The organism is Idiomarina sp. ST20R2A10, assembly GCF_051842345.1.
Lineage (GTDB): Bacteria > Pseudomonadota > Gammaproteobacteria > Enterobacterales > Alteromonadaceae > Idiomarina > Idiomarina loihiensis.
In genome coordinates, this window is sequence record NZ_JBNIEY010000008.1 from 1 (window position 1) to 99,002 (window position 99,002).

The following is a 99,002-nucleotide window of genomic DNA, read 5'->3' on the forward strand; positions in this document are numbered from 1 at the left end:
TGGTGGGTTGTGCAGGATTCGAACCTGCGACCAATTGATTAAAAGTCAACTGCTCTACCAACTGAGCTAACAACCCAACGCCAATAATATTGCCCGTTTCTGCTTGGCAACGGCGGCATAGTTTACTGAAATAGTGCGCGTATGCAACTGAAAATTGAAAAAAACTGTGCGACTGCTTAATTCACGAACACATGTTGCCCAGTTGTTACTGATTTAAGCGTTGTTTTGCCAAATTAGCTTCGGTACTTTCCGGGTATTCTTCAATCACTTGCTGGTAATAAGCTTTTGCATCTGCCGATTTATCTTGCTCACTGGCGATAGCACCAAGCTTTAATAAACAATCACCACGTTTATTACTGTCTGGGTAATCATTAACGACAGTTTCAAACTGTTGCTTTGCCTGATCGTATTGACGTTTGGCAAAAAACAGCTGACCTAACCAGTAGTGAGCATTAGGAGAGTAAGTCGAGTTTGGAAAGTTCTTCAGAAAAGACTCAAATGCGGGTATAGCTTCATCATAACGCTTATCCTCAAGGACTAAAGCTATCGCCTTGTCATAAGCATCATTCTCGCTAAGGTTTGGAGAATAGCTGCTATTGTCTGTTTGTGTCGGTACCTGCTCAAGGCTATTGTAATCGTTGCCGGCAGTTTCACTCTGGTTATTGCTCGACTTCAAATTACTGAAGCGACGATCAATTTCCTGATACAGCTCGCGCTGGCGTTGCAACAATTGCTCCAGACGGTACTCGTGCTCTTCCGTTATGCCCCTTAATTCAGCAACATCTTGCTGCAAAGAACCTAACTGATTAAGCATTTCAAGCTGAGCACTGGAACGGGCTTCGAGCATGCGCTCGATTTGTTCCAGTCGTTGCTCAACACCGCCTGAAGACGACAGTCCAGAAACAGGTGCCTGGGCCATAACAGCCCCAGGCACACACAAACATACAGCTAACAGCGTTTTTCTCATTACTATCCGTTACTTTTAAATTAGTAAACTAAAACAGCGCGACGGTTTTTCGCGTATGCGCGTTCGTTTGAACCATTTACCATTGGTTTTTCTTCGCCATATGAAACAGTCGAGGTTTGAGAATCCTGAACACCCAAGTTGTGCAAGTAGCTCTCAACTGCTTTAGCACGTCTCTCACCTAACGCGATGTTATACTCAGGCGTGCCGCGCTCGTCGGTATGACCTTCAATAACCACTTTCACAGACGGGTTTTTGACTAGGTAATCAGCGTGCGCCGACAACAGGTCGGTGTACTCTGACTGAACGTTAGATTTGTCAAAAGCGAAGTAAACGATGTGTTCTTTACGTAACGCTTCCATTTTTTGCTGACGTTCTTCTTCCATTCTTTGTGCGCGGTCTGCTGCACCAACTTCAACACCAGAGTCTTGCTCAGCTTGTTGATTGGTTTCCTGACCTGCGCCCATACCTGAATCAGTTTCCTGGTTTGAGCTACAAGCGGCCAGAGTTGCCATTGGTACAACGATTGCCAGAGCTTTTAAAAGTTTATTAAGCTGCATCCTTTTCGTCCTTATCGTTTTTATCGAACAATTCAACCATTCAGGCTTTTGTTTTACATAAATGGCGACCAAGCCGGTGACTTAATTTCACCATCGGTAGCCGGTAATCGTGCTTTAAAACGCCCATCGATAGAAACCAAAGCCAGTACTTGTTTATTATTATGCGTTGTACTGTAAATAACCATACTGCCATTTGGTGCCACACTTGGTGACTCATCTAAAGACGTTTTCGTTAAAACTTGCATGTTTCCACGCGGAAACTCTTGCTTAGCGATATGATAGTTACCACGTGTCCGGTTCACTAAAATCATATCTTCGCCGGACGGCACTAAGGTACCACCTAAATTCTGCTCACCATCAAAGGTTAACCGACGAACCTGACCTGATGATAAATTTACGCTATATAGTTGCGGTCTGCCACCTCTTTCTGAGGTAAACACTAAAGATTCACCATCTGGCGTCCAGTTAGGCTCTGTATCAATCGTACGATTACGAGTAACACGTTGCAAGTCCTTAGTTTTAATATCAAACACATAAAGCTCAGGATTTCCATCCTTAGATAAAACCATAGCTAACTTTTTGCCATCTGGCGAGAAAACAGGGTTACCGTTTATCCCGGGGAACGACGTCAGCTTCTCGCGGCGGGTGGTATAAATATCCTGCATGAATATTTCTGCTGTTTTATTCTCGAAACTAACGTAAGCCAGTTTATTACCATCAGGAGACCAGGCCGGAGACATCAACGGCTCGGGTGAACGTAGCAGTATTTTCTCGTTCGCACCGTCATAATCTGCAACCGCCAGTTTGTATGGATAGCGATCATCGTGGTTTACCGTGACATAAGCGATTTTTGTCATGAAAGCACCACGTTCGCCCGTTAACGCTTCGTAAGCAACATCTGAAATTCGATGTGCATAAGAGCGAAATTGATCACCATCAATAACGCTGGAGCGAGAATCAAGAACATGATCGTTACTCTGCACCAACTCGCCATTGCGTAACATCTGCGAATTACCGCCGGTAATTTGTCCCCGGAGTACATCAATAACTTCAAACTTAACCATGTAACGGTCAACTGAATACGGTTCTATTGAACCGACTAAAATAGCTTCTACGCCCATCTTAGCCCAAGCTGAGTAATCTATCTCGTCATCGGCAGCCGGGCGTTGTGGCATTGCACTTACAGGAATCGGATTAAATTTACCACTACGCATAAGGTCCGCAGCAATAACATCGGTAAGCTCGTTTGGTGCCTTTCCTTCACCTTTCCACTGAAAAGGCACAACCGCAATCGGCCGCGCCGTATCAATACCTTCCGTGATGACGATTTCCAGTACCCCTGCACGCACAAAAGCGGTTAGCGCAACAAAGAGTAAAATGCTTCTAATTAATATATTTTTCATCGGTCACCTTGTTACAACTGCGGTTTTACAGTCAATTTAATTGTACTCATTTGTTCATAAATTTCCGGATCTTCAGAAACCGGCAGTGTTGTAGCTTTTAATACGGCATTTTGTGCAGAACGACAAACGTTCGCATCACCACTACCCGTATCAACTGACTTAACGAATCCGCTAGGAGCTACTCTTATGGTTAACTCACATGACTTACCCTGCATTGAGTCATCAACATTCCAGTTTCGCTGAATAGTCTGCTGAATGAGCGCCTGATACTTTTCAACTTCACTCAGTACTTGCTGACGACGAGCAGCTTGTCGACGCGCCCGCTCTTCTTCCATTTCTTTTTGCAACTGAGCCTCACGTTCAGCCGCTTCACGCTGTTCTTGTTCACGTTTACGCTGCTCCTCGAGACGCTTACGACGTTCTTCTTCAGCCCGACGTTCAGCTTCTTCTGCTTCGCGTTTACGCCGCTCGGCTTCTTTCGCCGCAGCCTCAGCTTTGGCACGCTCCTGCGCCAGGCGTTCAGCTTCTTTCCTTTCTCGCTCTGCCTGTTTCCGTGCTTCCGCAGCTTCTTGTTTTTCTAGTTCCTGTTGACGCTCTATTTCTTTTTTACGTTGTTCTTCTCTTTCGCGTGCTTTACGCGCTTCCTCAGCACGCCGCTCAAGTCTCTCAATACGGCGTTGTTCAGCCGCCTCTTGCTCCGCTTTTTGCTGGCGAATTTTATCTGCCTGTTGTTGAACTTTGGATTTATCAACGGTGACTGCGCTAACAATCTCTTCTGACATATCCAGCTCGCTTTGATCTAAATTGACTTCCATCGCCTCCGGCGTCGAGGGAGTAAACTCAAAGCTAAATAACAACACACCCGCGATTGTAGCGTGTATAACAATCGAATATATCAGCGGTAAGGTTAAGCTATCTGATTTTGCCACAACTAATTATCCGACGAATCTGTCATTAAACCGACTGACGGCACACCCGCTCTTTGCAGTAACACCATCAGTTGCACAATTTGATTATAAGATACGGCACCATCACCATTGACCATAACCGGAGTATCAGGTTCAACCTGCAAATGAGCGGCAACCAAAGTTGCAAGTTCATCTGCCTGCATCGGCGTATCCTGGGAGTCACCCTGATTTAAATAATAGCGACCTTCAGCATCAACCGACGCCACTAAAGGCGGTTTACTCTCTTCAGAGAGAGGTTCGGCGGTTGCTTTCGGTAAATCAACTTTAACGCCCTGAGTAATCAAAGGGGCTGTTACCATAAAGATGATCAGCAGAACCAGCATCACGTCGATGTAAGGTACTACGTTAATTTCCGCAACCGGCTTACGACGCTTGCGCGGCATTACCATCATACCGTTTCGCCCTCTACTTTACTTTTGCCTGCCTGAGCCGAAGACTGCCGCTGTAAAATTGAGATGAATTCATCAATAAAGTTCATGTACTGATTATCAACTTTTTCCACACTAGTGGTAAATCGGTTGTAAGCAATAACGGCCGGTATCGCGGCAAAAAGACCCATCGCAGTTGCAATCAAAGCTTCGGCGATACCCGGTGCAACCATGGCCAGCGTAGCCTGTTGCACGGCACCTAAAGCGATAAAGGCGTTCATGATTCCCCATACCGTTCCAAACAAACCAATATAGGGGCTTATAGAACCAATAGTTGCCAGAATACCTAAGTTATTATCCAGCTTTTCGGTTTCTCGGGCGTGAGCTACGCGCATGGCACGAAACGCACCTTCAAGCATTGTCTGCGTATTTGTTGTTGAGTGGTTACGCAGCCGAGCGTACTCTTTAAAGCCCGCGTGAAACAGTAACTCCATTCCTCGTGCATTTTTAGCACGAGCCGAGATTTCCTGATAAAGGCGTGCAAGATCGACACCTGACCAGAATCTATCTTCAAACTTTAGCGCGTCATTTCGAGCCTGCTTCAACACTTTCTTGCGCTGAAAAATTAACACCCAGCCCCATACCGACATCGCCAGTAACATAACCATCACCAGCTTGACTAATAAACTGGCTTGCATGAATAAATCAATAAACGATAGTTCTGCTTCCACGCTTTAAACCCCTGACTGAATACGCGATATTATCGGTTCCGGAATAGCAACAGCTTTCATCGCCTGATTATCAATACAGGCTGCTAAAACAGTTGCCTGACAATGCACGCTGCCATCCTTCGCCAAAACTTGTTGTTCGAAAACCAAAGAGGCTTTCTTAATCTTTGTTACTTTAACAGTGACCATTAGTTCAGCATTAAACTTAGCCGCCTGCCGTAAATCCAGTTCTACCTTGCGAACCACAAAGGCTATATTGTGAGCTAACCAGGTATCCTGTTCAATCCCTAATGATCGTAACCACTCTGTTCGAGCTCTTTCAATGAACTTGAGATAATTAGCATAATAAACGATACCACCTGCATCCGTGTCTTCGTAGTAAACCCGGATAGGCCATTCAAATTCATAATGAGACATTACCACCTCAAGTAAAGTTCCGAAAAGTTACCTTTGTGTAATATTTTGTAAAGAAGCCCCTAAAACCATAACTGGTTACTTTGTCAGCAGACTTTTTTTTATAACAGAATGAAAAGAACAAAATATCAACACCATGATTTTTAAGATATTTTCTTTTTTGTTACAAATATGTTGCGCTTTTTTTGAACAGATAATGCAACTTCCGGATTAGTTATTGTAATGCGAACATCTAATTTTTCTTGTTTGATCAGAATCAGATTAACTTTATAATACTCAGCATATCAAAGACGAAGAGATTGGTTGTCACTTTTTCTGAGATTGTTTATTCAGTAATAGTTCCCTGGATTTAACTTCCTTCTTGTTGTTCTGTTTGCCCGCACATTGTGCGGGCTTTTTTTTACCTATTTTTCCGGCTTTAACCCAAAGTGCTGATAAGCTCTGGGAGTCGCTATACGTCCACGCGGCGTGCGTTGCAAAAAGCCCTGCTGAATCAAATAAGGTTCCAGAACATCCTCAATGGTATCTTTTTCTTCACCTATCGCTGCCGCAAGGTTATCTAACCCCACAGGCCCACCCATAAACTTTTCCATAATGGCTAATAACAGCTTCCGGTCCATATAATCAAAGCCAGCCTGATCAACGTCCACCATGGTCAAAGCGGCATTGGCTGTCACTTCATCAACGTCGCCATTACCTCTGACTTCGGCATAATCGCGTACCCGACGCAATAAGCGGTTGGCTATACGCGGCGTACCTCTTGAGCGGCGCGCTATTTCACGGGCACCACCGTCGAGCATACGGACATTCATGAAGTGAGCCGAACGCCCAACAATATCGGTTAATTCATTAACATCATAAAACTCAAGGCGCTGCACAATACCAAAGCGGTCGCGTAGCGGTGACGTCAGCGCGCCAGCACGAGTGGTAGCACCAATGAGGGTAAAGGGTGGTAAATCTAATTTAATCGAACGGGCTGCAGGACCTTCGCCTATCATAATGTCGAGCTGGTAATCTTCCATAGCCGGATACAGAATTTCTTCGACAACCGGGCTCAAACGGTGAATTTCATCAATAAATAAGACGTCGTGTGCTTCGAGGTTGGTCAACAACGCCGCTAAGTCACCGGCTTTTTCCAGAACCGGACCCGAAGTTGTTTTAATACTCACATCCAGCTCATTCGCCACAATGTTCGCCAGCGTCGTTTTACCCAACCCCGGAGGACCAAAAATTAAGAGATGATCCAGGGCTTCCTGACGTTTGCGCGCGGCCTCAATGAAAATTCCCATCTGTTCAACGACATGCTTCTGCCCCGTATAATCCGCCAGAGTTTTAGGCCGTATGGCACGATCAACAGCCTCATCTTCACCCTGTACCTCGGGTTCAATGAGCCGCTGAGTTGGTATTTGATCGGCTTCTATCATGGGGCTTCCTTACGACAGCTGCTTTAGCGCCAGTCGAATCAAGGTCTCACTGTTATGTTCTGCAGAGTACACTTTTTGCAGGGCTTTTTCAGCTTGATTTTCTTTATAGCCAAGTGACTGCAAGGCGCTAATGGCATCAGTTCTTGCATCGGCCGGATGTTCTCCTGCATCCATACCCTGGCTATCCAGCGGTGCGCGATCAGTAAATGGCGTAGACGGCTGCCAGTCTTTGAGTCGGTCACGCATTTCAATAACCAGACGTTCGGCGGTCTTTTTGCCTACACCTGGCAATTTCACCAAACGAGTAACATCGTTTTGGTTCACAGCCATGACAAACTCATCTGCTGACATGCCGGATAAAATAGCCAAAGCCAGTTTCGGGCCAACTCCCTGAGTTTTCAGTAGTAACCGGAACAGCGAACGTTCTGAAGCAGAAATAAAACCATACAATAGCTGTGCATCTTCGCGCACCACAAAATGTGTGATTAATTTTATGGTTTCGCCCACCGGCGGCAATTGATAGAAGCAGGTCATTGGCAACTGAATTTCATAACCAATGCCCTGTACATCTAATACCACTTCCGGTGGTTGCTTGCTGGTAAGTACGCCCTGAATATGACCTATCACTTTTTTACTCCGTTAACGCAAACGCCCGCGCACAGTTTTACGCGCGGCGCCTGCCATTTTAATCAGGTTTTGTGAACTGTGAGCATGACATAAGGCAACGGCAAGTGCATCTGCGGCATCTTCCTGAGGGCAACGCTGCAGATTCAGTAAGGCCATAACCATATGCTGAACCTGAGACTTCTCTGCACCACCGTTACCCACCACAGACTGTTTAATTTGTCGCGCTGAATACTCCGCTACCGGAAGCTCTGCACGTGCGGCAGCTACTATCGCCGCCCCTCGCGCCTGCCCAAGCTTTAAGGCGGAATCCGGGTTCTTTGCCATGAACACTTGCTCTATTGCGAATTCGTTCGGCTTAAACTGAGTAATGAGTTCACTGACGCTGTCATGAATGCGACGCAGCTTTTCCGCCAGGGTTAAAGGCTCTTTAGTGGTACCAATAACCTTTATACAACCACTACCAAGGTAATTCAGCTGCCGTCCGCGCTGCTCTATAACGCCGTAGCCGGTCAGTCTCGAACCCGGGTCGATACCCAGAATAATCGCCACTTAGTCGTCCAGTCGCGCAATGATCTCATCAGAGATATCGGCATTGTGATAAACGTTTTGCACGTCGTCTAAGTCTTCCAGCGCATCCAACAGTTTTAAAAAGGTTCGTGCGGATTCCTCATCCAAATCAACGCGAGTGTCAGGAACCTGAGTCACTTCAGCGTTGCTGGCTTCCAATCCTTTTGCATCCAGAGCATCTTTAACTGCACCGAAGTTCTCCGGTGATGTAATGACATCGATACTCCCTTCTTCATAAGCAAGGATATCTTCCGCGCCAGCTTCCAGCGCCGGTTCCATAACCTGTTCTTCGGTCACACCGTCAGAATAGCTAATAACGCCCTTCTTATTAAATAAGTAGGCAACAGAGCCGTCGGTACCTAAGTTACCGCCTAACTTACTGAACGCGTGGCGAACATCTGACACCGTCCGATTTCGGTTATCGGTCATGCATTCCAGCAGGACAGCCACACCGTTGGGGCCATAACCTTCATAAGTCAACTCATCAACGTTATCGCCTTCGAGATCACCCGAACCGCGTTTGACCGCAGTATCTATGGTGTCGCGCTTCATATTATTGGATAAGGCTTTATCGATAGCCGCACGTAAACGCGGGTTGGTTTCAGGGTCTCCGCCACCTTCGCGGGCAGAGACCGTTATTTCACGAATTAACTTGGTAAAAATTTTGCCGCGCTTAGCGTCCTGCGCGGCTTTCCGGTGCTTAATATTAGACCATTTGGAATGACCAGCCATATGTCACCTCTGTTGATTACTTGTCTTCCTTCACAATACTTTTTACGCCCAGCTCTTGCAATGCTGCCGGGTTCGCTGCGCCAGGCGCATCGGTCAGAACACAAGCTGCGGTGGTTGTTTTCGGGAAGGCGATAACGTCACGAATAGAGCTTGCGCCAACCATTAACATCACCAGGCGGTCTAAACCAAAAGCTAAACCTGCATGTGGTGGCGTGCCGTACTTCAATGCTTCCAGCAGGAAGCCAAATTTTTCCTGCGCTTCGTCTTTTTCAATACCTAACACTTCAAACACCGCTTGCTGCATTGCGTTTTCGTGGATACGAACCGAACCACCACCTAACTCAACACCATTCAACACCATATCGTAGGCGTTTGAAATAGCGGCTGCCGGGTTAGCTTTTAGCTCCTCGGGAGTCACATTGACCGGTGCGGTGAACGGGTGGTGTAACGCGGCCAGACTGCCGTCGTCTGCGACTTCGAACATTGGGAAGTCTACAACCCATAGCGGTTTCCACTCGTTACTGACCAGTTCAAAGTCTTTACCTAACTTCAGGCGTAAAGCACCCAAAGCTTCAGCAACAACGTTCGCTTTATCGGCACCAAAGAACAGGACATCGCCAGTTTGCGCTTTAGTGCGCTCTAATAATGGCTCAATCACTTCGTCCGGCAGGAACTTAAGAACAGGTGACTGCAAGCCTTCCCGGCCTGCACTGCGGTCGTTTACTTTAATCCAGGCCAAACCTTTCGCGCCATAAATGCCGACAAATTGTGTGTATTCGTCAATCATCTTGCGTGAAACGTTTTCAGCCTGCCCTGGTAAACGAATTGCTGCAACGCGGCCTTCTTCGTCATTCGCCGGGCCAGAAAAGACTTTAAACTCAACGTCTTTTAAAACATCAGCAACATCAACCAGCTCTAATGGGTTACGCAGGTCGGGTTTGTCACTACCAAAACGGCGCATGGCTTCGTGCCAGGTCATGCTCGGGAATTCACCTAAGTCCACATCAAGTAGTTGCTTGAAGAGGTCACGAGCCATTTGCTCGGTAATTTCCATGACCTGCTCAGCGCTCATAAACGAGGTTTCGATATCTATCTGAGTGAATTCAGGTTGGCGGTCAGCGCGTAAATCTTCGTCGCGGAAGCATTTAACAATTTGATAGTAGCGATCAAAACCCGACATCATCAGCAGCTGTTTAAACAACTGAGGGCTTTGTGGCAGCGCGAAAAAGCGTCCTTTATGAGTACGGCTTGGCACCAGGTAGTCGCGCGCGCCTTCCGGCGTTGCTCGCGTTAACATTGGCGTTTCTATATCTAAGAAGCCGTTGTCATCAAAAAAGCGACGTACTGCGCTGGTTACTTTCGCCCGGAACTGCAGTTTTTCGTTCATTTGTGGACGACGCAAATCAAGGTAGCGGTAACGCAAGCGCGCTTCTTCACTCACCTGCTGATTAAAGTCGATAGGAAGCGGCTCAGAGCGGCTTAGAATTTCTAAGTCGGTAGCCAGCAGTTCAACTTCGCCGGTTGCCATGTTTTTGTTTACCTGACTTTCCGGCCGACGGTTAACTTTACCGCTTAAGCACACGCAGAATTCCTGACGCAGGCTGTTTGCTGTCTCAAATAACGCTTTTTGGTCCGGGTCAAAAACAACCTGCAACAGCCCTTCACGGTCGCGCAAATCGATGAAAATTAAGCCGCCTAAGTCCCGGCGTTTATTTACCCAACCACATAACGTGACTTCTTGTCCCGCTAATTCAGCATTTATTTGTCCACAGTAATGAGTTCGCATGCGCGTTTATCCTGCTAGCTGTTGCAATGAATGTTTTTACGAAGCGCAACATTATAGCGGACTGACGACGAATGTCATCCGTCGTCGCCAGCCAGACGCACATCATTTTTACCCGCGACTTTTGCCCGGTACATAGCTTTGTCCGCAGAGCGAAGCAAATCGTCAGTGTTGGTACCGTTCTTAGGGTAAATAGCAACGCCAATGGATACACTAATTTCCAACTGCTGCTTTTTCACTTTATAAGGCTTGGCCAACTGCACAACCAATTTACGAGACACTGCCAGTGATGAACCGACACTGTTCGCTGTTGGCAGCAGGATAACGAATTCATCACCACCATGACGGCATACCGTGTCTGAACGCCTTAATAAAGTGCCCATTCGGTGTGCAGCCTGAACTAAGAGCTCATCGCCATAACTGTGCCCAAACTCGTCATTTATTTTCTTAAATCCATCGAGGTCTAGAAAAAGTACAGCAAAGGGTTTTCCCGTTCTTTCATTCTGACTGATGGTTTGCTCCAGACGATCCTGCATTAAGTTTCGGTTCGGCAATCCAGTCAATTCATCGTGCGTTGCAATATGCCGAATACGTCTTTCCGCTGCTTTACGTAATTTAATTTCCCGGCGTAATCGACTGTTCCAGATAGCAAAGCCAACAATAATTAATAACACGACAGAGCCGACTTTCATGGCAATATCAAGTAACTCTTTATTGCTCCAGCCCTGCTCTAACTGAAAACCGTACCATTTACTCTTTAATTCATTACGTTCACTTTCAGTAACGCTGTCAATGCCATGATTTAAAGCCATGACTATAGGTTGCCAGTCATCTCTCACCGCCAGATAAAGCTCTTCGCCTTGTGCATCATCAATAACAGAAAGCTCCGCTCCTGGCAGCGGCCGTTCCTGCAATTCATGAACCAACAACGGCAGGCTATCAACATAATAATCAACCGCATTATTACGCAACAAATTCACACCTTCACGGATGCCGTCCACTTCAACGGTTTGAACGCTGCGAAGCTGCGCCAGCTGCGGCACAATATTGTAACCTTCGACCACACCAATTTTGCTATCGGTTAACTGCTCCAAATGCAGACTGCCGCTGCTCAGTTGAGTGGTATTCATGGAAGCTACAGCCCAGGGCGTCGACCAGTAACTTTGGGTAAAATCCATAAACTGATTTCGTTCAACGGAGTAAGAAACGCTGGTCAGTACATCAATCTCTTTGTTTTTTATCGCCTCAAGGCAGTCACGCCAATGGCCGCAGGGCTTCCAAACTATTTTTGCCGAAATGTCCTGGGTAAACTTTTTAATTAAATCAACATCGAGCCCTATAGCTTTACCGTCTTTTATTGATACCAAAGGCTCCATCTGATCGGGCACACCTATACGCACCTCTTCATAGGCTTGGGTCCAGTTATCAGATTGGCCTGCATGACTATTAAAGACGGTTGTAGTAAAAGTGACAAAAATAGCACTTACTACACCTAAAGCTCGTTTCAATGTTTTACCCTCCACATCAATAGCGCGGATTTTAGTCGAATATTGCCTGTGCGTCAGTAGCATTTATCGGTAAAATGCCTATTAATCTGAATTCTTTATCGAATAAAAGTAGCTTCTATGACGCAACATGACACGATATTTTCAAAGCCTTTGCCCAGCATCTCTGACTTCTGTTTTGACCAACAGGTTGTCGAAGTATTTCCTGACATGATTAACCGCTCGGTTCCGGGCTACTCCAGTATCTTACAGACCTTGCCACAAATTGTTAGCCGCTATGTTCAGCCTAATAGTCACTTGTACGATCTAGGTTGTTCATTGGGCGCAGCGACCCTTGCTATACGTAAAGGGTGCGAGCAGACAGAAAACTGCAAAATTATTGGAATAGACAACTCTCAACCTATGATAGAGCGTGCGCAACTGCACCTGGATGGCTTTAAAAGCCAAATTCCGGTTGAACTTCACTGTCAGGATCTAGCCGAAACCGAAATTAAAAATGCGTCAGTGGTCGTACTAAACTTTACTTTGCAATTTATTAGCCAGGATAAAAGAGACGAGGTTATACAAAATATTTTTAATGGTATGAATAAAGGCGGCGCGCTATTAGTCGCGGAAAAAGTACGCCATCCGGATGAATCTATGAATGATCTGCTCATTGAACTGCACCATAATTTTAAACGAGCCAATGGTTACAGTGAACTTGAGATTAGCCAAAAACGAGCAGCAATCGAAAACGTGATGAAAGTTGATACATTGCAGGCTCATCAACAGCGTTTTCAAAAAGCAGGTTTTCAACACAGCTCGGTCTGGTTCCAGTGCTTTAACTTCGCCGCCATGCTGGCCGTTAAATAAGGGATATTATGGTTGATTTCAGTAAAGAACTTCGCGCACTTGTGCAAAGTCCGCACAGCCAGTGGCTGGATACTCTGGCACCACAACTCACGGCCTTTAAGAATAACCCTCACGGGAACTTAAAACGCTGGCAGCGGGTTCTAACACAGTTGCCAAACTTGACCGCAAAACACGTTAAATTGTCCGATACCGTGCAGATAGGCGAAGCCGATGAAGCCTCTGATGCCGACAGGGCTCGCTTAACCGGCCTGCTCCAGCAGTTACAACCCTGGCGTAAAGGCCCCTTTGATTTATTCGGCGTTTTTATCGATACAGAATGGCGCTCTGATTGGAAATGGCAACGCGTAGCACCACATTTAGATGACTTAAGCGGCCGTCAGGTACTGGACGTTGGCTGCGGTAGTGGGTACCACTTATGGCGGATGCTGGAAGCAGGCGCCGAGCAAGTTTGGGGAATTGACCCGGGCGAACTCTTTCTCATGCAATTCAGAGCCATTAGCCAGTTAATGCCTTTATCGTGGCAGCAACGGGCACACTTTTTCCCGGTTGGTATTGAACATATGCCGGAACTTAAAAGCTTCGACACCGTATTTAGTATGGGTGTGCTTTATCATCGCCGTTCACCTGTTGAGTTTTTACAGCAACTGAAATCTTTAATCCGTCCGGGCGGTCAACTGGTTTTAGAAACCATTGTTGTGGAAGGTGATGAAACCACCGTCATGATGCCTGGCGAGCGTTACGCGCAAATGCGTAACGTCTGGTTTTTGCCCAGCGCCAGTGCCTTGTCTGTCTGGTTAGAACGGTTAGGATTCAAGGACATCTCTGTGGTTGACCATAATACTACCTCAATAGACGAACAACGGCGCACAGATTGGATGACCGGGGAGTCGTTAGCCGACTTCCTTGATCCAAATGACACAAATAAGACTATTGAAGGTTACCAGGCACCGATTCGAGCAGTGATTACCGCTCGGGTTTAGCCCCACCGGAGTGGAATCAAGATGAGTGTTTACCGACCGAAATCGACCATTGAGCAATGGCGTATCCTGCAGGCAGTTGTTGACTGTGGCGGTTACGCGCACGCGGCTGAAGCCCTGAACAAGAGCCAGTCGTCGCTTAATCACGCTGTTGCCAAACTGCAGCAAGTGGTAGGTGTACAGTTATTGGAAGTCAGAGGCCGAAAAGCTCACCTAACCGCGGCGGGTGAAGTTTTGCTTCGCCGTTCGCGTCAGTTAACTAACCTGACTGAGGAAATAGAACAGCTGGCTGATAACCTCGAGCAAGGCTGGGAGCCGGAAGTTAAACTCGCGTTAGAAATGGTATTTGACCGCAGTCTGCTAGTTCCCGTGCTGGATGAATTCCAACAGCTTAGTCGTGGCAGCCGCTTAGTTATCAGCGATACCGTACTTACCGGTACGATGGAGCAAATTCAGGAACAAGCTGCCGATGTCGTTATTTCTCACCATATTCCACGTGGCTTTATAGGGGAACCTATAGGTCAGTACAGTATGGATTTGGTTTGTCACCCTGAACACCCGTTGGCAAAGCTGGAACAACCTATTAACCAGAACGAGCTGTCTCAATATTTGCAAATAGTCATTCAGGATACCGCCAGCCAGCCGGTAGAAGACGAAGGCTGGTTAAAAGCCGAGCAACGCTGGACGGTAAGCCACTTTGACGAAGCTCTCAGACTCATTCGTAACGGATTAGGTTTTTGCTGGTTGCCGGGCTACATCGCTCAGGAAGATTTAGATTCTGGCAGACTCGCTAAAATAGAAGTTGAGGGAAGCAGTTCGCGTAAAGGCAGTTTGTATATGGTATTACCCAAAGCAGAACTAACCGGGCCTTGTGCAAAAACTTTGTCGGAACTGATACTTAAGTACCAGTCCCGTTAAAAGGCCTTTATTTCAGAGACTGAATGTAGGCTTTCATGTCGGCGCCCAAATCCGGGTGTCGCAAAGCATGTTCAACAAAGGCCTGAGCGTACCCTAGCTTATTGCCACAGTCGTGGCTCTTGCCTTTCATGTAATACGCATTAACCGGTTGTTTTTCCAGCAGCATTGCCATGGCATCAGTCAACTGAATTTCATTGCCCGCACCCACCGGTGTTTTCTCCAACAGCGACCATAAATCAGCTGAAAAGACATAGCGACCAACTACGGCTAAATCTGACGGTGCATCTTCAACTGATGGCTTTTCAACCAGTTGAGTAATACCAGCCTGTTCACCCGGACTCAACTCCGCGCCATTAATATCGGCTATGCCATACTTATTGACGTCTTGCTGCGGCACTTTTTCGACCATGACTTGCGAATGCCCGCTTGCTTCAAAGTTTTTCACCATTTCAGCTAAGTTATCGCGATTCAGCTTACAACTGGCGTCATCAACCAGAACGTCAGGTAATACGACAGCAAAAGGCTCGTCTCCGATTAATGGACGCGCGCATAGAACGGCATGCCCCAGGCCTTTTGCAACACCCTGACGAACATGCATAATTGTAGTTTTTTCAGGACAAATGGCCTTCACCTCAGCCAATAGTTGCCGCTTTACCCGCTGCTCCAAAGTCGTCTCCAGCTCAAAACTCGTGTCAAAGTGATTTTCTATCGAGTTTTTACTGGAATGAGTAACCAGAATCACATCGGTCAAACCTGCAGCGGCGCATTCCTCAACAATGTATTGAATAAGGGGGCGATCGACCAACGGCAACATCTCTTTGGGAATGGCTTTGGTAGCAGGTAACATCCGAGTTCCGAGCCCGGCTACTGGAATAACGACTTTTTTGACCATAATAGCTGTCCTTAAATTCTGTTCACTTCAGAAGCGCAAGTTTATAACCTTTTCCCATGTTATAATGCAACCCAATTAACAAAATTCAAATGAAAGACTGACTATGGCTTTATATTTTTCTTCGCGTCACATTCCGCAACTGTCTAACTACAGCTTTACTCAGCGAGCTATGATTTTATCCATGGCACAGGAAAAAATGCCGGTGCCACGCCGCCTCATTTGTAATATGGCTAAATTGGTGCCTATTTGTCTTATTTTCTTCTTTATTGTAGAGGTCGAAGGGTGGTGGAAAGTTCCGGCTTTACTAGCGGCAGGTATTGGTTACCCACTATTTACACAACCCATTAATCTGAATATGTCACTGCCATACCTTGATAAAGCCATCAAACAGTTTGAGGCACAGCAGTCACAATAAGCTCTGTGTTCTCGTACCCGCAATGCAACTTATGTAAATGTTCTATGCGGTGCTCACGAAAATTGGCGTGCTGCCAGATACCTAACGCTAAGTCGGGCTTTGCTCCCGGCTCTGGCTCAAATTTATCTCCAGCCTGAGCCCATAACCAACTATGCTTAGTCGTATCCACAATGCCTACCAGAGCATCAAAAGCGGTTCTCACCTGTGAATGACAAAGCTCGTGGTTCAAGTGCTGTAATAACAACCCGGGCGCTAGCAAGGTATTATCATGGCCTGACAGATGCTGACGGATAAGCGGATCAATAAGAGTTTTCAATACCAGTAAAGGCAGTAAGTTCTGCTCCGTTGCATTTTGCGCAGCAGCCATAATGACTAAAACCCTGCCCTCAGTTAAAGGCCGATAGTCAATCCAGATTGGAGCCTTTCCCGAGTCATTAATGGAACAGTTAAATTGGTAGCCATTAAGGTTTAATGGCCCGTCCGGCAGCAACTCCTCAACCAGCCGCCCAACGATAACGTCGTCCTGATACAAAATATCAATATGAGCATCCAGCTCCCACACATCGTGCAGGTAGGTTTCTTCCAGCTGGTAACGTTGCAGGCAATTTTCTATCGCGTTTTCAATCACACTAAGGCTCTGCACAGGTTTCACCAGATAATCCCAGGCGCCAAGGCGGACAGCCTCACGGATATCGGACATTTTTTCAGAGGCAGAAATAACAATAATTGGAATTTGTGTGCAAGCTTTTAGCAGTTGTTCTATAACTTCAAGGCCGTCAATGTCCGGTAGTTTTAAATCGCACAGCACAATATCCGGACATTGTTCCTGACAAAGCTTAATACCTTGTTTGCCATTATCTGCACAACACACATCATAACCGCTATTTACCAGATACTGTCTGACGACAGACTGAAATACCGGATCGTCTTCAATTAATGCGATGTGTGCTCGGGGCATTGTCACTTCTTAGTTATGACTCATGCCCTAAGCATTGTTCAGGAATGGTTAATCGTCAATAAGACTCGTCGACTCATTCGTCGTAATCATCGAAGTCATCGTCAAAGTCATCAAAGTTTTCTTCTTCAATCGGCGGGTTACCATCAAACACTTGATCCTGCCAGCGCTGATAATAAACGTCTTTAACAAAAGAGTAAGGGTCCAGGGAGTTTTCCAGTACTTGCTCCTGATCACGCAAGCGCAGACGCAGTTCCAGCCCTTTTATGGCGTAACGAGCCAAATCTACCGGCCAACTTAACAACGGGTATGGAAAATATTGACCATCGGCATAGTCGCCCCCCCGGTCTACGACAACGGTTGGGCCCAAAAGCGGCAACATCAAATAAGGGCCTTCCGGCACGCCCCAGACCGCTAAGGTCTGACCGAAACTTTCTTCGCGCTTGGTAAGACCCATGGGAGTTGCCACATCGAACAGACCGACTAAACCCACGGTGGAGTTGACAACAAAACGCCCCAGTGAAATGCCAGCATCGGCAACTTTCCATTGCAGCAAGTTATTCACAAAAGATGAAGGTTCATCAAGGTTCTCGACTGCATTGTATAATGAGTTTCGAATTGGCTGAGGAACATATTCATAGGTTTCAGCGGCAGGTTTTAACACCGCCTTATCAACATCACGGTTAAACTCCCACATATCGCGGTTAAAATCTTCAAACGGGTCACGTGGGTCGGCATAAGGGTCTTCAGGTGTCGATGAACACCCGACCATAAACAGGGAAAGTAGTATTAAAAAACCATATTTTTTCATTCGTCAATCCGGGTCGATAAAGTCAAAGTTAATTCGGTTGAACCGTCAGCTTGTATAGCGACAGTCTCAGCTTCCAGATCACCCATCTGGCGATCGATTTTTTCATCCTGCGAAATACGTGCATGCACCAGCCACTCGTCAAGGTCACTCAACTTATAATCCGGTAACATGGCATTACTATTCGACAAGGTCACAGTCATAGGAAACTCACTCACGGGCTGCCGGACAACCGCCGCAGGCATAGGCTGTTCTGAGCCTGTAACGTAAACAAAAACTGTACCTTCAGCAGGCAAGTAACGACGCATTTCATCACTTAGCTTAACAGTAACCTTTAGCTCAACTTCAGATTTTTCCTGCTGGCTCTTTGCATTTTCCAGCGCGTTAACAACTGCCTGATACCTACTGGAGTTTTCTGGTAAACGCTGTTTTAATAATTGCCATGCATTAATAGCCTGTTCCCAGTCCTGACGCTCGAAGGCCACAAAACCCAGTAATGATAAAGCTTCGATATTGTCGGGCTCCTGTTGCAACGCATGGGCTAGCATACGAGCCGCTTTAGGCTGCCCGCCTTCCGTTCCCGACATTAATAAAAACCGGCTGTAACTGACTAAGGTGTTCACTCTGTCAGGCTCAAGTTCCAGAGCTTTCTGAAAAGCTTCATCGGCGTCTTCACCTGCTCCCAGATCAACCATTAACCCAGCATAAATCCACCAGGCAACCGCGTCATCCGGTTCCCGCATCAGCTTTTGCCGTAAACCCAACGCAAAGGTATTTAAGTCTTCGCGGCTGGCTTGCTGGTTTTGTTGCTGCAACAATCTTTTCCCCAGCTCAGGTAACTGCTCGCGTGCATCTTCAGCCTGCAATTGTAACTGCCAACTGCCAAATGCCCAATAAAGGCCTGAGGATATAACCACCAAAAGTATCACCGGCACAATCACAGGTGCTCTTTGCCAGTTAACGCTTTCTTCAACATCCTGACTGTCATTCAAAAAGGTTTTATCCAGCTCCTGCTTTGCATGCTGATAATCTTCTTCCGGAAGACCGTGCTGAGAGCGCTCTTCTTTAAGCTCTGACAAACGTTGTTCGTACCAGCGTTGATTTTCATCCTGACGTTTCTGATAACGTCTTTGCTTTCCTGTAGCAAGAAATACGAACACTACTGCAACGAGCAACATCAACAACATTAGTAACCATAAACTACTCATCGCCCGACTTCCTCAATTGCTGTAAACGCTCTCGTTCTTGTGGTGTTAATTCAACCGCCGCTTTTTTCTTGCGAGTCAAGCCAATGGCTACACCAATGCCAATAACAACTATCAGTAAAGGGCCCCACCAAAGAATACTGGTAGCCGTTGTAAAAGGTGGCTGGTAATGCACAAAATCGCCATAGCGGGCGACCATAAACTGAATAATTTCTTCGCGTGACTTGCCCTCTTTTAACATCTGATAGCTACGATCACGCATATCTTCTGCCAGAGGCGCATTAGAATCGGCAATATTTTGATTCTGGCACTTGGGGCAACGTAACTCCTTGGTTAACTGCTGGTAGGTTGCACGCTGTTGTTCGCTGTCAAACTGGTAATTGTTCTCATTTTCTGCTGATGCCGTGGAAGTCAATACAAACACTGCGACAAAAGCTAATAGCAATGAACGGATCATTCGGCCTCCTCCAGCAATTGCTGGTAAATGCCTTGCAGTTGATTCGACCAGTTGCGTTCATTAACGTCACCCACATGGCGATAACGAATCACGCCCTTGTGGTCAATAAAATAGGTTTCTGGGGCACCGTAAACACCAAATTCAAACGCAACCTCGCCCTGCGGGTCAAATAAATTCACCGTGTAAGGGTCACCCAGTGTATTTAGCCAGTTAACGGCTTTTTCCCGGGAGTCGTCTTTATAGTTAAGGCCGACAATTGGTACACCTCTTGAGGCTAGCTCATTGAGAAACTCGTGCTCAGCGCGACAGGTTGGGCACCAGGTAGCCCAAACGTTAAGCAGCAAAGGGCCCTCGTGTAACACTGACTGGTCGTAAGTCACCTCGGTGTCATAAAGATCACTCACTTCAAACTGTGGCACCGGCTCATCAATTAACGCCGAATTCAGCTCGGTTGGGTCGCTGCCAAGGCCTTTAAGTAAAAAGCCCACCAAGCCGATGAATAAAACCAGCGGACCAAATAAGATAAACCAGCGAAACTTAGTCATTGGCCATCTCCTTTTTGCCACGCTTACGATAACGTTTATCAGCAAATGCCATAGCGCCACCTATTGCCATGATAATAGCGCCCAGCCAAACCCAGCGGACAAAGGGCTTGATATAGAAACGAATGGCCCAGGTTTCATCATCCAGCGGCTCGCCCATAGCAATATAGATATCACGTATTAAGCTCGCATCCAGTCCTACTTCCGTCATACTGGTGCGTTGTACCCGGTAAAAACGTTTCTCGCTGGTTAACTGCGTTACTTCCTGCCCGTCTTTGTAGACAGTAAAGACTCCCTGATCGGCATCGTAGTTAGGTCCTTCCCTATGCTGCAGGCTTTCGAACACGACGTTATAACCGATAACATCAACCGATTGCCCCGGCGCAAGCGCAATATCGCGCTCCTGCTCATAGTTTGAAACCAGGGTGATGCCGATAAGCGTTACGGCAAAACCTAAATGCCCCAGAACCATTCCCCAATGACTACCGGAAATTTTGGTCAGCCCGGCCCAACCCTGCTTGCGTTGTTTTACCGTTTGCTGGACTTCGGTCAGTGTAGCCAGAGCCACCCAGAACGCCAGAAACAGCGCAATAACCACCAACGCGGGTAATTCGTCGGCCCAAATCTTCGGCAGCGTGTAGGCCAGTATCAGCGCCAAAGAAAGTGCTAAGGCCAGCGGTTTCAGAAGTGGTTGCATAGCTTGTCTGCGCCAGCGCATTAAGGGTCCAAGACCCAGCATTAATGCAAATGGAATAACCAGCCAGCTATACAGCTCATTAAAGAAAGGTGCCCCAATAGAAATGGTACCCAGACCAATTTCTTTATGAACCAGAGGTAGCATGGTTCCCAGAAACACAACTATCATAGCCGCCATTAACAAGACATTGTTACCCAGCAGCATCACTTCTCGTGAAAGCAGTTCATAACGGCTGTAACTTTGCATCTTTCCGGCGCGCAGGCCGTAAAGAATAAGCGAACCGCCGACAACCAGCCCCAGCAGTATCAAAATAAACAAGCCTCGGGCGGGGTCGGTTGCAAACGCATGCACTGACACTAAAACGCCGGAACGTACCAAAAAGGTGCCTAATAAGCTCAAACTGAAAGCGGATATAGCCAGCAATACCGTCCAGGACTTAAAGCTGCCACGTTTTTCAGTTACGGCAAGGGAGTGTAGTAATGCCGTTCCTACCAGCCATGGCATAAAGCTCGCATTTTCAACTGGGTCCCAGAACCACCAGCCACCCCAGCCAAGTTCGTAATATGCCCACCAGCTACCAATGGCAATACCCAGTGTCAGAAAAATCCATGCCGCGAGAGTCCAGGGACGAGACCAACGAGCCCAGGCTGCATCAAGCTTGCCTGACAGTAAAGCGGCAATAGCAAAAGCAAAAGCAACAGAGAAACCGACGTAGCCCATATACAGCAATGGCGGATGAATGATCATTCCCGGGTCTTGCAGCAGCGGATTGAGATCGCGACCGTCAACAGGAATGAGAGGCAAACTGGGATCAAAGGGGTTCGAAACCGTTAGCATAAACAAATAGAAGCCAATGCTTACCAGCCCCAGAATGGCAAGCACCCGGGCTATCATCGGCAATGGCATTGAGCGGGAAAATATCGCGACTGCGGCTATCCAGCCTGCCTGCATTAGCATCCAGAGAAGAAAAGAGCCCTCATGTGACCCCCACACCGCGGTAACCCGATACGCAACCGGTAGCTGACTATTCGAGTTTGCCGCAACATAAGCAATACTAAAGTCGTTACTGACAAAGCCCCAGACTAATAAAGCAAAAGCGATAGCGGTAAAGAAAAACTGGCCATAGGCAAACGGCCGGGCTAAAGCCATCATGCCGCCGTTCCCTTTCGCCGCTCCCCATAAAGGATAAACCGCCAGTAATACAGAAAAAGCCAGCGCAATGGCTATGGCAAGATGTCCTGCTTCAGCAATCATTGCCCATCACCTTCTTCAACCGTGTTTGGGTTTACATGTTTGATGCCTTTCATCTGCTCTGCCAGTTCCGGCGGCATATATTCTTCGTCGTGCTTAGCCAAAACTTCACTGGCTTTTAACACGGTTGGTTCAATCAGTTCCCCCTGAGCGACAATACCTTGTCCCTCGCGGAATAAATCCGGCAAAATTCCCTGATACAACACAGTGACTTCGGGGCCAATGTCTGTAATTTTAAAGGAAACTTCTAAAGTTTCGCGGTCACGCTCTACCGAACCTTCAACCACCATACCGCCAACTCGCATCCGCTGGCCAACCTGAGGTTTCTGTTTATCCTTTCCCTTGCCTTCAACCAGTTCCGTCGGTGTATAAAACAGATCGATGCTTTGGCTCAATGCATACAGCATCAGTCCCGTTGCTACCGAAACCCCAATCACTAAAATTGCGACCCAGGTTAAGCGTTGTTTACGTCTTGGGTTCATTACCGTCTCCTACTGCTGCACGGCTGGCTGTGCGTCTGGCTAAGCGCTGTTGACGCTGTTGTAACTGCCGGCTTTTCTTAACCAACTGTCGTTTTGCCAGTAAAGTTTCTAACGCAACTCCGGCAAGAACAACAAAACTTAAAAAGAATGACAACCAGACATAAAGTCCGTACCCACCCATAGCGACGAAGTCAGTAAAACTGTCAAAAACCATTAGTCTTGCTCCAGTCGTTGCTGTGCCCAGGCGCGGTGTAATTCGTGTCTTAGTATCTCATTTTTTAACCGCATCATCACCAAGGATACGGTTAAAAACGCGAAACCGGCCAAGCAGATTAATAACGGAATTAACATACTGGCGGCTATTGAAGGCCGCTCAAACTTGGTAATGGTTGCGCCCTGGTGCAGGGTGTTCCACCATTCCACCGAAAAATGAATGATAGGCAAATTAATAACACCAACCAAAGATAGTATCGCTGCAGCTTTAGCGCCGGTTCTGGCGTCATCGAAAGCAAAATACAAGGCCATAACACCGACATAAAGAAACAACAAAATCAGTTCAGAAGTCAGCCGTGCATCCCATACCCACCAGGTGCCCCACATGGGCTTGCCCCAAATAGCACCGGTTAGCAAAGCAACAATGGTTAGTGCCGCCCCCACAGGCGCAATTGCCGGTATAGCCCACTCTGCGGTTTTAATCTGCCAGATGAGTGCAATGCCTCCCATAATGGCCATGCCCATATAAGCGCCCATAGAAAAAATCGCTGCAGGCACATGCAGGAAAATAATTCGGTAACTGTCACCTTGCTGATAATCTCCCGGAGCAAATGCCAGCCCCCAAATTACGCCGGTAATAAGAGTTACAAGTGTTAATGCCACAAACCATGGCAGCAGCTTTTGCAACAGGTTATAAGTTGCTTCGGGTTTTGCGTACGGATGTAACCATCGCCACATATCAATTCACACTCATTCTAATGCCAGCTGCTACAGCCAGCGGAGCCAATGTTACGGTTAAAACTGAAATTGCCGCCAGTATCGCTAACTGACCATGAACTGCAAGCCCCATTGAGGCATTTTCGACTGCCGCCGTGGCAAATATCAATAAGGGAATAAAAAGCGGAATTAAAATTAAACTGACCAGCGAACTTCCGCGCTGAACCTGCAAAGTTAACGCTGCACCAATAGCTCCCAACGCACTTAATGCCGGAGTTCCCAGCAGCAAAGTCAACGCCAGTGCCCACCAACCCTGCAACGGTAAACTCAGCAACAAAGCCAGAACGGGCGACAGAATAACCAGCGGTAAACCACTTAACAGCCAATGCGCCGTCATTTTCGCCGTAACCGTAAAGGCCAGAGGCTGCGGCAATAAACACAGCTGTTCCAGGGTGCCGTCCTGAAAATCATCGCGAAACAAGCGTTCAAGCCCCAACAAACTGGCGAGTAAAGCGGCTACCCAAATAATTCCGGGGGCAATACGAGCCAGAATATCAGGACCGGGACCAATGCCTAGCGGAAACAACGTCACGACCATTAATAAAAAGAGCAGAGGGTTTAAGGCATCGCTGCGTCGCCTTGCGGCTATGCGCAAGTCCCGCTTCAGCAGGGTTAACCAGGTTTGTCTATTCGAAAGCTGACTCATAGCACCTCACCCCGGTATTCCAGAGACAGTTTTTCGGGCGTTAAACCTGACAAAGTCAGCGACTGATGCGAGGTAAAAATAATGGTGCCGCCTGCATCTAAGTGCTCGACAAAGCGTTGTTGTAATAAAGCTATTCCCTGTACATCCAAAGCGGTAAAGGGCTCGTCTAATATCCATAGCGAAGCCTGCGTCGCCCATAATCGAGTTAATGCAACTCGTCGTTGCTGGCCGGCAGACAGTCGCGTGGTTAATTCATCTTCTAACCCCAGCAGTCCGAGCTTCTCGAGCAAATCCCAGGCATCCACGTCTTGCACCGAGGATAACTGTTGCTGCCAGTGAAAGTTTTCCAGCGCACTTAGCTCGCCTTTAACAGCAGCTTTGTGCCCAATAAACAGTAACTGCTGACAGTATTCCGACCAGTTCTGATTGAGCGGCTGACCGGCAAATGAAACCACACCGTCGGACGGCTCCAGCAATCCGGTAAGAATTCGCAGTAACGACGATTTTCCGGCACCATTAGGCCCGCTAACCTGCCATAACTGACCCGCGCTCACTGAAAAGTCGAGATTTTCAAATAATACCCGCCCTCCACGGATTGAGCTTAGCTGCTCTGCGTGCAATAGTGGGCTGTTGGTGGAAGCAACTTGTGTCATGCGGATTTTACAACCGGAACCTTACTGGTAAGCTGACGCAAATGCCCAAGATTCTACCATAAAAATTAGGTAAAGCGCATGGCTGATATTAAGCAACTGTTACAACAAATGATGGCTTCTCCGGAACGAACCTTAGCTCGTGCCGAGCAGCAGCAATTGTCCAGCCTAATGCGTATTTTCAGCGGCTCCGCCTCTGGTGGCAATTCAGCCGCAGCCACGACTCAGGCTCCGCAACAGGGCAACCTTCCGACGCCTTCGGCGAATGCTGGCCCGCTGAATCAGGCAAATACAACCCGGTTACTCGCCCAATTATTGGTCCAGATCAGTTTACCGGTAACTTTTGAGCCCGCAAAAGGCCAGCAACCAGCTCGTATTCAGGGCAACAACTGGCAATGGCCTAACCCACCCAAAAATATTCAGCCGCCATTAACGGCTGCAACGAAATTGCAACTGACAATAACTCAACCTGATCCCAAACAACCGATAGTTCGTGTAGCTCTTAGCACTGGTGCAACAAAGCCTGTGGCTGTTGCAGAGGTGCCGATAACTCAACTGCCGCCAAAACTGGTTAAAGCCTTTGTTGAGCAAGGTCGGGTTGCTACGGTGCAACCGACACCGCAACAGCCGCTAACAGCAAAGCCAGGCACTCAACCAGTTAACCAGCCAGTGAGTCAACCAAACACCGCTGCCCAGCCCTCGCCAGCGCAAAAAGTGTCGATACCCACGGCAACCGGGTTAGCAATAAAACAGGCTCAGCAAATAACACCCAAACAATTTCAACAGGCATTGCAGAACTTTATACCGCAAAGCCTGCGGCCTTCGCCCTCATCAACAGGCACAACTGAAAGCGTTCAGCAGCCGACGGCCCGATTGTCAGCGGAAGCAGCAAGAGAAGCATTGCAGTCGCCACCTAAGGCCTTACAACAGCTTTTAGTCAGAGTACTTCAGCAAATGCCAACACCTGATGCCATGCAACGCCCCCAGGCATTGCAGAGCTGGGTCAGCGACTGGTTTGCGGCACGCCCGGTCAGCGCTCAACCCAGCCAGCAAATGGGAGGATTAGGACAAATGCTAATGACGCTGCTGGGGCTGGCAATGCAGCAGCAACCGGAAACGACCAGCAATAGTTCAGCAGCGAGAACCTCACCAAATCAGTTTACTCAGGCCTTTATTCAGCAGGTGCTTAACCCTGCTCCTGAAAATGCAGGCGAAGTACGCGAACGTATTAATGCCCTGCTGCAACAATTACCGCAGCAACAGCTACAGCGACTATTACAACTTTTTACCGGTATCCTTAATTCAGCGCAGAGCAGTCAGGCCAGGCTTCAGGACTCGCCTGCCCAACAACCGGAATATTACATTCTGCTACCCGCTGATACACAAAAACCACAGCAGCATGAACTGCTTATTCGCAGTGAGCGCGAAAGCAGCAATAAAGAGAGTAACGGTCGCACCTTATGGTTATTTACTCTGCGCTTTGAACTTGAAAGTACCGGGCCTTTGCTGGTTAAAGGTCGCTATCACCCACAAGGGTCATCGGTTGACTTCTACACTGAAACGAAAGCGGCGCAAAAAGTGGTTGAGAGTAATGTCGAAAAGCTTGAAAAAAGGCTTGCCGAGCTGGAGGTTAACAGCGTTAAACTTCGGGTTCAGCAAGGCAAAATTCCAGACAATCTGGCACAGCAGCACAGCGGTATTATTCGGGTGACCGTATGAGTGACAAGAAAGAAAAACAAGCGATAGGTTTGTCTTACGACGGTTTTAATGCGCCCAAAGTCATAGCCCGGGGGTTTGACGAACTTGCTGAAGAAATTATTGCCGTTGCAAAAGAGCATGGCGTTTTAGTCCATGAAGATCCTTTGCTGTCCGATTCGCTGGCCAAACTGAATGTGGGCGATGAAATTCCACGCGAGCTGTACATTATTATTGCGGAAATTATCGCTTTCGCGTACTTACTGGATGGCAAATTCCCAAGACAATGGGAAGAGGGTTAAGCCGCTTTATGCGCCTTTCTTATGCAACGAGGTTAATAACTCAGCCTCAGCCTGCGGCAGGTCACATTCCTGCATCAGCTCTTCAACACTGGCTCCGCTCGCCACTAACTTAGCTGCGCGCTGATAAAGCTTACTACCCGGGTCCTGCTCCGCAACTTCTTGCAACCTTTGCTGTAACTGCTGTTGCTCCTCGTTTAGCTGCGCAACTTGCTGTTGCAACTGAGCAACCACTTGCTGCTGAGCAAAATCAGTCTTCGAGGGTGCTTCAGAGGGTTGCTGTTTGAACTGCTCACGTAAGGACAACACTTCACTGGCAGTTTCGGTCAGCATGAGCAAGCGCTGCTGCTGACGTTCGATGAGCTCAGCTTGCCGCCGCGAGGTAATAACCACCGCGACTAAAGCAATAAGCGCCAGCCCGAGAGCCAGCGCTGAAATAGCAAATAACCAGTTCGTCATCATTTAGCTCAGACGGGAAATTTCATCCCACTCTTCATCGGTGAGCATTTTATCCAGGTCAACCAGAATCAAGAGTTCGTCATCGCGGTTACTTACACCCTGAATAAAGCGAGCACTCTCGTCAGTACCCACATTCGGAGCGCTATCAATTTCAGAAGTTTTCAGATAAACCACCTCGGCAACACTATCGACCAGTATGCCAATAACCTGCTGTTCAGACTCAATGATCACAATACGTGAATTGTCAGTGACTTCGGTTGTCTGCAAGCCAAAGCGAAGGCGCGTATCAATAACTGTAACCACGTTACCGCGCAAATTGATAATACCTAATACATAACTGGGTGCGCCGGGTACGGGAGCAATTTCGCTGTAGCGCAGCACTTCCTGAACCTGCATTACATTGATACCGTAAGTTTCCTGTTCCAGCTGGAAAGTTACCCACTGCAGAACTTCGTCATTCCCATCAACGTCAGTTTCATTCTTGATAGCGCGATTATCTTTACTCATCTCTTACTCCGCCATGCGTTATTAATCTTGCTGGATATGTCCCAGACCTTTATCCAGAAGTGTAATCAATGCGTTAACATCCAGCAATGCACACATTCTGTCACGGACAACCCCGGCAAGCCAGGGTCGCTTATTATTTGATTCCTTACGCCACTGAATCGATTGTGGCTGCAAAGGTTCACTGGTCACTAATTCCTCACACAACAGTCCCCATGGGCTGTCATTCAAAGTAATTAGATACTGATAATCTAAACTCTCTTCCAGCTCCGGCGTACATTTTTCCGGCATGACCCAACGAGCCGTATCAACCACCTGCAGTTTATTGTCACGCTCGGTCATAATACCGCGGAACCACTTAGGTTTTCCCATCAGCGGACTAATTTTGCCCAGTTGATGGATACCCCCCAGACTTTTTAGCGGCACAGCAAGAGTTAAGCCTGCGACTTTAAAAAATAAAGCCTGAAAGTCCTGTTCCATATACTCTGACATCGCATCGGGAAGTGGCTCCGCTGGAGGCTCAGAAACCTCAAAAACTTCAGTTTCCACTTCCGTTTCGGTGTCAGTATGTACTTCCGTATCAATGTCTGTCTCAGTGGTTGTCAGGTCAACAGTTTCTGTTTCAACTTCTGTTACCGTTTCAACCTCTGGTTCTTGATAGCTATCGTCCGCTTTTGCAGAAACTAAAGGTAATAAATCCTGTTCACGGTTTAAGCTAACCGTTTCTTCCTCAGCAACCGCCTGAATTTTCGGTGCCGCTTGCTCTAACAACCGTTTAACCGGTTCATTGTCAAACTCAACCGTTTCTTCCTCAAGCAGTAAAGCGTTGAGGTATTCTGCCATAGCGGCTTCACTGTTATCGCGTTTAGTTGTCATAAATCAACGCTCTTCCAGCTGCTTCAAATTAGTTAATAGTGACTGGTAAGCCAACACCCCTCGCGATTTCGGTGCATAAGCAGAAGGCGTGAGCTGCTCATTAGAGGCATCGCGGAATTTCGTATCTATTGGGATCATGCCATTCCAGACCGAGCGACCATAACGTGCAATGAGCTTCTTATACGTTTGCAAAGATGCATTGGTTCGTTTGTCATAAAGTGTTGGGATAATCGTATAAGCGTAATTCTCGCCGCGAGACTTATGAACTAGTGTCAAGGTTCGCATCATGCGCTCTAACCCTTTTAGCGCTAAAAACTCGGTTTGAACCGGAATCAATACTCTCTGGCAACAGGCAAGTGCGTTGACCATAAGAACACCCAGCACCGGCGGCACATCAATAAGCACATAGTCGAAATCGTCAGCGATCATTGCCAGGCCACGTTTTAAGACCAGTCCCATGCCGTCCTGAGTACCAAGTTTACGATCCAGCGTAGCCAGAGCCATAGTGGCAGGCATAACACTCAGATGCTTAAACTGGGTAGACAAAATACTGCGGCGCATCAAATCTGCGGTTACAACTTTGCCGGCGCTGAAGACATCGAAGGAGCCGGACTCCAACGATTCTGAATCAATGCCAAAATAATAGGTTAATGACGCATGGGGATCAGTATCAATACAAAGGACTCGCTTACCCTGTTCAGCCAATAGGCCTGCCAGCGCAACGGTTGTGGTGGTCTTGCCGACCCCGCCTTTTTGATTAGCTACCGTCCATACGATCATTCACTCATCCTGCTATAAGCCGCTGTAACCGACTTCTTTCATAATAGCCTTTGCCATTCCTTCGAGACTGATACTGCGGGTTGAAATGCCGGCCTGGGCAACCGCTTGTGGCATCCCGTATACAACGCAGCTGGCCTGATCCTGAGCCCAAATAGTCGCGCCCTGGTCTTTCAGCATACGTGAGCCATCACGCCCGTCTGCTCCCATGCCGGTTAAAATCACGCCCAGCACTTTGCCCATATAGGTTTTCGATAAGCTGGCAAAGGTTAAATCGACACTCGGCTTATAAGTAATGCGCCCGCTAGTGTCATCTTTTATTCTTAGTCTTGCGCTACCCGGGCGGCCTTCAACCATCATCTGTTTGCCACCTGGCGCTAAATACGCGGTTCCGGCTTTTAGCACATCACCGTCTTCGGCTTCTTTAACATGCACCTGACACAGACCATCCAGACGCTGTGAAAAGGCCTTGGTAAAAGCCGCAGGCATATGTTGAACCATAACAATAGGGTAAGGAAAATTGCCGGGCAATTGGGTGAGTATTTTTTGCAATGCGACAGGGCCACCGGTTGAGGTTCCTATCGCCAGTAATTGATAAGCCCGGTTTATTGTTAATGCACCAGCCGATGTCGCTGTACGCGCATCACTTTCGCGCTGACTTTGCAGCTCATTATTACGTTGCCGAATACGATCCAGCGCTGTAGTGGGCTCTGACGGACGTTCGGGTTGCTTCGCAACAGGCGGCGGTGTTGATGGCCGCGCAGACGTTCGGCTTACCGGCTGCCTAGCAATCGCTATAACGCGATCCTGTAGAGTTTTTACTGCCTCGTCGCGGTTACGGGCGATATCTTCAAACTTCTTCGGCAGAAAGTCCGCAGCTCCCGCCTCGAGTGCGTTCAGCGTTGCTGTCGCCCCCTCATGAGTCAGCGAGCTGAACATCAAAATAGGACAAGGATTGCTGCTCATAATGGCTTTTACAGCATCAATGCCGTTCATTACCGGCATTTCAATGTCCATGGTAATAACGTCCGGCTTAAGGGTTCGGCTTTGTTCTACCGCTTCTTCGCCATTATTCGCACTACCAATCACTTTAATGTTGGTATTGTCTTCTAAAATCTCAGTTACCCGGCGTCTGAAAAACGCCGAGTCGTCTACCACGAGAACTTTTACAGTCATGAACGGTTTGTCCCGTTATCTTTTGGCGTAATACTTAAGCATGCTGGGCACATCAACTATCAGAGCAATACCACCATCGCTGGTAATTGTTGCTCCGGCCATTCCTGGCGTACCCTGCAGTAACTTATCTAAGGGTTTAATAACCACTTCTTCCTGACCAATCAGTGCGTTCACCACAAAGCCAACTTGTTGGTTACCAATTTGCACAACCACTACATGACCCTGTTCTTTACGACTTGAACCATCATGGTTACGGACTAGCCATTTTTCCAGGAAGAACAACGGAATCGCCCGGTTACGTACAATGAGAGTCAACTGTCCGTCTACGGTATTAGTGCGTTTCATATCCAGGTCGATAATTTCGCTGACAACAGCAAGCGGCAAAGCAAAAGTCTGATCTTTTACGGCGACCATTAGCGTCGGCAATATTGCCAGAGTCAGTGGCACTTTAATCAAGAGCTCAGTACCTTTACCTAACTCTGAATTAATTTTAACGCTACCGTTAAGCTGACTGATTTTGGTCTTAACCACATCCATGCCAACACCACGACCGGAAATATCCGAAACTTGCTCTTTGGTCGAGAAACCTGCCGCGAAAATCAAGTTATAAGCATCTTCATCGCTTAAACGTGCAGCGGAGTCTGCGTCCATAATGCCTTTTTTAACGGCAATGCCTCTCAGTTTTTCAGCGTCCATACCGGCACCATCGTCTTTAATCGACAGCATAATATGGTCGCCTTCCTGAGACGCCGACAAAGTAACGGTTCCAGAGCGCGACTTACCATTCGCTTCACGCTCATCCGGCATTTCAATACCATGGTCGACAGAGTTACGAACCAAATGCACCAAAGGATCGGCCAGAGCCTCAACTAAGTTCTTATCTAAATCGGTTTCTTCACCGTACATCTCAAGATTGATTTCTTTCTTCAGGCTACGAGCCAGGTCACGGACAACCCGGGGGAAGCGACCAAATACTTTCTTAATTGGCTGCATCCGGGTTTTCATCACTGCGCCCTGCAAGTCACCAGTGACAACATCCAGGTTTGAAATAGCTTTGCCCATTTCAGCACTGTCTGACTCGTCAGAATTACTCAGGCTCAACAGACGGTTTCTGACCAGTACCAGCTCACCGACCATATTCATAATTTCGTCTAAGCGCTTGGTATCAACCCGCACAGTAGTCTCAACTGGAGCTGGCGCTGGTGCAGCTGGCTTTTTATCCACCGGCTGAGCCGCTGCTGGTTTCGCTTTAGGCTCTGATTTCGGCTCTGGCTTAGCTTCTGGCTTAGATGCTGGCTTTGCCGCAGGTTTTGGCTGCGCTTTGGGTTCAGGCTTTTTCGGCGCAGGCTCGTTAGCCGGCTTATCACCTTTCGGCGTCGGCGCTTTGCCACTGCCATGCAACTCGTCCAGCAAGGATTCAAATTCGTCGTCTGTTATTTCGTCGTCTTTTGCGGGCTCTTTCTGCTTTTCTTGTTTTTTCTCAGCACTTTGAGGCGCTTTGCCGCTCCCATGAAGTTCATCCAGCAATGACTCAAATTCATCATCTGAAATCTCATCACTGTCTTCATTTACCTTGGGCTTGGACGCCGCTGGCTTGTCTTCTTTTCCGGGACCTTTGCCTTCACCGTGTAACTCATCCAGCAACGCTTCAAACTCATCGTCCTGAATTTCATCAATGCTGTCGCTGCTGCTTTCTTCTGCTGCAGGTTCTGGTTCCGGATCTGTTTCCTCGGCAGGTTCATCTTTTGGAACCTCTATAGGCGCTTCGTCCTCAGACTCTGGTTCACTCAACTTATGCAATAATTCCAGCAACTCCGGTGAAGCTGCTTCAGGTTCTTCTTTGGCGCGCACCTGCGCAAACTGAGTATTGATAGTATCCAAAGACTGAAGAATCACGTCCATCAGGTCGGAAGTGACCGTACGTTGACCATTACGCAGGGTATCGAATACGTTTTCCGCACCATGACAGGTATCAACCAGAGCTCCCAGAGACAGGAACCCGGCACCACCTTTAACCGTATGAAAGCCACGGAAAATAGCATTCAACAGATCTTTGTTTTGCGGATCATTTTCCAGTTCAACTAGCTGTTCAGACAGTTGCTCGAGGATCTCTCCAGCCTCGATCAAAAAATCCTGCAGAATGTCTTCGTCCATATCAAAGCTCATGCGACTGATGCTCCTAGAAACCTAAACTGGACAACAAATCGTCCACTTCGTCTTGTCCGCCAACCACGTCATCGCGTTGATCAGCATCGATAATTGGGCCTTCGGCATGGGCTGCATCTTTCTTAGGCGCAGACCCTGCTTTTTCCGCGTTACGACGTTCTTCTTCTTTACCAAATATCTTCAGCAATTCAATCAGGTTCTTTTCAACGTCTTCAACCAATTGAATAACCCGACGAATAACTTGTCCGGTAATATCCTGAAAATCTTGCGCCATAAGCACTTCAGTCATTAACCCGTGCACTTGAGGCATGTTTTCACCACAGCGCTTAAGTACGTCATCGACCTCATGACATAAAGACTTGAATTCATTTATCTGAATATCATTGCTCATCAACCGGTTCCAGGCCGGCATCACTTTCTCAACACGGTGATGCATGTCGTCTGCAAGTGGCAGACAGGCTTCTACAGCATCCATCGTGCGATTCGCGGCGTCTTCAGTTTTTTCAATGACATACAGCAGACGATTTTGCGCGTCCGGAAGATCATCCTGCGTCATTTGCACAATGCGAGGGTCAACCTGAAAGTCCTGGAGCGCTTCGTGGAGGTCTCTTGTTAACTGGCCTACAGAGGTAAACAACTTGTCATTACGACGGTTGTAAACATCTTCCAGTAATTGGTTAGCCTGCTGTTGTTTCCCGTCTTCAAGCAAGGCTACTAATTCCTTGGCTTGCTCCAGAGAAATATCATGGGCGTTATCAGACATAGTCGTTCGCCCTTTAGCTGATTCGTTCGAAAATCTTGTCGAGCTTTTCTTTCAACGTTACGGCTGTAAATGGTTTAACAATATAACCATTTACTCCAGCTTGAGCTGCCATAATGATCTGCTCTCGCTTGGCTTCCGCTGTTACCATTAACACAGGTAAATGAGCCAGGTTATCGTCCTTGCGAATTTCACGCAGCAAGTCGATTCCCTGCATACCCGGCATATTCCAGTCGGTTACGACAAAGTCGAAATCACCGTTCTGCAACATGGGCAATGCGGTATTACCGTCATCGGCTTCCTGTATATTGGTAAAGCCAAGATCACGAAGTAAGTTCTTAATGATTCGTCTCATTGTAGAGAAGTCGTCCACAACGAGAATTTTCATATTTTTATCCAAAGCACCCTCCACTGAGGCTCTCGATTACAACCAAAGTTTATTCAACCCAATTTTGCATTCGCGACTTCAGTCGCAACATTGCCTGACTGTGAATTTGACTGACTCGTGATTCACTCACGCTCAGCACTTCACCTATCTCTTTTAAATTCAATTCTTCGTCATAATACAACGAAAGCACCAAAGCTTCACGTTCTGGTAACGAAGATATTGTCGAAACCAGCGCTTTATGAAACGCCGCGTTCTCAACATCTCTTTGTGGCTCATAAGCTGAACCCGTTACCTGCTCTGGCATGATAGCATCTTCTGATACACCAAGATCTTCAATACCAACGATTCGTCCCGTGCTGACATCCCGCAAAATATGATGATATTCATCCATACCCATATTCAGCTTTGCGGCCACTTCCGTGTCTTTTGCATCGCGTCCGGTTTCATTTTCAACCTGACGAATGGCTTCCAGTACACGCCGATGATTACGATGAACCGAGCGCGGAGCCCAATCACCACGACGAATTTCGTCCAGCATCGCACCACGAATGCGAATGCCGGCAAAAGTTTCGAAACTGGCGCCTTTAGTGTTATCAAAGTTACGCGCAGCTTCTAATAAGCCAATCATGCCCGCCTGGATCAAATCATCCACTTGCACACTGGCTGGAAGTCTAGCCATCATATGGTGTGCAATACGCTTAACCAGCCCGGTATGCTGTTCAATAATGGCATTCCGGTTGTCAGCAGTGGCGGCATAAACGGCAGCTTTATTCATTGGCAACATCCCGCTTACTCTCGTTATCGGCAGAAGTTATCAATTGTTCAAGAAAAAATTCTAAATGCCCGCCGGCTTGAGCCGGAACAGGCCAGTCAATGGCTTTCTTAGCCAACGCTTTTATCGCTAAAGAGGCTGGTGATTTTGGATAAGCCAGTACCATAGGTTGTTGTTTTCTAACAGCTAAACGCAAGTTGTCATCAAAAGGTATAATCGCGGCAAGCTCTAAAGCAACGTCTAAAAACCGATCGGTTACTTTAGTCAATTTATTGAACAATACTTGTCCGTCGCGCAGATTTCTTACCATATTGGCAACCACCTTGAATTTAAACAGGCCTTGCTCCCGGCTCAATACTTTGATCAGTGCATAAGCATCAGTAATTGATGTGGGTTCATCACAAACCACTAATAAAACATCCTGTGACGCTCTGGCAAAGCTGACAACGGTATTACCAATACCCGCTGCGGTATCGACAATTAATACGTCATAGTTTCCCTGAAGCTGGCTGAAGGCTCTTATTAATCCAGCATGCTCAGATTCACTCAAGTCCACCATAGAACGCGTTCCCGATGTTGCCGGAACAATTTTAATTCCTGCCGGGCCTTCAATCAGAATATCTTCCAGCTCACACTGCCCACTCAACACATGAGAAAGGTTGCGCTCAACCCGCAGGCCTAACATAACATCGACGTTAGCCAGACCTAAGTCGGCATCCAGCACTAATACTCGTTTGCCCTGCTTTGCCATTGCGATAGCCATATTCAGCGACACGTTGGTTTTCCCAACGCCGCCTTTACCACCAGTTACCGCAATAACTTTTACTTTCGATTGTTTCATTCTTCGCAGACCGCTTGCTTGATCCATCGGGCGTATCTCTTTTCTGACTAGATTGATAACAGCTTCATATTATATTGGCTAATTCAGCGAGAAAACGCCTCATTCCAGTACGATTTTGGCACGTCTGACACTGAGGAACAAATGCTTTTATCAAGCAGCCGCTCAGCCTCGGCAACCATAAAGTTGGCATCCGCTACCCGAATGTCTTCAGGTACTTGCTGACCATTTGTTAAATAACCAACCGGTAAGCCATGTTCTATTGCTACGCTGATACTCTCACCTAAACTTAAGCATTCGTCCAGCTTAGTAAAAATGCAACCAGACAAAGGCAGTGCTTTAAATTGTTTAACCGCATCCATCAGCACCTGGCTTTGTGATGTTGCAGACAACACCAGGTAAGGACGAATCCGCAATCGTGAATTCTGAATAAGCTGGCTTAACTGTTCGTTCAAACGCTTGTCGCGTTGACCCATGCCTGCCGTATCAATCAAAATAAGACTTTTTTGACGTAGCGCAAGTAATGCATCTGCCAGTTCCTGTGCATTTTTTGCCACTTTGACCGGACACCCTATGATACGACCATAGGTTTGTAATTGTTCACTGGCACCAATACGAAAGGTGTCGGTGGTAATTAAAGCCACTTTATCGGCACCATGGCGTTGCGCATAACGAGCGGCTAACTTCGCAATGGTCGTGGTTTTACCGACACCGGTAGGGCCGACTAACGCAACCGCTCCACCGCGCGTCAAAATGTCGTCAGAGGTCGTATTCAGCTGACCTTCTAATAAATGCAGAGTCTGTTCCCAGGCTTCATCATCTGATCCGCCTTCAGGAATAAAACAGGCAATCTGGTCGGCAACTCGCTCGCTCAAGCCCATATCCATTAAGCGGTTCATCAGCATAGAGCGGGTTGGTTCTTCACGATCCATTTCTTGTTTCATCAAGCCGCTTAACTGGTGTTCCAGCAACTGACGAATTCCATTGACCTGAGAGCGAAGTTCAGCAATGGCCTGGGAGTCGTCTGCTGCCGGTGCGTTTACTTGTTCAGGAAAAATATCGTCGCTGAGTTGAGAAGCGTTAAATTCTTGTGGCTCGGCTTTCGGCTCTGGCCGTTGTGCCGGTTCAGTAGTCGCTTGCGCAGCAGTGGGCTGTGTGGGCTGTGCAACCTGTGCCTGACGTTGCAACAGCTCTTGCAAAGACTCAGCCGGCACTTCCGGTGTCTTTGACGCAGCCGGCTCATTTGGGGCCTGATCAGCCATTGGCTGTGCCTGTTGCGCATCGGGGTCAATGGCTGCAACCAGCTCAATACCACCGTTTACTTTCTTATTGGACAGGATAATCGCATCCGGACCTAAGGTTTCTTTAACCTGTTGCAATCCACGGCGCATATCTTCGGCAAAAAAGCGTTTAATCTTCACAAGCGACTCCCGTTACTCTTGTGTGGCGGTTTGTTCACCACCGTTTTGTTGTCCACCAATTGAGCTGACAATGCGAATTTGTTTATCATCCGGTACTTCCTGATAGGACAACACGCGCATACCATCGGTAGCGTGACGCGCAAAACGCGCCATGGTTGACCGTAAAAGCCCTGAGGTCAGCAGTACTGAAGGTTCCCCGTTCATTTCCTGCTGCTGATGCACTTCGCGTAATGACTGTTGCAGGCGTTCGGCCAAACCAGGTTCGATTCCGGCGCCTTGCTGATTTCCGTCATTACCAGCCATTTGCAGTGACTGATGCAACATCTGTTCCAACTCTGGTGCCAAAGTTATGACGGGCAATTCCGCCGCCCCTTCAGCAATGTCCTGAACAATTAACCGACGCAGTGAAATTCTGACTGCAGCCGTCAGTACTTCTGGGTCCTGGCTACGTCCTGCATACTCAACCAAAGTTTGTACAATAGTGCGCATATCCCGAATCGCGATGCCTTCGTCCAGTAAGTTCTGCAGTACTTTCACAAAGTTGCCCAGTGACAATAGATCCGGAATCAGCCCCTCAACCAGCTTAGGATGAGTACGCCCCAGACGATCCAGCAATTCTTGTGCTTCTTCGTGGCCCAGCAGCTGAGATGCATGGTTGGTTACAATCTGACTTAAGTGAGTAGCGACTACAGTTGCAGCGTCAACCACGGTATAACCCAGAGTTTGAGCGTGCTCGCGTTGCTCAGGACGGATCCAGACAGCATCCAGGCCAAAGGCCGGATCTTTTGTCTTCTCACCGTCCAGCTCACCGAATACCTGACCCGGGTTAATCGCCATCTCCCAGTCATGACGAATTTCAGCTTCACCCATGGTCACACCCATAAGAGTAATGCGGTAACTGTTGGGGCCTAAATCGAGGTTGTCCCGAATATGTACGGCCGGAACAAGAAAACCAAACTCTTGAGACTGCTTCTTACGTACACCTTTAATGCGTGACAGCAATTCACCGCCCTGCTGCTTATCCACCAAAGGAATTAAGCGATAACCAACTTCCAGACCTATAGTGTCAACGTGGCGTACGTCATCCCAGCTGAGCTCTTTTTGTTGCGCCTGCTGAACTTGCTGCTCCTGTTCTTTTTCAACCAGTTCGCCTTCTTCAGTCTTGGTTTTCTTAAGTTTAAAGTAAGCCGCGCCGGCTAACACCGCAGACATGCTTAAAAAGGCAAAATGCGGCATACCGGGAATAACCCCCATGGCAAACAATACCGCGCTGGTAATGACCAAAACCTTAGGGTTATCGAGCAATTGCAGAACAACTGCATCGCCCATGTCCTGGCTGTTATTTTCACGCGTAATGATAATGGCGGTCGCAACTGACAGTAACAATGACGGAATTTGTGCTACCAGGCCATCACCAATGGTTAACAGCGTATAAACTTCCACTGCCTCATTGAAGGTCAGACCGTACTGGATCATACCAATGAGCAGACCGCCGATAATGTTAATAAAGAGAATAAGGATACCGGCTATGGCATCCCCTTTTACGAACTTACTGGCACCATCCATGGAGCCGTAAAAGTCAGCCTCACGGGTTACATCGCTGCGTCGTGCTTTGGCTTCTTCCTGGTTAATTAGGCCCGCGTTAAGGTCAGCGTCAATGGCCATTTGTTTACCAGGCATAGCGTCAAGGGTGAAGCGAGCGGTTACTTCTGAAATACGGCCGGCGCCTTTAGTAATAACCACAAAGTTAATAATAACCAGAATGGCGAACACCACCAGGCCGACAGTGTAGTTACCACCTATGACCACGCTACCAAAAGCTTCAATAACAGAGCCTGCAGCACCTGGCCCGTTATGCCCTTCTAATAAAACAATACGCGTAGAGGCAACGTTAAGGCTTAAGCGTAGTACCGTAGCAATAAGCAAAACGGTAGGAAAAGCGGCGAAATCCAGCGGACGTTGGGTATAAACCGCCACCAGCATAACTACCAGTGACAAAGTAATTGAAAATGAAAAGAGAACATCCAGCACCACAGCCGGAATTGGCAAAACAATCATCGCCAGAATGGCCATAATGGCCAAGGGTGTTCCAAAACCTTTGATCAGATGCGCATTGTTCTGCGTGAAATTTCTAAAATTTACTAACTTTTCGGCACCGCCCGCCATACGTCTTCCTGTTGCGTCAAAAAGTTGAACCTGCGGTGTTTTATTCAAGAATCGAGCCAGCTTTCGTTTTATTCGGAGGTTATCTTACATTCGTTTCAGTTGGGGCTTACAGACAAAGCTTAAACAGCTTCTATACTCGTTGCTCTTCTTCAAAATAATGTGTTTTTATGCGCGGTTACTCTCTTATGGAATTGGTCGTGGCAATGGCTGTCAGTGCGGTGCTTGGTGCTTCTGCCCTGCCAATATTTACTCAGCAGACAGAGTCTTTGTTGCTTCAAAAAGAGGCTGGCCGCTGGCTGTCTTATTTGCAGCTGGTAAAAGCCAGGTCCATAGCAAATAAGGAATCTATCGAAGTTGACTTAGTTACATTTAGCCGTGACTCGCAAACCTCAGGTATTCAAACCGAATACACTTACAGTTCTTCCGCGTCGCTTACTTTTTATGGAGAGTCATCTGCCGCGACACCCGGACATATCAAACTAATAGGTAAAAGCCGACAGATAAAAGTCATCATCAGCAGTGTCGCTCGTATTCGTTTGTGCTTAAGTGAAGGTGACTCACTTCCGGGAATCCCCCCATGTTAATAGTTTCTGAGCGCGGCAGTAGTTTAGTAGAAGTTCTTATAGCTTCGGCTATTGGCGCGATAGTTGTTCTGGCAGCACAGCAGCAAATGCAATGGCAAACAGGAGTGCAACACCGTAAGCTAATGCAGGTCAATTTACTATTAAGTGCTCAGTCAGTCGCAAATCAGTTTTTTGAAACCTTAAAAAATACCGCCGCAACGCAAATTTCAAACCCTCAGAGCAATTGCTATTTGTTTCCTCAGCAAAATGGAGGCTCGCCCGGCTTCAGGGTCAGGAATGAACAGCTACAGCATAACTCAATGACTCTCGATTGCGCCGGGTATGGCTGGCAATCCCTAACCGATAAGTCTCAATTCAAAGTCACGCAATTTACTGCTGACTCTTACGCTCCGGAATCTGGTAGTGGGCTATCAAAACTCGTTGTAACTTTTACCGTTACTCACAATGCTCAGGCACATGTTTTCAAACGAACAATCACTCCTCTGGTTAACTAAATGGAGCTTACTATGAACGCGAAAGGATTCGCTCTGATACTCACCTTAGTAACACTTATAAGTTTGAGCTCGGCCAGTTTAGCTGCACTGCTTTTCTACGCGCAAATGACAGAGGCTCAGCAACATCATCAATGGCTACAACTTTCTCAACAACTTCAGCAAGATTTCGAAGCAGAGCGCAGGGCTTATGAACTGTCACAAGAATAAAGGCTTTTCTCTGGTTGAAGTGTTGGTCGGAGCTGCACTAGTAGCTCTTTGGTCCGTCAGTAGCCTGCGGCTTTTACAGGTTGGATTATCGGCGATTGACCATGCCCACACAAAAGCGAAGGCTGTGGAGGTTTTGATGACTTATTTAAGTGAGGCTCAACAAACGTGGACTCAAGGCAATAATCCAAAACTATCAAAGGAAACAGGGCAGCTTCATTTAACAGCAGAGTTAACCCCTATAGATCAGTTCAACGCGACCATCGAGGTAACCGTTTACTGGGGAAATGATAACGAGCTCGCCCAGACATTCTGGCTTTCCCGATAACCAGTTTAACCTACCGGGTGCGGCCTTAGCTCTGGTGGAATTGAAAAGGTAATATTCTCTTCGCGCCCGCTTAGTTCTACTGCGGTTTTACCGCCCCATTCCTGTAGCTTAGCAATCACTTCTTTGACCAGAACTTCAGGTGCAGAAGCGCCAGCGGTGACTGCGACCTTCTCATGCCCCTCTAACCAGGCTTTATCAATACAGCTGGCGTCATCAATTAGGTATGCCGGGGTTCCCATTTTCTCGGAAAGCTCGCGTAAGCGGTTTGAGTTTGAGCTGTTGCGCGCGCCCACCACCAACATGACATCAGCGTCGCTGGCTAATTCGCGTACCGCATCCTGACGGTTTTGAGTGGCATAGCATATATCGTCTTTGCGTGGCCCGTTTATCTCTGGGAACTTTTGACGCAAGGCATCTATTACGTCGGCCGTGTCATCAACCGATAAGGTGGTCTGGCTCATGTAATGCAGGTTACCGGGATCTTTCACTTCCAGCTTGGCAACATCTTCCGGCGACTCCACCAAATAAATGCCACCCTCAGAATTATTATATTGGCCCATAGTCCCTTCAACCTCAGGGTGTCCTGCGTGACCAATTAAAATGCATTCATGCCCTTTACGGCTAGCACGGGTAACTTCCATATGGACTTTCGTCACTAATGGACAGGTAGCATCAAATACTCGTAAACCGCGGTCCTTAGCTTCCTGCCGGACCGCTTGAGAAACGCCATGGGCGCTGAAAATCACAATTTGATCGTCCGGTACTTCATGCAACTCTTCAACAAAGACCGCACCGGCTTCGCGCAGTTTACTGACAACGTATTTGTTGTGAACCACTTCGTGACGCACGTAAATTGGCGGCTCAAATATCTCTAAAGCCCGCTCAACAATAGTTATAGCGCGATCAACTCCGGCACAAAAACCCCGAGGGTTCGCTAACAAAATTTGCATCAGTTCCTCCTGCGTTCAGCCCGGTTTATTAACCAATCATGGCTCAACGCTAATAATCTCTACTTCAAAAATCACCGTTTGTCCGGCCAACGGGTGATTAAAATCGATGGTGACTGTTGGACCTTCAACTTTACGAACAATTCCCGGTAAATCGGTACCATCCGGTTGCGTAAAAGCCAAAATGGCTCCAACTTCCGGTTTGGTTTCATCGTTAAATTTTGCCGAATCAACATAATAATAGTTGTCCGGGTTCGGTTCACCAAAGGCGTCTTTAGGCTCTAACGTGAACTCACGTTCCGCCCCTTCGCGCAGCCCCACCAGGCACGCTTCAAAGTTTTCGGTCAGATTACCATCGCCCATTCGAAATCTGGCAGGTTTACCTGACATTTTTGTGCTGTCTGCAACCGAGCCATCGGTCAGCTTAATGGTGAAGTGCATAACCACTTCCCGTCCGTGCTCTATAGGTAAACGACTCAAATGAAACTCCTTACTACCCTTGACCGTTCTCGACTTTGTCCCGACGGTTATCAAAAAAAGCTTCCAACAACATGAGTGCGGCACCAATAGTGATAGCCATATCGGCTACGTTAAAGGCAGGCCAATGCCAGCCCTGATAATGAACATCAAAAAAGTCGATGACATAACCATACATTAAACGGTCAGCTACGTTGCCAATAGCCCCAGCCATAATCAGAGAAAAGGCTAAATTTTGGCGCCATAAACCCACCGGGTTGCGGCGCATCCAAATCAGTAGCACTATACTAATAGCAATGGCAATGGCCGTGAAGAACCATCGTTGCCAACCACCGCCGTCGCTTAAAAAGCTAAAGGCAGCGCCGAAATTGTGCACATAAGTTAAGTTGAATAGCCCATCAATTAAAACTCGGCTTTCATAAAGCTCAAACTCACCCGCCACCCAAATTTTAGTCATTTGATCAATAACCACCAGCAACAACGTCAGCCACAAAAAACGCAGCCCAGTCGCACGGTTAGTCTGGTTAGAAAAATCAGGCAAAACGACGCTCCTCACCTTCACCTTCAATATTGGTTACGCAGCGCTGGCATAAATCGGAGTGGTTCTCTAAAGTTCCCACCTCTTCGCGATGATGCCAGCAACGCTCGCACTTCTTATATTCAGATTTTGTCACACTAACGGCCAAAGCCATTTTCTCCGCTTTAACGGCGTCAGCAGGTGCGTCATTAATAGATGCCACTTGCGCTTCCGATGTCAGCAGTGCAAAGCGTAACTCTTCGCCTAAACGATTCAGGGCTGTCGCCAGTTTATCATCAGCGTACAAGGTTACTTCTGCCTGTAACGAACCTCCGATAACATCATCGCGGCGTGACTGCTCCAGCGCCTGGTTAACGACATCACGAATTTCCAATAACTGCATCCAGAACTCGTTCTCAGCGTCTTTAACACCAGAAAATTCATCAAAGCCCTGATACCAGCTTTCAGTAAAGACATACTGGCTGCGTTCGTTCGGTAACAAGTCCCAAATTTCCTGAGCGGTAAAGCTGCAAATTGGAGCCATCCAGCGCACTAACGCCTCGGCAATATGATACAGCGCCGTCTGACATGAACGCCGCGCTAAACCTTCAGATTTCGCGGTGTACTGTCGGTCTTTAATAATATCCAGGTAAAAGCTGCCCAGTTCAATGGAACAGAAATGCATGAGTTTTTGCACCACACTGTGGAACTGGTAGTTATTGTAGGCTTCCAGCAACTCTTGTTGTAAATCCGCCGCACGCCCGACAATCCAGCGATCCAGTTCAACCATATCTTCTTTGGCAACCAAATCCTGTTTAGGGTCAAAACCGCTTAAGTTCGCCAGCAAAAAGCGCGAGGTATTACGAATACGACGATACGCATCCGCTGAACGCTTGAGGATTTCATCAGAAACCGTCATTTCGCCAGAGTAGTCTGCTGACGCGACCCATAAACGCAGAATGTCTCCGCCCAGCTTATTCATCACGTCCTGCGGAGCTACCACGTTACCAATAGACTTCGACATCTTTCGGCCCTGAGCATCCACAGTAAAACCATGGGTTAATACCTGGTGATACGGCGCTTCGTCATACATGGCGACACCGGTCACTAACGAGCTCTGGAACCAGCCGCGATGCTGATCTGAACCTTCCAGATACAAATCGGCAGGCCAGCGCAAGCCGTCGAACTCACGCAATACGCAATGGTGCGTAACACCAGAGTCAAACCAAACGTCTAAAGTGTCAGTGACTTTGCGATATTTGTCAGCTTCGTCGCCCAACAAAGTTTCCGGCTCTAAGTCGAACCAGGCTTGCACGCCGTCTTTTTCAATTAGTTGAGCTACTTTTTCCATCAGCTCAAGAGTGTCCGGGTGCAGCTCTTCCGTTTCACGGTTTACGAAAATGGCAATAGGGTTACCCCAAGTGCGCTGACGTGAAATACACCAGTCAGGGCGCCCTTCAACCATAGACTCAATACGACTTTGTCCCCACTCAGGGAACCAGTCGACTTTTTTAATTTGCTCTAAAGCTCCTGCGCGCAAACCTTTCTTGTCCATGCTAATAAACCACTGCGGCGTCGCACGGAAAATAATGGGCGTTTTATGGCGCCAGCAATGCGGGTACGAGTGACGGTAGCTCTCGGCATGCATCAAGTTGCCCACTTCGCGTAACTTATCAACAATAGGTTCGTTCGCTTTAAATACATGCTGTCCGGCGAAAAGCGGCGTGTCGTCTTTGTAGACACCGTTGTCACCTACCGGGTTGTAAACTTCAATGCCGTATTTCTGACCCACTAAGAAGTCATCAACACCATGACCCGGTGCCGTATGCACACAACCGGTACCGCTCTCGGTAGTCACGTGATCCCCCAAAATAACCGGAACCTGCAGTTCAAACAACGGATGCTGTAATTGCAGACCTTCTAAGTCTCTGCCTTTACAGAAACCCAGCTTGTGGTAATGCGCAATGTTCCAGCGCTCCATGCAATCGGTCACCAAGTCATCGGCTAAAATCACACGTTCTGCGGGCTGGTCGTCGCTGGCTTCAACCTGCACTAAGGTATATTCAAGCCCGTCGGCCAGAGTCACCGCACGGTTAGCCGGAATGGTCCACGGTGTGGTGGTCCAGATAACCATGCTGACATTGCCTTCACCCACATGCCCTTCCGGCGTGCTGAAGCGCTCAACCGTTTCAGCCGTAGCCGCAACCGGCATACGCACATCAATAGCCGGCGAGTTTTTATCTTGGTATTCTACTTCCGCTTCCGCCAGCGCGGAGCCACAGTCTGTACACCAGTGCACCGGCTTGAAGCCCTGGTGCAAATGGCCTTTATCAATAATTCTTGCCAGAGCACGAACACTGTCGGCTTCCTGCTTAAAGTTCATAGTCAGGTAGGGGTTATCCCAGTCGCCAAGCACGCCCAGACGTTTAAAGTCGGTACGTTGCTGGTCAATTTGGGTCATTGCGTATTCGCGGCACTTCTCGCGGAATTCGGCCAGATTCAATTTTTTACCCGGCTTGCCGTGTTTCTTCTCTACCTGCAGTTCAATTGGCAGACCATGACAGTCCCAGCCCGGTACGTAAGGCGCATCGAAGTCGCTTAAGGTTTTAGCCTTAACAATAACGTCCTTTAAAATTTTATTTACGGCGTGACCAATGTGAATTTGCCCATTCGCGTACGGAGGGCCGTCGTGCAGAATAAATTTTGGCTTGCCCGCTTTAGCTTTACGAATTTGACCGTACAGGTCAGTTTCATACCACTGCTCCAGCATCTTTGGCTCGCGCTGAGCCAGGTTACCGCGCATTGGAAATGCTGTTTCTGGCAAGTTTAAGGTGTGTTTGTAATCACTCATGGGTCACTGTTTCCATTTCCGCATAGTTACTGACTCCGGCACGCTAATGCTTCACGTGCGCGGGCGGCATCTTTTTCAATTTGTTCTTGTAAGTGCTGTAACGACGCAAAACGTTGCTCGTTACGCAATTTGGCCACCGGTGTGACCGTCATCTGCTGACCGTACAGATTGCCTGAAAACTCAAACAAATGCACCTCCAGCTGTACTTCGTCACCATTTAATGTTGGCCGGGTTCCCAGGTTGGCAACGCCGGAATGTATTTCTTCGTCTTTACCAAACTGAGCTGTTACTGCAAACACCCCATGTAACGGGCTTTTTAAACGTTTTAACGGCACATTTGCGGTAGGAAAACCAATAGTCCGGCCATTTTTGCGTCCGTGTACGACTTTTCCGCATATTCGATAAGGTCGCCCGAGCATTTGTTCCGCCAGATCAAAGTCGCCTTGCTCTAATGCCTGGCGTATGGCAGTACTGCTTACGCGCTGTTGCTGTTGGCGATAACTGCGGGTATCGACCACCTCAAACCCCAGTTCTTTACCGGCCTTTTGCAGCAACTCGAAGTCACCTTCTCGCTTGTAGCCAAAACGAAAGTCATCGCCCACGACCAAAAACTTAACGCCCAACTTACCCACCAGAGTCTGTTCAATAAACTCGCGGGCTGGCTGGCTGGCAAACTTCTTATTAAATTCAATAACAATATGCCGGTCGACATTTTGTGCCTGTAACGCGAGGTATTTCTCACGCCAGTTGGTTAACCGTGCAGGCGCTTTTTCAGGCTGGAAAAGCTCTTGCGGTTGCGGCTCAAAGGTCATAACCGCGGAAGGCACACCCAACTGCTGAGCTTTTTCTCGAACCTGACTAAGCACCGCCTGATGCCCCAGGTGAACACCATCGAAGTTACCTATGGTCAATACGCAACCACAATGTTCAGCTCTGAGATTATGAGTACCGCGAATCAGTTCCATGCCCGCACAATCTTAATGTTTTCCGGAAAAGACGCGATTATAACTGATACCGAGGCGATAATCAGTACTCGCGCGCACGGAAATGTCTCGGTCTCATGCCAGTGATAACCAACACGCCAATATAAATGGCAGCGCCGAATCCTATCACCTGAGCCAAAAGCCAGGGCCGCTCAACCAACGAGCTGGTACGCCAAGCGTCAATGTCCGGGCTTAACCACAGCACACCCGCTATCATCGCAGTTGTTGCGAGAAGTACCTGTAGAATAAAACGCCCGGTGCCGGGTTGTTTCTTCAGAACCCCTTCTCGCCATAAAGTAACACCCAATAACCCGGCGTTAATAGCCGCAGACGCCGCCGTTGCCAGTGCCAACCCGACATAGCTGAATGGAATAGCCAAAGCAATGTTAAATACCATATTGGCTGCCATAGCAATAATGCCGTACTTAACCGGGCGCTTAGTGTCCTGGCGGGAGTAAAAGCCCGTTGCCAGAACTTTTACCATCATAAAACTTAGCAACCCGGTGGAATAGGCCATAAGACTGTACGATGCCATACGCGCATCGTCCGGGCTGAAGGCGCCGTGCATAAACAACACCATAAGCATCGGCTCTGCTAATACAAAAAGCCCCGCCATGGCCGGTACACCCAGTAATAGCACCATGCGAATACCCCAATCCAGCGTAGCACTAAAGTTTTCAGTCGATTTATCCACATGACGTGATGAAAGCGCGGGCAAAATAACCGTAGCAATGGCAATGCCAAACAGGCCCAGCGGAAACTCCAGCAATCGGTCGGAGTAGTACAGCCAACTTATGGAACCGGTCATTAAAAAGCTGGCAATGAGGGTATCCAGCAGTAAGTTGATTTGGCTAACCGACACACCAAAAATAGCCGGCAGCATTAGTTTGCGAATTTTGGTAACGCCCGGGTCTTTCCAGCCCCACAGTGGTTTAACTAATAACCCCGCTTTTTTCAGAAACGGTAGCTGAAATAACAGCTGGATAAAACCACCGAAAAAGACGCCCCAGGCCAGTGCATATTCCGGTTGCTCAAGCTGCGGAGCCAACCAGATAGCCGCCGCAATAACGGCGACATTCAAAAATACCGGTGTAAAAGCGGCTACGGCAAACTTGCCCAGCGTATTGAGTATAGCTCCGGCCATAGCGGCAAAACTGATAAACCATAAATAAGGAAAAGTAATGCGGAGTAAGTCGCTGGCAAGGACAAACTTTTGTCCCTGCGGGCCGTCATTCCACCAGTCTAAAAACCACCCCATACCAAAAAGCGCAGCCACAACCGGGGAAGCTACCACACCGAAAATGGTGACCACCGTCACAATGGTGCCTAAGGTGCCCGAGACCCGGGCAATAAGTAATTGCTGATCGGGCAGTTCTTTGCCCTGCTTGTACTCCGTGAGCACCGGCACAAAAGCCTGGGCAAAAGCGCCCTCAGCAAATAGCCGACGTAAAAAGTTGGGAATTTTATTAGCAAAAAAGAACACATCTGCCGCAGCGCCGGCTCCCATCAGGTTAGCAATGACCACATCGCGCACTAAACCCAATACGCGCGAGATCAGGGTCATCGCGCTGACGATAAAACCTGAGCGGAGTAAAGCTTTTGACACGAGAGATCCTTTCGGCTGACAGCTAAGTTTCTGTTTTTGATTGTAACTGAGACCAATGACGGATGCTATTTTATCAAAACGTCAGTTAAAGCACTGAGTTTTTCCCTTTTCACTGTTGACTTTTACAGCAGAAAAGGCATAATCTGCGGCCTTTATAAGAGAAGCGTTCTGTTAATGAATTTAGGAGTTCACCTTGGCTAACATTAAGTCTGCTAAAAAGCGTGCGATCCAGGCCGAGAAAAATCGCCGCCACAATGCAAGCCGTCGTTCAATGATGCGTACTTACCTTAAACGTGTAAACGCAGCTATTGAGACAAAAGACAAAGAAGCAGCAAACACTGCAATGAAAGACGTAGCTCCAATGCTGGATCGCTACGCGACTAAAGGTCTTATCAGCAAAAACAAAGCGGCACGCCATAAGAGCCGTTTGAATGCTAAGATCAAAGCACTGTAAGAAGAATTACTCACCTGGGCTTAGGCGCAGGGAACGAAAAAACCGGCTCATATGCCGGTTTTTTTATATCTGTAATAACAGTAAAGTTGCGCTATTTAGCTTAATTTTACTTCGTGTAAGCCTTAACGCCCTTTTTACTTTTGGTGATTTTGCTCATAGCTGCTCGGGCTTTTTCCTGTTCAGCTTCCAGTGTTGGCTGAATGTCCGTAAGGTATTTATCTGCTTCAGCAACGACAGTTACCCACTGCTCGGATTTTTGCCAATTGTCAGGAAGATGGTTGAGGCTTTTAATCAGTTCAGCCAGCGTTACATTAGCAGATTCAAATTCTGAATCTGCTATCTCTTGCTTCAGCTGGTCGCTTAGCTCTGTTAACTTTTCAGGCTGCATCATCTCTTTCGCACTTACGCGCCTGAAGCCTGTTGCATCTGGCTCATAGCAACATCACGTTGCTCCATGGGTATTTGATCCCAGGCACCTTTTATATCAATCATTAACCGTGCTACTTCATCAATAATCTCAATATCCAGTTCAATCGATGCGTCAGCAATACGCGTGCTCATATACATATAAAGCTCACGTAAATTACCGGCAGCATCAGAGCCTGCGGTGTCATCCAGGCTATAGCGCAAAGAGTCGACAATAGCCTGAGCCTTACTTAGATAATGACTTTTCTTTTCCAAGTCTTTTCGCTGAATAGCACCTTTGGCGTAATTCAGATTCTCTAACACACCCGCCATCAACATCTGTACCAGTTGATAAGGGTCTGCCCCTGCTACGCGAGTTTGCAGAGAACCTTTAGTGTAGCCTTTCAATTTGGCATTCATACGATATTACCTCTAATTAATCATTGTCTCTAGTGAAGCCTGGAAGGTTAGCAAGTTGAGCACTCACCGAGTTTCCGCGGCTTTGTAACTGGCCTACTAAAGAATCCAGTGCCTGATATTTCGCGCGCAACGTTTCTTCCATGGATTCCATACGAAGCTTGAGATCTTCACGGCTTTCAGCTACGCGATCCAGGCTTTGGTTAATAGTATCCTTGCGCAGTTCTAACGAACCACCACCACCAACGTAACCATCTAAAAAGCTATCCATACGGGAAGCCAAACCATTTTCACCGCCAAATACAGACTCTAAAGCTGCCGGATTGTTTTTCAACACTTCGCTAAAGCTCGTGACTGGATTTTCCGCTTCTAGCTTTCCTTCTTTATCCAGACCAAAACCCAAATCAAACAACGTTTGGCCTCCCTCGCCAAATGTTGAGGTCAACACATTGTTTAACTGGCCCTTTAAATTACGAACCGTTGCATCGCCCTGAAGCATGCTATTCTCGCCACCAATCTCATTTAAAGAGGCAACAGCACCGTTATAAGCTTTAACAAACGCATCAATTGATTTTTTAACGCCATCTTCGTCACGTGCAATAGAAAGTTTAGCCGTTTCTGCATCTTCGCTTTCTTTAACCGCGGTTATGGTTGAGCCCTGAATAACATCTTCAAATATATTGGTATCGTTTTTTGCCTGTATACCATCAATTTCAATAATCGCATCCGTTGCTTTATCTGCTGCAGCGATACTCATACCGCCGGCGCCACCGCCATTAGCCTGCGTAGAAATCGCATCGAACTCAGCGTTATCATTCGTAACAGTTAAGTCGTTGCCTTCGCCACTCACATTTGAGCGAAAAATCAATTTAGCTTCGGTTCCGGTATTAATAATATCAGCCGTTACACCAAAGTTATCCTGAGAAGAATTGACAGCCTTACGAATATCTTCCAGGCTTGAACCTGCTTCTATATTAAGCGTGAAGCTTTCGTCACCAGCACCAAAAGTCAATGAGCCTGCGTTGGTGTTTACTTCATCTTCCGAATTTGCAAACGCGCCATCCGCAGATACTGCTCGGCTTCCCTTTGCTAACTGAGTCACAGAAATATCAAAATTACCTACACCGGCATCTTCTGTACTCTCAACGGTTATAACATCGCCTGACTCAGGTTGTTTAACGGAAGCTTTCATGGCGCTGAATAATTCGCCACTCGACAATTTCTCTGCGGCTTCCTGAAGCTTTGATAATACCGATTTCATTTCACCAACTGCAGACAATTCTACCTGCAACCGTCCTTCTTGTTGGTCAAGCCGGTTTTGTTTTGGAACTCGTTCTGCGTTAAGTGTCGCACTAACGATACCTTCCAGGTCTAAACCTGAACGAGCACCTAATGATGAAACTAATGGCATATCGTCACCTCTTTAAATTTCGTTATCGAACAATAATCCTGCCCGACTTTCTTGGTTATCGGCCATATCTTCTATAGCTTTAGCTAACTTAACCGCAAGCTCGGAAGGTATTTGCCGAATTTTCTCACCGCTTTCGGTGTCCATAACCTCGACAACCGGCGGATCGCCTTTTTCGTCAAAGACAAACTGCAGACTGGTGTTACGAATCGTCGGAGATTTATTTATCTCTGCAACCATCTCTCCAACATTCGGTTCTTCCGACTGCGGGTTTAACTGAGCTTTATCTGTACGTTCAGCTACCTTGTCCTGTACCTCACTGACGGCATCGATCACATCTTGCTTTTGAGGCTGTTGTGTCTGAACCGATCCTTTCCCTGTTGAGAGGAGGCTGAAATCGCGGGTATCCATTGATATATCCGCCATAATAATCACCTGTTCCCTATCAAAACATCAATTAAGTTGTTAACGGACCATGAAAACATCTGTCCTTGTATGTTATCGGTATAGACTACTATAAACTTTAGTTTTTATTTGAAGTTTTTTTAACCAATACTTTTTTCGGGCAAAAATTTTCTTTCACGCATAAAAAAACGGAGCCGAAGCTCCGTTTTTATACACTATTGAGTTAACTCGGGGATTAGCCCAGTAACTGCAGTGCTGCCTGTGGACGCTGGTTTGCCTGCGCCAGGATAGTCTGTGATGCCTGCTGTAGAATCTGAGCCTGAGTCAGTTTAGCTGTTTCAGCAGCAAAGTCCGCGTCTTTGATTCGAGACTTCGCGCCTTCCAGGTTTTCAGCAATGTTCGATTGGTTACGAATCGTTGACTGGAAACGGTTCTGAACCGCACCTAAATCTGCACGTTGCGCATCAATCTGAGCAATCGCCGCATCAATCGTACCTAAAGCGTCTTGAGAGCCGTCATAAGTACTGATGTCGATTTGGCCAACTTGACTTAAAGTTGAAGCACTAGCACCAAATATCTCAGCTTCATCAGCTGTTCCATCGTTAGTGATAGAAAACGCGTCACGTGACTCTAGTTGTAACTCAGCATCTACAACTACACTTGTGTTAGTACCATCGACCGCAACTCCAGCGCCAGTAGCTCCAGCTAAAGTAACTGTGTTACCGGCTACGCCACCCGTAATTTGAACACCGTTAACATCTTCGGCATTGATGGTTAACTCACCATTGTCAACGGTTGCGTCAATACCGGCTTTACCCAGATCTTCTGACAACTTAGTCAGTGAGCCGTTGTATTTAGCCAGATCAAAGCTCTCATCACCAATGCTTAATGTACCAACGTCGGTGCTCTGGAAGTTAGTGATTTTAGCTTCAACTTCTGTCGAAGCAGTAACACCTGTGCCTGCACCATTAACTTTACTAACAATATCCATTGCTTTGTCAGTAGCAGTTACGCCGATAACTGCGTTACCGTCTGGGCCACCTAAAGTGATATCACCGGCAGTCAAACCCACGGTGAAGTCAGCTTGAGCTGCTGCTGTTTGTGTTCCCAAAGTAGTACCCGCACCAGTAACTTTGTTGTTACCGATAGCGTTTGACGCAACGTCACGAAGGCTAACAGAGATAGTTTCGTTTGCATTCGCGCCTACTTGGTATTTTTCAGTACCGAAGCTACCGTCAAGCAAGTTTTTACCACCAAAGCTGGTTGTTTCTGCAATACGAGTTAACTCTTGTTGCAGGTTACCAATTTCTTTTTGCAGTGCGCCGCGGTCAACATCAGAGTTAGAACCGTTAGCTGACTGAATAGACAGTGTACGCATACGTTGCAGGATAGTCGTTGACTCATCCAGTGCACCTTCTGCAGTTTGCGCCATAGAGATAGCGTCGTTTGCGTTACGGTTACCCTGGTTCAAGCCGTTAACTTGTGAGCTCAAACGGTTTGAAATCTGTAAGCCCGCAGCATCATCTGCAGCGCTGTTGATACGGAAGCCTGACGACAAACGTTGAAATGCTTGGTCAAGCGAGTTACCTGAGCTGATCAGCTGACGCTGTGCGTTCAATGAGCTGACGTTAGTGTTTACATATAAAGGCATAATAATGCTCCTCAGTTTCTGGCCTAAGCTTGGATTCAATCGTTGTTGCCAAGCTGGAGGAAGTGTTCGGCTTCGTGTTTCGCCTGGTTAAAGTTTCCTCTCACAAAGGGTATCGGCCGGGGTTTGGGGAGCTTTAGGATTTTTTTGAAAAATTTTGAATTTTTTATGTGGGCTAGATATTTGTTGTGTAGCCTGACATGAATGTCAGGCTACACAACATTGGTCAGATATAATCGAACAGGCTCAAGCGGCTGATACGAGTAAACACCTGTTGAGCGGCTGAGTAGATCGTTTCATTTTTCACTAAGTCGGTCATCGCTTCGGAGTAATCTACGTCAGAAATATCCGACCGCGCCTTTTTATTCACTATTTCGATATCAGCGTTACTGAGTTTAGCATTGTCCATAACATTCAAACGTGCGCCCACCGATGCTTGCGTATCGGTCAGGTCACCAATGACTGTATTAAAGTCATCAAGGGCAAAGGCTATTTCGCTTTCATGGAAACCTTTACTTTCAGGCCCTGACTCTTCCAGAACGTCGGCTAAATCACCCAACTGAGTCAATAAATTACGGGAAACCGGCTCGCCTATACTGTAACTAAAAGAGTCTCCGGCTGCTGGCATATTATCTTTATCCAGCTCCAGACTCATACCGTTATATTCAACTTTACCATCAGTAATCGTTCCCGCTACCACTGGATTCACACCGTCATCAATCTCATAGGTATCCGGACCCGTAAAATTAACAGTAAAGTTCGTGGGATCACCGGCTGCAATACGCGCTTCAGTATCGGCAATTAACGTATTACGATCGGTTACCTCTACTTTTTCAATATAGTCATTGCCACCTGTCAGTTCAAAATCGACTCGCTTAGACACATTTGAAAACGCCTTATTCCCTGGGTCATTAGCTGGCAGATAAAGGGTTGGAGACAATTGAATAGTGCGCTGCCCCTGGTCACCAACATATTGGTACGACTGCGTCGCATCATCAAACTCCATCGGCTTGGTTCGGTTCTGGTAACCCGCAAAAATATATTCACCCGATTCATCCTGCGCATTAGTTAAGTCGAAAATTGAGCTCTCAATATCGCGCAATTCAGCAGCTATGGCTTTTCGGTTCGTCTGGTCGTAGCTACCATTACCCGCTTGTACCGCCAGCGTACGGGCTTTCTGAATAGCATCCGTAATGCTGTTTAATACACTTTCTTCACGGCGCAAATTGTTTTCCAAAGTTACGGAGTTACGTTCAAACTGTTCGTTCTGACCAATTTTTTCATTCAGCGCCAACACTTGCGAGTTACCAATAGGGTCGTCTGCAGGACTTAATATCTTAGTCTGCTTAGTCAGCATCAGTTGAATTCTATCTAGCTGACTTTGTGAGGTTTGTAAGCTGTCCAGACCGCGCTGAAAAAATAAATTTGTACTTAATCGCATAGTAATTACCTCAAGGACGTCAGCAACGTCTCAAAAATAGCCTGTGACGTTGTAATGATTCGGGCAGACGCAGTATAAGCTTGCTGATACTGAATAAGATTAGCCGCTTCTTCTTCTAAATTCACACCCGCTTGCGATTCATAAAGCGCCTCAGTTTGTGACCTAATTGCTTCGGCTGAATCACGCAACACTCGATTTTGGCTGACTCGACTTCCCACATCCGATACCAAACGACCGTAACTTTCATTGAAAGTCATAGTGGGCTCGGCTTCTTCACCACCAGAACGACGAACCAGCTGCTGACGCTGCAAGTCGGCCATAGACTGCCCGTTGCTGTTGTCATCAAAGCCGTTGGTGTTGTACTCAATGATGTACTCATCACCTACCGCTGGCTCGCCATTAATATCGACTTCATAGTCAGGGTCGGCTAAACCGGCTTGACTTAAAATACCGTTAAGATCGGTCGTTCCAGTAACAGTACCTATACTATTACCATCTTTATCGAAAACTTCCAGGTCATAAGCATTACCTGTCTGGCCGGTTATTTCTATACGAGCCGGAGCACTGCCAAGTAAGGTGTTATTAGCGGTATCGTAATAATCGTCCGGGGTGTTAATTGAGTTAATTTCAATACTCGCAGCACCTTGATTATCCAGCCCGTCTTTCACCCGAATAGGGTTAGCCAGAGCAATGTCTTCGGGTCTTCTTATTGCCAGGCTAATTTCAGACGCCGCACCTTCAGCCGGCTTTGCCAGGAACTGGTCGCCAGCGTTCGCAGCCCCGGAAAGATCTAAAGAAACTCCCAGCTCAACAATATCCACTGTGCCGGGCGATGCCTGAGTGACAGTAATCGTATCGGCACCACTGACGACGGTGCCGTCGCTGTTCACCGGAACTATTTCATATTCGTCCGGGTTACCTGTTTTGGTAATACGTAAATTTTCTGACGGAAAAGATTTGCTGTTTCCTTCCAACACGCTGACGCTAATTTCGCCAGTACCGCCATTATCAGAATAAGGCAGCGCTTGTGACTCCGTTTTAGCTAGATCAAAAATTTTACTGCCTAACTGATTATCCAGGTCCATGCCTTTCTGGTTTTGAGTATTCATTGAGTCGGCAATACGAATTGCCAACTGCCCCAAACGTTTTTGGGTGGGCATTAACACTTCATCGCGATATTCCAGATAACCACCGACAGAGCCACCGACTTCATCGGTTGGCACGTAAAACTCACTGATACTGCCGCCGCTGTGCTCTTTTCTTAGCACCATCTCTAAGCGTTCAGTATCTGGGTTACTTTTCACTGCAACGGCATTAAAGCGACCATCTTCTAAAACCAGTGGCTGTCCATTTTTTAAATTAACAGCAATAGCACCGTTCTTTTGCTCAACCGTGCTGAACTGCACTAACTCGGCAAGCTCTCGCAATTGCTCGTCACGCTTGTTCAACAGGGCGTTGATATTGCCATTAGCGGAGTTTTCGCCACCTGACGACTGAATTTTCGAGTTTAGCTCGGCTAAGTTTTCTGATATCGAGTTAATACGGTCAGTCGATAGCTTTAGTCTGTCGTTGATAATGCTTTTTTGATCATTTAGATAGCTGGAAAAGTCATTAAACTTAGTTACCATAGCGTCAGCTTCGGCAAGAACTAACTGCCGGGCAGTAACTGAGCCAGGGTCATTATTTGCGTCCTGTAAAGTGTTAAAAAAGCTCTCTACAGAAGATGCTACGTTAGTGGTACTGTCACCCAGTAAGGTGTCCAGCTGCTCAGCCTGTTGAAGGTTAGCTTCGTAGTAACTGACCCTGGAGATATCGGTGCGTAACTGGCGATTAGCAAACTGATCAATCATCCGCTCCACGCGCACACGCTCAAGTCCACCGTATGAAGACTCGAAGTATTCAGTGCGCTCGCGAACATAACTGTCCGTGTTCGTATTATTAATGTTTTTACCGGTGGTTTGCAGGCTTTGCTGATGCGCTAATATGCCGTTCTTACCGATATTTAATAAGTCAAAACTCATTAATGACTCTCCAGTTACTCTGTGACCGTTATCGGCACCTAGCAAATATTATTTAGTATAGGCGGCAATTTTTTGCCGCCTGCGGCACCACTAAATTTCTTTATCTACAAAAGCCGGGTTGTTTAACACCGACTGAATCTTCTGTGCATATTGAGGGTCGGTTGCGTAACCCGCACTTTGTAAAGCCTCCGCATACTGAGCCGGATCATCAGCTACTTGTAGGGCCTGCTGGTAACGCGGATGCTCCTTTATAAAGTCAACGTAGTCCTGCAAGCTCTGTTCCACATTAGCGTATGAACGAAACGCTGCGCGCTCTTTGCGGGCGACTTCACCATCGAACTCCAGGGTGCTGACATGAGACTTGTCACCGTCCCAGCGCGTATCCGCTTTAATGTTGAACAGGTTGTTACTGGAACCGCCGTGACGCCCTGGTACCAAACGCTTGCCCCAGCCGGTTTCCAGTGCCGCCTGTGCCATCAGAACATCCGGATTTAAACCGGCTTCTTTGGCGATTTTCTCGGCATGAGGCTTTAGCGCAGCAATAAAGCTTTGCGGGGAATTAAAAGTCGCATCGCCATCGCTCAGCTTGGCGGTATTCACTCGCTGATTCCCGTAATACAGACCCGCATCAATGCCGCCCTGGTCACTGACTTTCTGCGAGGCGCTGTTCATGTCGGCGCGGTTTTTCATGCGCGGGTCGTCGAGGTTCGCGCCATTGCGATTCATTGACGCCGGAACATAACTGTCGTCACCGCCTAACTGCTTTACCATCAACTCAGCCAAGCCCAGGGTTCCCTGGCTGGACAGTTCTGAAGTCAGCTGCTGGTCATACATATCGCGGTACATATTGGTGTAACGACTGTCCAATAAATTGTCTTTCTCAAACACCGCATTGGCCTTACGCATACTGCCCATGACCATGTTCAGAAATATGGCTTCAAACTGCTGCGCGGCTTCCATCAGCGCTTCTTTATCACCTGGTTTAAACGCACGCTGACGCAGCCCGTCCAGGCTGTGCGTATCCATAGCGTGTTGCGCTTGTTTTAGATGAGAATCTGAAACCGTCATAATATTAACTGCCGTTAAATAACGATGAGTTCACCGGATAATGCACCGGCCTGCTTTAATGCTTCCAGCACGGCAATCATGTCGCCCGGGGCGGCACCAATTTGATTCACCGCTCGCACTAAATCATTCAATGTTGTACCCGGCTGGAATACAAACATGCGTGCATCTTCCTGATTTACGTCAATAATGCTCTGAGGAGTAATCGCTGTTTCGCCATCGGCGAATGGATTCGGCTGATCGACGTTCACATTCTCAGCAATGGTAACCTGCATGTTACCGTGAGCCACGGCTGCCGGTCTCAACTCGACGTTCTGACCCACGACAATGGTGCCGGTACGCGCGTTCACAATGATTTTCGCTGACGCAGATGCCTGCTGAACTTCCAGATTTTCAAGCGTCGACATATAGCTTACGCGTTGGCTTAAATCTCGGGGAGCTCGCACCCGAACCGAAGTCGCATCAACGGCCTGGGCTGTACCATCGCCAACTAAATTGTTAATGGTTTCAGCCATGCGCTTCGCGGTCGTGAAATCGGACTGATGCAAATTAAAGGTAAGATAATCGGAAGAGCCAAAGCCAGAGCGCACTTCACGCTCAACAACGCCACCATTAGGAATACGACCGACAGTCGGCGTATTAATAACTATACGAGAGCCGTCGTTACCTTCAGCCCCCAGGCCACCTACAATAAGACTGCCCTGCGCTACCGCATAAACTTCCCCATTGGCGCCTTTTAAAAAAGTCTGCATCAAAGTGCCGCCGGTCAGACCATCGGCGCTGCCGACAGAAGACACCGTCACATCAATTTTTTGTCCGGGTTTAGCAAAGGCCGGTAACTCCGCATGCACGGCAACTGCCGCGACATTATCAATTTTTGGACGTTCATTTGCCGGAATATTAATACCGAAGTTGCCCAGCATGGTACGGAAAGTCTGATCGGTGAAAGGCGTTTGTTCTCCGGTACCAGGCAGACCGACTACTAAACCATAACCAATTAGTTGGTTAGAACGAACTCCCTGAACCGAAGCAATGTCTTTTATACGCGAAGCCTGTACCGGTGCCGCAAGCATTGACAATAAACTTACCGCCAGCGCAAAAATTTTAAGCGTTCTCATACCTTACTCCTTAGAATGGCCATATCGGGCTGTTAAAGAAGCGAGTTAACCACCCCTGCTCCTGAACCTGAGCCAGACTACCGGTACCCGAGTATTCAATGCGCGCATTGGCGACACGGGTTGACGGGATTTGGTTTGCTGCTGTTATATCCTGGGGACGGATCATGCCGGTTAAACGAATGTACTCGTCACCCGTATTAATGCGCATCCACTTTTCACCACGAACAATTAAGTTACCGTTTGGCAGCACTTTTATAACTGTTACGGTAATTTCACCATTCAACTGATTACTTTGGTCTGAGCTGCCGTCACCACTGAATTCTCGAGTGCCATTAATACCGGCAGACAGCGGATTACCGCCGACGGTAATATTACGTCCAAACGCCGTGGGTGCAGCTAATTCAGCTGTACTCTCTTTTGATGTTTCCGTTGTAGCCGTTTTGCTGGCTGTCGTTTGTTCCCGCAAAGTGACCGTAATAATGTCACCTAACCGGCGAGCTTTAATATCGGAATACAAATTATCCGCGTAAGCATCCTGAAACAGAGAACCCGTTGGCACCACAGGCTGAGCACGCTCTTCCGGCAATACGGGTGCGTAATATGGGTCATCCGGCATGGGTTTATGCGGCGTTTGCACACAACCGGCTAAAACCAATGCGGTTAAAGAGAAAAGTAAAGAACGCATAAAGTCACCCGCTATTATTTAATGACGACAACAATTAAAGCTGCTGGTTAATGTAACTCAGCATCTGATCCACAGACGAAATCACTTTAGAATTCATCTCGTAGCCGCGCTGGCTCTCAATTAAGTTCACCAACTCTTCAGTCACATTCACATTCGAAGTTTCCAGCGCGCCCTGAATGGTGTTACCCATTCCGTCAACACCCGGAACCGCCTCTAAAGGAGCACCACTTACTGCGGTTTCTTTATAAAGGTTCTGTCCCATAGGTTGTAAACCGGCCGGGTTAATAAAGTTAACCAGGTTAATCTGACCAACCACTACGTTATCCGGGTTACCAGGCTGCGTAACAGTAACCTCACCTTCTTGTGAAATACTGACCGACATAGCGTCTTCCGGTATCTGAATAGCAGGCTCAATGGTATAACCATTACCCGAAGTCACAATTTCCCCTTCTTCATTTAAAGAAAATTGACCATTACGGGTATAGGAAATATTGCCATCCGGCATTAGCACCTGAAAGAAACCTTTTCCGTCAATCATCACATCAAGCGAATTGTCGGTGGTCTGCACGTTGCCCTGGGTATGAGACTTTTGCGTTGCAACAACTTTGGTACCGGCGCCCAGCATTAAACCATTAGGTAATTCGGTGTCCTGTGCAGACTGACCGCCCGGCTGGTTAATATTCTGGTACAGCAAGTCTTCAAACACTGCCCGACTCTTTTTAAAGCCAATAGTGCTGGAGTTCGCCAGGTTGTTGGAAATAACTGAAATATCGCGCTGCTGCGCGTCCAATCCGGTTTTACTTATCCATAATGCTGGGTTCATGGTCTTTCTCCTGGGCTAAACTTAGCTCATTCTCATCAGCGACTCAGAACGCTGAGCATTCTCGTCGGCCGTTTTCATTAATTTGACGTTCATTTCATACTGGCGCTGCAAGGCAATCATGTGCGTCATTTCTTCGACACTATTTACATTACTGCCTTCCAGAGCGCCAATTTGCAGTTTTACGTTGGCATCGGCGAAAGCTTGTTGGTCGTCTTTTAACTTAAACAGGCCATCGTTGCCTTTTTCCATATTACCGTTCGGCGGGTTTACTAATTTAATGCGGTCAATCACTTCCATCGCGTTCGCCGGAGCTCCCATCGGACGTATAGAGACATTCCCGTTCGCTCCAATAACCAGATTATCTATCGGCATAGGAACAAATATGGGGCCGTTATTGCCGAGCACTGTCTGCCCTGTTGAGTTTTTCAACAAGCCATCAGTGCCGACTTCAAGGCTACCATTGCGGGTATAACGTTCATTACCGCTGCCATCGTCGACTGCAATCCAGCCCTGATCTTTAATGGCAACATCCATGTTCCGGCCGGTTGTTTGTATTGCTCCACTGGCAAAATTTTGCCCGGGGCTTTCCGTCATAGAAAATACCCGAGTTGGCAAACCTTCACCAAAGGCCTGCATGGCCCGCGCCTGTTGCAAGTCGCCTTTAAACGCCGTGGTATTGGCGTTAGCTAAGTTGTTGGCACGAACAGCGACGGCGTTCATATTTTCCTTCGCGCCGCTCATTGCTACCCATAGCATCTTGTCCATAGCTGACCTCCAGCCAAAATTTTGTCATCTGCGGTTTATTATTAAGACAATGCAGATTTCGTGCCAAAAACAAAAAAGACGCCCGAAGGCGTCTTTTTAAGCTAATAACCGAGAAGTTATTATCGAATCTGAAGAATCGTCTGGTTAATGGTGTTGTTAACTTCTAACGAACGCGAGTTCGCCTGGAAGTTACGCTGGGCGGTAATCAAATCAACCAGTTCTTTGGTCAGATTAACGTTAGAGTTTTCCAGCGCTGAAGCTTCAATACCACCGAAAGTTCCGGTATTTGCTTCACCAGAAAGCGGCTCGCCAGAGTCAATACTTTCACGCCACTTGGTACCGCCAATTTGCGTTAAGCCCTGCTCATTGGCAAAGCGAACAATAGCAACCTGGCCTAAGTATTGAACATCACCATTTGAGTAGGTTGCCGCAATAAGACCTGACTTGTCGATATCAACGTTAGTCAGACGGCCTACGGTGCTACCGTCCTGATCCAAAGCAGTTACTTCAAAATCTGACGCAAACTGAGTCGGCGTTGTGGTTCCTGTTAAATCCTGAAAGTTAAACTGGATAGTTTGCGCATCAGCACCATTATTCAGGTACGGGTCGCCATCAACGTTGTTGCCTGACAAGTCGATTGAGCCTGGGTCAAAAGTATTCTGGCCTGCCGCGACATCCGGATCACCACTGCCTAAAAACTCTACTCGTAAACCGGCATAACCATTGACCGACGCATCCGGCGAGGCTGTTGCTGTGCCTGTAGGAGTCATGTCAATTTCGTCACCATCAAAAGTCGCGTAGACATCCCACTGGTTATTATCGCGCTTCACATAATAAGTAGACAACGTATGCGATTCACCTAATGAATCATAAACGGTAGCCGATGTAGAACTTTGGTAAGTACTTGGTGTTTCCGGATCAAACGGATTCGCTGCGCCATCAATTGGCGAACGACGCGCATCGACGTTAAATGCGGTAAATACATTATCAGTGCTTTGCGGCGCACCGGCGACATCAGGAATACGAATTGGCTGAGTGGTTGCCAAAGCAACTGAGGAGTTAGTGCCGCTATTACGGTCAACCTGATACCCTTGCAAATAGTTACCCTGGTTATCCACAATAAACTTATCGTCGTTCAGTTTGAACGCTCCTGAGCGCGTGTAAGTCATATCGCGAGAGCCTAAACCGTCTGTAGTGGCAAAAAAGCCGTTGCCTGAAATCGCCATATCCAGCGAGTTTTCCGTGAACTCTAATGTGCCCTGACTAAACTGCTGAGCCACTGATGACGTCAAAACACCGTCACCCACTTTCGTATTACCGGCGTTGAAAATACTGGTCGCATAAACGTCAGCGAATTCCGCACGCGACTGTTTAAAGCCGGACGTTTTTACGTTTGAAATATTATTAGCGGTTACATCTAGATCTTTCTGAGATGCGTTGATACCGCTGAGTGCAATTTTAAATGACATAAGTCACCTCTCTTGTTAGCTAATTTCAGTTACATCAGAAAGCTTGATGCCACCTAATCCTTTAAGATTCAAAACCACACCGCGGTCACCGCCGGTGCTGACACTTTGTACACGAGCGTGCATCTGTATAGGCAATTCTTCAGTTTTGCCACCAACTTGAGCATTCACCGAGAACGAATAATTACCAGCAGGCGCTTCGTCGCCGTTAGCCATTTTTCCATCCCACTCAAACTCTTTCGTGCCCTGGGGCATATCGCCAATCTCAATGGTCTTGACCGTAGCACCGGTTGAGTCCTTGATATTAATCTTCACGTTTTGTGCAGACTGGGGGGTTGCAATCATGCCTGTTACGCCGGCTCCGGTTTCCAGGTTAGCCTGGTCAGTCGGTACCAACACTTTACGCCCGACCATAGTTGACGCTTGCAACGCCTGATTTGACGTCATATCACTGGCGAACTGGTCAAAACGCTCTGAAAGCCCGGTTATTCCCTCTGCCATAGTAAAGTTGGTCATCTGAGCAATCATCTGGTCATTTTCGACCGGCTTAGACGGGTCCTGCATGCTAAGCTGCTCGGTTAACAGCCTGAAAAAATCTTCCTGCTCAAGCTTGCTCCGCTCATCTGGATCAGCATATCTGGCATCGTCTTCCTTCTTCCATTTCATATCATCTATATAGGAATTACTGCTTACGCCTTCCATTTGTTATCTCCTGCTTATCCTTGACCCAGACGTAATAAACGCTGTGTCATTGTTTTGGCAGTGTCCGCTACCTGCACGTTGGTCTGGTAGGAACGCGAAGCCGAAATCATATTGGCCATCTCTTCCATGGTGTTGACGTTGGGGCGGTAGATATAACCGCTTTCGTCCGCCATGGGATGGTTTGGTGCATATTCAATTTGCAGTGGGTCCTGGCTTTCCACTATTCCCATAACTTTAACACCCGCTTCCTGACCCGCCTGAGTCTGGTTCGTCAGGCTGTTGCCCTTGTAATTGCCGCTGGCATCGGCTAACGCGGTCGCAAAAACTGGGTTTCTGGCTCTGTAAGTTTCATCAATACTGCTGCTAATTGAGTTAGCGTTTGCCAGGTTACTGGCCGTTGTATTCAGCCGTACAGACTGCGCACTCATGGCAGAACCGGTCACATTAAAAATATTAAACAGACTCATGACTTATTATCTCCCTTGTCCGCCCAGGGCTTTCTTCACACCGCTGATGCGGCCGTCAAGAAAGTTCATGGTCATTTCATACTCCAATGCATTTTGGGCATACAAGTTTTGTTCCAACTGCACATCAACGGTGTTGCCGTCGCCGGTATCCGGTTGAGATGGAGTGCGGAACTTCTCGGTTCCCTGGGGTTTTACTTCAACGCTGAAATGCTGTTCGTGAGTACGCGCCATTTTGTGGTTTTCCATACCGCGTTGCGCTTGCTGCAACGCTTGCTGGAAGTCCAGGCCTTTGGCTTTATAGCCGGGGGTATCGGCATTGGCAATATTGTTGGCAATAAGCTCCGCCCGCTGAGTGCGTACACCCAGCGTGTGTTGCTGTATTCCCATAAGCTTGTCCATGGAAAGTGCCATATTTTTGTCTCCACAGTGTTCGATAGTGAAGACAATGCAGGAAGTGTGCCAATTTAAAGAGGGGTTATTACTTTTTCAGGCGGATATTTCCTGTAGGAAACTATTTTCTTCGGTAAATGATACCTGGCTGGCAGCGGATCATCTCAAAATCCTCAGTAAGTCCGGAAATAGACTCAGAAGCACCAAGGAAAAGATAACCGCCGGGGTTCAGCGATTGCCGGAATTGGGCAATAATTTTCCGCTTTACTTCAGGGGCAAAGTAAATAAGGACATTGCGGCAAAAAATAACATCAAATTTGCCCAGCAGAGAATAGCTGTCCAGCAAGTTCAAATGACGGAAATGAATAAACTGTTTAAGCTCGTCTTTTACTCTCATGGAGCCGGCTTTCGTTTCGGCGTCCGTAAAAAACTTCTTTCGCCGTTCAGCCGACAAACCACGCGCAAGTGCCAGGCTATCGTACTCGCCAATGGCACACTGCTCGAGTACCTTATTGGAAATATCGGTTGCTGTTACTTTTATGCCAGCTCTTAGCCCACCCGGGTTCTTCGCCTTATACTCTAAGTACGTCATGGCAATAGAATAAGGCTCCTGCCCCGAGGAACAGGCGGCAGACCAAATCTTTAAAGGCCCGGCGTGATTTTTATATTCAGGGAGAATACGGTCATTCAAAATTTCAAACGGGTAAGTGTCACGAAACCATAAGGTTTCGTTGGTTGTCATGGCATCAATAACAGCCGCCCGCAAAGCCCGTTCACTTAGCTTCATTGAACGTTTTACAAGCTCCGCCAGCGAATCGATATTAAACCGGCCCATTAAAGGGCCTAACCGACTCTTCACCAGATACAGTTTACTCTCACCCAACACGATACCGCATTGATGCTCAAGGAACTGACGAAATTCCTGATACTCCGATAAACTTAATTCGCGATTTATCACGTTATATAAACAACTTCCGTTTCAGTTTCATTCGTTTCGTAGCCTGACGTTTAACGTCAGGTTCAATATTCTTACCCGGCACCTAAGTTTGCTACGAGACCGTAGCCTGACGTTCACGTCAGGTCGAATATCGCACCTGATGCAATAGCATCAGGCTACGCAATAACTTCTGTATTAAGCCATTTTTGTACGGCGGTCGCCAGTTCATCGGGATGAAACTTAGCAATAAAGTCATCGGCGCCCACTTTCTTCACCATAGCCTGATTGAATACACCACTCAATGATGTATGCAAAATAACATGGATATCACGTAAATCTGGGTCAGCTTTTAACTCGGCGGTAAGCGTATAACCGTCCATAACCGGCATTTCTACATCGGAGACCAAAACGGGCACATGAGGATGCACTAAGCCCCCCACTTCCTTGGCTTTATCTTTTAAGTAATCTAAAGCTTCTTTACCGTTCTTTTTGACTTCGAGCGTAATACCCAAAGACTGCAATGCACGTTTTATCTGGTTGCGGGCAACCGAAGAGTCATCCGTAATCAAAATGGTTAAATCTTCTTTTGCAACATTGATAGGTGCATTCGCGACTTCTTCGCTGACATCCATATTAGCCGGCATAATATCAGCTAATATGCGTTCCACATCAATAATTTCAATTAATTCATCTTCCACTTTGGTCACCGCGGTAAGATACGCATCTCTTCCGGTACCTTTGGGCGGCGGCATCACATCTTCCCAGTTGATGTTAATGATGCGATCAACCCCTTCAACCAAAAAGCCCTGAATGGTTCGGTTGTACTCAGCAATAATGACGAAACGATTCTGAATATCGGTTAGCGCCCGACCACCGGTCGCCATACTCAAGTCAATAATGGATATAGCCTGACCACGGATATGCGCAACGCCACGAACCAGAGGGTTACGATTAGGCATTGCGGTAAGTTTAGGGCATGGCAATACTTCGCGTACTTTAAATACGTTGATGCCGAAGCGCTGCCTACCGTTTAGATGAAACATTAATAGTTCCAGTCGGTTTTGACCGACCATTTGTGTGCGTTGATTCACTGAATCGAGAATGCTAGCCATTGTTCACTCCTGTTATGTGGCAGGCTACTTCTACTTCGGCACGGTATTTGCTTGTATCTACATTAACCATACTGAAACCATCGAACTGCCGATCTTTTGACGTTATACCGTTTTTTTCGGCACTCGACCAGATAACCTTAACGGATAACATCAGGAATTTTTATGATAGTACGTAAATCGCTGCTGATCAGTTCGATTTTTTTTATAGCTTGTAGCTTTAATTCCGTTAACGCAGAAACCAGAGGCTCGGAAGACAGTCAGCGTTTTAATTACAAAGCGTTACAGGAGCTGGCTCATAATTATGTAGAACAGCGGGTTTCAGCGCCGGATAATGGTCGTGTGGAAGTGGTTGCCAATAACCTCGACCCACGCATGGCTCCCAAAATTTGCTCGCAGCCACCAAAAGTTGGCCTGGCCACTAACGCCAACCTCGACAGCTACACCACCATTGAAATTGAGTGTGTGGCCTCAGCCAACTGGCGAACTTATGTACCCGTACGCATCTACCGCTACAAAAATGTTGTTACCGCGGCCTCACCTATGGCTCCGGGGCAAATGATAAGCGAAAGTGATTTAGTTTTTTCCGAAGTCGACCTTAACCGGGTTCGCTCCAATGTATTTACTGACATGACGGCTTTGGTTGGAGCGCGTATTAAAAAGCGCGTTGCCGCAGGTCAGGCAATAAGTGCCAGCGAGACATGTCTTGTATGTGAGGGGCAAAGCGTTACAATAGTTGCGCAAGATAAAACTTTGCGAATTACTGCAGCCGGAAGAGCCCTGGCTGATGGTCTCAAAGGTGAATCGGTTGTTGTTGAGAACGCGCGTTCGAACAAATCAATACAAGCGGTTGTCACAGGACTAAATGAAGTGACTGTTAATTTATAAAATGCTTAACAAGAACCTGACGTGAACGTCAGGCTACGTGCTAAAATTTTTATTAAAGTATTTTTAAGTGTGGTCGATAAGTAACCGAGACATATTATCTAGCGAGGCTAAAAACCATGTCAATTAACATTAACAATGCCGGGCTGAAAAATGCCAACATTGATAGCAAATCCAGCAGTCGTCAAGTACAGAGCGATGCTCCGGCGAAGCCTGCTGCGGTTTCGCAAAAAGGTGGTGAGGCCGTTTCGTTAACCAGCGAAGCGCAGCAACTGAATGGCTTACAGGAAAAAGCAATGAACAGCAGCGGCATTGACCAGGCCAAAGTTGATAAAATTAAAGCCGACATTGAAAGCGGCTCATACAAAATTAACGTTGAACAGCTGGCCAATAAACTGGCTCAGTTTGAGTCTGACCTGTTCAGTAACGGCAGCAACGAATAATGACCGTGTTGGCGCCTGTTAACGAGATATTACAGGATATGGCAGACTCGCTGGAAAACCTTGCGTTGTTACAACAACGTGAGCTTAATGCCATTGTCGAGCGCCAACACGCTGATGTTAATGCTATTGCCGACGCCAAAGAAAAAACGCTTATCCATATTAGCGAACTCGACCAGCAATTGGCTCAACACCCTGACAACGAACAGTTAAAAGACGACGCGGACTTAGCTGAAGCGGTTGCTGCTATTAAGGCCACCCTCTCTGACGTTCAGCATCAAAGTCAGGTTAATGAACGCGTGGTGCAGTCAACGCTAAACAGTATTGAGCAGTTAAAACAGTCCATTTTACAGTCCGCACGAAAAGATACCCTTACCTACAATAGTAAAGGTAAAATCCGTTAAAGATTTTGCCAGTCCAGCCGTTATAACCATAAGTACTTTGTTCAATCAGAGGTCGTTATGGCTAAGCATTTACTCTCTTTAGCTCTACTTGCATCTGCGCTGTTATTAAGCGGCTGTAGTGCTTACAACAAAATTGTGTACGATCAAAAGCACGTTGAATGGGAAACCCAAACCCCAAGTGAATTTCCAGTGCTGAATGCGGTTGGCTACGCCCCTATTGAAACTCAGCAAGGCGAAAATGCACAGCTAAAAGACTTAAACGCCATGCGCGCCTCTAAGTTAGCCGCTTACCGCGAGCTTGCTGAACAAGTCTATGGCCAACGCATCGCCGGTAGTAGCTCGGTGGAAGACTGGGCCTTAAACCGCGACAGTTTTCAGGCCTCTGTAGACGGAGTGATTCGTGGTGCAGAAGTGGTTAAGACCTATACTGTTGGAGACTACTACGCGACTGAGTTGCGTCTTGATTTCGAAAAGGTTCACCGCCTGTATCAAAGCACCAACCGTCAGCAGAAAGTGAAACGCGTTGTCTATTATTAAGCGCCACTTTTATTGAGTTAAACATGGCAGGGTTTTTGCAGTTAATTCCGATAGTAAAGTAACGACTAAAAACTGACACTTGGGATGCATTAACACCATGAACTGGAAAACCCTGCTACTTATCATCTCTGTTTTCTTTATTGCTATGCCAAGCGAAGCGCGTTGGGTGGAAGCTCAGGGCACTGCCCGCATTATTAATGGTGACACCAATGCCGCACGCGAAAAAGCCATCGAAAACGCCCTTCAGCAGGCATTGTTAACCTCTGGTGGTAACATCTCCAGTATTCAGCAAGTGGTTGACGGCGTTTTACAAAACACCGAAACCCAGTGGAATAGCCAAGGCAATGTTGACCAGGTGACCATAGTTCGCGAAGAAGTTCGCGACGACCGCGTTATTGTTCTGCTTCGTGCGGACATCTGGAACCGCGAAGGCGACTGCACCCGCAGCAGCTACAAAAACTCCGTGACCGTTGTTCCTTTTGAACTACGCGACCGCGCCCATGGTACCTGGGGACAAATTTGGGAAATAGGCAAAGTAGCGGCCGAGCGTTTAGCCCGTGAATTAGGCGGTGTTGGCAGCCAGTTGCAGATTGCCCACACCCTGCACCGTCACGCCGGTTTAGACCGGGCTCTCAGCGGCCTGAACCTGGAAGAATTAGGTCGTATGTCCCGCAGCATTGGTTTAGCCAACGACAGTCAGTTTGTTATTTTCGGCATGTTCGACGACCTGGCCATGATGGATACTAAATCTAGCTGGTTTTGGTCCAGCGACCCCGATCGCCATTACGCATTAACACTTTACCTTCTCGATGCCACCACCGGGCAGCTAGTAACCCGTGCACGAGTTGAGAACACCCAACCCTGGACCTTTGATCGCACCACCAATGTGGATGTTGCTACTGCACAATTCTGGAATGAACCTTTTGGTGCAGCACTGGATAGCGGCCTGCGCGACTTAGCTTCCGGCGTAAAAGAACAGGTGGTTTGTAAGCCGGTGCGCGCCAGAATTATTGCCGTTGATGAAAACACCGTTCAATTCAACTTAGGTGAAAAGCACGGCGTACACACCGGCGATAAGCTAAAAATTGTGCAACCCAGCCATTTTACCGATGATCAGGGACGTTATCGTCAGAAGTGGCAGGTGAGTGAATTTGAAGTTGAGGTGTCCCAGGTGCAGCAGTCCACCGCCGTCGCTAAGTTGACGAAAGGGAACATGCTGCACAACGTTCAGGTGAACGACTGGGTGGTGCCGGTTAACTGAGGGTGAAACCCGCGACAGCTTCTGGCATAATTCGCGGCACGTCCCCGTAGCTCAGCAGGATAGAGCAGCCGCCTCCTAAGCGGCAGGTCGCAGGTTCGACTCCTGCCGGGGACGCCATGTCTATTAATTCCGGGTAAAGGGGATCTTCAATAACCCCCAAAGTTTAGTGGTGAGTTTTGCGTCGCGGTATTCTTGCAGACCAATATCTACATTGTCGGAACCGGCCTTTGGCTTTGCGGTGAAGCTGCGAAAGAGGTGATCCCACCAACTGACACTAAAGCCGTAGTTACTGTTGGTTTCTTCTTTTTCCGTACTGTGGTGGATGCGGTGCAGCTCCTGGGTGATGAGCACTTTGCGTACCAGTTTTTCCATAGGTTTTGGCAGAGCCACATTGCCGTGGTTAAACAAGGAGCAGGCGTTAAGAATAATCTCAAATACAATAACGGCTAGCGCAGGTGCGCCCAGAGCAAGAATGGCGGCTGCTTTTATGAAAAAACTCAGCACAATTTCGGCCGGGTGAAAGCGCAACCCGGTCGTGACGTCAAAGTCCGGGTCGGCATGGTGCACCCGGTGCATTCGCCATAAAAGAGGAATGCGGTGGAACAATCGGTGCTGCCAGTAAATAACGATATCCAGTACGACAATGCTGACTACCATAACCAACCAAAAGGGTATTTCCGTACCCGCCTTGCTTAAGTAATTAAGAAGCCCCCAGCCATTTTCTGATGCAACAAGCGCCACTCCGGTCAGGCCAACGGGCGCAATAATTCTCAGCAATACCGTATCGACGGCAACCAGGGTCAGGTTTGCCGGCCAGCGCTGTTTACGTCTATAGCGGGGCTTGCGCTTAGGCGAGGCAACTTCCCACAACACCATAATAAGCAATACGCCAAGAAAAATGCTTAAGCGCCAGGCAGTTTCAGACATCGGTGCCCTCCGGCTTTGCCCCTGGCTGTTTCAGTGTGCGGTAACCGGCAACAATGCGGGTTATTGCGGTAAGCCAGCAGGCAGCGGCGAATATATAGGCCAGTACCGGAAAGTGCTGTGGCCACAAGCAAAACGCCACAAAAGCTACAATGGTTTCAAAGCCTTCGGTTAGACCGCCCATATAATGCAGTGACTTATTCGGATATTCCGGGTTTTCAATACCACGCTTTCCGGCAACGCTGGCAAAGGCCAGAAAAGTAGAGCCAGTACCCATAAAAGTGACTAACAACAAGCCTGCGGCAATGGCGTTCTGTTCGGCCGACGCCAATAAAAAACCAAATACCACAGCACTGTAAAAAATGAAGTCCAGCACAATATCAAGAAAGCCACCGGCGTCGGTTAGTTGAGTGCGCCTTGCTACTGCCCCGTCCAGACCGTCGCACAGGCGGTTGAGTAGAATTGCCACTAACGCGAATTCATAAAGCTCAAAGGCTAAAAATGGCACAGCCAGCAAACCGATAATAAAACCTGTTATGGTGACCTGATCAGCACTGACACCAACACGGACGAGTAAGCGCGCAGGGAGGTCGAGAATTTTTCGGGTTGCCGGAAGTAGCTTAGGGTCAAACATTAGCGACGTCTCCTTTTACCTCAGTTCCTTGTATTTCAAGCACACGGCCACAGGCATCTGCGCTGTCATGAGTAACTAATAAGGTCGGCATTTGTTTGTCTTTGAGTTGTGCAAAAGTCCACTGTCTGACCTCTTCACGCAGGCTGGCGTCTAATGCCGAAAACGGTTCGTCCAGTAACATGGCCTGCGGCTCTGCTAATAACGAACAGATTAAAGCGATGCGAGCGTATTGCCCGCCGCTTAAGCTGTCAGGGTAAACCGTCCGTTTATCCGTTAGCCCCAGATTATTCAGCATGGCCAGAGCTTTGTCTTTTTGCTGCTGGTGGGTTAGTGCTGAACGAGGCTTTTGCGCAAAATAGCAGTTTTCTTCAACCGTTAGGTGTGGAAACAGGCCGCCTTTTTGAAACATCATGCCGAGTTGGCGCGCGGCAATTGAGCGCTCGCCGATATCTTCGCGGTTTAACCTTAACTCGCCCTGAATATGAAAGTTAGGCAAGGGCTCACCAAGAACCCAGCGCAGCAAGGTCGACTTACCTACGCCACTCGGGCCCATCAGCGTGACAATCTCACCTTTTTCAACCGTCAGCTCACTCAGGCTGAATAAAGGCTCAGTACCATTTTTTGTGCGCTTTTTTATTTCGAGGTTACGAATGTTCAGCATAACTTTTTGTCCTGATGAGTCCGACAATAATAAACACCACAAGTGGCAGTAGCATTTGTAGCAGCGCATAAAGGCTGCCAATACGCCAGTCGCCGCCGCTGGCAACGCTAACGGCTTCGGTGGTTAAAGTGGGCGTTAAGCCCTGCCCCAACCATTGAGTTGGCAGGTACTGAGCAATACTAACCGAAAAGGCGACCGCAAAAGCTACTGCTATGGGCTGCTTTAACATGGGTAACATAATTCGCCACCAGGCGGCCCGGTAGCTATAACCCAGACTTTGAGCCCGGGTTAGCCATTGCTCGTTAAAGCGGGTATAAGCCCCATGCAAAACCAGATAGGCGTAAGGCAGAGTATATACGGCATGAGACCAGAACACCCACCAGGCTTGCCAGCCACTACTCAGTTGTCCGCCAACTAGCCGTTGCCAACCAAGCACCAAAGGCACCTGCGGAATAAACAACGCTACAAGTACAGGCCAGTAAAACGAAGCGGCGGCTTTCTGTCGTTGCCGTTGTAGCAGAGCAATTGCGGCTAGCGTGCCAAATAACGTACTGAGCAGCGCCAGCCAAAAACTGTTTACTGCTGGCTCAGTCAAATAGTCCCATTCGGTTTGCCAGCGTTCGAGGGTCAGTTCTGCCGGCCATAAGTTTGGATAAAACCAATGTGTCGCTAAGCTTTGTATGGCTAAAACAACAATACCCCCCAACGACAGTACCCCCAGAAAAATCCAGGTATAACGGCTGGCTTTATGTGTGTTGGGTTTTACGGGTTGGGTTACTTTTTTACCGAGCACGAAGCGGCGATAGAAAGCATAATGCCGGGCATTTATTAATAGCAGTACTAAAGCTATAGCCAGTAAAACCCATGCACCGGTTATTGCCTTAATCTGACTACCGGCAGAGAACTGAAAGCTCCATTCATACACACGCTGCGCCAGCACGCCCGGCGTGTTACTGCCCACTAACAGCGGAATATCAACAACGGACAATGAGTAAATAATAACAGCCGCCATTGGTAGCGTTAAACGTCGCAATAACTCCGGCGTAACAATGCGCCACCAGGCTTGTCGTTCGCTGTAACCATAGCTTTGCGCCTGCGCCACCCACGAATTAACAGGCAGCTGTTTTAATTGGGCCGATATCATTAGTAGTAAAAATGGCAGCTCTTTTAAAATTAGAACCACCATAACGGTTAGTAGCGACTTTTCCGGTAATGGCCAGCCTGCCGATGGTGCCGGGAACATGCCGCTGACGCTTTCCACTAAACGTATCAGCCAGCCGGACGGGCTCATTAACAACATAAGGCCAACTGCAAAAGCCACATGCGGAATGGATAAAAGTGGTGACAGGAGCTGCAGCAGGCGAGCGTTTTTTAATAATACAGGCGCCATCCATAACGCCAGATAACAGGCAATTAATGGTGCGGCTACGGCGAGTATAAGGCTTGAAGCTATTGAATCGTAATCTGCCAGCAGCTCAGTTAAAGCTACTAAGTTGACGCCGGTTTCAGGGTCAAAAGACGTAACCAGCAGAAAAAGCACACCACTGCCAACCGGCAGAATAATGAGCAATAACCAGACAACTATTGATAACGTGCGGACCATTCCCGCTCCAGATACTCCTGCCAACTGGCATGAAAGTCGTCGGTGGGTTCCAGCAGCGAAGAGCCTTGCGCACTTTTAAGAACGGAAGGATCACCCCAGCGATTGATATCGGCTTTTCGTTGCTGTGCTTTTTCAGACAATAAAAATTCGATAACCTCTTTCGCAGCTTCGGAGTTATTGGAACTGCTCGGCACCGCCAAATAATGATTATTGGTTATGGCTTTGTCTGACAACGTATGATGCTTAACGCCCGCAGGCAACCGCCCCTGATTCACCAGGGTTTTATAATCATTGGGATTAAAGCTGACCGCCATCAGTAACTGCCCATTTGCCAGGTATGAAATCTGCTCACCAGCCGAGGAAGGGAAATTTTTGCCCTGCTGCCATAACAGCGGGTGCAGTTTGTCTAAATAGCGCCATAAAGGCACGGTTAGTTCTTGTGCATTAACGCTATCCACCGGTTGCTGAAACACACTGCGCTGCTGCGGATGCATAGACAACAGCAACGACTTTAATAAGGTAGTGCCATGAAAGTCCGGTGGTTTAGGGTAACTAATGCGGCCTTTATTTTTCCGGGCGGCGTTAAATAGGCTTTCTGCAGTCACGGTTTTCTGGGAGAAAAGCCCGGGTCGGCTAATAAGGTTAAATTGCCCAACGCCCCAGGGCACTTCCAGCCCATCCACCGATTCACCGAAATCGGTTTGCCAGTTAAGGTCCTGGTTAATGTTGTTCATTGCCTTAATTTCATCGGCAATGGAACGCAGAGCACCAGCCTCTTTCAGTGCATGGAAGTTTTCACCGTTTATCCAGATAATATCCGCATTGGAATGACCGTCTATAATTTGCTTAACCACCTCGGAGGCATCCGCCACTTTATTATGGCGAAACTGAATGCCCTGCCCTTGCAGTTCCTTTTGCGCCCAGCGTAAGTAACTGTTTACTTCCGGCGAACCACCCCAGGCATAAAAGTTAACCACCTCCGCCTTTAACGGTACGGCGGCAAAAAGTGTCACGAGCAATAAACTGATGGCAGCAGTAAAGCGCATTTTAACTCCGGCGCCAGCGATGAAATTTCTCAACCCATGTTAGCAGCTTCTGCGGCGCATTGGCGCGCTTCCACTCGCCGGCCACGTATTTATTCGCCTCTGCCAGGGTCGGATAGCTGTGTATGGTGCCCAGTATTTTATTCAGGCCAATGCCGTGTTTCATCGCCAGCACATATTCCGCCAGCAACTCACCGGCCTGCGGACCAACAATATTCACACCCAGCAATTCGTCTTTACCCGGTTTGGTCAGCACTTTCACCCTCCCATAGGCGCTGTCATCGGCAATGGCACGATCCAGTTCACCAATGTCGTACTCGGTTACTTCGTACGGTTTATCGGCTTTTTTCGCCTGCTGCTCGGTTAAACCCACATTTGCTACCTGCGGCGAGGTATAAGTGACCCAGGGAATAACAGAGTAGTCCGCCCGGAAGGTTTTGAAAGGATCAAACAAGGCATTCACCGAGGCATACCAGGCCTGATGCGAGGCCACATGAGTCAACTGATAAGGCCCGGCAACATCACCACAGGCGTAAATGTTCGGAAAGTTGGTTTGCAAAAACTCATTGGTACTGACTGTTTTATTGGTTCGCACGCCAAGCTCTTCCAGACCAAAGCCCGATATATTGGGTTGCCGCCCCAGCGCAATTAACACCTTGTCGAAGGGTATCTCAACTTCTTTGCTTTGGTCGACATTCTGGTTATCAACACTTTCGTTATCAACCGTCTGCTCAGCAATAAGCACGGACTCGCCATTGTATTGTTCAAAACGCAACGCTTTGTGGCTTAGCTTAATATCAATGCCTTCTGCCGTTAAACGCCGAGTTAGCAGCTCCACTGTGTCGGCGTCTTCCGGCCCCATAAGCCGCTCGGTCATTTCCACCTGAGTAACCTGTGAACCTAAACGCTGAAACGCCTGCGATAACTCACAACCAATAGGTCCGCCCCCCAGAACTAACAAGCGCTTGGGCAATTCTTCCAATTCCCAGAGCGTGTCTGAGGTTAAATAGTCGACCTTATACAGCCCTTCAAAGTTGGGTACTAAGGGCTTAGCGCCAGTCGCGATAATAATACTGCGAGTGGTTATGCGTTTGGTTTCACTCTTACCTTCGACATCGCTGGTCACTTCAACTTCCCAGGGTGAAACAATGCGCGCATCGCCTTGCTCTACATTCACACCCAATTTGGTGTAACGTTCAACCGAGTCGTGCGGTTCTATCTCTTTTATAACCGACTTCACCTGCTGCATAACCTGTTTGAAATCAACCGACACTTTGCCAACATGAACACCCGCACTTGAGGCGTTACGCGCATTATGAGCAAGTTCGGCCACATGAAGTAAAGCTTTTGAAGGCACGCACCCGGTGTTAAGGCAGTCGCCGCCCATTTTGTGCTTTTCAATTAAGGTAACCTTTGCTTTTACTGTGGCCGCTATGTAAGCACTGACTAACCCCGCTGAACCGGCGCCAATAACCACCAGATTATTGTCAAAAGACTTAGGCTTTTTATAGCCTTTAAAGGCTTTACGGCGTTTCACAAAGGCCAGTACCGCTTTGGCAATTAACGGGAATATGCCCAATAGTACGAAAGCACCAATTAAATCCGCTGAGACCACATCACCTAAGCTGGATATCTGTGCTAACTGGGTTCCTGCGTTAACGTATACAGCGGTGCCCAGCAGCATGCCCACCTGGCTTACCCAATAAAAGGTCCTGGCTTTTATTTTAGTGAGGCCCATAACCAGGTTAATAACAAAGAACGGGAACAGCGGAACCAGCCGCAGGCTGAGTAAGTAAAACGCGCCATCTCGCTTCATTCCTCTGTTGATAGCGGTTAGCCGCTCACCGAATTTTTCCTGCACCCAGTCGTGCAGAATAAAGCGGGCACTTAAAAAAGCGAGGAATGCGCCAAATGAGCTGGCAAAACTGGCCAGTAAAAGACCCCACCCCAGACCAAATATGGCACCAGAACCCAGAGTTAGAATAGTTGCGCCGGGTAGCGATAACGCTGTGGCCGCAACATAAACAACAAAATAAACTGCAAATACTTGAAAGGGGTAATCAACAAAAAGCTGATTAAGCTGCTGTTGCTTTTCTTTTAGTACATCCAGTGACAGGTACTGCGTTAGGTCGAATGCAAACACACTGATAAACAGCACAATAATAACTAACAGCAACAACAGCTTTTTCAATGACATAAAGATTAATCCAGTCGTTTCTGAGCGCTAATATACACTCTGTTTTTATCACGTTTGCCTACAGCTACAACCGTAACCACAAGCTCGGAATCTCTTACTTGATAAACCAATCTATAACCCAGTTTTCGCAATTTCACTTTGTAACAGTTATCCATTCCCTTTAAGCGAGACGCCGGGACATGAGGTGATTCAAGCCTTTGCTTGAGCCTGGCTTTAAATTGCGCCTGAACATCCTTGTTCAACTTTTTCCATTCTTTATAAGCTGAACGTTTAAACGTCAGCTTATAAATCATCGATGTTCACCTCGACTTCATCTTCATGCTGGCGTTTTTTAACTAGCTCCAGTAAATCCCTGTCTTCCAGCTCTTCCATCAACGCTTCATAGGTTGCTGCCGGAATGCAATAAAATGCGGGCTGATTCCGGTTCAATACAGCCACCGGCTCACCGTGACTCTCTTCAACAACCGCCATTGGATTCTTTTTCAACTCACTAATGCTAGTTGAGTTGCGTGCATAAATGGGTCTAACTGATTTCACATGACCTCCAAAAAGACTTTTAACAGGTCTTATTATAGGTCATTTAATCTGCTTTTCCAGTTTTAAAACTTGTAATCAACACTCAAACGCGCGTGTCTTGGCTGCGACGGAAAGGCCAGGGTTGCACCAAAGTAACCGCCTTCAAATACCGGTGACCAGTTATCCTGATCGGTAACATTGAACACATCAATACGGGCGCTTAACTGTTCGTTAAAGCGGTAACGCGCGTTTAGGTTCAGTGTATGCTGGTCACGTATAAATACTGTTTGCAGATAATCTAGCGGGTAGTGCTTGGTATAACTTAAATCACCACCGACCGACCATTCAGGGGTTATCTGCCAACCAGCAACCGCTGACGCCTGTACTTCGGGAATGCCCTGTAATTGTTGGTTTGACGCAGGAAATGCAGTGAAATTAGGCGAGCCAACACCAGTACCTTCTATTATATCGGGGCGTGAATCATCAAACGCATCGGCCACCTGACCTGTACCCTGCGACGCTGTAGAGTTGTCATAGTGCGCATCAATATAGCTAGCTGCAAGAGTTATCCAGTAACCGGTTTCGTGCGTTCCTGTGGCTGAAGAGAAATGCCACTGAGTTTCAAAGCCCTCAGTACGAATTCCGCTGTTAGAGCCATCACGGTTGCGTAAGCTTCGCTTTTGGTCAAAGACCACGGCGTCCGCGTACCAGCGGGCATCACTTGGCGCGTATTTCACACCCAGTTCATAAAGCGAATTCTCTGTGGCAAAGTTTTGCGAATCAATTTCACCGGCGGCATTTAATACCGTACCACCCGCCATAGCGTTAGATGTAGAATCGCTTTCATAGGCAGTTGCGTAGAATGTCAGATCCGGCGTCCAGTTATACTGAGTTGAGAAACTTACCGCGGTTAGCCAGTCACTGTAGGTATCGCTTGCAGCTTGAACACCCTGTGGTGGAATGGGATCTTTCGCGTCCACGTCGTAATAATCGGCTCTGACGCCACCGATAACGCGCCATTTGTCCGTAATATCCAGTTCATGCTGTGCAAAAATGCCCCATTGGTAGCTTTTTGAGTCGGTGGTATCTGACGTAATAAAATCGCCCGCGCCATCGCCGTCAATATCGTACTGGCTACCCGGTGATACCCAGAGAGCCGGACGCAGCTCAATTAAACGCGCCTTTTGTTCATTGGTTAACGGAATACGCCGATTGCTGAGCGGGCCCGTCAAGTCAATAGGGTTATCCGCTTCGGTTGAAAACTGGCTGTAACCCAGTACATCGTTAATTCGTAAGTTAACGCCTACTACCGTTTTCTTGTTTATGTGCAGCTCGGTGCGGTTTTCAAAGGTGTGAGCGCCATCAATAATTTCAACAAAGCTATTTTGGTTAATGCCTTCGCGGGTTAAATACTGATAATACGTGCGGTTAACCAACACCATGTCATCGTTCAGCCAATGCTGAAGTTTTGCGTGCAACAAAGTGGTTTCAGCGGTATTGGTGTCAAGCGGGTCAGTTAACGTGGTACTGCGGTCAATTCGAACCTCTCCGGTTGGGCTGACAACAGCCCCAGCTCCGGGAACCCTCGAGCCATTCGGCTGAACACCCTGCCCGGAAATGTACAAATTATGATCTATAAGGTTTTGCGTCGGCCGGTTAATGCCTGCGTTGTCGGTCCAGTCAACATCGTAATACTCTAAGGATATATCCAACAGCGTGTCGTCGTTAGGCGCAAACTTATACGCCAGCAAAAGGTCATTACTGCTATGCTGGTGAAAGTCGTAAAAACTGTCTTCATCCACATATTCGGCGCTTACTCGCAGGCCTTGCTCGCCCTCTTTTAACACCCAATTATGGTCTAGCTGTAACCGGTACTGCTCCCACTCGCCAAGTTGGGCTTTCAAGGTTGAGTCCGACTCAGTCAGACGAGCGGTTTTGGGCTGCAAATTGACAAACCCACCCACACGTTGCGTAGTACCCAGCATGACCGGCGGCGCGCCTTTAACAACGGCGATACCCTCAATAGCATTAAATGACATGGGAATACCAAGCCCATTGTTACCGGCCTGACGGCGCATGCCCGCTTCAAATAACTCGCCCAGTTGGCCGCGAATGGTCGGCAGCGATGGATTACCAAAACCTGCCGCAGCAAAACTGTTAGGCGCAAAGCGCGCAATATCGTGTAAGTCATTAATGGCAGCTTCTTCCATTAACGACTCACTAATAGCCGTGGCAGCACGGGGGATTTCCTGCAGGCTCTCCGCTAAGCCGAACAAACCTTCGGTTGTTTCTTCCGATGGCAGCACGACACTTCCGTCATCGCGACCAATAACCTCAATAACTTCCATTGGTTTTTCTTGTGCCACCGCCGTTAACGGCAAGAACCCTAGCCACCACCACTTTTTCATTTTTGTATTCCCTTATTTTTTATTGACTGTGGTTATACGCAGTTTTTGTATTTTTCGATTACGCAGAATCGCTTCAAGATTGATGATCTGTTTTTAAATTAATGCCCTACAATCAAAGAGTAGAAAACATAGTAATCCGAAGACAGGAACATGTAATGCGAGCGATACTCTTTATTTTAGGCTTAGTTTTTCAGATGCCAGCAGCTGCGCAGTCATTTGACCCGTCTCATACCGCTTTTACTGATGTTCTGAATGATCATGTTAAGGTGTACGATGACGGTTTAAAGTCTGCGGTTAATTATCGCGATTTGGCTAAAAACCGTCAGCCTCTGGACAAGTATCTCGCATCGCTGTCTGCAGTTGAGCCCGGACAGTATGAAAGCTGGACGCATGAGCAGCAACTGGCTTTTTTAATCAATGCATACAACGGTTTTACCCTGCAGCTTATTATCGACAATATCGATAAATTTGAGTCCGGCGAGGCTGATTCTATTCGCGATTTAGGCGGGGTATTTTCCAGCCCATGGGAGAAGTCGTTTTTTACGCTACTAGGTGAAAAACGTACTTTGGATTGGGTTGAGCACGAAAAAATTCGGGGCGACTTTGACGAGCCCCGCATACATGCCGCTTTAGTCTGCTGACAGGAGCTCAAAGTTCACCTGTGACTGAGAGCAAACACTATATTCTACCTTTGTATTTTACTCAGTATATTACAAAGCTTTTATAATTCAGTAATGGCCTGATTAAAAATGTTTTTTAGGAGAGTAAGATCCAGATTAACCCCCGCTATATTAGCCTCAATCCATTCCTGTCGAGAGATAAGGGGCCAAGTCACGTCATATCCCAATGCAAACAACATTTCTTCAAAAAAGAATCTCTGTACGCGACCATTTCCTTCTCTAAAGGGGTGCAAGAGATTTATCTCACAAAATAAATCCGCAATTTGCTCGATAAATAATTCGTGGCTTTGGGAATTTTCTAATTGAGAAATATTTTTGAATAGCTTTTTAGCCTCAGGTTCTATGCGCGTACAAGTGCAAAATAGTGTTTCACCTTTGGATATATCAACATCTCTAACTTCACCCGCCCATTCGTATACATCCTGAAATAAATGGTGGTGGAGCGTTTTTAAGTGTTCAAACGTGAACTGTTGAATAGTCGCTTGAGGGGATTGATAGAGCCGGTAACGCTCTGCAGTAAACTCAATTTCGGCTTCGGCCAGTTTATCCGCATTCCGGATATCCAGCAGATTAATGAGAACATCCGTTCCAGGGTAGCAGTACTTATCTTGTGCTACCCCGTATTTATCGCGCATACTTGCGTTTTAGTGCCGCAATAGACTGATTTTCGCCTATATTTTTCAACGTTAGCCCTTCGTACATTAGGCTGGTTCTAAAGTTTTCCATTTTGGGGATGAACTTTGCTTTCTTTTTTTCTGCCGTAGCCGTAGAAGAAATTGTATTAGTCATAATGCCTCCTATATAAGCCAAATTATACCGTAAAAGCGGTTATATGTCATGGCGCCGTTTGACCAAATAATCCACATAAAACACGGTTAAAGCATTCAAACTTCACAGCTAATATTATGAATTGCCGGAAATATAACGACACCACAAACCTGACGCTTTAAATTTCAAATCCATGATGCTGGCCGTCTGGTAGCTCAATATCCAAACGCACTTTACCGCCGCCAGCTTCAATATAACGCTTTAGACTTGAGAGCTTTACGTCACGGCCCGACTTTTCCATCTTAGCTATAGTGGGCTGTTTAACGCCCAGCGCTTTAGCCATATCATTTTGCGTTTTTTTCATAAGCATACGAACTTCAGCTAAATGGATATCAAGCAGCATAGCCTCTGCTTTAGCTTCTGCATTGGCTATAATATCCTTATTTTCTGTTTCAAGTATTTGCTCTAATGTTCTCGCCATTTCAATTACCTCTCACTTAAACCTCCATGTTTATAGCTTTAAAGGTATATAGCATTTAGGCTATCGTCAAGTTTCTACGTTATTCTTCTCTAATGTAAGAGTTGATAATAAAATTATCGTTGACCCAAACCCAATGTAGTGACGTAATAGCAGGCAACATTACTTTAAGGGTGTCTTTATGAAAGCGTTACACGGTTTATTTATTCTTCTGGGTTTATTATCTGTCGTGCTGCTTGCTATATCAGGGCCTTTATACAAAAGCGGAACGGCTGAGTTAGGCACAGCATTCTTATTGCTACGCTGGGCCGCTTATATTGGTGCGGCAACCTTCGTGCTTAACATTATCTGGTATTTCATTCGCCGCCCGCAAGGGCTGGTTGCCGGCCTTAGTGGTTTAGCTATTATTGCTGGTGGGTTTGCCTTTTACATGCCCTTCAGCCAGTACCTGAAAGCGCAAAACGTTCCTGCCATTCACGACATAACGACTGACACACAAAACCCGCCTGAGTTTGTGGCTATTGCGCCGCTGCGTGCAGATGCCCCCAATCCGGTTGAATATGCTGGAGAAGAAACAGCGAAACAACAGCGTCAGGCTTATCCTGAGTTAAGAACTTACGAGTCACTGGAATCACCGAATGAACTTTTCTCGGCTGCTTTATTAGCCGTAGATAAAATGGGCTGGGAATTAGTGGAAAGCTCAGAAACAGAAGGCAGAATTGAAGCTACGGCAACCACTACCTGGTTTGGTTTTAAAGACGACGTAGTGATAAGAGTTCGCAGTACAGTAGATGGTAGCCGGTTAGATATTCGCAGTAAGTCACGTGTGGGCCGCAGCGATGTGGGCAAAAATGCTGAGCGCATTCGTGAGTTTATGTCTTTATTGAAACCCGAATTACGTTAGTAAAAGTTACGTTAGAAAGTATTACATTGGAAAGTATTGGGCCTGACACAAAGCGTCAGGCCCTTTCTATTTATGGAGCCTTGCGAAGTACCGGTTGCCCATAGTTTTCGTCCAGCTGTCTAACCGCCGACTCCGGAATAAATACCTGAGCCACACTGGCTACTTCTTTGGTATTGATATTCACTAGTCGGGCGTTAGCCATAACGCCATCCCGGTGATGAGACAAAGTACCGACCAATACATGAGTAATTGGCATAATCTCATCGAGTTCCAGATAGTCACGAGTTAACGCAAAGTCACCTTTTGGAGTCACCCGGATAAAGTCAGTCGCTTTAAAGTCGAGAACGCTTAGTTCACGACTGTGCAGTTCCTGCACCAATTGCTCTGACAGCACCATACTTAACGGCGAGCTTTGATCATATTGACCAGTTACCCCAACTAAATTGGTTATACCCACCTTTGCACTATTTAACCGAATGCTGGCATTCTCGACCAATTGCTTGGCAAGTTCGGCGCTATACCTGGCACTGTATGGCTGAGTATAAATTTCCTCTGCTGCCGCTTTCTCTTCGTCGCTTACTTCAGTCTGCGCCACTTCCTGCTTAGTCGGCGACATGGTGCAGGCTCCCAGAAACAACGCAGTAAAACTTACAAAAATGGATAACTTCATGGCTGTGCCTCTTTTTAATGACGTTGTAAACGACCGTTAACTAGCTCAGTTTGTTTATTTGGCCAATACAAATGCTTAGGAACATAACGATTAGCCGCAGCCAAAACTTCCTGATTACGACGGTCGACAATACGCAAATTAACCATAGTCCCCGCGTCTTTTCGAGACAGAGTTCCCACCAGAATCCAATCAATTTCAGGGTGTTGTTCAAGCTCATCTACGTCACGGGAAAGCAGCGTTGCCCCCTTCTCTCCAACAGAGATGTAAGATTGGGCACGAAACTCAACCAGGCTTAAGTTGCGCTCTTTAAGATGCGCATAGATGCTCTCACTCAACTGATGGCTGAGTTCGTTTAACGAGTCACCCGCTTGCGGCTGCTTTAGCGTTTCCGCTAATACCCAGCGAGTTACGCCAATGTTAGACCCATAGTGAGACTTGTTGTCTTGCGAGAGCTGACTCGCGAGCTGCTCCGCTAAGTCGTCGCCGATAGCTTCGTGGGGGTTGTTAGCATGCGCTGTTGCCGAGCCTGAGAACAGCAAAAACGGTAGTAAGAAACAAATAATGAGCACCCGATAAAACATAGCCTGACCTTTAATGATAGAGCTTATGTGTTGTTATCGGCTGGTTTTGGGGAAGGTTTAGGGAAGAGAGGAAGTAACACAGAGAAATTTATAACCCAAAACATAAATAAAGCCCTCAAAAGAGGGCTTTATAAGTGTAAGTACTAGTTAGAGAAACTTTAGAATGACGCAGTCAAACCAAAGCTAAACGTTCTCCCCCAAGTCCAGCGGCCTACAGCCTGCTCTCTGGCATCAGGATACCAGTCAGTCAAGTTCTCAACTTTAACTCGTGCAGAAACATTCTCTGTTAAATAGTAGACTGCACCCAAATCAAAAGTAGTACGACTTGGTAAATCTGTATAAGGGTTACCATTTTGATCCAGATATTGAACCGCCGAGTTAGATGTCACATTACGTTCGCCGCTACCATGATATGCGATATCTAGGTATGTGGTTAAATCGTTATATGTATGCATTAACTTCAGGTCTGAACGCCAATCCGGTGTATAGTATGATCCCGTAGTATCATCACGATCGAAACCCGTATTAGATGTCAGGTTCTTCTGCAAGTTAAACACTCGTAAAGAAGCAGTGAAATTCCCTGACTCTTTAGGGAAGAAGCTACCTACGAAAGGTAAGTTCGATACCGGACGATTATAACGGGCAGAGGCCTCATAGGCTTCAAACTCACGTAATGCGGCATTCACATAACCAGATTCAAACGCATCACTAGTCGGCAACTGATAATCATCTCTACGCTCAAACATATCACAGAATTGGTTCGGATAGTTTGATGCATCATAGCAAGCTTCCATGATCTGTGTTGGTGTAAATTGGACAATCGCATCTTCAATTTCAATACTTACCCAATCAATTGAAAAATCTAGACCTTCTGCCCAGCTAGGTGAATAGACAATACCAAAGTTCTTAGTATCGGCTTGTTCATTCTGAAGATCTAAATTGCCTCCTGACCAACCTTGGCGTGAAGCGTTCACCGCAACGCTCTGGAAGCCTTCAGGAATACCTTCTGCTTCACAGTTTGCTCTGCGAACATCCGGGTTTGGACCACTATCAATGAAACGCGCATCACAAGGGTCACTCGCAAACTCACTAACTTGCAAGCGAGGTTGGAATAATTCCGTCACAGCTGGAGCTCGCACCGTTTCAGATATATTACCACGTAGCATAAGCTCTTCAATTGGTCGATAGTTAAGACCTACAGCCCACACGCTATCGTTGCCTGAACGGCTATTATCCATAGTACGATAGGAGGCTTCCGTTGATAATGAATTCACAAAAGGAATCCCCATAGAGCTATCTATAAGAGGAACCAACACTTCACCATAAAAGTCAGTTGTATCATAGCTTCCGTTCAGTGTTGCGTCACTAAAGCCTGTTAGAACTCCGGTACCATCGTCGGTATAGCCTGCAAATTCCTTGCGATGCTCAAAACCTACAGCGGCGTCAACGAAGCCTGCCGGAAGTTCGAATAATGGGCCAGATACGAAACCCGATAAAATATCTTGCTCAACTCGAGTTTTACCCATTGTATTATAGGTCACGTAGTCTCTAGCTTCCTGACTAGCATCAGTAAACGGATTAAACACGGCACAGTCACCGGGGTTGCCAAGTACCATGTCATCGGCAGTTACCCCTGGTCCCTCAGCATAATATTGATCGCCATATCCATCTTCATAGTTAAATTTACAATCGATATTTCCAGTTTCCGGATTTGTACCGACATCCATAGCAGCAAACCAACGCGCAAGGCTTACGCTAGAACTTTGAGAATAAATTGAACTCCAGCCTTTTTGGTAAGACAACTCCCATTGATAGTTGTTATAACCGATATCAAAGTCACCATCTAAGCCAAACTTCAAACTAGTGACGTTAGTTTCATTAACAACTTCTCGTTGACCTAAGTTAGCCCAACCTCTGTTAACATAAAAAGTGTCTTGACCATCCAGAGCGTTAACTAAAGTACTACGAGCCTGATCTGTTAAAAGCGGATTGTCGACGCTAAACTGCATTGGACCGCCATCGGTACCAGCCCATGGCCACGCCGAATAATAGCCTACCTGATAACCTTGGTTAGATGCATCGTAGCTATTCGAAAATGCAGTGATATTTAGATTTACATCATCAGTTAACTGATAATTAGCAATAGACGTGATATTCCAGCGTTCATAACCCTCTAAAGCCGTATTCGTGTCAACCAGGCTCAGGCCATCACCACCTGAGGCCCACAACGAGCCACCAGTAGCATAGCCTGGGTCTTGCTGAGAGACTTGCCCGTTGGAATTGAAGCCATAATAATTCCCATCTGGGAAAGCTCCAGCACCTAAGTTTGTTGCGGCCAAACTAGTTGGAGAAAGAAATCCTCCTGTCGACAACCCTCCAATACGGATGTCTGGGTATAAACGTACTTGACTGCTAGGAATATTTCCATCCGCATCAGCTAACCCATCGCCTGCTGCTGGAGTCTGACTACTCCAACCTTCGGATAAGCTAGGTACTTCTTTAGCTGCTACATTCTCGGTCTCATTATATTCGACAGCTAGAACAACATTGCCTCGGCCATTGTCAATATTCGCACCAATTAACGAGCGGATAGAATACTCTTCAGTTATTCCATCACGGTTAATATAATCGGTAGAAACTTCAGCCCCTTGATAGTCGTCTTTAAGAACGTAGTTCACAACACCGGCAACTGCATCAGCTCCGTATACAGCCGCTCCACCTACTTTAACAACCTCAACACGATCAATTAAAGACATAGGGATATTGTTAATATCGACCTGAGAGCCCGCGGCTCCTGAACCACCTATTGGTGAGTTAGAAGAAACAAAGCGGCTACCGTTAATTAGGGTAAGCGTCCGCTGTGACCCCAAACCATATATATTGATTGTATTTTGTCCAACGCCCTGAGAAGAAGCTGCTGTATTCCCTCCAATCTCTGGCGAGGCAGTTTGATCCACTCCCGGAATTTCGGTAACGGCATCAATTGCGTTTGTAAAGCCACGCTGACTAATATATTCAGAATCAACAAAGCTAATAGGTTGAGTAGGTTCTATATCCGTGCGACGGATACGGGACCCCGTTACCTGAATTCGCTCAAGCTCTTCTTGAACTTCAGCTTCATTGCCTTGCTGTTCTTGAGGCTCCGCATCTTGAGCGTAAGCCATAGGAAAACCTAAAGATGCAGCCACTGCTGCAGCCGTTAAGCTTTTACGAAATGTCATGTTTTTCATGAGTAAACTCCCTGGAACGTTTTATTATTTTACTTCTTACGCGAAGTACTAAGAAATTTAACAGGAAGTTAAAACTTTGTAAACTTTTGGTTATTTTATTGTATTTCGATACGAATACTACGCTCGAAATACATGTATTAGTCAACATAAAAAACCGCAGTTGGCATAACCAACTGCGGTTTTGATTTTATAAGTCTAAGTTAGTAACTTTAATACCCGTTAGAAACGGGCTTCAAACCCTAATCTAACATAACGAGGCGTCTGCCAAGAGTATGCAGCTCCATACCACTGGTTACGATTGCCTTCTGTTACCTCATAGTGTTCATTTAAAGATGTTGCTTCTTGAGTGTTTAACACATTAAACACATCAAGTGACGCCTTCATATCCACACCAGAAACAGTGAAGTTGTAAGCTACGGAAGCATCAATATTAAATGTCCATGGTGTGCGACCTACAGTTCCACGAGGCACTCGATTATATGAACACTCACCAGTTACATCATCACAATCAGCTAAGTAGAAAGTATCACCATAGCTTCCGTAGATGTTGGGATCTTTGTCAGGATAACCTTGACCAAATGCTGATAAAGGACGGCCGCTAGACAAAGTACTGTTGAAACCTACAGTCCAGTTTTCATCGATATCATAACTACCAAATAACTTAAGGACGTGGCGGCGATCGTTAGCTTGATAGCCTTGTGCTCCGTCCATTAGCGCTGGGAAGTCAAAGTCCTGAGTGATACCTGGATCTGCTTGATCGATATCTGATTTAACGGCACCTTCAAAGTTACCCGTACTACGAGACCAAGTATAAATAAAGTTCATACGGAAATCGTCTGTATTGTACTTTAACTCAGTCTGCCACGCTAAGTACTCGTTATTAGCCTCTGGCATCTGAATAGTCGTAGCGTTCGGGTGAGTAGTTAGCGAGCCCTCGTCTGGTTGGCCATCAAACAGTGGTAGTTTGCTCTGATCTAGAGCTGAACCGTCCCAATAGTACCCATCTTTATACCAAGTTGAATCTTCACCTGGGTTGATTAGCACACAATATGGGTACGCATAAATACCGCAGTAATCATCAAGTGCGCTAGTTACATCACGATATGTACCGCGCAATGAAAATGCAAGGTCGTCATTCAGTGATTGCTCGAAACCAACTATGAGCTCTTCACGTGCAAACGGATCAGCTTCTTGAGATTGGAATACCGGTTTAGTTGGAGGAGTGGAAACTGAACTCACAGTTTGACTGTTTTCTACAGAACCATTAACCGGATCTAAACCTTGAGGAACGCCGGTAGAGCCATCGATACCATCGAAATAGTAATAGGTAGTTGAATCGCTTACACCTGATGCGGCACGGTAAATGGTGTTATTAGGTACTGGTAAGTAATATTTACCCCAAGTTGCGTACAACTTAGTGTCTCCAGAACCAAATACATCCCAACTAGCACCTAAACGAGGAGCCCAGTTAGTATCAAATTCATATAAAACTTGGTCTGTTACACCGCGCCCTTCAAACTCATCTTTACGGAAACCAATGTTCAATATGACATTGTCTGATACACGCCACTCATCTTCAACGTAGTAAGCAGATAGTTCAGATACGAAATTACCGCCACCTTCGAAAATACGATCAGAAACATAATCTATCGGGGCACCAGTATTGTTACTAAATAATACTCCACTATCACCCTGAACTGATGCTCCGTTTTCTAAAGTCGCGTATTCCCAGCTATGACCACCGATAGGACGAGTGACATTTGTTGATTCACGTTCTTGGTAATCATAACCCGCGCGTATTGTGTGATCCCCCCAATAATATTCGAGGTCAAAACGATACTGAGTATTTTTGTCGAAATTATCACCAATAGAGCCACCTGGTCCACAAGATACAGCCGGGTCTGCTACATCTCGAGTATCAATAACTGTCGAACATTCAGTATTTGAAGGTTCGGAACCATACTGAGTTTCTAACTCACCGGCCATTGCAGAAATAGTTAGGTTATCAGTCCAATAACCTGTATAGCTTAAGCTATGCGCGGTACCCCCATTTTCAAAAATAGTCGTACCAATTGAGTCACCTACAGTAGCTGTATTAGGGTTATACTGAAAAGTATCGCGCTCAATAGTATTTTCATCTGAATAACCAAAATAACTCAGGCGGTGATTAGAATTAATATCCCAATCTATTTTGGCGCCCCAAAATAGGTTATCACTGCCACTTGATTCCTGAACGTTGAGTCGAGTATCAGCAGCAAATTCACCACCGGTTGCCGCAGCGGCTCTTGTCTCTTGAGAACGAGGATTAACTAATGCGTAAATGAACAGTGTATCTTCAATAATAGGGCCTGAGGCGCTTAAAGACACACTATATTCGTCGTTCTCACTTACACTATTGTCTCGGAATACGTTGCCGGTACCGCCTGAACCACGGGAAACTTCCCCTTCTTCCTGGAGACCCGCAGGTTCAAAGTGAGAAACGGCTGCAAATTCCCACATATTGGTACCACTTTTAGTAACAGCGTTAATAACGCCACCAGTTGAGCGACCATATTTAGGAGACATACCACCAGTTTTAACCTGGAACTCTTTGTAAAACTCGAAAGGTACAGAGCCACATCCCAATCCACGACGAGTATCAGTTACTTCCAAGCCATTAATGTAGCATGAGTTTTCTGCCACTGAAGCACCGCCGAAAGATGCTGTATTACCAAAGCCTGTATCACCTTTTACCGTCCCTGGTGCCAGTAGAGCAACAGAAGTAAGGTCACGACCAACGGGTAATTTATCAAAATCAACTTCACTTACAACCAAACCCGAATTAGTCGTAGTAACATCCACGTTCGAAATACGGCTACCACTTACTTGGATAGTCTCAATCGACTCGCCTACACGAATAGTTGGAGTAGAGTTCGAACCTAATGCGACACGAACTGTCTGCTTCGCGACTTCTTCACTACCACGCATTACCGATAGTTCATATGTACCTGTGGGCATTGCCGGAAAACGGAACTCCCCATCTGTCACTTGAATTTCACGGCTAAAACCTGTTTCCGGATTTGTCGCAACGACTGTGAGCCCTTGCACATTCTGTGCGACTACCTCACCCAGAATGCTGGATTGCTGTTGCGCTATGGCAGGTGTTGCCAAGCCCATAGCAGTAGCTACAGCCGCAGCCGTAAGCGTACGTTTAAAAAATGTATTTCTCATGAGTAAAAACTCCCTGGAACGTTTTTATTATATGGCTTCATTTTTTTGAAGCTGTTTAGAATCTAACAGGAAGTTATAGAGTTGTAAACTTTTCGTGTATATTTTGTTGCTATCTGGAAGATGGAAGCAAGGCCTCTAGAAGGCCTTGCGTAATTAACATTACCTACCGGCCTGAATACAACTACCAATAACTCCCGTTTCAGGAAATGCCACGGTTTGAACCGTTACATTCTTAAAACCTGCACCTTCAAATAACGTTTTAGTGTTGTTCGTATCGCCTAACTGTTCAGTCGCTTTCAGCAAACTCACTAAACGCGCCCTATGATCATTTATCGCATTGGTATAGCCTGAAAGTACTTTTGTTGACTCATCAGCATTGCCCTGTGCCGCTTCCTGCAATGCATGCTTTGTTGCCGGAACAAAGTTCATGGCCTGGAAAGCGCCGTATCGCTCATATTTTCTGGCGAATTGGTTTAGATTGTGTTGCTCCTGCAGCGCGGATTTTGGCAAATTATTCGGCCCGTGCCTTAACAAGGCTTCCTGCAACGGCGTTACCGACTTCTTCAGCTGCTTTAGCACAGAAGGGATAAACTCAAACAACGCTTTGCTGTTTTTATAAATGTTTGAATCGGTCGAATGCACTAAGGCAATAACATTCCCACCACGCTTAAGTTGCAGGTGCAAATTTTCAAGGCCGGTTTGCATATCACCGTATTCAAGGCCGAAGTGAGAAACAAAGGTGCCTACTTTTTTATTCGATGACAGCTTAAAAGTTTCGTAGGGAGTTTCGGCGTGTAGCTTCAGTGCGTCATTAAAGGGCTTTAGCTCGGCTGAATCTATTCCCAGCACATCGAGCTTTTTTCCTTTTTCTTGCGAATATTCCGTTAACCACTGAACGACGATACCGTTTCCGGTACCTACATCTACAATTGGTTGTTTCAGCTCACTCTCATCCATGCGCTCAAACCAAAATTTTCGCATTTGGTAAGCTTGTAAGCGAGATTTATCGTCTAAGAAGCTGGCTTTTGCACCTTTTTGCCAATAGTCACTCCACGGATTTTTTGTTGTTTTCATGGATACTCCAATAAATTATCAGCATAAAACTGTAGCTGAGCATACTACGCTCTAGATGTAATGTCAGCTTGGAGATTTTCAATAACGAAGAATAAAAAAAGCCAGTCGGGAGATCCCGACTGGCTTTGCTGACTACTCATCTTTATTAAAAAAGTTTTAGAAGCTCATTGTTACGCCGGCAAAGTAATAGCGGCCTGTAACATCATAAGCCTGTGACGCAGTATTAATACCTGTCGCGCCAGTATTACTTCCTTGCGGAAGAATTGGAGGCTGCTTATCGAACGCGTTACGAATACCGACATTAAATTCGAAATTATCGTTCAGGTAATAACGTGCTGAAATATCGTGGTACGTCACTGAACCTACGTAGTTGTACTCGCCATAAGGCTGACGGGTTGTGTAGTTGTAGTTCTCACCGTTAAGTGAATCTACAGAGCTATCCCAGTGGCGAATTCTCCAAGAAACACTAACATCATCCAAAGAGTAAGCTAGGTTGAGGTTTGCACGATGCTCAGGTGTAGTTATTTCGCCTGCGTAGTAAGTCGTGCTGCCATCGTAAATAGACTCAATTGAATACTCGTCAGTATAGTTCCAGATGAAATCAGCAGAGAACATACCGTCTGCAATTTGGGTACGGTAGTTCATTTCGAAATCAACACCGGATGTACGAATAATGTTTTCATTAGACGAACTGCTGTTTACATCGACCAACACGCCGTTAGAGCTACGAAGAACCTGATCACTACAAGTCGGATCAAAGCTTCCAGGAGATACATCGTAGCAGCGCTCAAGCACTAAGTTACGTGAAGTAACAGAGATTGCGTCTTCAACCTTGATTTTGTAGTAATCCACAGTTGCAGACAACTCATCATTAATTTGCCAGATAGCACCGACGCTATAAGTATCAGCAGTTTCTTCCTGAACGTCAGGGTTACCACCAACTAAACCGCCTGTTCCTTGAGTTTCCGCAGAGGTCAGTTCAAATTCACCAGCAGACTGGATACGCCCATTAACTGAGTCAATTGAACGACAGTTTTCAGCTATATTTCCTTCACTTGTTGCGGTTACACCTACACAAGGATCGTTCACACGAGCGAATGTTTCACCATTACCTGAGTATAAGTCAGAAATATTAGGAGTACGAATTGCAGTTGCGGCTGACGCACGCAGTTTTACACTGTCAACTGGCTCGTATTCTGTGCCAACATTCCAGGTCACTGCACCGCCAGTGGCGGAGTGCTCAGAGTAACGTGCAGCAAGATCAACAGACCAGTTCATTAATACTGGTAAACGCGTTTCTACAAACACGTCACTCGTGTTAAAGCTACCGTCTGTCGGTTGAGCCTTATTCGTGCTTGAAGCACCAGTTTGAGCTAAATCACCCGGGCTATAAGTACCCTTTTCTTCGCGATACTCGAGACCACCAGCTAAACCGACAAAACCACCTGCCAGCTCTAGTGGTAAGTCACCTGAAATAACACTCTGTACTACAAACTGTTCAGCTGTACCTGTTGCTTTCGCTGGAGTCGAAACATAATCAACTGCAGCTTGTGAAACAGTTCCTTCGCCAAATAGGTTTAACGGAACACAACCTTGCATAGCTGCGATATCGCTCGCGCACACCAGGTTACCATTAGCGTCTTCAGTAACATCCAACGCAAGACGCGCGCGGTCTGTATTGATTTGACCACCGTTTAGCTGTTCCTGGTTTGTACGACCCCAAGTGAAGTAGTTGTCCCAGGTCCAGTTATAATCAATTGCATAACTAAAACCTGATGCAATACGCAAAGTATCACGAGTAACGTCAGTAGAACGGTTTCCGAATTCAGCCATACGACGCACAAAATCTACGCGCTGAGAACCTAGGTCATCAATACCGTAAGATAGTAAGTTGTCACGTAGCTCCTGAGGCACCAATGGAGAGTACACACTTAACCCTGCGACAGGATCTTCAACACGGTTATTCATCCACAAGTCTTCACCGACATTAAATGGTGTTGGCTCAATAGTTGAACCTTTCGTTTCAGCCGAGTTCCAGTGAACCGAACCAAATACGTTCAAGTCACTTGACAAGTCCTGACGAATTTCAGCAGATACATAACGACGCTCTAATGGTGTTACTAACTGACGTACAGAAGCACGATTGAATCCGCCTGAATACTCTGTTCCGTCAGCGTCAAAACTCTCTAGTGTGTTCCCGTCAGCATCTTTAACTGATACACGACCCTGTTTAGGGAAAGATGACAGTAAATCTCCTACATACTCATTGCCGTTCTCATCAGAGTAAACTGCACTGTCGACAGCAGAGAATGAGCGAGCGCTTGATTTAAGGCCTTCGTCGTTATCAATACCGAAAGAGAACCAAGCGTTACCGCCTTCCCAGTTTTTACCTGTTGTTAGGTTAAAAGTCTGAGTTTGACGGTCATGTTCACCTGAAGTACCCGCTTGGGTGCTAATTTCGATACCTTCGAAATCTTTACGGGTAATGATGTTAACTACACCAGCTACAGCATCTGAACCGTATACTGCTGAAGAAGCACTTTTCAGGATTTCAATACGCTCTACCATTGACGCTGGGATAGCGTTTAAATCAACAGCATAACCTGAAGAAGGCGCGATACCAGATACAAATCGCTGGCCGTTAACTAATACCAACGTACGTTCAGCACCCATATTGCGTAATTCTGTTGTGTTCAAACCAACAGATACCGTATCAAACGCAGAGTTCGATTGATCTGAGCCGGCGATAGCGACAGGCGACATATTCAATACTTGAGCAACGTTAATAGCCCCTGTTTGAACAATATCTTCACGGCCGATAGTGGTTACCGGTACCGGGGTTTCCATACTGGCACGGCTCAAACGAGAACCGGTTACTTCAATTTTTTCGATATTATTTTGATCTGCAGTATTGTCCTGAGCTAATGCTGGAAATGACAGCGTGGACGCAACTGCAACCGCAGTAATGCTGCGGCGAAACAGTTTATTATTCATTGATATTACTCCCTGGAACATTATTTTTGAGTTGCTTGATTGGCGAAAGCAACCTGAAACCGATGGTAGTCTGACTACTTATTGTTCGACCACCCGTTTTCGGTAACAACCTTTTAACGCTGTAAGGAGTTCATTTCAATAGGCACTTAAGTCTTTTCTTATACCCCCTGAACTGAATGCCTAATATTTAAACTAAACGCCTATTTAATCGGCTTTTTTATTAATTAAATTAACGTATGTGTCAAGTGAAAATACATATGTATTTTAGTTGTAAAATACTGATTTAATAGAGTTAGCCGGAGCTTTTTAATAACGAATTTAAAGGACCTCTAAACATCTTAGCACCATAGCACTGCCCCAAAAAAAGTTCAGCACAAGCAACGGTATCGGTTAGGGCATGATGGGCATTGTAGTCAGGTAAGTTGTAACGCTTACGACAAGCACTAAGAGTCAGCTGACCGCCGTGAATAGGTTGATGAGGGTTGCGTTCAAGCTTATGTTTTTCGAACGCTAAGGTGTCGAATATAGCCAGGGGTTTAAAAGGAATACCGTACTGCGCTTCTATATGCTTCAGAAAACGCCAGTCCATACCTTTGTGGTGACAAACTAACACGGCATCATTCAAAGCTCTGCTCAACATAGCAAAGGTCTGTTTAGGTTCCGAACTGTGCAGAAAGTCTTGCCTAGTTAAACCATGAATGGTCGGGCTTTGGCCGAGTTCAAGCTCTTGTCCGTGAGCGAAAACATGGTACTGAGCATTACCCAGGTGCATCACCGGCGGATGAATGCTCATCCAGGCAATAGATAAAATCTGATGCTTTTTCGGATCCAGTCCGGTGCTCTCAATGTCGAGCGCGACATATCGTAAACTTTGCCACGGTTGTTTTAGTTTTTGTCGCCTATCATACCAATTAGCCAGTTTTTGCAGCCATTGAGACATAATTAGTACCCTTGCCGGCTAAACTTCAGACCAACGCCTTGTTGCGCTTCTTTTATAATTTTAAACGCGGTTTTTAACTGACGTCTTGAAAGCGTACTCAGCTCGTCCGGATCTATGGCATTCTTTGGTTTGTCGCTGCCCCATACTTTTAACTGATGGTTCAATCTGAGCTGTGTCAAAAACTCCCAGGCTTCCAATAGTGACTGGTTATCGCGACGATTTAACAAACGGCTACCTTTTAATGCGTTTAAACGTGCAGCAGTGCCTGGTGACGTAATTCCGGCCTGCAATGAGTAAATACGTGCTATGTCATTAATTAAGGCAATGCCGTAACGTTTTATATCTATGGTATCGCCGTCATCAGTGTCCTCTGTGCGTAAGCGGTTAAACAACCCCAAAGGTACTGCTATGCGGTTAACCAGAATAGCTAAATTTCCCAGGAACATTTCGTTCTTCGCTAAGCTCGCAATCTGTTCGCGGTATTCTTGATAAAACTTACCCGGACCAACAACCGGCCTGCTGTCAAAAAATATCTGACAATACATGAGTGCCTTCGGTGTCGGGCTTTCAATCCAGCCCCGGAAACGCTCCTTCCATTGGTCTATAGTCCCCCTGCACTCCGGGTTGGATGCCATAATATTCCCCGGACAGGATGGGATACCACACTCATTTAGCCCCTCACAGACGTAATCTCCTAAACCGGCAAACCAGTCTTTTTGCTTATCGGTTAAGCCATTACTGAGTAAAAGACCGTTGTCCTGGTCTGAACTTAAGGTTTGATCTTCCCTGCCCTGCGAGCCAAATGCTAACCAGCTATAAGCGGCTGGTGCGGCGCCGTTTTCCTGCTCATACAGCTGTATAAGCTGACGTGTCATGCCGTCAGTAACCGATGCCATAAGCCGACCTAAAACAGATGTTTGCTTTACGCGGCTGGCAAAGGTCTGTAGATACTCCGGAAGCTTCTGCGCTTCTTCTATTAATTGAGACTTACTACTTGCCTTACGAATAGCGCTAATAAGAAAGACAGGATCGCTACGTTGCTGGCGAATCAAGTCGGTTGCCGTTACCATCCCTACTGGTTGGTTCTGGTCATTCACCACCGGTAAGTGATGAATATTACTGGAGGTCATGGTGGTTAACGCATCCATTAACGAGCGATTTTCGTAAACCGATTCCGGCAGTTGTGTCATTACCGCCGAAACGCGCACATCCAGCGGTAAGCCTTCAGCCACTACCCGGTTTCTTAAGTCTCTGTCCGTTAAAATACCGACCAATTGGGTGTTATCAACGACCAAAACAGACGATATACCATGGCTAGCCATTAACTTAGCGGCTTCTTGCACCGATGTGCTACTGGATAAACTGACCGGAGGCATGGACACAACACTACCTACCGTCTGCTCACTCCAGTCACTATCGGTGCCATCATCACTTTTTTGTTCTGTTAATAAACGTTGGCCATGAGCTCTTATAAAGTATTGTTCGAAAGGTTTTGATGCGTTACGAAGCCGATCAAACGCCGACTGTGGCAACACGTACACGATACCGTCTTCTATCGTCTGCAATTTATTAACCACTTCGCGGCCTGATAGCAAAGACGGATAGCCAAACAAATCGCCGTTCTCCAAACGCTCTATCAGTCGTCCGTCGGCTCCTCGTAAATCAAACACACCTGAACGCACGATAAACAGCGCAGGCCTCATATCTTTTAATATATCGTTGCAGTTCTGCTCATTCATATAGACCGACTGCAACTGCGATACAGCCCAGCTTCTTTGCTCTTCAGATAAGGTGTCAAAAGGAGGGCAGTCTTGTAGAAATGAATTAACTTCCATGGCTAATCCTAATTTATAGAGAAGCTGATTTCAGTTTTGTGTATTAACTTGAGTTAGTCAATAAAAAGCCCAGCACAGGGCTGGGCTTCAATTGAGGTATATCTCGTTAGTGGGACTTAGCTTCACCAGAACCTTTTGGATACCGTATGGACTCAACCAGTTCCTGAATTTCTTCCGGAGCGTCACCAGTAAACTTATGCACGACAACTGCAACAACAAAGTTGATGATCATGCCTAAGGTACCAATACCCTCAGGAGAAATTCCAAATAACCAGTTTTCTTGAGTATTCAGTTCGGGAGCAACGAACTTGAAATACACGATATAACTGAAGGTAAATAGTATACCGACAACCATACCTGCTATTGCTCCTGCACGGTTCATACGCTTATGGAACACACCCATGATTATCGCAGGGAAGAAGCTTGCTGCGGCTAAGCCGAAGGCAAAAGCAACCACCTGCGCCACGAAGCCGGGCGGGTATATACCAAAGTAAACTGAGATGACAATTGCTGTCGCAGCTGCAATCCTGGCGTATAACAACTCCTGTCTATCCGTTATATTCGGTGCCAAATTTCGTTTCAGTAAGTCGTGCGAAACGGAGGTTGATATAACCAGTAACAGACCTGCTGAAGTGGAAAGTGCTGCGGCAACACCACCTGCGGCAACCAAAGCGACAACCCAGGCCGGCAATTCACCAATTTCTGGATTCGCCAATACCATGATGTCACGGTCAATGGTCATTTCATTGCGTTCATCACCTGAGTAGAACATCTTGCCGTCGTTGTTGTTGTCTTCCCACGTGATAAGACCGGTTTTTTCCCAGTTTTTAATCCAGCTTGGCGCATTATCGTATTCAACACCTTGTAGATCCGGGCCATTGATGGTGTTGAAAATATTTACTTTAGCAAACGAAGCAATAGTTGGAGCTGTTAAGTAAACTACTGAAATGAAAGTCAGAGCCCAGAAAGCTGAACGGCGTGCATCACGTACTTTCGGTACTGTAAAGAAACGCACGATAACGTGAGGCAGACCAGCGGTACCTACCATCAATGCTGCAGTAATGAAAAACACATCAACTTTACTACGCACACCTTCAGTGTATTCGGCAAAACCGAGTTCTGTCGAGAGCCCATCCAGTCGTTCAAGTAAGAACTGTCCGGAACCGGGAACACCATCGGCTATAGTGCCACCAAAACCCGTTTGAGGCAGTACGTGACCTGTCATCATTAACGACAAGAATACCGCAGGCACAATGTACGCGAACATCAACACAATGTACTGTGCTACCTGAGTGTAGGTTATCCCTTTCATGCCACCCAGTACGGTATAAAAGAAAACAATTATGGCACCAATGATAACACCAGTTGCAATGTCGACTTCCAGGAAACGGGAGAATACGACACCGACACCTCGCATCTGCCCTGCAATGTAGGTAAAACAGATCAGGATCGCGCAGATAACAGCAATGGTACGTGCCGTTTGAGAATAGTAGCGGTCCCCAATGAAATCAGGCACGGTGAATTTGCCAAACTTACGTAAGTAAGGAGCAAGACACATAGCCAGCAGTACATAGCCACCAGTCCACCCCATTAGGTAAACAGAGCCATCATAACCAGCAAAGGCTACGATACCCGCCATTGAAATAAAAGAAGCAGCTGACATCCAGTCAGCGGCCGTTGCCATACCATTGGCAATAGGATTAACCCCGCCGCTTGCTACATAAAAGTCATTAGTTGAGCCGGCACGTGACCAAATCGCAATACCTATGTATAGCGCAAAAGTCAGGCCGACGATTATAAAGGTGAGCGTTTGAATATCCATAGCGCCTTAGTCCTCGTGTACATTGTATTTGTTATCTAACGCGGCCATGCCTCTCACATAAATGAAGATAAGCACGATGAAAGTCAGAATGGAGCCTTGCTGTGCGAACCAGAATCCCAGCTTGAAGCCGAAGAAAGTGATTTCGTTAAGCACGTCCACCAATATAATTCCAAAGCCATAGGAAACGACAAACCATACAATTAGCAGCTTGAGCATCAAGCTGAGGTTTTCTTTCCAATACGCTTTGGCATGGGATTCGCTTTCGAATGCCATAACGTCCCCTCCAGTTGTTCAACATTATTGTTTTAGGTCGATAACAAATGTAAATGCAATTGTTAACAAGGGGAATAGGACTTTGGTCGTAGCTGATTGAAAGGAGAATTCAGACATAAAAAAAGCCCCCAGCGTGAGCTGAGGGCTTCTTAGAATAAAAGTCTGGCGGTGACCTACTCTCGCATGGGGAGACCCCACACTACCATCGGCGCTGGTGTGTTTCACTTCTGAGTTCG

General features: G+C 47.0%; 101 protein-coding genes, 2 tRNA genes, 1 rRNA gene and 1 pseudogene. 19 read left to right on the top strand and 86 right to left on the bottom strand.

Annotated elements, in window-relative coordinates; translation table 11 throughout:
* From ACP7H9_RS10975 to ACP7H9_RS11040, 14 genes are all read right to left on the bottom strand, one after another.
* Window positions 1–76: transfer RNA gene (locus ACP7H9_RS10975), tRNA-Lys, on the bottom strand.
* 129 nt (window positions 77–205) lie between these two features.
* Window positions 206–919: a tol-pal system protein YbgF gene (gene ybgF / locus ACP7H9_RS10980; protein WP_227016310.1), complete on the bottom strand. Its 714-nt coding sequence runs from the start codon at window positions 917–919 to the stop codon at window positions 206–208.
* Between the two features lie 68 nt (window positions 920–987).
* Complete coding sequence (gene pal, locus ACP7H9_RS10985) at window positions 988–1,524, bottom strand: peptidoglycan-associated lipoprotein Pal (protein ID WP_110012729.1); 537 nt, start codon at window positions 1,522–1,524, stop codon at window positions 988–990.
* A gap of 53 nt (window positions 1,525–1,577) precedes the next feature.
* Window positions 1,578–2,927 carry a Tol-Pal system beta propeller repeat protein TolB gene (gene tolB / locus ACP7H9_RS10990; RefSeq protein WP_011234331.1) on the bottom strand — a complete coding sequence of 450 codons (1,350 nt, stop codon included), beginning with the start codon at window positions 2,925–2,927 and terminating at the stop codon, window positions 1,578–1,580.
* Between the two features lie 11 nt (window positions 2,928–2,938).
* The gene (gene tolA, locus ACP7H9_RS10995; protein ID WP_227016311.1) at window positions 2,939–3,856 is read right to left on the bottom strand and encodes a cell envelope integrity protein TolA; all 918 of its coding nucleotides are present in this window, start codon (window positions 3,854–3,856) and stop codon (window positions 2,939–2,941) included.
* Between the two features lie 2 nt (window positions 3,857–3,858).
* A complete protein-coding gene (gene tolR, locus ACP7H9_RS11000; protein WP_011234333.1) occupies window positions 3,859–4,287 on the bottom strand; it encodes a protein TolR in 429 nt (142 codons plus the stop codon).
* Window positions 4,284–4,994, bottom strand: coding sequence for a protein TolQ (gene tolQ, locus ACP7H9_RS11005; RefSeq protein WP_011234334.1), 711 nt, complete (start codon window positions 4,992–4,994; stop codon window positions 4,284–4,286). The genes tolR and tolQ overlap by 4 nt, the downstream gene beginning before the upstream one ends.
* A gap of 3 nt (window positions 4,995–4,997) precedes the next feature.
* The gene (ybgC, locus tag ACP7H9_RS11010; RefSeq protein ID WP_110012730.1) at window positions 4,998–5,408 is read right to left on the bottom strand and encodes a tol-pal system-associated acyl-CoA thioesterase; all 411 of its coding nucleotides are present in this window, start codon (window positions 5,406–5,408) and stop codon (window positions 4,998–5,000) included.
* A gap of 401 nt (window positions 5,409–5,809) precedes the next feature.
* Window positions 5,810–6,829, bottom strand: a complete 1,020-nt coding sequence (gene ruvB / locus ACP7H9_RS11015; RefSeq protein WP_011234336.1) for a Holliday junction branch migration DNA helicase RuvB — start codon at window positions 6,827–6,829, stop codon at window positions 5,810–5,812.
* Between the two features lie 9 nt (window positions 6,830–6,838).
* Complete coding sequence (ruvA, locus tag ACP7H9_RS11020) at window positions 6,839–7,456, bottom strand: Holliday junction branch migration protein RuvA (protein ID WP_110012731.1); 618 nt, start codon at window positions 7,454–7,456, stop codon at window positions 6,839–6,841.
* A 12-nt stretch (window positions 7,457–7,468) separates the two neighbouring features.
* Window positions 7,469–8,005: a crossover junction endodeoxyribonuclease RuvC gene (gene ruvC, locus ACP7H9_RS11025; RefSeq protein WP_110012732.1), complete on the bottom strand. Its 537-nt coding sequence runs from the start codon at window positions 8,003–8,005 to the stop codon at window positions 7,469–7,471.
* Window positions 8,006–8,755: a YebC/PmpR family DNA-binding transcriptional regulator gene (locus tag ACP7H9_RS11030; RefSeq protein WP_153848934.1), complete on the bottom strand. Its 750-nt coding sequence runs from the start codon at window positions 8,753–8,755 to the stop codon at window positions 8,006–8,008. It abuts the gene before it with no gap.
* A gap of 16 nt (window positions 8,756–8,771) precedes the next feature.
* Window positions 8,772–10,541, bottom strand: coding sequence for an aspartate--tRNA ligase (gene aspS / locus ACP7H9_RS11035; protein WP_110012734.1), 1,770 nt, complete (start codon window positions 10,539–10,541; stop codon window positions 8,772–8,774).
* 74 nt (window positions 10,542–10,615) lie between these two features.
* A complete protein-coding gene (locus ACP7H9_RS11040; protein WP_243734823.1) occupies window positions 10,616–12,109 on the bottom strand; it encodes a diguanylate cyclase domain-containing protein in 1,494 nt (497 codons plus the stop codon).
* A 54-nt stretch (window positions 12,110–12,163) separates the two neighbouring features.
* Between ACP7H9_RS11040 and cmoA the strand changes: the two genes are divergently transcribed.
* Genes cmoA through ACP7H9_RS11055 form a run of 3 tightly spaced genes read left to right on the top strand, consistent with a single transcriptional unit; the run spans window position 12,164 to window position 14,790 of the window.
* On the top strand, window positions 12,164–12,895 hold the full coding sequence (gene cmoA / locus ACP7H9_RS11045; RefSeq protein ID WP_011234342.1) for a carboxy-S-adenosyl-L-methionine synthase CmoA: 732 nt from the start codon (window positions 12,164–12,166) through the stop codon (window positions 12,893–12,895).
* 8 nt (window positions 12,896–12,903) lie between these two features.
* Window positions 12,904–13,875, top strand: coding sequence for a tRNA 5-methoxyuridine(34)/uridine 5-oxyacetic acid(34) synthase CmoB (gene cmoB / locus ACP7H9_RS11050; RefSeq protein WP_153848930.1), 972 nt, complete (start codon window positions 12,904–12,906; stop codon window positions 13,873–13,875).
* 21 nt (window positions 13,876–13,896) lie between these two features.
* Window positions 13,897–14,790, top strand: coding sequence for a LysR family transcriptional regulator (locus ACP7H9_RS11055; RefSeq protein ID WP_439222767.1), 894 nt, complete (start codon window positions 13,897–13,899; stop codon window positions 14,788–14,790).
* 7 nt (window positions 14,791–14,797) lie between these two features.
* Here ACP7H9_RS11055 and galU read toward each other — a convergent pair whose 3' ends face one another.
* Window positions 14,798–15,682, bottom strand: coding sequence for a UTP--glucose-1-phosphate uridylyltransferase GalU (gene galU / locus ACP7H9_RS11060; RefSeq protein WP_011234345.1), 885 nt, complete (start codon window positions 15,680–15,682; stop codon window positions 14,798–14,800).
* 103 nt (window positions 15,683–15,785) lie between these two features.
* Between galU and ACP7H9_RS11065 the strand changes: the two genes are divergently transcribed.
* Window positions 15,786–16,097, top strand: a complete 312-nt coding sequence (locus ACP7H9_RS11065) for a DUF6170 family protein (protein ID WP_011234346.1) — start codon at window positions 15,786–15,788, stop codon at window positions 16,095–16,097.
* On the opposite strand, the gene ACP7H9_RS11070 is transcribed toward ACP7H9_RS11065, so the two are convergent.
* The 11 genes from ACP7H9_RS11070 to ccmA all read right to left on the bottom strand — a co-directional run bounded on the left by ACP7H9_RS11070 (window position 16,066) and on the right by ccmA (window position 24,783).
* Entirely contained in the window at window positions 16,066–17,055 is a 990-nt protein-coding gene (locus ACP7H9_RS11070) for a response regulator (RefSeq protein WP_439222768.1), read from the bottom strand. The two genes, ACP7H9_RS11065 and ACP7H9_RS11070, sit on opposite strands and share 32 nt — an antisense overlap.
* Window positions 17,056–17,128: 73 nt before the next feature.
* On the bottom strand, window positions 17,129–17,863 hold the full coding sequence (locus ACP7H9_RS11075; RefSeq protein WP_110012740.1) for an MlaA family lipoprotein: 735 nt from the start codon (window positions 17,861–17,863) through the stop codon (window positions 17,129–17,131).
* On the bottom strand, window positions 17,860–19,068 hold the full coding sequence (ccmI, locus tag ACP7H9_RS11080) for a c-type cytochrome biogenesis protein CcmI (protein ID WP_011234349.1): 1,209 nt from the start codon (window positions 19,066–19,068) through the stop codon (window positions 17,860–17,862). Before ccmI ends, ACP7H9_RS11075 begins: the two co-directional genes overlap by 4 nt.
* Window positions 19,061–19,522 (bottom strand): cytochrome c-type biogenesis protein, encoded by a 462-nt coding sequence (locus ACP7H9_RS11085; RefSeq protein ID WP_011234350.1) that lies wholly within the window; start codon window positions 19,520–19,522, stop codon window positions 19,061–19,063. Before ACP7H9_RS11085 ends, ccmI begins: the two co-directional genes overlap by 8 nt.
* A complete protein-coding gene (locus tag ACP7H9_RS11090) occupies window positions 19,519–20,067 on the bottom strand; it encodes a DsbE family thiol:disulfide interchange protein (protein WP_011234351.1) in 549 nt (182 codons plus the stop codon). The genes ACP7H9_RS11085 and ACP7H9_RS11090 overlap by 4 nt, the downstream gene beginning before the upstream one ends.
* Window positions 20,060–22,015, bottom strand: coding sequence for a heme lyase CcmF/NrfE family subunit (locus ACP7H9_RS11095; RefSeq protein ID WP_439222769.1), 1,956 nt, complete (start codon window positions 22,013–22,015; stop codon window positions 20,060–20,062). The genes ACP7H9_RS11090 and ACP7H9_RS11095 overlap by 8 nt, the downstream gene beginning before the upstream one ends.
* Window positions 22,012–22,494: a cytochrome c maturation protein CcmE gene (gene ccmE / locus ACP7H9_RS11100; RefSeq protein ID WP_153848926.1), complete on the bottom strand. Its 483-nt coding sequence runs from the start codon at window positions 22,492–22,494 to the stop codon at window positions 22,012–22,014. Before ccmE ends, ACP7H9_RS11095 begins: the two co-directional genes overlap by 4 nt.
* Window positions 22,478–22,708, bottom strand: coding sequence for a heme exporter protein CcmD (ccmD, locus tag ACP7H9_RS11105; RefSeq protein ID WP_286823469.1), 231 nt, complete (start codon window positions 22,706–22,708; stop codon window positions 22,478–22,480). Before ccmD ends, ccmE begins: the two co-directional genes overlap by 17 nt.
* The gene (locus tag ACP7H9_RS11110) at window positions 22,708–23,445 is read right to left on the bottom strand and encodes a heme ABC transporter permease (protein WP_439222770.1); all 738 of its coding nucleotides are present in this window, start codon (window positions 23,443–23,445) and stop codon (window positions 22,708–22,710) included. Before ACP7H9_RS11110 ends, ccmD begins: the two co-directional genes overlap by 1 nt.
* A gap of 1 nt (window position 23,446) precedes the next feature.
* On the bottom strand, window positions 23,447–24,130 hold the full coding sequence (gene ccmB, locus ACP7H9_RS11115; protein ID WP_011234356.1) for a heme exporter protein CcmB: 684 nt from the start codon (window positions 24,128–24,130) through the stop codon (window positions 23,447–23,449).
* On the bottom strand, window positions 24,127–24,783 hold the full coding sequence (ccmA, locus tag ACP7H9_RS11120) for a cytochrome c biogenesis heme-transporting ATPase CcmA (RefSeq protein WP_439222771.1): 657 nt from the start codon (window positions 24,781–24,783) through the stop codon (window positions 24,127–24,129). Before ccmA ends, ccmB begins: the two co-directional genes overlap by 4 nt.
* 78 nt (window positions 24,784–24,861) lie before the next feature.
* Between ccmA and ACP7H9_RS11125 the strand changes: the two genes are divergently transcribed.
* Both ACP7H9_RS11125 and ACP7H9_RS11130 read left to right on the top strand, forming a co-directional pair.
* Complete coding sequence (locus tag ACP7H9_RS11125; RefSeq protein ID WP_439222772.1) at window positions 24,862–26,499, top strand: flagellar hook-length control protein FliK; 1,638 nt, start codon at window positions 24,862–24,864, stop codon at window positions 26,497–26,499.
* Window positions 26,496–26,777 (top strand): EscU/YscU/HrcU family type III secretion system export apparatus switch protein, encoded by a 282-nt coding sequence (locus tag ACP7H9_RS11130; RefSeq protein ID WP_011234359.1) that lies wholly within the window; start codon window positions 26,496–26,498, stop codon window positions 26,775–26,777. Before ACP7H9_RS11125 ends, ACP7H9_RS11130 begins: the two co-directional genes overlap by 4 nt.
* Before the next feature lie 6 nt (window positions 26,778–26,783).
* Here ACP7H9_RS11130 and ACP7H9_RS11135 read toward each other — a convergent pair whose 3' ends face one another.
* The 12 genes from ACP7H9_RS11135 to flhA are packed head-to-tail and all read right to left on the bottom strand — an operon-like array spanning window position 26,784 to window position 39,077.
* Window positions 26,784–27,236: a DUF2802 domain-containing protein gene (locus ACP7H9_RS11135; RefSeq protein WP_110012746.1), complete on the bottom strand. Its 453-nt coding sequence runs from the start codon at window positions 27,234–27,236 to the stop codon at window positions 26,784–26,786.
* Window positions 27,237–27,740, bottom strand: a complete 504-nt coding sequence (locus ACP7H9_RS11140; protein ID WP_011234361.1) for a chemotaxis protein CheW — start codon at window positions 27,738–27,740, stop codon at window positions 27,237–27,239.
* Window positions 27,741–27,761: 21 nt separating this feature from the next.
* Window positions 27,762–28,613: a chemotaxis protein CheW gene (locus tag ACP7H9_RS11145; RefSeq protein ID WP_439222773.1), complete on the bottom strand. Its 852-nt coding sequence runs from the start codon at window positions 28,611–28,613 to the stop codon at window positions 27,762–27,764.
* Window positions 28,614–28,616: 3 nt separating this feature from the next.
* Window positions 28,617–29,393, bottom strand: coding sequence for a ParA family protein (locus ACP7H9_RS11150; RefSeq protein ID WP_414018544.1), 777 nt, complete (start codon window positions 29,391–29,393; stop codon window positions 28,617–28,619).
* 12 nt (window positions 29,394–29,405) lie between these two features.
* Window positions 29,406–30,566 carry a protein-glutamate methylesterase/protein-glutamine glutaminase gene (locus tag ACP7H9_RS11155; protein ID WP_414018545.1) on the bottom strand — a complete coding sequence of 387 codons (1,161 nt, stop codon included), beginning with the start codon at window positions 30,564–30,566 and terminating at the stop codon, window positions 29,406–29,408.
* Between the two features lie 15 nt (window positions 30,567–30,581).
* Entirely contained in the window at window positions 30,582–32,732 is a 2,151-nt protein-coding gene (locus tag ACP7H9_RS11160) for a chemotaxis protein CheW (protein WP_439222774.1), read from the bottom strand.
* 13 nt (window positions 32,733–32,745) lie between these two features.
* Entirely contained in the window at window positions 32,746–33,495 is a 750-nt protein-coding gene (locus tag ACP7H9_RS11165) for a protein phosphatase CheZ (protein ID WP_114981604.1), read from the bottom strand.
* 13 nt (window positions 33,496–33,508) lie between these two features.
* Window positions 33,509–33,892: a chemotaxis response regulator CheY gene (gene cheY / locus ACP7H9_RS11170; protein WP_016341317.1), complete on the bottom strand. Its 384-nt coding sequence runs from the start codon at window positions 33,890–33,892 to the stop codon at window positions 33,509–33,511.
* Window positions 33,893–33,929: 37 nt separating this feature from the next.
* Window positions 33,930–34,655, bottom strand: a complete 726-nt coding sequence (locus tag ACP7H9_RS11175) for an RNA polymerase sigma factor FliA (protein ID WP_114981605.1) — start codon at window positions 34,653–34,655, stop codon at window positions 33,930–33,932.
* Window positions 34,648–35,520 carry a MinD/ParA family protein gene (locus ACP7H9_RS11180; RefSeq protein ID WP_011234369.1) on the bottom strand — a complete coding sequence of 291 codons (873 nt, stop codon included), beginning with the start codon at window positions 35,518–35,520 and terminating at the stop codon, window positions 34,648–34,650. The genes ACP7H9_RS11175 and ACP7H9_RS11180 overlap by 8 nt, the downstream gene beginning before the upstream one ends.
* A gap of 56 nt (window positions 35,521–35,576) precedes the next feature.
* Window positions 35,577–36,911 (bottom strand): flagellar biosynthesis protein FlhF, encoded by a 1,335-nt coding sequence (gene flhF / locus ACP7H9_RS11185; RefSeq protein WP_114981606.1) that lies wholly within the window; start codon window positions 36,909–36,911, stop codon window positions 35,577–35,579.
* A 12-nt stretch (window positions 36,912–36,923) separates the two neighbouring features.
* Complete coding sequence (flhA, locus tag ACP7H9_RS11190; protein WP_011234371.1) at window positions 36,924–39,077, bottom strand: flagellar biosynthesis protein FlhA; 2,154 nt, start codon at window positions 39,075–39,077, stop codon at window positions 36,924–36,926.
* Window positions 39,078–39,244: 167 nt separating this feature from the next.
* Between flhA and ACP7H9_RS11195 the strand changes: the two genes are divergently transcribed.
* The 4 genes from ACP7H9_RS11195 to ACP7H9_RS11210 are packed head-to-tail and all read left to right on the top strand — an operon-like array spanning window position 39,245 to window position 40,687.
* Entirely contained in the window at window positions 39,245–39,661 is a 417-nt protein-coding gene (locus ACP7H9_RS11195) for a prepilin-type N-terminal cleavage/methylation domain-containing protein (RefSeq protein WP_286823477.1), read from the top strand.
* A complete protein-coding gene (locus ACP7H9_RS11200; protein ID WP_114981607.1) occupies window positions 39,655–40,155 on the top strand; it encodes a prepilin-type N-terminal cleavage/methylation domain-containing protein in 501 nt (166 codons plus the stop codon). Before ACP7H9_RS11195 ends, ACP7H9_RS11200 begins: the two co-directional genes overlap by 7 nt.
* A gap of 12 nt (window positions 40,156–40,167) precedes the next feature.
* On the top strand, window positions 40,168–40,362 hold the full coding sequence (locus tag ACP7H9_RS11205; RefSeq protein ID WP_034819768.1) for a hypothetical protein: 195 nt from the start codon (window positions 40,168–40,170) through the stop codon (window positions 40,360–40,362).
* Window positions 40,343–40,687, top strand: a complete 345-nt coding sequence (locus tag ACP7H9_RS11210; RefSeq protein ID WP_034819765.1) for a PulJ/GspJ family protein — start codon at window positions 40,343–40,345, stop codon at window positions 40,685–40,687. The genes ACP7H9_RS11205 and ACP7H9_RS11210 overlap by 20 nt, the downstream gene beginning before the upstream one ends.
* Before the next feature lie 5 nt (window positions 40,688–40,692).
* Here ACP7H9_RS11210 and ispH read toward each other — a convergent pair whose 3' ends face one another.
* The 6 genes from ispH to murJ all read right to left on the bottom strand — a co-directional run bounded on the left by ispH (window position 40,693) and on the right by murJ (window position 48,068).
* Complete coding sequence (ispH, locus tag ACP7H9_RS11215; protein ID WP_114981608.1) at window positions 40,693–41,637, bottom strand: 4-hydroxy-3-methylbut-2-enyl diphosphate reductase; 945 nt, start codon at window positions 41,635–41,637, stop codon at window positions 40,693–40,695.
* A 36-nt stretch (window positions 41,638–41,673) separates the two neighbouring features.
* Entirely contained in the window at window positions 41,674–42,114 is a 441-nt protein-coding gene (gene fkpB / locus ACP7H9_RS11220) for an FKBP-type peptidyl-prolyl cis-trans isomerase (RefSeq protein ID WP_011234377.1), read from the bottom strand.
* A 13-nt stretch (window positions 42,115–42,127) separates the two neighbouring features.
* Window positions 42,128–42,652, bottom strand: a complete 525-nt coding sequence (lspA, locus tag ACP7H9_RS11225; protein WP_114981609.1) for a signal peptidase II — start codon at window positions 42,650–42,652, stop codon at window positions 42,128–42,130.
* Window positions 42,645–45,479: an isoleucine--tRNA ligase gene (gene ileS, locus ACP7H9_RS11230; RefSeq protein WP_114981610.1), complete on the bottom strand. Its 2,835-nt coding sequence runs from the start codon at window positions 45,477–45,479 to the stop codon at window positions 42,645–42,647. The genes lspA and ileS overlap by 8 nt, the downstream gene beginning before the upstream one ends.
* A 26-nt stretch (window positions 45,480–45,505) precedes the next feature.
* Window positions 45,506–46,444 carry a bifunctional riboflavin kinase/FAD synthetase gene (gene ribF, locus ACP7H9_RS11235; RefSeq protein ID WP_114981611.1) on the bottom strand — a complete coding sequence of 313 codons (939 nt, stop codon included), beginning with the start codon at window positions 46,442–46,444 and terminating at the stop codon, window positions 45,506–45,508.
* 61 nt (window positions 46,445–46,505) lie between these two features.
* The gene (gene murJ, locus ACP7H9_RS11240) at window positions 46,506–48,068 is read right to left on the bottom strand and encodes a murein biosynthesis integral membrane protein MurJ (RefSeq protein ID WP_114981612.1); all 1,563 of its coding nucleotides are present in this window, start codon (window positions 48,066–48,068) and stop codon (window positions 46,506–46,508) included.
* Window positions 48,069–48,261: 193 nt separating this feature from the next.
* Between murJ and rpsT the strand changes: the two genes are divergently transcribed.
* Complete coding sequence (gene rpsT / locus ACP7H9_RS11245; RefSeq protein ID WP_011234382.1) at window positions 48,262–48,522, top strand: 30S ribosomal protein S20; 261 nt, start codon at window positions 48,262–48,264, stop codon at window positions 48,520–48,522.
* A 106-nt stretch (window positions 48,523–48,628) separates the two neighbouring features.
* On the opposite strand, the gene ACP7H9_RS11250 is transcribed toward rpsT, so the two are convergent.
* The 19 genes and pseudogenes from ACP7H9_RS11250 to ACP7H9_RS11340 all read right to left on the bottom strand — a co-directional run bounded on the left by ACP7H9_RS11250 (window position 48,629) and on the right by ACP7H9_RS11340 (window position 65,797).
* The gene (locus tag ACP7H9_RS11250; protein WP_011234383.1) at window positions 48,629–48,913 is read right to left on the bottom strand and encodes a hypothetical protein; all 285 of its coding nucleotides are present in this window, start codon (window positions 48,911–48,913) and stop codon (window positions 48,629–48,631) included.
* Window positions 48,914–48,924: 11 nt separating this feature from the next.
* Window positions 48,925–49,347 (bottom strand): flagellar export chaperone FliS, encoded by a 423-nt coding sequence (fliS, locus tag ACP7H9_RS11255; RefSeq protein WP_011234384.1) that lies wholly within the window; start codon window positions 49,345–49,347, stop codon window positions 48,925–48,927.
* Window positions 49,348–49,363: 16 nt separating this feature from the next.
* A complete protein-coding gene (fliD, locus tag ACP7H9_RS11260) occupies window positions 49,364–50,755 on the bottom strand; it encodes a flagellar filament capping protein FliD (protein WP_114981613.1) in 1,392 nt (463 codons plus the stop codon).
* A 12-nt stretch (window positions 50,756–50,767) separates the two neighbouring features.
* Window positions 50,768–51,178 carry a flagellar protein FlaG gene (locus tag ACP7H9_RS11265; protein ID WP_011234386.1) on the bottom strand — a complete coding sequence of 137 codons (411 nt, stop codon included), beginning with the start codon at window positions 51,176–51,178 and terminating at the stop codon, window positions 50,768–50,770.
* A 214-nt stretch (window positions 51,179–51,392) separates the two neighbouring features.
* Window positions 51,393–52,148, bottom strand: a complete 756-nt coding sequence (locus ACP7H9_RS11270; RefSeq protein ID WP_272940784.1) for a flagellin — start codon at window positions 52,146–52,148, stop codon at window positions 51,393–51,395.
* Between the two features lie 249 nt (window positions 52,149–52,397).
* Window positions 52,398–52,808 (bottom strand): annotated as a pseudogene (locus ACP7H9_RS11275) (flagellin N-terminal helical domain-containing protein); the annotation flags it as partial.
* A gap of 223 nt (window positions 52,809–53,031) precedes the next feature.
* Window positions 53,032–54,246 carry a flagellar hook-associated protein FlgL gene (gene flgL / locus ACP7H9_RS11280; protein WP_011234388.1) on the bottom strand — a complete coding sequence of 405 codons (1,215 nt, stop codon included), beginning with the start codon at window positions 54,244–54,246 and terminating at the stop codon, window positions 53,032–53,034.
* A 5-nt stretch (window positions 54,247–54,251) separates the two neighbouring features.
* Entirely contained in the window at window positions 54,252–56,267 is a 2,016-nt protein-coding gene (gene flgK, locus ACP7H9_RS11285) for a flagellar hook-associated protein FlgK (protein ID WP_011234389.1), read from the bottom strand.
* Window positions 56,268–56,357: 90 nt separating this feature from the next.
* Window positions 56,358–57,335: a flagellar assembly peptidoglycan hydrolase FlgJ gene (gene flgJ, locus ACP7H9_RS11290; protein WP_011234390.1), complete on the bottom strand. Its 978-nt coding sequence runs from the start codon at window positions 57,333–57,335 to the stop codon at window positions 56,358–56,360.
* Between the two features lie 14 nt (window positions 57,336–57,349).
* Window positions 57,350–58,450, bottom strand: a complete 1,101-nt coding sequence (locus ACP7H9_RS11295; RefSeq protein WP_011234391.1) for a flagellar basal body P-ring protein FlgI — start codon at window positions 58,448–58,450, stop codon at window positions 57,350–57,352.
* A gap of 10 nt (window positions 58,451–58,460) precedes the next feature.
* Window positions 58,461–59,135 (bottom strand): flagellar basal body L-ring protein FlgH, encoded by a 675-nt coding sequence (flgH, locus tag ACP7H9_RS11300; RefSeq protein WP_011234392.1) that lies wholly within the window; start codon window positions 59,133–59,135, stop codon window positions 58,461–58,463.
* A gap of 34 nt (window positions 59,136–59,169) precedes the next feature.
* Window positions 59,170–59,958 carry a flagellar basal-body rod protein FlgG gene (gene flgG, locus ACP7H9_RS11305; protein ID WP_011234393.1) on the bottom strand — a complete coding sequence of 263 codons (789 nt, stop codon included), beginning with the start codon at window positions 59,956–59,958 and terminating at the stop codon, window positions 59,170–59,172.
* A 21-nt stretch (window positions 59,959–59,979) separates the two neighbouring features.
* Complete coding sequence (locus tag ACP7H9_RS11310) at window positions 59,980–60,723, bottom strand: flagellar basal body rod protein FlgF (RefSeq protein WP_011234394.1); 744 nt, start codon at window positions 60,721–60,723, stop codon at window positions 59,980–59,982.
* A gap of 119 nt (window positions 60,724–60,842) precedes the next feature.
* Window positions 60,843–62,192, bottom strand: coding sequence for a flagellar hook protein FlgE (gene flgE / locus ACP7H9_RS11315; RefSeq protein WP_011234395.1), 1,350 nt, complete (start codon window positions 62,190–62,192; stop codon window positions 60,843–60,845).
* Window positions 62,193–62,207: 15 nt separating this feature from the next.
* On the bottom strand, window positions 62,208–62,891 hold the full coding sequence (flgD, locus tag ACP7H9_RS11320; RefSeq protein WP_011234396.1) for a flagellar hook assembly protein FlgD: 684 nt from the start codon (window positions 62,889–62,891) through the stop codon (window positions 62,208–62,210).
* 14 nt (window positions 62,892–62,905) lie between these two features.
* Window positions 62,906–63,358: a flagellar basal body rod protein FlgC gene (flgC, locus tag ACP7H9_RS11325; protein ID WP_011234397.1), complete on the bottom strand. Its 453-nt coding sequence runs from the start codon at window positions 63,356–63,358 to the stop codon at window positions 62,906–62,908.
* A gap of 6 nt (window positions 63,359–63,364) precedes the next feature.
* Entirely contained in the window at window positions 63,365–63,769 is a 405-nt protein-coding gene (gene flgB / locus ACP7H9_RS11330) for a flagellar basal body rod protein FlgB (protein ID WP_011234398.1), read from the bottom strand.
* A gap of 100 nt (window positions 63,770–63,869) precedes the next feature.
* Entirely contained in the window at window positions 63,870–64,706 is an 837-nt protein-coding gene (locus ACP7H9_RS11335) for a CheR family methyltransferase (RefSeq protein ID WP_011234399.1), read from the bottom strand.
* Between the two features lie 155 nt (window positions 64,707–64,861).
* Window positions 64,862–65,797 carry a chemotaxis protein CheV gene (locus tag ACP7H9_RS11340; protein WP_114981614.1) on the bottom strand — a complete coding sequence of 312 codons (936 nt, stop codon included), beginning with the start codon at window positions 65,795–65,797 and terminating at the stop codon, window positions 64,862–64,864.
* A 162-nt stretch (window positions 65,798–65,959) separates the two neighbouring features.
* Between ACP7H9_RS11340 and flgA the strand changes: the two genes are divergently transcribed.
* From flgA to ACP7H9_RS11370, 6 genes are all read left to right on the top strand, one after another.
* Window positions 65,960–66,682, top strand: coding sequence for a flagellar basal body P-ring formation chaperone FlgA (gene flgA, locus ACP7H9_RS11345; protein ID WP_034819608.1), 723 nt, complete (start codon window positions 65,960–65,962; stop codon window positions 66,680–66,682).
* A gap of 116 nt (window positions 66,683–66,798) precedes the next feature.
* Window positions 66,799–67,122: a flagellar biosynthesis anti-sigma factor FlgM gene (gene flgM, locus ACP7H9_RS11350; RefSeq protein WP_110012777.1), complete on the top strand. Its 324-nt coding sequence runs from the start codon at window positions 66,799–66,801 to the stop codon at window positions 67,120–67,122.
* Window positions 67,122–67,523: a flagellar export chaperone FlgN gene (flgN, locus tag ACP7H9_RS11355; RefSeq protein WP_034819602.1), complete on the top strand. Its 402-nt coding sequence runs from the start codon at window positions 67,122–67,124 to the stop codon at window positions 67,521–67,523. The genes flgM and flgN overlap by 1 nt, the downstream gene beginning before the upstream one ends.
* Window positions 67,524–67,580: 57 nt before the next feature.
* Window positions 67,581–68,060, top strand: a complete 480-nt coding sequence (locus ACP7H9_RS11360) for an LPP20 family lipoprotein (protein ID WP_011234404.1) — start codon at window positions 67,581–67,583, stop codon at window positions 68,058–68,060.
* A 97-nt stretch (window positions 68,061–68,157) separates the two neighbouring features.
* Window positions 68,158–69,321 (top strand): flagellar assembly protein FlgT, encoded by a 1,164-nt coding sequence (locus tag ACP7H9_RS11365; RefSeq protein ID WP_011234405.1) that lies wholly within the window; start codon window positions 68,158–68,160, stop codon window positions 69,319–69,321.
* 40 nt (window positions 69,322–69,361) lie between these two features.
* Window positions 69,362–69,438: transfer RNA gene (locus tag ACP7H9_RS11370), tRNA-Arg, on the top strand.
* A 6-nt stretch (window positions 69,439–69,444) separates the two neighbouring features.
* Here ACP7H9_RS11370 and ACP7H9_RS11375 read toward each other — a convergent pair.
* The 9 genes from ACP7H9_RS11375 to ACP7H9_RS11415 form a co-directional block, all read right to left on the bottom strand.
* The gene (locus ACP7H9_RS11375) at window positions 69,445–70,248 is read right to left on the bottom strand and encodes a sterol desaturase family protein (RefSeq protein WP_114981615.1); all 804 of its coding nucleotides are present in this window, start codon (window positions 70,246–70,248) and stop codon (window positions 69,445–69,447) included.
* On the bottom strand, window positions 70,241–70,879 hold the full coding sequence (locus ACP7H9_RS11380; protein ID WP_114981616.1) for a CDP-alcohol phosphatidyltransferase family protein: 639 nt from the start codon (window positions 70,877–70,879) through the stop codon (window positions 70,241–70,243). The genes ACP7H9_RS11375 and ACP7H9_RS11380 overlap by 8 nt, the downstream gene beginning before the upstream one ends.
* On the bottom strand, window positions 70,872–71,540 hold the full coding sequence (locus ACP7H9_RS11385) for an ATP-binding cassette domain-containing protein (RefSeq protein WP_114981617.1): 669 nt from the start codon (window positions 71,538–71,540) through the stop codon (window positions 70,872–70,874). Before ACP7H9_RS11385 ends, ACP7H9_RS11380 begins: the two co-directional genes overlap by 8 nt.
* Window positions 71,524–73,143 (bottom strand): ABC transporter permease subunit, encoded by a 1,620-nt coding sequence (locus ACP7H9_RS11390; RefSeq protein WP_114981618.1) that lies wholly within the window; start codon window positions 73,141–73,143, stop codon window positions 71,524–71,526. The genes ACP7H9_RS11385 and ACP7H9_RS11390 overlap by 17 nt, the downstream gene beginning before the upstream one ends.
* Window positions 73,122–74,189 carry an ABC transporter substrate-binding protein gene (locus tag ACP7H9_RS11395; RefSeq protein ID WP_114981619.1) on the bottom strand — a complete coding sequence of 356 codons (1,068 nt, stop codon included), beginning with the start codon at window positions 74,187–74,189 and terminating at the stop codon, window positions 73,122–73,124. The genes ACP7H9_RS11390 and ACP7H9_RS11395 overlap by 22 nt, the downstream gene beginning before the upstream one ends.
* 1 nt (window position 74,190) lies before the next feature.
* Window positions 74,191–76,383 (bottom strand): FAD-dependent oxidoreductase, encoded by a 2,193-nt coding sequence (locus ACP7H9_RS11400; RefSeq protein WP_439222775.1) that lies wholly within the window; start codon window positions 76,381–76,383, stop codon window positions 74,191–74,193.
* Window positions 76,384–76,388: 5 nt separating this feature from the next.
* Window positions 76,389–76,676: a type II toxin-antitoxin system RelE family toxin gene (locus tag ACP7H9_RS11405; RefSeq protein ID WP_439222776.1), complete on the bottom strand. Its 288-nt coding sequence runs from the start codon at window positions 76,674–76,676 to the stop codon at window positions 76,389–76,391.
* Window positions 76,666–76,920, bottom strand: coding sequence for a type II toxin-antitoxin system Phd/YefM family antitoxin (locus tag ACP7H9_RS11410; protein WP_082815442.1), 255 nt, complete (start codon window positions 76,918–76,920; stop codon window positions 76,666–76,668). Before ACP7H9_RS11410 ends, ACP7H9_RS11405 begins: the two co-directional genes overlap by 11 nt.
* Window positions 76,921–76,982: 62 nt before the next feature.
* Window positions 76,983–79,307, bottom strand: coding sequence for a TonB-dependent receptor (locus ACP7H9_RS11415; protein WP_439222777.1), 2,325 nt, complete (start codon window positions 79,305–79,307; stop codon window positions 76,983–76,985).
* A gap of 155 nt (window positions 79,308–79,462) precedes the next feature.
* Here ACP7H9_RS11415 and ACP7H9_RS11420 point away from each other — a divergent pair, with 155 nt between their 5' ends.
* Window positions 79,463–79,948 carry a DUF547 domain-containing protein gene (locus tag ACP7H9_RS11420; protein ID WP_439222778.1) on the top strand — a complete coding sequence of 162 codons (486 nt, stop codon included), beginning with the start codon at window positions 79,463–79,465 and terminating at the stop codon, window positions 79,946–79,948.
* 80 nt (window positions 79,949–80,028) lie between these two features.
* Here the strand turns inward: ACP7H9_RS11420 and ACP7H9_RS11425 are convergent, their stop codons facing one another.
* The 3 genes from ACP7H9_RS11425 to ACP7H9_RS11435 form a co-directional block, all read right to left on the bottom strand.
* A complete protein-coding gene (locus ACP7H9_RS11425; RefSeq protein WP_439222779.1) occupies window positions 80,029–80,622 on the bottom strand; it encodes a Fic/DOC family protein in 594 nt (197 codons plus the stop codon).
* The gene (locus ACP7H9_RS11430; protein WP_166635812.1) at window positions 80,612–80,776 is read right to left on the bottom strand and encodes a hypothetical protein; all 165 of its coding nucleotides are present in this window, start codon (window positions 80,774–80,776) and stop codon (window positions 80,612–80,614) included. Before ACP7H9_RS11430 ends, ACP7H9_RS11425 begins: the two co-directional genes overlap by 11 nt.
* A gap of 157 nt (window positions 80,777–80,933) precedes the next feature.
* The gene (locus ACP7H9_RS11435; RefSeq protein ID WP_110012788.1) at window positions 80,934–81,236 is read right to left on the bottom strand and encodes a helix-turn-helix domain-containing protein; all 303 of its coding nucleotides are present in this window, start codon (window positions 81,234–81,236) and stop codon (window positions 80,934–80,936) included.
* 178 nt (window positions 81,237–81,414) lie between these two features.
* On the opposite strand from ACP7H9_RS11435, the gene ACP7H9_RS11440 reads away from it, so the two are divergent.
* A complete protein-coding gene (locus tag ACP7H9_RS11440) occupies window positions 81,415–82,137 on the top strand; it encodes a DUF1499 domain-containing protein (protein WP_286822711.1) in 723 nt (240 codons plus the stop codon).
* A gap of 70 nt (window positions 82,138–82,207) precedes the next feature.
* On the opposite strand, the gene ACP7H9_RS11445 is transcribed toward ACP7H9_RS11440, so the two are convergent.
* The 11 genes from ACP7H9_RS11445 to rrf form a co-directional block, all read right to left on the bottom strand.
* Window positions 82,208–82,807, bottom strand: coding sequence for a FlgO family outer membrane protein (locus ACP7H9_RS11445; RefSeq protein ID WP_439222780.1), 600 nt, complete (start codon window positions 82,805–82,807; stop codon window positions 82,208–82,210).
* Window positions 82,808–82,821: 14 nt separating this feature from the next.
* The gene (locus ACP7H9_RS11450; protein ID WP_439222781.1) at window positions 82,822–83,388 is read right to left on the bottom strand and encodes a FlgO family outer membrane protein; all 567 of its coding nucleotides are present in this window, start codon (window positions 83,386–83,388) and stop codon (window positions 82,822–82,824) included.
* 158 nt (window positions 83,389–83,546) lie between these two features.
* Entirely contained in the window at window positions 83,547–86,618 is a 3,072-nt protein-coding gene (locus tag ACP7H9_RS11455) for a TonB-dependent receptor domain-containing protein (protein WP_439222782.1), read from the bottom strand.
* A gap of 219 nt (window positions 86,619–86,837) precedes the next feature.
* Window positions 86,838–89,828, bottom strand: a complete 2,991-nt coding sequence (locus ACP7H9_RS11460; protein ID WP_439222783.1) for a TonB-dependent receptor — start codon at window positions 89,826–89,828, stop codon at window positions 86,838–86,840.
* Window positions 89,829–89,987: 159 nt separating this feature from the next.
* Window positions 89,988–90,902, bottom strand: coding sequence for an SAM-dependent methyltransferase (locus ACP7H9_RS11465; protein ID WP_439222784.1), 915 nt, complete (start codon window positions 90,900–90,902; stop codon window positions 89,988–89,990).
* Between the two features lie 156 nt (window positions 90,903–91,058).
* Entirely contained in the window at window positions 91,059–93,896 is a 2,838-nt protein-coding gene (locus ACP7H9_RS11470) for a TonB-dependent receptor plug domain-containing protein (protein WP_439222785.1), read from the bottom strand.
* Between the two features lie 292 nt (window positions 93,897–94,188).
* Window positions 94,189–94,836 (bottom strand): 3'-5' exonuclease, encoded by a 648-nt coding sequence (locus ACP7H9_RS11475; protein WP_439222786.1) that lies wholly within the window; start codon window positions 94,834–94,836, stop codon window positions 94,189–94,191.
* A 2-nt stretch (window positions 94,837–94,838) separates the two neighbouring features.
* Window positions 94,839–96,671, bottom strand: coding sequence for a DUF294 nucleotidyltransferase-like domain-containing protein (locus ACP7H9_RS11480; RefSeq protein ID WP_439222787.1), 1,833 nt, complete (start codon window positions 96,669–96,671; stop codon window positions 94,839–94,841).
* A 106-nt stretch (window positions 96,672–96,777) separates the two neighbouring features.
* Window positions 96,778–98,493 (bottom strand): sodium:solute symporter family protein, encoded by a 1,716-nt coding sequence (locus ACP7H9_RS11485; protein ID WP_439222788.1) that lies wholly within the window; start codon window positions 98,491–98,493, stop codon window positions 96,778–96,780.
* Between the two features lie 6 nt (window positions 98,494–98,499).
* Window positions 98,500–98,766, bottom strand: coding sequence for a DUF4212 domain-containing protein (locus ACP7H9_RS11490; RefSeq protein ID WP_011234430.1), 267 nt, complete (start codon window positions 98,764–98,766; stop codon window positions 98,500–98,502).
* A gap of 160 nt (window positions 98,767–98,926) precedes the next feature.
* A 5S ribosomal RNA gene (gene rrf, locus ACP7H9_RS11495) occupies window positions 98,927–99,002 on the bottom strand; the annotation flags it as partial.

Coding starts and splice junctions, on each gene's coding strand:
- ybgF (WP_227016310.1), bottom strand. CDS start 919: ATGGCCCAGGCACCTGTTTCTGGACTGTCGTCTTCAGGCGGTGTTGAG.
- pal (WP_110012729.1), bottom strand. CDS start 1,524: ATGCAGCTTAATAAACTTTTAAAAGCTCTGGCAATCGTTGTACCAATG.
- tolB (WP_011234331.1), bottom strand. CDS start 2,927: ATGAAAAATATATTAATTAGAAGCATTTTACTCTTTGTTGCGCTAACC.
- tolR (WP_011234333.1), bottom strand. CDS start 4,287: ATGATGGTAATGCCGCGCAAGCGTCGTAAGCCGGTTGCGGAAATTAAC.
- ybgC (WP_110012730.1), bottom strand. CDS start 5,408: ATGTCTCATTATGAATTTGAATGGCCTATCCGGGTTTACTACGAAGAC.
- ruvB (WP_011234336.1), bottom strand. CDS start 6,829: ATGATAGAAGCCGATCAAATACCAACTCAGCGGCTCATTGAACCCGAG.
- ACP7H9_RS11030 (WP_153848934.1), bottom strand. CDS start 8,755: ATGGCTGGTCATTCCAAATGGTCTAATATTAAGCACCGGAAAGCCGCG.
- aspS (WP_110012734.1), bottom strand. CDS start 10,541: ATGCGAACTCATTACTGTGGACAAATAAATGCTGAATTAGCGGGACAA.
- ACP7H9_RS11040 (WP_243734823.1), bottom strand. CDS start 12,109: ATGCTACTGACGCACAGGCAATATTCGACTAAAATCCGCGCTATTGAT.
- cmoA (WP_011234342.1), top strand. CDS start 12,164: ATGACGCAACATGACACGATATTTTCAAAGCCTTTGCCCAGCATCTCT.
- cmoB (WP_153848930.1), top strand. CDS start 12,904: ATGGTTGATTTCAGTAAAGAACTTCGCGCACTTGTGCAAAGTCCGCAC.
- ACP7H9_RS11055 (WP_439222767.1), top strand. CDS start 13,897: ATGAGTGTTTACCGACCGAAATCGACCATTGAGCAATGGCGTATCCTG.
- galU (WP_011234345.1), bottom strand. CDS start 15,682: ATGGTCAAAAAAGTCGTTATTCCAGTAGCCGGGCTCGGAACTCGGATG.
- ACP7H9_RS11065 (WP_011234346.1), top strand. CDS start 15,786: ATGGCTTTATATTTTTCTTCGCGTCACATTCCGCAACTGTCTAACTAC.
- ACP7H9_RS11070 (WP_439222768.1), bottom strand. CDS start 17,055: ATGCCCCGAGCACACATCGCATTAATTGAAGACGATCCGGTATTTCAG.
- ACP7H9_RS11075 (WP_110012740.1), bottom strand. CDS start 17,863: ATGAAAAAATATGGTTTTTTAATACTACTTTCCCTGTTTATGGTCGGG.
- ccmI (WP_011234349.1), bottom strand. CDS start 19,068: ATGAGTAGTTTATGGTTACTAATGTTGTTGATGTTGCTCGTTGCAGTA.
- ACP7H9_RS11085 (WP_011234350.1), bottom strand. CDS start 19,522: ATGATCCGTTCATTGCTATTAGCTTTTGTCGCAGTGTTTGTATTGACT.
- ACP7H9_RS11090 (WP_011234351.1), bottom strand. CDS start 20,067: ATGACTAAGTTTCGCTGGTTTATCTTATTTGGTCCGCTGGTTTTATTC.
- ACP7H9_RS11095 (WP_439222769.1), bottom strand. CDS start 22,015: ATGATTGCTGAAGCAGGACATCTTGCCATAGCCATTGCGCTGGCTTTT.
- ccmE (WP_153848926.1), bottom strand. CDS start 22,494: ATGAACCCAAGACGTAAACAACGCTTAACCTGGGTCGCAATTTTAGTG.
- ccmD (WP_286823469.1), bottom strand. CDS start 22,708: ATGGTTTTTGACAGTTTTACTGACTTCGTCGCTATGGGTGGGTACGGA.
- ACP7H9_RS11110 (WP_439222770.1), bottom strand. CDS start 23,445: ATGTGGCGATGGTTACATCCGTACGCAAAACCCGAAGCAACTTATAAC.
- ccmB (WP_011234356.1), bottom strand. CDS start 24,130: ATGAGTCAGCTTTCGAATAGACAAACCTGGTTAACCCTGCTGAAGCGG.
- ccmA (WP_439222771.1), bottom strand. CDS start 24,783: ATGACACAAGTTGCTTCCACCAACAGCCCACTATTGCACGCAGAGCAG.
- ACP7H9_RS11125 (WP_439222772.1), top strand. CDS start 24,862: ATGGCTGATATTAAGCAACTGTTACAACAAATGATGGCTTCTCCGGAA.
- ACP7H9_RS11130 (WP_011234359.1), top strand. CDS start 26,496: ATGAGTGACAAGAAAGAAAAACAAGCGATAGGTTTGTCTTACGACGGT.
- ACP7H9_RS11135 (WP_110012746.1), bottom strand. CDS start 27,236: ATGATGACGAACTGGTTATTTGCTATTTCAGCGCTGGCTCTCGGGCTG.
- ACP7H9_RS11140 (WP_011234361.1), bottom strand. CDS start 27,740: ATGAGTAAAGATAATCGCGCTATCAAGAATGAAACTGACGTTGATGGG.
- ACP7H9_RS11145 (WP_439222773.1), bottom strand. CDS start 28,613: ATGACAACTAAACGCGATAACAGTGAAGCCGCTATGGCAGAATACCTC.
- ACP7H9_RS11150 (WP_414018544.1), bottom strand. CDS start 29,393: ATGATCGTATGGACGGTAGCTAATCAAAAAGGCGGGGTCGGCAAGACC.
- ACP7H9_RS11155 (WP_414018545.1), bottom strand. CDS start 30,566: ATGACTGTAAAAGTTCTCGTGGTAGACGACTCGGCGTTTTTCAGACGC.
- ACP7H9_RS11160 (WP_439222774.1), bottom strand. CDS start 32,732: ATGAGCTTTGATATGGACGAAGACATTCTGCAGGATTTTTTGATCGAG.
- ACP7H9_RS11165 (WP_114981604.1), bottom strand. CDS start 33,495: ATGTCTGATAACGCCCATGATATTTCTCTGGAGCAAGCCAAGGAATTA.
- ACP7H9_RS11175 (WP_114981605.1), bottom strand. CDS start 34,655: ATGAATAAAGCTGCCGTTTATGCCGCCACTGCTGACAACCGGAATGCC.
- ACP7H9_RS11180 (WP_011234369.1), bottom strand. CDS start 35,520: ATGGATCAAGCAAGCGGTCTGCGAAGAATGAAACAATCGAAAGTAAAA.
- flhA (WP_011234371.1), bottom strand. CDS start 39,077: ATGGCGGGCGGTGCCGAAAAGTTAGTAAATTTTAGAAATTTCACGCAG.
- ACP7H9_RS11195 (WP_286823477.1), top strand. CDS start 39,245: ATGCGCGGTTACTCTCTTATGGAATTGGTCGTGGCAATGGCTGTCAGT.
- ACP7H9_RS11200 (WP_114981607.1), top strand. CDS start 39,655: ATGTTAATAGTTTCTGAGCGCGGCAGTAGTTTAGTAGAAGTTCTTATA.
- ACP7H9_RS11205 (WP_034819768.1), top strand. CDS start 40,168: ATGAACGCGAAAGGATTCGCTCTGATACTCACCTTAGTAACACTTATA.
- ACP7H9_RS11210 (WP_034819765.1), top strand. CDS start 40,343: ATGAACTGTCACAAGAATAAAGGCTTTTCTCTGGTTGAAGTGTTGGTC.
- ispH (WP_114981608.1), bottom strand. CDS start 41,637: ATGCAAATTTTGTTAGCGAACCCTCGGGGTTTTTGTGCCGGAGTTGAT.
- ileS (WP_114981610.1), bottom strand. CDS start 45,479: ATGAGTGATTACAAACACACCTTAAACTTGCCAGAAACAGCATTTCCA.
- ribF (WP_114981611.1), bottom strand. CDS start 46,444: ATGGAACTGATTCGCGGTACTCATAATCTCAGAGCTGAACATTGTGGT.
- ACP7H9_RS11250 (WP_011234383.1), bottom strand. CDS start 48,913: ATGATGCAGCCTGAAAAGTTAACAGAGCTAAGCGACCAGCTGAAGCAA.
- fliS (WP_011234384.1), bottom strand. CDS start 49,347: ATGAATGCCAAATTGAAAGGCTACACTAAAGGTTCTCTGCAAACTCGC.
- fliD (WP_114981613.1), bottom strand. CDS start 50,755: ATGCCATTAGTTTCATCATTAGGTGCTCGTTCAGGTTTAGACCTGGAA.
- ACP7H9_RS11265 (WP_011234386.1), bottom strand. CDS start 51,178: ATGGCGGATATATCAATGGATACCCGCGATTTCAGCCTCCTCTCAACA.
- ACP7H9_RS11270 (WP_272940784.1), bottom strand. CDS start 52,148: ATGGATATTGTTAGTAAAGTTAATGGTGCAGGCACAGGTGTTACTGCT.
- flgL (WP_011234388.1), bottom strand. CDS start 54,246: ATGCGATTAAGTACAAATTTATTTTTTCAGCGCGGTCTGGACAGCTTA.
- flgK (WP_011234389.1), bottom strand. CDS start 56,267: ATGAGTTTTGACTTATTAAATATCGGTAAGAACGGCATATTAGCGCAT.
- flgJ (WP_011234390.1), bottom strand. CDS start 57,335: ATGACGGTTTCAGATTCTCATCTAAAACAAGCGCAACACGCTATGGAT.
- ACP7H9_RS11295 (WP_011234391.1), bottom strand. CDS start 58,450: ATGAGAACGCTTAAAATTTTTGCGCTGGCGGTAAGTTTATTGTCAATG.
- flgH (WP_011234392.1), bottom strand. CDS start 59,135: ATGCGTTCTTTACTTTTCTCTTTAACCGCATTGGTTTTAGCCGGTTGT.
- flgG (WP_011234393.1), bottom strand. CDS start 59,958: ATGAACCCAGCATTATGGATAAGTAAAACCGGATTGGACGCGCAGCAG.
- ACP7H9_RS11310 (WP_011234394.1), bottom strand. CDS start 60,723: ATGGACAAGATGCTATGGGTAGCAATGAGCGGCGCGAAGGAAAATATG.
- flgE (WP_011234395.1), bottom strand. CDS start 62,192: ATGTCATTTAAAATTGCACTCAGCGGTATCAACGCATCTCAGAAAGAT.
- flgD (WP_011234396.1), bottom strand. CDS start 62,891: ATGGAAGGCGTAAGCAGTAATTCCTATATAGATGATATGAAATGGAAG.
- flgC (WP_011234397.1), bottom strand. CDS start 63,358: ATGAGTCTGTTTAATATTTTTAATGTGACCGGTTCTGCCATGAGTGCG.
- flgB (WP_011234398.1), bottom strand. CDS start 63,769: ATGGCACTTTCCATGGACAAGCTTATGGGAATACAGCAACACACGCTG.
- ACP7H9_RS11340 (WP_114981614.1), bottom strand. CDS start 65,797: ATGGCTAGCATTCTCGATTCAGTGAATCAACGCACACAAATGGTCGGT.
- flgA (WP_034819608.1), top strand. CDS start 65,960: ATGATAGTACGTAAATCGCTGCTGATCAGTTCGATTTTTTTTATAGCT.
- flgM (WP_110012777.1), top strand. CDS start 66,799: ATGTCAATTAACATTAACAATGCCGGGCTGAAAAATGCCAACATTGAT.
- flgN (WP_034819602.1), top strand. CDS start 67,122: ATGACCGTGTTGGCGCCTGTTAACGAGATATTACAGGATATGGCAGAC.
- ACP7H9_RS11360 (WP_011234404.1), top strand. CDS start 67,581: ATGGCTAAGCATTTACTCTCTTTAGCTCTACTTGCATCTGCGCTGTTA.
- ACP7H9_RS11365 (WP_011234405.1), top strand. CDS start 68,158: ATGAACTGGAAAACCCTGCTACTTATCATCTCTGTTTTCTTTATTGCT.
- ACP7H9_RS11375 (WP_114981615.1), bottom strand. CDS start 70,248: ATGTCTGAAACTGCCTGGCGCTTAAGCATTTTTCTTGGCGTATTGCTT.
- ACP7H9_RS11380 (WP_114981616.1), bottom strand. CDS start 70,879: ATGTTTGACCCTAAGCTACTTCCGGCAACCCGAAAAATTCTCGACCTC.
- ACP7H9_RS11385 (WP_114981617.1), bottom strand. CDS start 71,540: ATGCTGAACATTCGTAACCTCGAAATAAAAAAGCGCACAAAAAATGGT.
- ACP7H9_RS11390 (WP_114981618.1), bottom strand. CDS start 73,143: ATGGTCCGCACGTTATCAATAGTTGTCTGGTTATTGCTCATTATTCTG.
- ACP7H9_RS11395 (WP_114981619.1), bottom strand. CDS start 74,189: ATGCGCTTTACTGCTGCCATCAGTTTATTGCTCGTGACACTTTTTGCC.
- ACP7H9_RS11400 (WP_439222775.1), bottom strand. CDS start 76,383: ATGTCATTGAAAAAGCTGTTGTTGCTGTTAGTTATTATTGTGCTGTTT.
- ACP7H9_RS11405 (WP_439222776.1), bottom strand. CDS start 76,676: ATGATTTATAAGCTGACGTTTAAACGTTCAGCTTATAAAGAATGGAAA.
- ACP7H9_RS11415 (WP_439222777.1), bottom strand. CDS start 79,307: ATGAAAAAGTGGTGGTGGCTAGGGTTCTTGCCGTTAACGGCGGTGGCA.
- ACP7H9_RS11420 (WP_439222778.1), top strand. CDS start 79,463: ATGCGAGCGATACTCTTTATTTTAGGCTTAGTTTTTCAGATGCCAGCA.
- ACP7H9_RS11425 (WP_439222779.1), bottom strand. CDS start 80,622: ATGCGCGATAAATACGGGGTAGCACAAGATAAGTACTGCTACCCTGGA.
- ACP7H9_RS11430 (WP_166635812.1), bottom strand. CDS start 80,776: ATGACTAATACAATTTCTTCTACGGCTACGGCAGAAAAAAAGAAAGCA.
- ACP7H9_RS11435 (WP_110012788.1), bottom strand. CDS start 81,236: ATGGCGAGAACATTAGAGCAAATACTTGAAACAGAAAATAAGGATATT.
- ACP7H9_RS11440 (WP_286822711.1), top strand. CDS start 81,415: ATGAAAGCGTTACACGGTTTATTTATTCTTCTGGGTTTATTATCTGTC.
- ACP7H9_RS11445 (WP_439222780.1), bottom strand. CDS start 82,807: ATGAAGTTATCCATTTTTGTAAGTTTTACTGCGTTGTTTCTGGGAGCC.
- ACP7H9_RS11450 (WP_439222781.1), bottom strand. CDS start 83,388: ATGTTTTATCGGGTGCTCATTATTTGTTTCTTACTACCGTTTTTGCTG.
- ACP7H9_RS11455 (WP_439222782.1), bottom strand. CDS start 86,618: ATGAAAAACATGACATTTCGTAAAAGCTTAACGGCTGCAGCAGTGGCT.
- ACP7H9_RS11460 (WP_439222783.1), bottom strand. CDS start 89,828: ATGAGAAATACATTTTTTAAACGTACGCTTACGGCTGCGGCTGTAGCT.
- ACP7H9_RS11465 (WP_439222784.1), bottom strand. CDS start 90,902: ATGAAAACAACAAAAAATCCGTGGAGTGACTATTGGCAAAAAGGTGCA.
- ACP7H9_RS11470 (WP_439222785.1), bottom strand. CDS start 93,896: ATGAATAATAAACTGTTTCGCCGCAGCATTACTGCGGTTGCAGTTGCG.
- ACP7H9_RS11475 (WP_439222786.1), bottom strand. CDS start 94,836: ATGTCTCAATGGCTGCAAAAACTGGCTAATTGGTATGATAGGCGACAA.
- ACP7H9_RS11480 (WP_439222787.1), bottom strand. CDS start 96,671: ATGGAAGTTAATTCATTTCTACAAGACTGCCCTCCTTTTGACACCTTA.
- ACP7H9_RS11485 (WP_439222788.1), bottom strand. CDS start 98,493: ATGGATATTCAAACGCTCACCTTTATAATCGTCGGCCTGACTTTTGCG.
- ACP7H9_RS11490 (WP_011234430.1), bottom strand. CDS start 98,766: ATGGCATTCGAAAGCGAATCCCATGCCAAAGCGTATTGGAAAGAAAAC.